This window comes from Pantoea sp. PSNIH1, from assembly GCF_007680655.1.
GTDB classification, from domain to species: domain Bacteria; phylum Pseudomonadota; class Gammaproteobacteria; order Enterobacterales; family Enterobacteriaceae; genus Pantoea; species Pantoea eucrina.
In genome coordinates this window covers 114,492-228,122 of record NZ_VEIP01000003.1, presented here as the reverse complement: position 1 = coordinate 228,122, position 113,631 = coordinate 114,492, and the positions used below count along the sequence as shown (strand labels likewise).

106 protein-coding genes, 2 tRNA genes and 1 riboswitch (2 of these 109 running past the window's edge) are annotated in these 113,631 nt (G+C 57.5%); of the genes, 44 read left to right on the top strand and 64 right to left on the bottom strand.

Features of this window, described 5'->3' with window-relative positions; translation table 11 throughout:
• The 8 genes from metK to ruvX all read left to right on the top strand — a co-directional run.
• Positions 1–897, top strand: partial view of a methionine adenosyltransferase gene (metK, locus tag FS690_RS10700; protein ID WP_071668584.1) — the 3' portion only. It extends 255 nt beyond the left edge of the window; 897 of the gene's 1,152 nt are visible here — the last part of the coding sequence; the start codon falls outside the window, past its left edge; it ends in the stop codon at positions 895–897.
• A 754-nt stretch (positions 898–1,651) separates the two neighbouring features.
• Positions 1,652–3,046, top strand: a complete 1,395-nt coding sequence (locus tag FS690_RS10695; RefSeq protein WP_071668585.1) for a sugar porter family MFS transporter — start codon at positions 1,652–1,654, stop codon at positions 3,044–3,046.
• Positions 3,047–3,144: 98 nt separating this feature from the next.
• The gene (locus tag FS690_RS10690; RefSeq protein ID WP_139239665.1) at positions 3,145–3,657 is read left to right on the top strand and encodes a SprT family zinc-dependent metalloprotease; all 513 of its coding nucleotides are present in this window, start codon (positions 3,145–3,147) and stop codon (positions 3,655–3,657) included.
• Positions 3,658–3,736: 79 nt separating this feature from the next.
• Positions 3,737–4,441 (top strand): deoxyribonuclease I, encoded by a 705-nt coding sequence (gene endA / locus FS690_RS10685; RefSeq protein ID WP_039380079.1) that lies wholly within the window; start codon positions 3,737–3,739, stop codon positions 4,439–4,441.
• Positions 4,442–4,515: 74 nt separating this feature from the next.
• Complete coding sequence (rsmE, locus tag FS690_RS10680; RefSeq protein WP_039380081.1) at positions 4,516–5,247, top strand: 16S rRNA (uracil(1498)-N(3))-methyltransferase; 732 nt, start codon at positions 4,516–4,518, stop codon at positions 5,245–5,247.
• A gap of 96 nt (positions 5,248–5,343) precedes the next feature.
• Positions 5,344–6,288 carry a glutathione synthase gene (gene gshB, locus FS690_RS10675; RefSeq protein WP_039380084.1) on the top strand — a complete coding sequence of 315 codons (945 nt, stop codon included), beginning with the start codon at positions 5,344–5,346 and terminating at the stop codon, positions 6,286–6,288.
• 86 nt (positions 6,289–6,374) lie between these two features.
• Positions 6,375–6,938, top strand: coding sequence for a YqgE/AlgH family protein (locus FS690_RS10670; protein ID WP_039380087.1), 564 nt, complete (start codon positions 6,375–6,377; stop codon positions 6,936–6,938).
• Positions 6,938–7,354: a Holliday junction resolvase RuvX gene (ruvX, locus tag FS690_RS10665; protein WP_039380089.1), complete on the top strand. Its 417-nt coding sequence runs from the start codon at positions 6,938–6,940 to the stop codon at positions 7,352–7,354. Before FS690_RS10670 ends, ruvX begins: the two co-directional genes overlap by 1 nt.
• A 108-nt stretch (positions 7,355–7,462) precedes the next feature.
• On the opposite strand, the gene FS690_RS10660 is transcribed toward ruvX, so the two are convergent.
• Positions 7,463–8,470 carry a type IV pilus twitching motility protein PilT gene (locus tag FS690_RS10660; protein ID WP_145339607.1) on the bottom strand — a complete coding sequence of 336 codons (1,008 nt, stop codon included), beginning with the start codon at positions 8,468–8,470 and terminating at the stop codon, positions 7,463–7,465.
• Between the two features lie 15 nt (positions 8,471–8,485).
• Here FS690_RS10660 and FS690_RS10655 point away from each other — a divergent pair, with 15 nt between their 5' ends.
• The 4 genes from FS690_RS10655 to hemW are packed head-to-tail and all read left to right on the top strand — an operon-like array spanning position 8,486 to position 11,497.
• Positions 8,486–9,193: a YggS family pyridoxal phosphate-dependent enzyme gene (locus tag FS690_RS10655; protein WP_039380094.1), complete on the top strand. Its 708-nt coding sequence runs from the start codon at positions 8,486–8,488 to the stop codon at positions 9,191–9,193.
• Positions 9,194–9,205: 12 nt separating this feature from the next.
• On the top strand, positions 9,206–9,760 hold the full coding sequence (locus FS690_RS10650) for a YggT family protein (protein ID WP_039380096.1): 555 nt from the start codon (positions 9,206–9,208) through the stop codon (positions 9,758–9,760).
• A 20-nt stretch (positions 9,761–9,780) separates the two neighbouring features.
• On the top strand, positions 9,781–10,374 hold the full coding sequence (locus FS690_RS10645; protein WP_145339606.1) for an XTP/dITP diphosphatase: 594 nt from the start codon (positions 9,781–9,783) through the stop codon (positions 10,372–10,374).
• Complete coding sequence (gene hemW / locus FS690_RS10640; RefSeq protein WP_071668589.1) at positions 10,367–11,497, top strand: radical SAM family heme chaperone HemW; 1,131 nt, start codon at positions 10,367–10,369, stop codon at positions 11,495–11,497. The genes FS690_RS10645 and hemW overlap by 8 nt, the downstream gene beginning before the upstream one ends.
• Positions 11,498–11,528: 31 nt before the next feature.
• Here hemW and FS690_RS10635 read toward each other — a convergent pair whose 3' ends face one another.
• The 3 genes from FS690_RS10635 to trmB form a co-directional block, all read right to left on the bottom strand.
• Positions 11,529–12,242, bottom strand: a complete 714-nt coding sequence (locus FS690_RS10635) for a DUF2884 domain-containing protein (protein WP_145339605.1) — start codon at positions 12,240–12,242, stop codon at positions 11,529–11,531.
• A 316-nt stretch (positions 12,243–12,558) separates the two neighbouring features.
• Positions 12,559–12,885, bottom strand: a complete 327-nt coding sequence (locus FS690_RS10630) for a YggL family protein (protein WP_145339604.1) — start codon at positions 12,883–12,885, stop codon at positions 12,559–12,561.
• Positions 12,885–13,604 (bottom strand): tRNA (guanosine(46)-N7)-methyltransferase TrmB, encoded by a 720-nt coding sequence (trmB, locus tag FS690_RS10625; protein WP_108570343.1) that lies wholly within the window; start codon positions 13,602–13,604, stop codon positions 12,885–12,887. Before trmB ends, FS690_RS10630 begins: the two co-directional genes overlap by 1 nt.
• A gap of 154 nt (positions 13,605–13,758) precedes the next feature.
• On the opposite strand from trmB, the gene mutY reads away from it, so the two are divergent.
• Genes mutY through mltC form a run of 3 tightly spaced genes read left to right on the top strand, consistent with a single transcriptional unit; the run spans position 13,759 to position 16,250 of the window.
• Positions 13,759–14,844, top strand: a complete 1,086-nt coding sequence (mutY, locus tag FS690_RS10620) for an A/G-specific adenine glycosylase (RefSeq protein WP_039380105.1) — start codon at positions 13,759–13,761, stop codon at positions 14,842–14,844.
• Entirely contained in the window at positions 14,844–15,116 is a 273-nt protein-coding gene (locus FS690_RS10615) for an oxidative damage protection protein (protein ID WP_039380106.1), read from the top strand. The genes mutY and FS690_RS10615 overlap by 1 nt, the downstream gene beginning before the upstream one ends.
• A 54-nt stretch (positions 15,117–15,170) precedes the next feature.
• Entirely contained in the window at positions 15,171–16,250 is a 1,080-nt protein-coding gene (gene mltC / locus FS690_RS10610) for a membrane-bound lytic murein transglycosylase MltC (RefSeq protein ID WP_039380107.1), read from the top strand.
• A gap of 49 nt (positions 16,251–16,299) precedes the next feature.
• Here the strand turns inward: mltC and FS690_RS10605 are convergent, their stop codons facing one another.
• Entirely contained in the window at positions 16,300–18,447 is a 2,148-nt protein-coding gene (locus tag FS690_RS10605; protein WP_145339603.1) for an ornithine decarboxylase, read from the bottom strand.
• A gap of 161 nt (positions 18,448–18,608) precedes the next feature.
• Here FS690_RS10605 and FS690_RS10600 point away from each other — a divergent pair, with 161 nt between their 5' ends.
• Both FS690_RS10600 and FS690_RS10595 read left to right on the top strand, forming a co-directional pair.
• Positions 18,609–19,610, top strand: a complete 1,002-nt coding sequence (locus FS690_RS10600; RefSeq protein ID WP_145339602.1) for an MDR family oxidoreductase — start codon at positions 18,609–18,611, stop codon at positions 19,608–19,610.
• Complete coding sequence (locus FS690_RS10595) at positions 19,603–19,884, top strand: SelT/SelW/SelH family protein (protein ID WP_039380110.1); 282 nt, start codon at positions 19,603–19,605, stop codon at positions 19,882–19,884. Before FS690_RS10600 ends, FS690_RS10595 begins: the two co-directional genes overlap by 8 nt.
• A 34-nt stretch (positions 19,885–19,918) precedes the next feature.
• Here the strand turns inward: FS690_RS10595 and FS690_RS10590 are convergent, their stop codons facing one another.
• The 6 genes from FS690_RS10590 to FS690_RS10565 all read right to left on the bottom strand — a co-directional run bounded on the left by FS690_RS10590 (position 19,919) and on the right by FS690_RS10565 (position 24,924).
• Complete coding sequence (locus FS690_RS10590; RefSeq protein WP_108570340.1) at positions 19,919–20,710, bottom strand: siderophore-interacting protein; 792 nt, start codon at positions 20,708–20,710, stop codon at positions 19,919–19,921.
• Between the two features lie 160 nt (positions 20,711–20,870).
• Entirely contained in the window at positions 20,871–21,014 is a 144-nt protein-coding gene (locus FS690_RS10585; RefSeq protein ID WP_223811773.1) for a cytochrome P450, read from the bottom strand.
• Positions 21,015–21,264: 250 nt separating this feature from the next.
• Positions 21,265–22,131 carry a helix-turn-helix domain-containing protein gene (locus FS690_RS10580; protein ID WP_039380113.1) on the bottom strand — a complete coding sequence of 289 codons (867 nt, stop codon included), beginning with the start codon at positions 22,129–22,131 and terminating at the stop codon, positions 21,265–21,267.
• A 194-nt stretch (positions 22,132–22,325) separates the two neighbouring features.
• Entirely contained in the window at positions 22,326–22,472 is a 147-nt protein-coding gene (locus FS690_RS10575) for a DUF2474 domain-containing protein (RefSeq protein ID WP_369826793.1), read from the bottom strand.
• Between the two features lie 22 nt (positions 22,473–22,494).
• Positions 22,495–23,499, bottom strand: coding sequence for a cytochrome d ubiquinol oxidase subunit II (cydB, locus tag FS690_RS10570; RefSeq protein WP_039380114.1), 1,005 nt, complete (start codon positions 23,497–23,499; stop codon positions 22,495–22,497).
• A complete protein-coding gene (locus tag FS690_RS10565) occupies positions 23,500–24,924 on the bottom strand; it encodes a cytochrome ubiquinol oxidase subunit I (RefSeq protein WP_039380115.1) in 1,425 nt (474 codons plus the stop codon). It lies immediately after the preceding gene.
• Between the two features lie 832 nt (positions 24,925–25,756).
• Between FS690_RS10565 and treF the strand changes: the two genes are divergently transcribed.
• Positions 25,757–27,415: an alpha,alpha-trehalase TreF gene (gene treF / locus FS690_RS10560; RefSeq protein WP_071668598.1), complete on the top strand. Its 1,659-nt coding sequence runs from the start codon at positions 25,757–25,759 to the stop codon at positions 27,413–27,415.
• A 45-nt stretch (positions 27,416–27,460) separates the two neighbouring features.
• On the opposite strand, the gene FS690_RS10555 is transcribed toward treF, so the two are convergent.
• The 10 genes from FS690_RS10555 to FS690_RS10510 all read right to left on the bottom strand — a co-directional run bounded on the left by FS690_RS10555 (position 27,461) and on the right by FS690_RS10510 (position 37,706).
• The gene (locus FS690_RS10555) at positions 27,461–28,285 is read right to left on the bottom strand and encodes an alpha/beta fold hydrolase (protein ID WP_071668595.1); all 825 of its coding nucleotides are present in this window, start codon (positions 28,283–28,285) and stop codon (positions 27,461–27,463) included.
• Between the two features lie 123 nt (positions 28,286–28,408).
• The gene (locus tag FS690_RS10550; RefSeq protein ID WP_094111538.1) at positions 28,409–29,380 is read right to left on the bottom strand and encodes a sensor domain-containing diguanylate cyclase; all 972 of its coding nucleotides are present in this window, start codon (positions 29,378–29,380) and stop codon (positions 28,409–28,411) included.
• 1,560 nt (positions 29,381–30,940) lie between these two features.
• Entirely contained in the window at positions 30,941–31,633 is a 693-nt protein-coding gene (locus tag FS690_RS10545; protein ID WP_039380119.1) for an amino acid ABC transporter permease, read from the bottom strand.
• A 14-nt stretch (positions 31,634–31,647) separates the two neighbouring features.
• Complete coding sequence (locus FS690_RS10540) at positions 31,648–32,334, bottom strand: amino acid ABC transporter permease (protein ID WP_199181693.1); 687 nt, start codon at positions 32,332–32,334, stop codon at positions 31,648–31,650.
• 86 nt (positions 32,335–32,420) lie between these two features.
• Complete coding sequence (locus FS690_RS10535; protein WP_039380121.1) at positions 32,421–33,236, bottom strand: transporter substrate-binding domain-containing protein; 816 nt, start codon at positions 33,234–33,236, stop codon at positions 32,421–32,423.
• A 20-nt stretch (positions 33,237–33,256) separates the two neighbouring features.
• A complete protein-coding gene (locus tag FS690_RS10530) occupies positions 33,257–33,994 on the bottom strand; it encodes an amino acid ABC transporter ATP-binding protein (protein WP_039380122.1) in 738 nt (245 codons plus the stop codon).
• A gap of 9 nt (positions 33,995–34,003) precedes the next feature.
• Complete coding sequence (locus FS690_RS10525; RefSeq protein WP_145339600.1) at positions 34,004–34,570, bottom strand: peroxidase-related enzyme; 567 nt, start codon at positions 34,568–34,570, stop codon at positions 34,004–34,006.
• On the bottom strand, positions 34,567–35,049 hold the full coding sequence (locus FS690_RS10520; RefSeq protein WP_145339598.1) for a CMD domain-containing protein: 483 nt from the start codon (positions 35,047–35,049) through the stop codon (positions 34,567–34,569). The genes FS690_RS10525 and FS690_RS10520 overlap by 4 nt, the downstream gene beginning before the upstream one ends.
• Complete coding sequence (locus FS690_RS10515) at positions 35,046–36,500, bottom strand: NAD(P)-binding domain-containing protein (protein WP_145339596.1); 1,455 nt, start codon at positions 36,498–36,500, stop codon at positions 35,046–35,048. Before FS690_RS10515 ends, FS690_RS10520 begins: the two co-directional genes overlap by 4 nt.
• 246 nt (positions 36,501–36,746) lie before the next feature.
• Entirely contained in the window at positions 36,747–37,706 is a 960-nt protein-coding gene (locus tag FS690_RS10510) for a LysR family transcriptional regulator (protein ID WP_052246444.1), read from the bottom strand.
• A gap of 562 nt (positions 37,707–38,268) precedes the next feature.
• Between FS690_RS10510 and FS690_RS10505 the strand changes: the two genes are divergently transcribed.
• On the top strand, positions 38,269–38,466 hold the full coding sequence (locus FS690_RS10505) for a general stress protein (RefSeq protein WP_039380126.1): 198 nt from the start codon (positions 38,269–38,271) through the stop codon (positions 38,464–38,466).
• A gap of 18 nt (positions 38,467–38,484) precedes the next feature.
• Positions 38,485–38,991 (top strand): ferritin-like domain-containing protein, encoded by a 507-nt coding sequence (locus FS690_RS10500; protein WP_039380127.1) that lies wholly within the window; start codon positions 38,485–38,487, stop codon positions 38,989–38,991.
• Between the two features lie 104 nt (positions 38,992–39,095).
• On the opposite strand, the gene FS690_RS10495 is transcribed toward FS690_RS10500, so the two are convergent.
• Together FS690_RS10495 and FS690_RS10490 are read right to left on the bottom strand one after the other, a co-directional pair.
• On the bottom strand, positions 39,096–40,289 hold the full coding sequence (locus FS690_RS10495) for an MFS transporter (RefSeq protein WP_039380128.1): 1,194 nt from the start codon (positions 40,287–40,289) through the stop codon (positions 39,096–39,098).
• A gap of 255 nt (positions 40,290–40,544) precedes the next feature.
• Positions 40,545–40,620, bottom strand: a tRNA-Phe gene (locus FS690_RS10490).
• Between the two features lie 196 nt (positions 40,621–40,816).
• Between FS690_RS10490 and FS690_RS18620 the strand changes: the two genes are divergently transcribed.
• Positions 40,817–42,133, top strand: a complete 1,317-nt coding sequence (locus tag FS690_RS18620; protein WP_104085440.1) for a PAS domain-containing methyl-accepting chemotaxis protein — start codon at positions 40,817–40,819, stop codon at positions 42,131–42,133.
• Between the two features lie 3 nt (positions 42,134–42,136).
• Here FS690_RS18620 and mrdA read toward each other — a convergent pair whose 3' ends face one another.
• The 10 genes from mrdA to prfC form a co-directional block, all read right to left on the bottom strand.
• Positions 42,137–44,011 (bottom strand): penicillin-binding protein 2, encoded by a 1,875-nt coding sequence (mrdA, locus tag FS690_RS10480; RefSeq protein WP_071669246.1) that lies wholly within the window; start codon positions 44,009–44,011, stop codon positions 42,137–42,139.
• A gap of 148 nt (positions 44,012–44,159) precedes the next feature.
• Complete coding sequence (gene deoD, locus FS690_RS10475; protein ID WP_039380134.1) at positions 44,160–44,873, bottom strand: purine-nucleoside phosphorylase; 714 nt, start codon at positions 44,871–44,873, stop codon at positions 44,160–44,162.
• A gap of 35 nt (positions 44,874–44,908) precedes the next feature.
• Entirely contained in the window at positions 44,909–46,132 is a 1,224-nt protein-coding gene (gene deoB / locus FS690_RS10470; protein WP_039380136.1) for a phosphopentomutase, read from the bottom strand.
• 95 nt (positions 46,133–46,227) lie between these two features.
• Positions 46,228–47,550, bottom strand: a complete 1,323-nt coding sequence (deoA, locus tag FS690_RS10465) for a thymidine phosphorylase (RefSeq protein ID WP_145339594.1) — start codon at positions 47,548–47,550, stop codon at positions 46,228–46,230.
• 466 nt (positions 47,551–48,016) lie between these two features.
• Complete coding sequence (deoC, locus tag FS690_RS10460; RefSeq protein ID WP_039380141.1) at positions 48,017–48,796, bottom strand: deoxyribose-phosphate aldolase; 780 nt, start codon at positions 48,794–48,796, stop codon at positions 48,017–48,019.
• 220 nt (positions 48,797–49,016) lie between these two features.
• A complete protein-coding gene (locus tag FS690_RS10455) occupies positions 49,017–49,820 on the bottom strand; it encodes a TatD family hydrolase (RefSeq protein WP_145339592.1) in 804 nt (267 codons plus the stop codon).
• On the bottom strand, positions 49,817–50,869 hold the full coding sequence (locus FS690_RS10450) for a patatin family protein (protein WP_145339590.1): 1,053 nt from the start codon (positions 50,867–50,869) through the stop codon (positions 49,817–49,819). The genes FS690_RS10455 and FS690_RS10450 overlap by 4 nt, the downstream gene beginning before the upstream one ends.
• Before the next feature lie 171 nt (positions 50,870–51,040).
• Positions 51,041–51,202 (bottom strand): DUF1328 domain-containing protein, encoded by a 162-nt coding sequence (locus FS690_RS10445; RefSeq protein WP_065648197.1) that lies wholly within the window; start codon positions 51,200–51,202, stop codon positions 51,041–51,043.
• A gap of 96 nt (positions 51,203–51,298) precedes the next feature.
• Complete coding sequence (gene osmY, locus FS690_RS10440) at positions 51,299–51,886, bottom strand: molecular chaperone OsmY (RefSeq protein ID WP_145339588.1); 588 nt, start codon at positions 51,884–51,886, stop codon at positions 51,299–51,301.
• Positions 51,887–52,143: 257 nt separating this feature from the next.
• Positions 52,144–53,733, bottom strand: a complete 1,590-nt coding sequence (gene prfC / locus FS690_RS10435) for a peptide chain release factor 3 (RefSeq protein WP_039380149.1) — start codon at positions 53,731–53,733, stop codon at positions 52,144–52,146.
• A 429-nt stretch (positions 53,734–54,162) separates the two neighbouring features.
• On the opposite strand from prfC, the gene ftnA reads away from it, so the two are divergent.
• Positions 54,163–54,669: a non-heme ferritin gene (gene ftnA / locus FS690_RS10430; protein ID WP_039380152.1), complete on the top strand. Its 507-nt coding sequence runs from the start codon at positions 54,163–54,165 to the stop codon at positions 54,667–54,669.
• A gap of 154 nt (positions 54,670–54,823) precedes the next feature.
• Here ftnA and FS690_RS10425 read toward each other — a convergent pair whose 3' ends face one another.
• The 3 genes from FS690_RS10425 to FS690_RS10415 all read right to left on the bottom strand — a co-directional run bounded on the left by FS690_RS10425 (position 54,824) and on the right by FS690_RS10415 (position 60,816).
• Positions 54,824–57,667, bottom strand: a complete 2,844-nt coding sequence (locus tag FS690_RS10425) for a bifunctional diguanylate cyclase/phosphodiesterase (protein WP_104085436.1) — start codon at positions 57,665–57,667, stop codon at positions 54,824–54,826.
• Between the two features lie 278 nt (positions 57,668–57,945).
• Positions 57,946–58,548, bottom strand: a complete 603-nt coding sequence (locus FS690_RS10420; protein WP_104085435.1) for a hypothetical protein — start codon at positions 58,546–58,548, stop codon at positions 57,946–57,948.
• Between the two features lie 180 nt (positions 58,549–58,728).
• The gene (locus FS690_RS10415; protein ID WP_108569909.1) at positions 58,729–60,816 is read right to left on the bottom strand and encodes a bifunctional diguanylate cyclase/phosphodiesterase; all 2,088 of its coding nucleotides are present in this window, start codon (positions 60,814–60,816) and stop codon (positions 58,729–58,731) included.
• A 403-nt stretch (positions 60,817–61,219) separates the two neighbouring features.
• Between FS690_RS10415 and FS690_RS10410 the strand changes: the two genes are divergently transcribed.
• From FS690_RS10410 to FS690_RS10390, 5 genes are read left to right on the top strand one after another with little or no spacing between them, the layout of a single operon-like run.
• Positions 61,220–61,789 (top strand): spore coat protein U domain-containing protein, encoded by a 570-nt coding sequence (locus tag FS690_RS10410; RefSeq protein WP_039380159.1) that lies wholly within the window; start codon positions 61,220–61,222, stop codon positions 61,787–61,789.
• Between the two features lie 53 nt (positions 61,790–61,842).
• Complete coding sequence (locus tag FS690_RS10405) at positions 61,843–62,319, top strand: spore coat U domain-containing protein (protein WP_039385638.1); 477 nt, start codon at positions 61,843–61,845, stop codon at positions 62,317–62,319.
• Between the two features lie 22 nt (positions 62,320–62,341).
• A complete protein-coding gene (locus tag FS690_RS10400; RefSeq protein ID WP_071669240.1) occupies positions 62,342–63,031 on the top strand; it encodes a molecular chaperone in 690 nt (229 codons plus the stop codon).
• Positions 63,031–65,463: a fimbria/pilus outer membrane usher protein gene (locus tag FS690_RS10395; RefSeq protein ID WP_145339586.1), complete on the top strand. Its 2,433-nt coding sequence runs from the start codon at positions 63,031–63,033 to the stop codon at positions 65,461–65,463. Before FS690_RS10400 ends, FS690_RS10395 begins: the two co-directional genes overlap by 1 nt.
• Positions 65,456–66,418, top strand: coding sequence for a spore coat U domain-containing protein (locus tag FS690_RS10390; protein WP_145339584.1), 963 nt, complete (start codon positions 65,456–65,458; stop codon positions 66,416–66,418). Before FS690_RS10395 ends, FS690_RS10390 begins: the two co-directional genes overlap by 8 nt.
• Before the next feature lie 39 nt (positions 66,419–66,457).
• Here the strand turns inward: FS690_RS10390 and FS690_RS10385 are convergent, their stop codons facing one another.
• The 3 genes from FS690_RS10385 to exbB all read right to left on the bottom strand — a co-directional run bounded on the left by FS690_RS10385 (position 66,458) and on the right by exbB (position 69,139).
• Entirely contained in the window at positions 66,458–67,780 is a 1,323-nt protein-coding gene (locus FS690_RS10385) for an MFS transporter (RefSeq protein WP_108569911.1), read from the bottom strand.
• Between the two features lie 202 nt (positions 67,781–67,982).
• The gene (gene exbD / locus FS690_RS10380) at positions 67,983–68,405 is read right to left on the bottom strand and encodes a TonB system transport protein ExbD (protein WP_145339582.1); all 423 of its coding nucleotides are present in this window, start codon (positions 68,403–68,405) and stop codon (positions 67,983–67,985) included.
• A 5-nt stretch (positions 68,406–68,410) separates the two neighbouring features.
• The gene (exbB, locus tag FS690_RS10375) at positions 68,411–69,139 is read right to left on the bottom strand and encodes a tol-pal system-associated acyl-CoA thioesterase (RefSeq protein ID WP_186368988.1); all 729 of its coding nucleotides are present in this window, start codon (positions 69,137–69,139) and stop codon (positions 68,411–68,413) included.
• Positions 69,140–69,385: 246 nt separating this feature from the next.
• On the opposite strand from exbB, the gene metC reads away from it, so the two are divergent.
• Entirely contained in the window at positions 69,386–70,576 is a 1,191-nt protein-coding gene (gene metC / locus FS690_RS10370) for a cystathionine beta-lyase (RefSeq protein WP_104085429.1), read from the top strand.
• 97 nt (positions 70,577–70,673) lie between these two features.
• Positions 70,674–71,336 (top strand): DedA family protein, encoded by a 663-nt coding sequence (locus tag FS690_RS10365; protein WP_039380178.1) that lies wholly within the window; start codon positions 70,674–70,676, stop codon positions 71,334–71,336.
• Between the two features lie 3 nt (positions 71,337–71,339).
• Here FS690_RS10365 and FS690_RS10360 read toward each other — a convergent pair whose 3' ends face one another.
• Positions 71,340–72,257, bottom strand: a complete 918-nt coding sequence (locus FS690_RS10360) for an AraC family transcriptional regulator (protein WP_145339580.1) — start codon at positions 72,255–72,257, stop codon at positions 71,340–71,342.
• Between the two features lie 193 nt (positions 72,258–72,450).
• Here FS690_RS10360 and dkgA point away from each other — a divergent pair, with 193 nt between their 5' ends.
• A complete protein-coding gene (gene dkgA / locus FS690_RS10355) occupies positions 72,451–73,278 on the top strand; it encodes a 2,5-didehydrogluconate reductase DkgA (protein ID WP_108569913.1) in 828 nt (275 codons plus the stop codon).
• A 46-nt stretch (positions 73,279–73,324) separates the two neighbouring features.
• On the opposite strand, the gene ftsP is transcribed toward dkgA, so the two are convergent.
• The 4 genes from ftsP to FS690_RS10335 all read right to left on the bottom strand — a co-directional run bounded on the left by ftsP (position 73,325) and on the right by FS690_RS10335 (position 78,882).
• Positions 73,325–74,752, bottom strand: a complete 1,428-nt coding sequence (gene ftsP / locus FS690_RS10350; protein ID WP_071669236.1) for a cell division protein FtsP — start codon at positions 74,750–74,752, stop codon at positions 73,325–73,327.
• Between the two features lie 105 nt (positions 74,753–74,857).
• Complete coding sequence (locus tag FS690_RS10345) at positions 74,858–75,595, bottom strand: 1-acylglycerol-3-phosphate O-acyltransferase (RefSeq protein WP_039380186.1); 738 nt, start codon at positions 75,593–75,595, stop codon at positions 74,858–74,860.
• A 38-nt stretch (positions 75,596–75,633) separates the two neighbouring features.
• Positions 75,634–77,904 carry a DNA topoisomerase IV subunit A gene (parC, locus tag FS690_RS10340; RefSeq protein ID WP_145339578.1) on the bottom strand — a complete coding sequence of 757 codons (2,271 nt, stop codon included), beginning with the start codon at positions 77,902–77,904 and terminating at the stop codon, positions 75,634–75,636.
• 213 nt (positions 77,905–78,117) lie between these two features.
• The gene (locus tag FS690_RS10335) at positions 78,118–78,882 is read right to left on the bottom strand and encodes a transporter substrate-binding domain-containing protein (protein WP_145339577.1); all 765 of its coding nucleotides are present in this window, start codon (positions 78,880–78,882) and stop codon (positions 78,118–78,120) included.
• Between the two features lie 161 nt (positions 78,883–79,043).
• On the opposite strand from FS690_RS10335, the gene FS690_RS10330 reads away from it, so the two are divergent.
• Both FS690_RS10330 and FS690_RS10325 read left to right on the top strand, forming a co-directional pair.
• On the top strand, positions 79,044–79,625 hold the full coding sequence (locus tag FS690_RS10330; protein WP_071669235.1) for an NAD(P)H-dependent oxidoreductase: 582 nt from the start codon (positions 79,044–79,046) through the stop codon (positions 79,623–79,625).
• Between the two features lie 31 nt (positions 79,626–79,656).
• Entirely contained in the window at positions 79,657–79,965 is a 309-nt protein-coding gene (locus tag FS690_RS10325) for a putative quinol monooxygenase (RefSeq protein ID WP_145339575.1), read from the top strand.
• A 53-nt stretch (positions 79,966–80,018) separates the two neighbouring features.
• Here the strand turns inward: FS690_RS10325 and FS690_RS10320 are convergent, their stop codons facing one another.
• From FS690_RS10320 to nudF, 6 genes are read right to left on the bottom strand one after another with little or no spacing between them, the layout of a single operon-like run.
• Complete coding sequence (locus tag FS690_RS10320; RefSeq protein WP_145339573.1) at positions 80,019–80,918, bottom strand: LysR substrate-binding domain-containing protein; 900 nt, start codon at positions 80,916–80,918, stop codon at positions 80,019–80,021.
• Positions 80,919–80,947: 29 nt separating this feature from the next.
• Positions 80,948–82,843, bottom strand: a complete 1,896-nt coding sequence (parE, locus tag FS690_RS10315) for a DNA topoisomerase IV subunit B (protein WP_039380200.1) — start codon at positions 82,841–82,843, stop codon at positions 80,948–80,950.
• A gap of 45 nt (positions 82,844–82,888) precedes the next feature.
• Positions 82,889–83,470: an esterase YqiA gene (gene yqiA / locus FS690_RS10310; protein WP_039380202.1), complete on the bottom strand. Its 582-nt coding sequence runs from the start codon at positions 83,468–83,470 to the stop codon at positions 82,889–82,891.
• A gap of 3 nt (positions 83,471–83,473) precedes the next feature.
• The gene (cpdA, locus tag FS690_RS10305; RefSeq protein WP_039380205.1) at positions 83,474–84,301 is read right to left on the bottom strand and encodes a 3',5'-cyclic-AMP phosphodiesterase; all 828 of its coding nucleotides are present in this window, start codon (positions 84,299–84,301) and stop codon (positions 83,474–83,476) included.
• Between the two features lie 42 nt (positions 84,302–84,343).
• Positions 84,344–84,769 carry a DUF1249 family protein gene (locus tag FS690_RS10300; RefSeq protein WP_039380208.1) on the bottom strand — a complete coding sequence of 142 codons (426 nt, stop codon included), beginning with the start codon at positions 84,767–84,769 and terminating at the stop codon, positions 84,344–84,346.
• Entirely contained in the window at positions 84,766–85,401 is a 636-nt protein-coding gene (gene nudF / locus FS690_RS10295; protein WP_039380210.1) for an ADP-ribose diphosphatase, read from the bottom strand. Before nudF ends, FS690_RS10300 begins: the two co-directional genes overlap by 4 nt.
• 213 nt (positions 85,402–85,614) lie before the next feature.
• Here nudF and tolC point away from each other — a divergent pair, with 213 nt between their 5' ends.
• The 3 genes from tolC to FS690_RS10280 all read left to right on the top strand — a co-directional run bounded on the left by tolC (position 85,615) and on the right by FS690_RS10280 (position 89,069).
• On the top strand, positions 85,615–87,084 hold the full coding sequence (tolC, locus tag FS690_RS10290) for an outer membrane channel protein TolC (protein ID WP_104085426.1): 1,470 nt from the start codon (positions 85,615–85,617) through the stop codon (positions 87,082–87,084).
• Positions 87,085–87,223: 139 nt separating this feature from the next.
• Positions 87,224–87,898: a DUF1190 family protein gene (locus tag FS690_RS10285; RefSeq protein ID WP_039380215.1), complete on the top strand. Its 675-nt coding sequence runs from the start codon at positions 87,224–87,226 to the stop codon at positions 87,896–87,898.
• A 7-nt stretch (positions 87,899–87,905) separates the two neighbouring features.
• Positions 87,906–89,069: a glutathionylspermidine synthase family protein gene (locus FS690_RS10280; RefSeq protein WP_145339571.1), complete on the top strand. Its 1,164-nt coding sequence runs from the start codon at positions 87,906–87,908 to the stop codon at positions 89,067–89,069.
• 52 nt (positions 89,070–89,121) lie between these two features.
• Here the strand turns inward: FS690_RS10280 and ygiD are convergent, their stop codons facing one another.
• Positions 89,122–89,901, bottom strand: coding sequence for a 4,5-DOPA dioxygenase extradiol (gene ygiD, locus FS690_RS10275; RefSeq protein ID WP_169713297.1), 780 nt, complete (start codon positions 89,899–89,901; stop codon positions 89,122–89,124).
• Positions 89,902–90,097: 196 nt separating this feature from the next.
• Here ygiD and zupT point away from each other — a divergent pair, with 196 nt between their 5' ends.
• Positions 90,098–90,865, top strand: coding sequence for a zinc transporter ZupT (gene zupT, locus FS690_RS10270; protein WP_039380219.1), 768 nt, complete (start codon positions 90,098–90,100; stop codon positions 90,863–90,865).
• 39 nt (positions 90,866–90,904) lie between these two features.
• On the opposite strand, the gene ribB is transcribed toward zupT, so the two are convergent.
• Entirely contained in the window at positions 90,905–91,561 is a 657-nt protein-coding gene (gene ribB, locus FS690_RS10265; RefSeq protein WP_039380221.1) for a 3,4-dihydroxy-2-butanone-4-phosphate synthase, read from the bottom strand.
• 108 nt (positions 91,562–91,669) lie between these two features.
• Positions 91,670–91,819: riboswitch (FMN riboswitch) on the bottom strand.
• A gap of 171 nt (positions 91,820–91,990) precedes the next feature.
• Here ribB and FS690_RS10260 point away from each other — a divergent pair.
• Positions 91,991–92,296, top strand: coding sequence for an accessory factor UbiK family protein (locus tag FS690_RS10260; RefSeq protein WP_034828368.1), 306 nt, complete (start codon positions 91,991–91,993; stop codon positions 92,294–92,296).
• Positions 92,297–92,335: 39 nt separating this feature from the next.
• Here the strand turns inward: FS690_RS10260 and hldE are convergent, their stop codons facing one another.
• The 3 genes from hldE to FS690_RS10245 all read right to left on the bottom strand — a co-directional run bounded on the left by hldE (position 92,336) and on the right by FS690_RS10245 (position 98,031).
• Positions 92,336–93,760 (bottom strand): bifunctional D-glycero-beta-D-manno-heptose-7-phosphate kinase/D-glycero-beta-D-manno-heptose 1-phosphate adenylyltransferase HldE, encoded by a 1,425-nt coding sequence (gene hldE, locus FS690_RS10255; RefSeq protein ID WP_108569914.1) that lies wholly within the window; start codon positions 93,758–93,760, stop codon positions 92,336–92,338.
• An 81-nt stretch (positions 93,761–93,841) separates the two neighbouring features.
• Positions 93,842–96,691 carry a bifunctional [glutamate--ammonia ligase]-adenylyl-L-tyrosine phosphorylase/[glutamate--ammonia-ligase] adenylyltransferase gene (glnE, locus tag FS690_RS10250; RefSeq protein ID WP_145339570.1) on the bottom strand — a complete coding sequence of 950 codons (2,850 nt, stop codon included), beginning with the start codon at positions 96,689–96,691 and terminating at the stop codon, positions 93,842–93,844.
• Positions 96,692–96,720: 29 nt separating this feature from the next.
• Positions 96,721–98,031: an inorganic triphosphatase gene (locus FS690_RS10245; RefSeq protein WP_039380227.1), complete on the bottom strand. Its 1,311-nt coding sequence runs from the start codon at positions 98,029–98,031 to the stop codon at positions 96,721–96,723.
• Positions 98,032–98,235: 204 nt separating this feature from the next.
• Between FS690_RS10245 and FS690_RS10240 the strand changes: the two genes are divergently transcribed.
• Entirely contained in the window at positions 98,236–98,859 is a 624-nt protein-coding gene (locus tag FS690_RS10240) for a TIGR04211 family SH3 domain-containing protein (RefSeq protein ID WP_094110976.1), read from the top strand.
• A 138-nt stretch (positions 98,860–98,997) separates the two neighbouring features.
• A complete protein-coding gene (locus FS690_RS10235; protein ID WP_039380231.1) occupies positions 98,998–100,230 on the top strand; it encodes a multifunctional CCA addition/repair protein in 1,233 nt (410 codons plus the stop codon).
• A gap of 18 nt (positions 100,231–100,248) precedes the next feature.
• Here FS690_RS10235 and bacA read toward each other — a convergent pair whose 3' ends face one another.
• Together bacA and folB are read right to left on the bottom strand one after the other, a co-directional pair.
• The gene (bacA, locus tag FS690_RS10230) at positions 100,249–101,067 is read right to left on the bottom strand and encodes an undecaprenyl-diphosphate phosphatase (RefSeq protein ID WP_039380233.1); all 819 of its coding nucleotides are present in this window, start codon (positions 101,065–101,067) and stop codon (positions 100,249–100,251) included.
• 190 nt (positions 101,068–101,257) lie between these two features.
• On the bottom strand, positions 101,258–101,617 hold the full coding sequence (folB, locus tag FS690_RS10225; RefSeq protein WP_039380236.1) for a bifunctional dihydroneopterin aldolase/7,8-dihydroneopterin epimerase: 360 nt from the start codon (positions 101,615–101,617) through the stop codon (positions 101,258–101,260).
• Positions 101,618–101,724: 107 nt separating this feature from the next.
• On the opposite strand from folB, the gene plsY reads away from it, so the two are divergent.
• The gene (gene plsY / locus FS690_RS10220; protein ID WP_039380238.1) at positions 101,725–102,327 is read left to right on the top strand and encodes a glycerol-3-phosphate 1-O-acyltransferase PlsY; all 603 of its coding nucleotides are present in this window, start codon (positions 101,725–101,727) and stop codon (positions 102,325–102,327) included.
• Positions 102,328–102,358: 31 nt separating this feature from the next.
• Here plsY and tsaD read toward each other — a convergent pair whose 3' ends face one another.
• Entirely contained in the window at positions 102,359–103,372 is a 1,014-nt protein-coding gene (gene tsaD / locus FS690_RS10215) for a tRNA (adenosine(37)-N6)-threonylcarbamoyltransferase complex transferase subunit TsaD (protein WP_039385641.1), read from the bottom strand.
• Between the two features lie 280 nt (positions 103,373–103,652).
• Here tsaD and rpsU point away from each other — a divergent pair, with 280 nt between their 5' ends.
• The 3 genes from rpsU to rpoD all read left to right on the top strand — a co-directional run bounded on the left by rpsU (position 103,653) and on the right by rpoD (position 107,831).
• Entirely contained in the window at positions 103,653–103,868 is a 216-nt protein-coding gene (gene rpsU, locus FS690_RS10210) for a 30S ribosomal protein S21 (protein WP_001144069.1), read from the top strand.
• Between the two features lie 120 nt (positions 103,869–103,988).
• Positions 103,989–105,734, top strand: coding sequence for a DNA primase (gene dnaG / locus FS690_RS10205; RefSeq protein WP_108569916.1), 1,746 nt, complete (start codon positions 103,989–103,991; stop codon positions 105,732–105,734).
• 249 nt (positions 105,735–105,983) lie between these two features.
• On the top strand, positions 105,984–107,831 hold the full coding sequence (rpoD, locus tag FS690_RS10200) for an RNA polymerase sigma factor RpoD (RefSeq protein ID WP_039380242.1): 1,848 nt from the start codon (positions 105,984–105,986) through the stop codon (positions 107,829–107,831).
• A gap of 41 nt (positions 107,832–107,872) precedes the next feature.
• Here rpoD and mug read toward each other — a convergent pair whose 3' ends face one another.
• Positions 107,873–108,400: a G/U mismatch-specific DNA glycosylase gene (gene mug, locus FS690_RS10195; protein WP_039380244.1), complete on the bottom strand. Its 528-nt coding sequence runs from the start codon at positions 108,398–108,400 to the stop codon at positions 107,873–107,875.
• Positions 108,401–108,693: 293 nt separating this feature from the next.
• Here mug and FS690_RS10190 point away from each other — a divergent pair.
• Positions 108,694–108,769: transfer RNA gene (locus tag FS690_RS10190), tRNA-Ile, on the top strand.
• A gap of 368 nt (positions 108,770–109,137) precedes the next feature.
• Here FS690_RS10190 and FS690_RS10185 read toward each other — a convergent pair.
• The 5 genes from FS690_RS10185 to tssF form a co-directional block, all read right to left on the bottom strand.
• Positions 109,138–110,493 (bottom strand): VasL domain-containing protein, encoded by a 1,356-nt coding sequence (locus tag FS690_RS10185; protein WP_145339568.1) that lies wholly within the window; start codon positions 110,491–110,493, stop codon positions 109,138–109,140.
• A 104-nt stretch (positions 110,494–110,597) separates the two neighbouring features.
• Positions 110,598–111,023 (bottom strand): type VI secretion system baseplate subunit TssE, encoded by a 426-nt coding sequence (gene tssE, locus FS690_RS10180; RefSeq protein ID WP_071669212.1) that lies wholly within the window; start codon positions 111,021–111,023, stop codon positions 110,598–110,600.
• Entirely contained in the window at positions 111,023–111,562 is a 540-nt protein-coding gene (tssJ, locus tag FS690_RS10175) for a type VI secretion system lipoprotein TssJ (protein ID WP_039380439.1), read from the bottom strand. Before tssJ ends, tssE begins: the two co-directional genes overlap by 1 nt.
• Positions 111,537–112,634, bottom strand: a complete 1,098-nt coding sequence (gene tssG, locus FS690_RS10170; RefSeq protein WP_108569921.1) for a type VI secretion system baseplate subunit TssG — start codon at positions 112,632–112,634, stop codon at positions 111,537–111,539. Before tssG ends, tssJ begins: the two co-directional genes overlap by 26 nt.
• Positions 112,604–113,631, bottom strand: partial view of a type VI secretion system baseplate subunit TssF gene (tssF, locus tag FS690_RS10165; RefSeq protein WP_145339566.1) — the 3' portion only. 721 nt of this gene lie beyond the right edge of the window; 1,028 of the gene's 1,749 nt are visible here — the last part of the coding sequence; its start codon lies off the right edge, out of view; its stop codon occupies positions 112,604–112,606. The genes tssG and tssF overlap by 31 nt, the downstream gene beginning before the upstream one ends.

Sequence of the window (113,631 nt, the reverse complement as noted above, 5' to 3'; positions counted from 1 at the left end):
GATGCCAACTCCTGCGCCGTACTGAGCGCCATTGGCAAGCAGTCACCTGATATTAATCAGGGCGTAGATCGTACCGATCCGCTGGAGCAGGGTGCGGGCGATCAGGGTCTGATGTTTGGTTACGCAACTAACGAAACAGATGTGCTTATGCCTGCGCCGGTTACCTATGCGCACCGTCTGGTGCAGCGTCAGGCTGAAGTGCGTAAAAATGGCACGCTGTCCTGGCTGCGCCCGGACGCCAAAAGCCAGATCACCTTCCAGTATGATGGTGGCAAAATTGTCGGTATCGACGCTGTCGTGCTCTCAACCCAGCATTCAGAAGAGGTTTCTCAGGCCGATCTGCGTGAAGCGGTGATGGAAGAGATCATTAAGCCGGTGCTGCCTGCTGAGTGGATCAACGCCAGCACTAAATACCATATCAATCCGACCGGTCGCTTTGTTATTGGCGGCCCGATGGGTGACTGTGGCCTGACCGGCCGTAAAATCATCGTTGATACCTACGGCGGCATGGCTCGTCACGGTGGCGGTGCTTTCTCCGGTAAAGATCCATCAAAAGTTGACCGCTCTGCAGCCTACGCCGCGCGCTATGTGGCAAAAAACATTGTTGCTGCCGGCCTGGCCGATCGCTGCGAGATTCAGGTTTCCTACGCTATCGGCGTGGCAGAGCCAACGTCGATCATGGTAGAAACCTTTGGCACTGAGAAAGTACCGACCGAACAGCTGACGCTGCTGGTTCGTGAATTCTTTGACCTGCGCCCTTACGGTCTGATTCAGATGATGGATCTGCTGAAACCTATCTATAAAGAGACCGCCGCCTACGGTCACTTTGGCCGCGAACACTTCCCGTGGGAGCAGACGGATAAAGCCGCCCTGCTGCGCGAAGCCGCTGGCCTGTAAGCGCAGAGTATTCTGTTTAATAGCCCGCTCTGTGCGGGCTTTTTTATGCCTGAACATCCCCCGCCGCGCTGATTTCGTAAATCATCCGGGCCAGGGGCGCATTAATGCGCCCCCTACGTTCCGCGCCATTAATCGCCTCGTCAACGTGGGTCATGTTTAACCGTAGGGGCGGCATTTATGCCGCCCTGGCTGCGTACATCTTCCGGGCCAGGGGCGCATTAATGCGCCCCCTACGTTCCGCGCCATTAATCGCCTCGTCAACGTGGGTCATGTTTAACCGTAGGGGCGGCATTTATGCCGCCCTGGCTGCGTACATCTTCCGGACCAGGGGCGCATTAATGCGCCCCCTACGTGCATTCTGCCGGGTGAAATCCCGTGATATAGCTGGCTTCAGGCTTTCCCGGGCATAAAATTTTTCACTGGCTACACTCTTATCACCACTGTGATAACAAAGTGTTAACGATTACATTCTAAAACTCTTTTTTAATCTGTAATTTAGAGATTTTTCAGCGTAGTCATCACTCTGAAAATGCGTTATTTTCAGCGTCGTCTGATAGGCAATATTTAAAGCGATGTCAGAAACTTGAAGGGTGCTATACCTTACTGGCGAAGAGACTGTTCCGGGCAAAAAATGCTGGATTACAGGGTTTCGGCGTGTGTAAGCGGTTACATTCGTGTGATCGCGCTCACTTTTTATCGTGTACAGGTCTCTTAGCATTAATAAAAAACAAGACAAATAACTTTCGGAGGCTTTATGCCTGGTAATACTCACAAAAGCAGAACCTCAAACAAGGCGATGACCCTGTTTGTCTGCTTTCTGGCGGCGTTAGCCGGCCTGCTGTTCGGGCTGGATATCGGTGTCATCGCAGGTGCCCTGCCCTTTATCGCTAAAGATTTCAACGTTACTGCTCACCAGCAGGAGTGGATTGTCAGCTCGATGATGTTTGGCGCGGCGGTCGGTGCAATCGGCAGCGGCTGGATGTCATCACACCTGGGTCGTAAAAAGAGCCTGATGGCCGGCTCTGTGCTGTTTGTTATCGGTTCGCTGTGGTCAGCTATGGCGCCAAACCCGGAGATGCTGATTGCTGCCCGCGTAGTACTGGGCCTGGCAGTTGGCGTGGCGTCTTACACCGCCCCGCTCTATCTCTCTGAAATTGCACCAGAGAAAATCCGCGGCAGTATGATTTCGCTCTATCAGCTGATGATCACCATCGGTATTCTGGGTGCCTATCTCTCTGATACCGCGTTCAGCGCATCCGGAGAGTGGCGCTGGATGCTGGGCGTGATCACTATCCCTGCGGTTCTGCTGCTGGTTGGCGTCTTCTTTCTGCCAAACAGCCCGCGCTGGCTGGCTGCGAAAGGTAACTTCCGCGATGCGCAGCGCGTGCTGGATCGCCTGCGCGACACCAGCGAACAGGCAAAACGTGAGCTGGATGAGATCCGTGAGAGCCTGAAAGTAAAACAGTCTGGCTGGCAGCTGTTCCAGGGCAACAGCAACTTCCGTCGTGCGGTGTTCCTCGGCGTGCTGCTGCAGGTGATGCAGCAGTTCACCGGCATGAACGTCATTATGTATTACGCGCCGAAAATTTTTGAAATTGCCGGCTTCGCCAACACCACGCAGCAGATGTGGGGTACGGTGATTGTTGGTCTGGTCAACGTTCTGGCGACCTTTATCGCTATCGGTCTGGTCGATCGCTGGGGCCGTAAACCGACGCTGGTGCTGGGCTTTATGGTTATGGCGGCCGGTATGGGCGTTCTCGGCACTATGCTGCACCTGGGCATCCACTCTCAGGGCGCACAGTACTTCGCCGTGGCGATGCTGCTGATGTTTATCATCGGCTTTGCCATGTCAGCCGGCCCGCTAATTTGGGTGCTTTGCTCTGAAATTCAGCCGCTGAAAGGGCGCGATTTCGGGATTACCGTCTCGACCACCACGAACTGGATCGCCAACATGATCGTGGGCGCCACCTTCCTGACCATGCTGAACACGCTGGGCAACGCGCCGACCTTCTGGGTCTATGCCGGCCTTAACCTGTTCTTCATTGTGCTGACGCTGGTGCTGATCCCGGAGACCAAAAACGTCTCGCTGGAGCACATTGAGCGTAACCTGATGGCAGGTAAAAAACTGCGCGACATCGGTCAGCAGTAATGTTTTACTGAGTGACAAGGGCTGCCTGCGGGCGGCCCTTTTTTATGGGCGCGACTGCCCGCTGCCGCGCCAGCGCAGCGTATGGTATGCTGCCCGCCATGAAAACGACCCGCGTACCTGTCGCCTGTCAGCAGGCGGTCATGCGATCGCTGCGGCACTTTTTGCAGCTCGCCGCACAGCGCCTTGAATGCACCTTTGATGAACCCGCACTGCTCTACCAGCAGCGCGGCACTGCCGCAGGTACCGCCTGGCTGGAGAAGTGGGAGATCCGGCTGAATCCGGTGCTGCTGCAGGAGAATCTGCAGGCGTTCACCGACGAAGTGGTGCCGCATGAACTGGCGCACCTGCTGGTGTGGAAGCGCTTCGGGCGCGTTGCGCCGCACGGCAAAGAGTGGAAGTGGATGATGGAGACGGTGCTCGGCGTGCCGGCACGCCGTACTCATCAGTTTGCCCTGAACTCGGTGCGCACCAACACCTTCACCTATCGCTGCAGCTGTCAGCAGCATCAGCTGACCGTGCGCCGGCATAATCGCGTGCTGCGCGGAGAAAGTGAATATCGCTGCGTTCGCTGTGGTTCACTGCTGCAGCCCGGCGAATTCAGCAGCATATAGCGCGCTAATCCCATTTCCCCGCTCCGGTCATTCTGCTACCCTGCCGCCCTTTTTTGGGTATCGGGTAAATTTCTGGAATATGTCTCGCAAAACGCTGTTACTTCTTCCTCTGCTGCTGGCACCGCTTAGCGCGTACAGCCTCAGCTTCTCTTCGTTTCATCAGAATAATTTTCGCCAGGCAAAAGTGGTCGCATCGCAAATCAACGCGGATGCGCCCGATTTCTACTGCGGCTGCACAATCAGCTGGCAGGGAAAAAAAGGCGTGCCCGATCTTAAAAGCTGCGGCTATAGCGTACGAAAAAACGCCAACCGCGCCGGGCGCATTGAATGGGAACATGTGGTTCCGGCGTGGGAATTTGGCCATCAGCGCCAGTGCTGGCAGGAGGGAGGGCGAAAAAACTGCGCCAAAGATCCGGTCTATCGCCGTATAGAGAGCGATCTGCATAATCTTCAGCCCGCTATCGGCGAGGTTAACGGCGATCGCAACAATTTCCAGTACAGCCAGTGGAACGGCGGCGAGCAGCCTTACGGGCAGTGCGCGATGAAAGTGGACTTCAAACAGAAACTGGCTGAACCGCCGGCCCGCGCGCGCGGCGCCATTGCACGCACCTACTTTTACATGCGCGATCGCTATCAGCTGCGCCTCTCCCGCCAGCAGACTCAGCTGTTCAGCGCCTGGGACAAGCTCTATCCGGTCAGCGTCTGGGAGTGCGAGCGCGACAGCCGTATTGCTCAGGTGCAGGGAAATCACAACCCGTATGTACAGCGCGCTTGCCAGCGCTAAAAGCGCTACCCTAAACTAGCTTATTATTTTTGCGCCGCATCACGGGATGCGGCAATAACGCTGGCAGGAACCGCATGCGTATACCCCGCATTTATCACCCCGAACCGCTCTCTGTTGACAGTGAAATCTTTCTTGAAGATGACGCGGCTAACCACGTTGGCCGCGTGCTGCGCATGGGCGCCGGGCAGATGCTTGAACTGTTTGATGGCACTAATCTGACTTTTAACGCCGAAATCACCCAGGCGGATAAAAAGCGTGTAAAAGTAAGGGTTCTTAGCGGTCAGCCTGATGACCGGGAATCCCCCTTGCATTTACATCTGGGTCAGGTGATGTCGCGTGGTGAAAAAATGGAATTCACCATCCAGAAATCGATAGAGCTGGGCGTAAACGTGATTACGCCCTTGTTTTCTGAGCGCTGCGGCGTGAAGCTGGATGCAGAAAGGCTGGCAAAGAAGATCCAGCAGTGGCAGAAGATTGCTATCGCCGCCTGCGAGCAGTGTGGCCGCAACCGCGTACCGCTGATTCGTGACGCGATGACGCTGGAAGCCTGGTGTGCCGAAGCTGATGAGGGCATCAGGCTGAATCTTCATCCACGCGCCAGCCACAGCATCAACACCCTGCCGCAACCGGTTGAGCGGGTGCGGCTGCTGATTGGCCCTGAAGGGGGATTATCTGCTGAGGAGATCGCCATGACGGCGCAGCAGGGCTTTACGGATATATTACTGGGGCCGCGCGTGCTGCGCACGGAAACCACTGCCCTCACCGCTATAACGGCACTTCAGGTGAGGTTTGGCGATCTCGGTTAAGGGATAATTCGGGCCGTAAAAGAGACGCAGACTACTACACAGCACGACGCTTTCGCATAGAAGGACGTCGCTGATATCCCCTCTGAGGAGAGAATAATGATTAAGCTTGGCATTGTGATGGACCCGATTTCGTCTATCAATATTAAAAAAGACACCAGCTTCGCCATGTTGCTGGAGGCACAGCGTCGTGGCTACGAAATTCATTACATGGAGATGGGCGACCTCTCTCTGCGCGGCGGCGTGACCTACGCCCGTACGCGTCTGCTGAGCGTGGAGCAGAATGCTTCGCAGTGGTATGAGTTTGGCAGCGAGCAGACTATCCCGCTGGCCGATCTCAACGTTGTGCTGATGCGTAAAGATCCACCTTTTGACACCGAGTTTATTTACGCGACCTATCTGCTGGAGCGGGCTGAGGAGCAGGGTACGCTGATTGTGAACAAACCGCAGAGCCTGCGCGATTGTAACGAAAAGCTCTATACTGCATGGTTTGCAGATCTGACGCCGGATACGCTGGTCACGCGTAATAAAGAGCAGCTGCGCGCTTTCTGGCAGGAACATGGTGATGTCATTCTGAAGCCGCTTGACGGTATGGGTGGCGCATCCATTTTCCGCGTTAAGCAGGATGACGCAAACTTCGGCGTGATCACAGAAACCCTGACCAACCATGGCCAGTTCTTCTGCATGGCGCAAAATTATCTGCCGGCGATTAAAGAGGGCGATAAGCGCGTCCTGGTCGTCGATGGCGAGCCGGTGCCTTACTGCCTGGCGCGTATTCCACAGGGCGGCGAAACGCGCGGCAATCTTGCAGCCGGTGGTCGCGGCGAAGCGCGCCCGCTTTCTGACAGCGACTGGGAAATTGCACGGCGTGTCGGTCCCACGCTGAAAGCGAAGGGGCTGATTTTTGTTGGCCTGGATATCATCGGTGATAAACTTACTGAAGTGAATGTCACCAGCCCAACCTGCGTACGGGAAATTGAAGCGGCGTTCCCGATTTCAGTTACCGGAATGCTGATGGACGCGATCGAAAAACGTCTGGGCTGAGGACGCAGCCGGAGTGCAAACTCCCTAACCCCTTTGATACCGGCGCTGCCGCACTGGCGCCGGTTCTCTTCGGTAAATGAGTGACAATGAATTTACAGCATCATTTTTTGATAGCGATGCCCTCTCTGCAGGATCCTCTGTTCAAACGCTCTGTTGTCTATATCTGCGAGCATAATGAAGAGGGTGCGATGGGTTTGATTATTAATAAACCGATGGAGAACCTGACGGTAGAGGGTATTCTGAAGAAGCTAAAAATCACTCCGTCAGAGCGCGATCCGGCGATTAAGCTCGATAAACCGGTGTTTGCCGGCGGCCCGCTGGCGGAAGATCGCGGTTTTATTCTGCACTCTGCGCAGCATACTTATGCCTCCAGTATTCGCATCTCAGACAACACCGTGATTACTACCTCGCGCGATGTGCTGGAAGCGATCGGCACTGCTCAGCAGCCGGAGAATGTGCTGGTCGCACTCGGCTACTGCGCCTGGGAAAAAGATCAGCTGGAGAACGAGCTGCTGGAGAACGCCTGGCTTACGACCCCGGCCGACACGCAAATTTTGTTCCAGACGCCGATTGCCGGACGCTGGCGCGAAGCCGCCCGCAGCATGGGTGTCGATATTCATAACATGACCAGCGATGCGGGACACGCCTGATGCAGAATGCAACGCTGCTCGGCTTTGATTTTGGCACCAAAAGCATCGGTGTTGCCGTGGGTCAGCAGCTCACCGGCACCGCACGCCCGCTGACAGCGCTGAAAGCTCAGGAAGGCACGCCAGACTGGAACCTGATTGAGAAACTGCTGAAGGAGTGGCAGCCTGACTACGTGGTGGTCGGCCTGCCGCTGAATATGGACGGCACCGAACAGCCGCTGACTGCACGCGCACGCAAATTTGCCAATCGCCTGCACGGCCGCTTTGGCGTACGCGTTGAGCTGCAGGATGAGCGCCTGAGTACCGTTGAGGCGCGCGCCGATCTCTTTAAGCGCGGCGGCTTTCGTGCACTGCAGAAAGGACAGGTAGACTCACAGTCGGCCGTGATTATTTTGCAGGACTGGTTCGAAACCCACTGACGCTGCAAGCAGCGTAAACGCGATAAAGCGCACTCCGGTCAGCAGGTGTAGCCGATGCCGGGAGCTGACCGGGCGCACAGCTGCAGCATCAGTGCTGCTTCAGCTCCGCTATCCGCTTGCCTGGTCAATAATGCCCTCCGCGCGGCGTGCCTGTTCACTTTGCGCAAAGGTCTGCATGCCATGCTGCGCACCGGTCTGCAGCACGCCCGGCAGCTGATGTCCTTTGCCTTCACGGATCAGGCTGGCTACCGCAGGCGTGGCGATCAGCACCTCATACAGCGCAACACGTCCGCCCGCTTTCGCCGCCACCAGCCGCTGCGCCACTACCGCTTTCAGGCTGCCCGCCAGCTGCGTGCGCACCAGGTTTTTCTCTTCGGCCGGAAAGACATCAACCAGACGATCAACCGCCTGCGCCGCGCTGCGGGTATGCAGCGTAGCGAGCACCAGATGTCCGGTCTCAGCGGCGGTCAGGGCTAAACGGATCGTCTCACTGTCGCGCAGTTCACCCAGCAGAATAACGTCGGGATCTTCACGCAGCGCCGCTTTCAGCCCGTGCTGAAAAGAGAGGCAGTGCGTCCCCACTTCACGCTGCTGAATCAGCGAACGCTGACTCCGGTGCACAAACTCGATCGGATCCTCCAGAGTGATGATATGCCGCGCCTGCTGCTGGTTCAGCGCCTGTACCAGTGCAGCCAGCGTCGTCGACTTGCCGCTGCCGGTTGCACCGCTAATCAGAACCAGTCCCTCCTGCAGCTGCAGGAGCTGCTGCACGGCAGGCGGCAGGCGCAGCTGCGCCAGCGGCGGGATCGTCTGCGCAATCAGCCGCAGCGCCAGTGATAATCCGTGCCGCTGGGTGAAAAGATTGGCACGCAGCCGTACGCCGCTGCTGAGCGTCAGGGCAAAGTCCGCCTGTCCGGTGACGTCAAGCTCCGACTGCTGCGCAGCGCTGAGAAACCGCGTAGCAAACGTCTCCAGCCACGCAGATGACAGCGGCGGCTGCTGCGGCACCGGCTCCAGCACGCCCTGCCGCCGCCAGTGCGGTAAATGTCCGCTGCACAGGTGCAGATCGGCGGCGTTATGCTTTACACTAAGGGCCACAATTTCATCTAAATCCATTTATTTCTCCTGACTATGACTTCCATTGAGCACAACTTACATCAGGTACGCGAGCGTATCGCTGCCGCTGCCGTGCGTTGCGGCCGGGCGCCAGAAGAGATTACGTTGCTTGCAGTAAGCAAAACCAAACCTGCGAGCGCTGTCGCAGAAGCGGTTGCCGCCGGGCAGCGCGCGTTTGGCGAAAACTACGTGCAGGAAGGGGTGGAAAAGATCGCGGCGCTGATGACGGAAGGCGATCTGCAGTGGCACTTTATCGGTCCGCTGCAATCCAATAAAAGCCGTCTGGTCGCCGAACATTTTGCCTGGTGTCATACCGTTGATCGCCTGCGTATTGCGCAGCGGCTTAACGACCAGCGTCCGGCGCACCTGCCGCCGCTTAACGTGTTAATTCAGGTAAATATCAGTGACGAAAACAGTAAATCTGGCATCATGCTGGAGGCTGTTCCGGCGCTGGCCGCGGCTATCGCCGCCCTGCCCCGCCTGAGCCTGCGCGGCCTGATGGCGATTCCGGCTCCCGAGCAGGATTATGCACGCCAGCTGGCCGTCTGCCAGCAGATGGCCAGTGCGTTTCATGCGCTGCAGCGCGACTATCCCGCCATTGATACGCTTTCACTGGGCATGAGCGACGATATGGAAGCGGCAATCGCGGCCGGCAGCACTATGGTAAGAATTGGCACCGCCCTGTTTGGCGCGCGGGATTATGCGCGACCTTCACAACAATAACTGAGGAACTCCATGTTAACACTGACGTTTTTAGTCAAAACGCTGATCGATCTCTACGTCATGGTACTGCTGCTGCGTATCTGGATGCAGTGGTCACGCTGCGACTTCTACAATCCGCTGGCGCAGTTTGTGGTGAAGATTACGCAGCCGGTGATCAAACCGCTGCGTCGCGTGCTGCCCGCTATCGGCCCCATCGATACCGCCTCGCTGCTGCTGGCGTTTGTGCTGACCACGCTGAAGTATCCGATTCTGCTGCTGATTCAGGTCGGCGCTTTCTCGGTTGATCCCACCAATCTGCTGGTAGGACTGCTGTCGCTGCTGAAGTCAGCCGGTAATCTGGTGTTCTGGGTCATTATTATCCGCTCGCTGATGAGCTGGATCAGTCAGGGACGCGGGCCGCTGGATCACGTGCTGATACAGCTTACCGAACCGCTGATGGCACCTATTCGCCGTATGCTGCCCGCTATGGGCGGTATCGACTTCTCCGCCATGATTGTCATTCTGGTGCTCTATGCGCTGAATTTCCTTGGCATGGACCTGTTCCCGGGTCTCTGGTATCTGCTGTAATTTGTTAATCTGGAACTGTTATGCAAAAAGTTGTTCTCGCAACCGGTAATCCGGGCAAAGTTCGCGAACTGGCCGATCTGCTCGCTGATTTCGGGCTGGATATCGTGGCGCAAACGGAGCTTGGCGTGGAGTCAGCCGAAGAGACCGGTCTGACCTTCATTGAAAATGCGCTGCTTAAAGCGCGTCACGCGGCGCAGATAACCGGCCTGCCGGCTATCGCGGATGATTCCGGTCTGGCGGTAGATGCGCTGGGCGGCGCGCCCGGCATCTACTCCGCACGCTATGCTGGCGCAGAAGCCAGCGACCAGCAAAATCTGGAGAAGCTGCTGCTGGCGCTGGAAAATGTGCCGGATGGCGCGCGTCAGGCGCAGTTTCACTGTGTGCTGGTCTATGTGCGGCACGCCGCTGACCCGGTACCGCTGGTGTTTCACGGCAGCTGGGCGGGCGAAATTACCCGTACGGCGGCCGGTGAAGGCGGCTTTGGCTACGATCCCATCTTCTTTGTACCGGAAGCGGGTAAAACCGCCGCTGAACTGAGCAAAGAGGAGAAGCGTGCCCTCTCCCATCGGGGTAAAGCGTTAACGCTGCTGCTGGACGCGATGCGCAATGGCTGAGTTACCACCGCTGAGCCTCTACATCCATATTCCGTGGTGCGTACAGAAGTGCCCCTACTGCGACTTCAACTCACACGCGCTGAAAGGGGAAGTCCCGCATCTGGAGTATGTGCAGCACCTGCTGCAGGATCTTGAGCAGGACCTGCCTCTGACCGCCGGACGCGAGGTACGCACCATCTTTATTGGCGGCGGCACGCCAAGCCTGCTGAGCAGCCACGCGATGCAGACGCTGATGGATGGCGTACGGGCGCGCCTGCCGCTGGCGGCTGATGCGGAGATCACCATGGAAGCGAATCCCGGCACGGTGGAAGCCGATCGCTTCAGCGGCTATCAGGCTGCGGGGATCAATCGCATTTCCATCGGCGTGCAGAGTTTTAGTCCGCAGAAGCTGGAGCGGCTGGGGCGTATTCATGGACCGCAGGAGGCGAAACGCGCCGCTGAACTGGCCGCCGCGCTCGGGCTGCGCAGTTTTAATCTGGATCTGATGCATGGCCTGCCTGACCAGTCGCTGGAAGAGGCGCTGGACGATCTCCGTCAGGCAATTGCGCTTAACCCGCCGCATCTCTCCTGGTATCAGCTAACCATTGAGCCGAACACGCTGTTTGGCTCACGACCACCGCAGCTGCCGGATGATGATGCGCTGTGGGATATCTACGAGCAGGGGCACCAGCTGCTGACGGCTGCCGGCTATCAGCAGTATGAAACCTCAGCCTACGCGAAGCCGGGCTATCGCTGTGAGCACAATCTCAACTACTGGCGCTTCGGTGATTATCTCGGTATCGGCTGCGGAGCGCACGGTAAGCTGACGCAGGCGGATGGCCGCATTGTGCGGACGGTCAAAACCCGTCATCCGCGCGGCTTTATGAAGGGCAACTATCTTGATAAGCAACATGAAGTGGCGGACGAAGATAAGCCGTTTGAGTTCTTTATGAACCGGTTCCGCCTGCTGGAAGCGGCGCCGCGCGCGGAGTTTCAGCGTTATACCGGGCTGGATGAACAGACGATCCGCCCGCAGATGGAGCAGGCTATCGCCGCAGGCTATGTCACTGAGAGCGCCAGCGAGTGGCAGATCACCGAGAAAGGCAAACTGTTCCTGAATTCGTTGCTGGAACTGTTTATGTAATCAGAGCGGCCCGGTGGCCGCTCTTTTTTTGCTAGTTAATACTCTTCACCAGCGTTTTACGCTGGTTTTCCAGCGCGATGACCCGGTTGCAGACCTCATGGCCAAAGTTCTGGAAATCGCGCTCCTGGTTGTTCCATTCAGTCTGAATCGACTGCTGCAGACCACCCAGATTGCCCATCAGCGCCTGCAGCGGATTACTGCCGCTGGTCGCCTGCTGCGTGCCCATCTCATTCAGGCTATCCTGCAGTACGCCGCCCAGCGTGCTCTGTACCAGCTTCTGTCCGTCAGCGCGCACCTGGTTTATTGCCTGGTGGTGGAACGTCAGGCCATCCTGGCGCTGCTCAATGATGCGATTCATCTGCTGCTTCAGCTGGCCATCCAGCGTGGTCAGGCGGTTGCGCACGTTGCTGTCGCTGCCCAGTTTTTCAACGATCACTTTATCCAGTGCGGCACGCCCGCGTTCGAGGCGCGTTTTAGCGCCGTTGCTGACCCACGGCAAATCGCGACGCAGCGCGCTCTGGTAATCAATCGCCTGCTGACGTGCCGCGTTATCAACGGTAATCTTTTTGCCGTTAAAGGTGACATCACCCTGTGGAGTCATCGTGAGATTGCCGTTGCTGCCGACAACCTGAACGCTTTGCGGGGTGATCACCACATCATTCTGCGGATTAACGCTGCACTGGTAGTCAGCGTGTGCCTGCGCTGCCGTCAGCAGTAGCGCGGCGAACAGAGCCTTACGAATCATGAGATCTCCTGAATGTGCTGTGCGGGGTGGGTATTGTGCGGCTAATGGCGCGGTCGCTATTAATGGCGACCCTGCGGCAAATTACATCACAGGGGGCGCATTAATGCGCTCCTGGTGCAGTACATTACAGGACGCCATTAATGGCGCCCCTACGGCAAATTACATCACAGGGCGCCATGAATGGCGCCCCTACAGATTTCCGCGTGCCGGCGTGATGTTTCAATGGCAATTACATTGTAGGGGGCGCATTAATGCGCCCCTGGTGCAATACATTACAGGTCGCACCGTCATGCGCACCCGAATGTCGCACTACAACTTAGTCCCACCAGACGTCGAAGAGTTCCGTTATCTGGATATCAGACAATTCACGCCCTTCCAGCCACTTGCGCACCAGTTCACGATGCTCATCGGTGCACTTTCCGGTCTGCTGCATGCAGACCAGGCCTTCCCATATCAGATAACCACTGCCGTCATAAGCCAGACCGTTTGGATCGATCACCTCAGTGATAAACTGATCCAGCGTGGCATCAATCTGCTCTTCGGTGGTTCCCTCGGCAAAACGCCATGCTACGGAGAAACCCAGCTCCTGAAACTCATCGATATGCAGTTTCTTACGTAAACGACGACTACGCTGTACGGCCATTATTTTACCCTCTCAAACATCAGATCCCACACGCCATGGCCCAGTCGCTGCCCGCGCTGCTCAAATTTAGTCAATGGACGCGTCTCGGGACGCGGCACGTAATCCTGGGTGGCTGACTGATTAACGTAACCCGCTACGCTGTTCATCACCTCCAGCATATGGGTCGCGTAATCTTCCCAGTCGGTGGCCATATGAAACACGCCGCCAGGCTTCAGCTTACGATGCACCAGTTCAGCAAACGGCGCCTGCACGATACGGCGTTTATTGTGACGCGCTTTGTGCCACGGATCCGGGAAGAAAAGCTGCACCATGCGCAGAGAGTTATCCGGGATCATATGCTCCAGCACTTCTACCGCGTCATGGCACATGACCCGCAGATTCTCTACGCCCGCTTCCTTCGCAGATGCCAGGCAGGCACCTACGCCCGGCGCATGCACTTCAATGCCCAGGAAGTTCTGCTGCGGATTATTTTGCGCCATGGTGACCAGCGAGGCGCCCATACCAAAACCGATCTCCAGCACCAGCGGTGCGTCGCGCCCGAACAGCGCGGTCATGTCCAGCGGCGCGGGCTGATACTCAACGCCCATCACCGGCCAGTATTGATCCAGCGCGAGCTGTTGGCCTTTCGTTAACCGCCCCTGGCGGCGTACGAAGCTGCGGATACGGCGCAGCGGCCGCCCGTTTTCATCAAATTCCGGAGTGATGACGTCATTTATCATGTTGAAGCCTGCTGGTTAGCCTGTTCGGGGAAACGGGCATTATGCAAAGTTAAAGGTCAGAAGCAAGCCTTTGCAATCTTCCGGTTTACACCCCTGACGCTCTGTGCTGCAATTCCTGCCTGATTGTAGAGTAAACACGGAAAATTTCCTTCATATGATGCAGGCGTCGCAATTCGCGCAACAGGTGCTGAAGTGGTATGACCGCTTTGGCCGTAAAACGCTGCCGTGGCAGCTGGAAAAGACGCCCTACAAAGTGTGGCTTTCAGAGGTCATGCTGCAGCAGACGCAGGTTGCCACGGTTATTCCCTATTTTGAACGTTTTATGGCGCGCTTCCCCACCGTGCGCGATCTTGCTGCCGCGCCGCTGGATGAAGTGCTGCATCTCTGGACCGGCCTCGGCTACTATGCGCGGGCGCGCAACCTGCATAAAGCGGCTAAACAGGTCGTGGATCAGCACGGCGGTGAGTTCCCGCCGGACTTCACGGCAATTGCTGCCCTGCCGGGCGTGGGTCGCTCGACCGCCGGGGCGATCCTTTCACTGTCGCTTGGCCTGCATTTTCCGATTCTGGATGGCAACGTCAAACGCGTGCTGGCACGCTGCTACGCCATAGGCGGCTGGCCTGGCAAAAAAGAGGTCGAAAAGCAGCTGTGGCAGATCAGCGAAGCAGTGACGCCAGCGCAGGGTGTCAGCCAGTTTAATCAGGCGATGATGGATCTCGGCGCGCTGGTCTGCACCCGCTCGCGACCAAAGTGTGAAATCTGCCCGCTTAATAGCGGCTGTGAAGCGTATGCCAGCCAGAGCTGGGCTGACTATCCGGGCAAAAAGCCCAAAGTCACTCTGCCGGTGCGCAGCGGCTGGTTTTTACTGATGCAGAATGGCGATAATGTCTGGCTGGCGCAGCGCCCGCCCACGGGACTGTGGGGCGGCCTTTACTGCTTTCCGCAGTTTAGCAGCGAGGATGCACTGCGGGAGTGGCTGACACAGCACGGTATTAGCGGCAATCTGCAGCAGCTGACGGCATTTCGCCACACCTTTAGCCATTTCCATCTGGATATTGTGCCGATGTGGCTGGCAGAGCCATCCGCCGGGTCGCTGATGGATGAAGCGGGCGGTCTCTGGTATAACTTAGCGCAACCACCGTCAGTGGGCCTTGCTGCCCCGGTAGAGCGTTTACTGCATGAATTACGCCATCCGCAGCAGCTGTCACTGTCATCGCGCGCGATCGAAGAGGAAGAGTAATGAGCCGCACCATTTTTTGTACCTATCTGCAACGTGACGCTGAAGGCCAGGACTTTCAGCTCTATCCCGGCGAGCTGGGCAAGCGCATCTATAATGAGATTTCTAAAGAAGCCTGGCAGCAGTGGATGTCGAAACAGACCATGTTGATCAACGAGAAAAAGCTCAACATGATGAATCCGGAAGATCGCAAAGTGCTGGAAAAGGAGATGGTCAATTTCCTGTTTGAAGGCAAAGATGTGCATATCGAAGGTTTTACCCCGCCAGAAAAATAACCGTTCCGGGCCTTCCTTTGAGGCCCGCTTTTTTGAGTCAGGCACAGATTCACGATGAATAAAAAACTGATAGCCCTGCTGGCGATCGCGCCGCTATTAATCTCCTGCTCCGGACAAAAAAAATCGCAGTATCACGAAGAGTGGGTTAAAGATACCAACGGCTTTGACATTCTGATGGGACAGTTTGCCGCCAATATTGAAAATATCTGGGGCATTAATGAAGTCCTTATCGCCGGGCCGAAAGATTATGTGAAGTACAGTGACAGCTACTACACCCGCAGTCACATCAACTTCGACAAGGGTAGTATCACCATTGAGACCATCTCCGGTACCGATCCCATGGCCAGCCTGCGCCAGGCGATCGTCACCACTCTGCTGATCGGCGACGATCCGGGCAATGTCGATCTCTACTCTGACGCCAACGATATTAAGATCAGTAAAGAGCCGCTGCTGTATGGCCAGGTGCTGGATAATACCGGGCAGCCAATCCGCTGGCAGGGGCGCGCCGCCAGCTTTGCGGACTACCTGATCCAGAACAAACTGCAAAAACGCACCGCCGGGCTGCATGTGATCTGGTCGGTAACCATTCCGATGGTGCCGAACCATCTCGACAAGCGTGCACATAAGTATCTGCCGATGGTGCGTAAATCTGCTGAGCAGTATGGTGTCGATGCCTCACTGATTCTGGCGATTATGCAGACCGAATCGAGCTTTAACCCCTATGCGGTCAGCCACGCTGATGCGCTGGGGCTGATGCAGGTGGTGCAGCATACTGCCGGCGTTGACGTCTTCCGCATGAAAGGTAAATGGGGCAAGCCGAGCCGCAGTTATCTGCTGGACCCGGAAAACAACATCGATGCCGGTACGGCTTATCTGTCGCTGCTGCAGAAAAGCTATCTGGGCGGCATTCAGGATCCCACTTCGCGTCGCTATGCGGTGATCACCGCGTATAACGGCGGTGCCGGCAGCGTACTGCGCGTCTTCTCCAGCGATAAAGACCGCGCATTTTCGCTGATCAACGATATGTCGCCAGCCGATGTCTACCAGACGCTGACCAGCCGCCATCCTTCTGCCGAGTCGCGTCGTTATCTCTATAAAGTTAACCAGGCGCAGCGCAGCTATCACCGCTATTAAATGCGCCGGATTGTCGCGCCCTGCCCGATCGGGTCAGGGCGCGATACGCTCAGGTCAGCATATTCGCCACCAGCTGCTTATAGCCGCTGCTCTGTTCCGCGATATAAACACCCTGCAGCTCCGGTGAAAAGCCCGGCAGCTGGTTGATGCCCGCTTCCAGCGCGAGGAAGTAGCGCTGTACCGCCCCGCCCCACACCTCGCCGGGCACGACGCACAGCACGCCCGGTGGATAAGGTAGTGCCCCTTCCGCCGCGATGCGCCCTTCCGCTTCTGCGACCGGCACCAGCTCCACTTCACCGCGGATATAAGCCTGATGCGCATCCTGCGGATTGACCGCTACCGGCGGGAAACAGTCAGCGCGGAACATCGCTTTCTGCAGATCTTTAACGGCAAAACTGACGTAGAGATCGTGCATCTCCTGACAGAGGCGGCGCAGCGTATAGCCGCGATAGCGCTCCGCATGCTTGCGATACAGGCTCGGCAGCACTTCCGCCAGCGGCGCATCTTCGCGCACCTGCTGTTCAAACTGCTCCAGCATCGCCACCAGATGCGCCATCTTCTCCGCGCTTTCTGCCGGCGTCAGCAGGAACAGAGTGGAGTTGAGATCGCACTTCTCCGGCACGATGCCGTTCTCACGCAGATAGTTCGCCAGTATGGTGGCCGGAATGCCAAAGTCGCTGTACGCGCCGCTGCGTGCGTCGATGCCCGGCGTGGTAAGCAGCAGCTTGCAGGGGTCAATCTGATACTGGCCCGGCGCATAGCCGCTGAAGCCGTGCCACTCTGCGTCGGGCTCAAAGCTAAAGTAAGCCGGATCGCGGGCGATAGCGGCGCTGTCTGCCTGCTGCCACGGCGCGCCGTGTACCTGAGCAGGCAGAAACGGTTTAATCATGGTGCAGCGCTGCAGGATCGCTTTACGCGCATCAATGCCCTGTATGACGCAGTCGTGCCACAGGCTGCGTCCTGCCTCGCCCTGGTGCATACGCGCGTTGATATCCAGCGCGGCAAACAGCGGATAAAACGGGCTGGTTGAGGCGTGCAGCATAAAGGCGTTGTTCAGCCGCTTATGCGGGCAAAAGCGCTGCTGACCACGGATATGATTATCCTTTTTATGGATCTGTGAGGTCTGCGAAAAGCCCGCCAGCTGTTTGTGTACTGACTGGGTGACAAAGATCCCCGGATCGTCTTCCGTCAGGGTAAGCGTCAGCGGTGAACCCGCTGCCATCAGCGGAATAAACTGTTCATAGCCGAGCCACGCGGAGTCAAACAGAATGTAGTCGCACAGATGACCGATGCGGTCCACCACCTGACGCGCGTTGTAAACGGTGCCGTCATAGGTGCCGAGCTGGATAATCGCCAGCCGGAATGGCCGCGCCTGCCTGGCGCGTTCAGGGTTAACCTTTGCGATCTCTGCCCGCAGATAGCTTTCATCGAAACAGTGTGCGTCGATGCCCCCAATCAGGCCAAACGGATTACGTGCCGCCTCCAGGTAGACTGGCGTGGCGCCCGCCTGCAGCAGCGCGCCGTGATGGTTGGATTTATGGTTATTGCGATCGAACAGAACCAGGTCGCCGCGCGTCAGCAGCGCATTGGTGACGACTTTATTAGCGCTTGATGTTCCGTTCAGCACAAAATAGGTTTTGTCGGCGTTAAAAACGCGGGCTGCAAACTTTTGCGCATCTTTCGCCGAGCCTTCATGGATTAGCAGATCGCCCAGCCGGACATCTGCATTACACATATCAGAGCGGAACAGGTTTTCCCCATAAAATTCATAAAACTGCCGCCCGGCGGGATGGCGGCGGAAAAACGCCCCGCCCTGATGGCCCGGGCAGGCGAAGGTGCTGTTCTGCATATCGACGTAGCGCGTCAGGGTATCAAAGAAAGGCGGCAGCAGTGCCGCCTCATACTGCTGCGCAGCCTGCTCCAGCACCTGCCACTCTTCAGCTGCGCCGTTGATTTCTCCGGTCACGCCAGGCAGATCCAGCACTGCGGTATCAAACGCGTTAGCCACAAATACCGGCAGGTTAAATCCGGTCTGGCGCAGCAGCATCAGTACGCCGCTGCGCGTATCCGCCAGCGAGAGCACCACCGCGGCAACGTCAGTAAAGTCGGTCGTGTCGAGCGTCACGACATCGCGGGTGGTATTCAGGCTCAGGCCCGGCGCAATTGCGACGCTGGCGGCTATTTTCAATGGGTTCATAACTCAAATCCCCGGCATAACAGGATGAGTGGGTGCCAGTGGCACAGAAAGGAACGGCGTGACCGGTGCAGGACACCCGCCGGTCGCGATAATGGCATTTTTTGCTGCCGCTCACAATCAGGGGTACTATTGGCTGCACACTTCCTATCGCCGGAGGCGGCATGTTCAAAGCATTAGTCATTGAAAATGATGCACAGGGGTATCGCACCTCCCTGCAGGATCTCTCCGAGCAACAGCTTCCCGATCGGGATGTTATCCTCGATATCAGCTACTCCACGCTGAATTACAAAGATGCGCTCGCCATCTGCAACAAAGGGCCGATCGTACGCCAGTTTCCCATGGTGCCAGGCATCGACTTTGTGGGCCGCGTGACCCATAGCCGCCATCCGGCGTGGCAGCAGAACGATCTGGCGCTGCTGACCGGCTGGGGCGTGGGTGAAAAGCACTGGGGAGGACTGGCGCAGAAAGCCAGCGTCTCCGGCGACTGGCTGGTCAGCGTGCCGGATGCGCTCAGTCCGCAGCAGACGATGGCGATAGGCACCGCCGGCTTTACCGCGATGCTCTGCGTGATGGCGCTGGAAAAACAGGGCATCACCCCGCAGCACGGCCCGGTGCTGGTAACGGGAGCCAGCGGCGGCGTAGGCAGTTTTGCGGTGAGCCTGCTGGCACGCCTGGGATATGAGGTGGTCGCCGCCAGCGGACGCACGGCTGAGCGCGACTACCTGTGCAATACGCTGGGCGCCACAGCGGTAATCGATCGTGCTGAACTCAGCGAACCGGGTAAACCGCTGGCAAAAGAGCGCTGGGCTGCCGCCATTGATACCGTGGGCAGCCATACGCTGGCCAACGTGCTGGCAGGGATGCGGCGCGACGGCGTGGTGGCCGCGTGCGGAATGGCGCAGGGACTGGATCTGCCGGGCAGCGTGGCCCCCTTTATTCTGCGCGGCGTCACGCTGACCGGTATCGATAGCGTTATGTGTCCGCAGGCGCTGCGCCAGCAGGTGTGGCAGCGGCTGGCAGAACAGGCCGACAGCGCGCTGCTGCAGCAGATAACCCGCATCATTCCGCTCAGCGAAGCGCAGGAAGGTGCCGAACAGCTGCTGGCGGGCAACGTGCGCGGCCGGCTGATAGTGGATTGCCGTCAGGGAGTTAACGATGTCTAAGCCCGCGATTACCCTGCACTACTGCACCCAGTGCAACTGGATGCTGCGTTCAGCGTGGATGGCTCAGGAGCTGCTGCAGACGTTCAGCGACGATCTCAGCGCGGTCACGCTGCAGCCTGGTACCGGCGGCGTCTTTGAGATCAGCGTGGATGGTCAGGTTATCTGGGAGCGCAAACGCGACGGCGGTTTTCCGGATGCGGTCACGCTGAAACAGCGCGTGCGCGACTACTGCTGGCCGGATCGCTCACTGGGCCATGCCGACAAACGGCGCTAGCGCCGCTCGCCGGCAGCGGGATATCTGCCGCTGCTTACTTTTCAGGTGACTTTTGATGCCAGTAGGCGACGGCGCGGACAAAGTCCGTATCCGCGCCGCGCTGCTGCGTAAAATAGTCGCTAAGCTGTTTCACCGCATTGCCTTCTCCGGTCAGCCAGACAAAATAGTCATCGCCGGTAAAATCGATGGCAGCCAGTTCTGCCGTCAGCTGCGCTGGCGTAGTGGCCGCCATACGGTTGCTGCCCAGCCAGTGAACGGTAACGCCCTCCATCTCTCCCAGATAGTCATGTCCGATAGCGGCATCCGTAAACGCCAGCAGGTGAACGTGCTGCGCCTGCAGCTCCGCATAGCGCCGCTTAAAAGCAGGCAGCCCGGTTTCATCGCAGACATACACCTGGCAGGCGTAATCCACCGGCATAATGCAGGAGCCGCGCGGCCCGCCCATCGCGATCCGGTCGCCAGGCTTAGCCGCAGCTGCCCAGCCGCTCGCCACTCCGTCATCATGCATATAGAAATCGAGCGTCAGAGAGTCGACGCCGTTAAACGCCAGCGGCGTGTAGTCACGCGCGGCGGGACGCACGCCCTCAGGCCAGACGATGCCCTCTTCACTCAGCTGCGGCAGCGCAACATCGCAGCCCGGCCCGGAGGGAAAAAAGACTTTGATGTGATCGTCAAACGAGGGGGAATGAAAGCCTGCCAGATCGGCCCCGGTAAATACAATGCGCCAGAAGACGCCGGCAACACGGGTTTTGCTGGCTACCGTCAGATGACGAAAGCGCAGCTCATTACGCACTCGCTGCGGTGCACGACTCTTTTTCTGTGACAATTCACTTCTCCCGGCAGCGGCAGCAGCGCACTCCGCCTGTGCCGCCACGCTAAATTAATGTAAATAATTCTCATTACGTGGCGAAACGATAGCGGTGACCGCGCCGGGAAACAATGTCGAAAAATGCGGTTGCCGCATTAGCGGAGAGCGGCGGCAGGTGTCAGGCGTGCAGATCGCTACAGCAGAGAGAAACGTTCTCACTGTTTTCATACTGAGGCAGTGCGTTATCACCCACAATTTCCTGCTGAGCACAGCGCTGCTGGTGCGGATGCAGGCCACCGGGGGGTGAAAATGGCTCAGCCATTTGCGCACCGGCCAGCGATGAAAAAACGGCAAGCGCCGCGGACAAGAACAACGGTAAAAGTCGCATGATAATTTAGGGTTTCATTTAAAGATCCGGAGCGGATCGGGAATGCAGAGAGCCATCCAGCCTGATGCTGCGCTGCCAGCACATGGCGCGGCAGGTCAGGCTTCGGAGCAGAATTTTACGCCGCTACCGGCGCAGGGTTTATAAAATTGTGCGGTTTGTCACATTTAGCCGCACAATTTGCTGATTATTCCAGTGCTACCGGAATATGAAAGGTGCCCTGCAGCAGCTGCGGCGTACTGTATTTCAAATCGAGCCTGAGCAGATCTTTACCGGGCCGACGCGCCACGCCGAGCGCGGGCAGATGGTTGTAGTAAATCTCGGCGGTGAAGGCGTTGATCTCTTCCGGCGCGCCATGCCAGTCGATCTCTGCATACAGCCCGCTCTCGCCGGTCCAGTTCTGCACATGCTGCGGCAGAACGTCAGCGTGCTCACTCTCCAGCGCCTGAAACAGGCTGATATGCTGCTGATCGAGCGAGCTCACGCCGGGACTGAACTGAAAACCGAGCCAGCCGCGCGTGGCGTGCTGTCCGGCAAAGGCGATAAAGTCGCGTGTATGCTGCGCCACGATATGATTGTGATGGTCAATATATTCGCCAAAGCGGCACTCCCACTCCACCACCTCTCCACTCAGACGAATTTCCGGCTTCTCGGCGAGCCGTGTTTTAACCCACGGGCGCGGCGCAGAGATGCGGCTGTGAAAAGCTTTCATGCGCATTTCCGGAATACGACGATAGGCGCCAGGCGTCAGCGAGAAATGGCTTTTGAACACGCGGGTAAAATTTTGCTGATTGTCGAAGCCAAAACGTACGGCGATGTCGATCAGCGGCATGCTGGTTAAGCGAAGCGCCATAGCGGATAAAGTCAGACGGCGTTTGCGCGTGTAGGAGGCCAGCGTCTGGCCGGTCATCTCCTTGAACATGCGCTGCATATGCCATTTGGAATAGCCTGATTTCAGGGTGATAAGATCGATATTAAGCTCATCGGTCAGGTTGGCTTCAATCCAGTCAACCAGGTCAGAGATATACTGCTTTTTCAGGTTCAGGCTAAGCATGGTTCTAATTGAATGAGTCAGGAAAGCGCGCGTTAATGCGTTATTTGTCACATAAATATAACAAAATCGCCTAACCAACGTAAGGAAGAGTAAAGGATCCGCTCAGGGCGGCGCACTAATTGCTTAGGTTACTAACTTTTTTTAACGCAAGGCGAGCGGCACGCTGTGCTGTGCCGCTCTGCTACAGACAGATATTAATGCGAACGCATACCTGCCGCGGTCATCATCATACGAAACAGGGATGCCACCACGCCGAGTGCCAGCACGCTTGCACCATAGATGATCACCAGCCACATCACCCGCTTCCAGAGCGGCGCTTTATGTTCAGTGTGCTGTTTCATGTTGCTGACCTCCGTTTGCATCTCAATGGTATCCTGCGTCAGCTTTGATTTTTCCGCGGAACACATAATAGCTCCAGAAGGTATAGCCCAGAATCATCGGGATAATCAGCAGGCTGCCCACCAGCATAAAGGCCTGGCTCTGCGGCGGCGATGCCGCTTCCCAGATGGTTACGGATGGCGGAATAATGTTTGGCCAGACGCTGATGCCAAGCCCGGAGAAGCCGAGGAAAATCAGCGCCAGCGTCAGCAGGAACGGCGAATAGTGCGCCTCACGTTTGATGGCGCGCATGATCCCCCACGAGCAGAGCAGAACCAGTACCGGCACCGGCAGGAACCAGAACAGGTTTGGCCGGGTAAACCAGCGCTGCGAAATCGCTTCGTGAGCAAACGGCGTCCACAGGCTGATAATGCCGACTATCACCAGCAGCGCAATCACCAGCGGCGTAGCCAGCGCAGACATTTTACGGTGCAGTTCATTTTCGGTTTTCATGATAAGCCAGGTGCAGCCCAGTAGCGCATAGGCCACGACCAGACCCACGCCGCAGAACAGCGGGAACGGGGCCAGCCAGTCCAGAGCTGAACCGGCAAACTCACGTCCTTTAACCGGGAAACCGTTGATCATCGCACCGACCGCCACGCCCTGGCTGAAGGTCGCCAGCAGCGAGCCGGCAATAAACGATTTATCCCAGAATGCACGATGCTCTTCGGTCGCCTTGAAGCGAAATTCAAACGCCACACCGCGGAAAATCAGGCCGATCAGCATAGCCGTCAGCGGGATCGCCAGTGCATCAGCGATCACCGCATAGGCGAGCGGAAAGGCACCATACAGCCCTGCTCCGCCCAGCACCAGCCAGGTTTCATTACCATCCCAGACCGGCGCCACGGTGTTAACCATCATGTCGCGCTCAACGGCATCTTTGTTAAACGGAAACAGAATACCGATGCCCAGGTCAAAGCCATCCATCACGATATACATCAGCGTGGCAAAGACGATGATGGCGAACCAGATAACGGAAAAATCGATCATTTATTTACCCTCCTGCGAAGCATCCAGGCTCTCATGTGCAGCAGAGAGCGGGCGCGCTGGCGTCTTATCCTGACCCGGACCACCGTGACGGACATCTTTCCCTTCACCGGTGTGCGGACCTTTTTTGATCAGGCGCATCATATAGACATAGCCCACGCCAAACACCGATGAGTAGACCAGGATAAAGGCCAGCAGGCTGATACTCATATGCAGGTCGCCATGCGCTGAAACCGCATCAATTGTGCGCTGCACGCCGTAAACCACCCACGGCTGACGTCCGATCTCAGTGGTGAACCAGCCAGCAAGGATAGCGATCAGGCCCGATGGTCCCATCAGCAGCGCAAACCACAGGAACGGTCGTGAGCTGTAAAGACGCTGTTTATAACGCAGCCACAGGCTGAACACGCCGAGCGTGATCATCAGCAGCCCCATCGCCACCATGACGCGGAACGACCAGAAGATCACCAGCGAATTAGGCCGATCCTCTTTCGGGAAGGTTTTCAGTGCCGGAACCTGTTTATCAAGACTGTGCGTCAGGATCAGGCTGCCGAGATAAGGAATTTCCAGCGCATACTTCGTACGCTCCTCTTCCATATCCGGAATACCAAACAGGATCAGCGGCGTGGCTTCACCCGGCGGGTTTTCCCAGTGTCCTTCAATGGCAGCAATTTTTGCCGGCTGATGCTCCAGCGTGTTCAGGCCGTGCGCATCGCCAATCATCGCCTGAATCGGAGCAACAATCAGCGCCATCCACAGCGCCATTGAGAACATCTTGCGGATCGCCGGGTTGTCATTGCCGCGCAGCAGATGCCATGCCCCGGACGCGCCCACAAAGAAGGCGCTGGCAAGGAATGCCGCCACCGACATATGGAACAGCCGATAAGGGAATGAGGGGTTAAACACAATTTTGAACCAGTCTTCCGGCACCACAATACCATTCTGGATGATGTAGCCCTGCGGCGTGTGCATCCAGCTGTTTGATGCGAGGATCCAGAACGTGGAGATCAGCGTACCTAACGCGACCATACAGGTGGCGAAGAAGTGCAGGCCTGGTCCGACGCGGTTCCAGCCAAACAGCATGACGCCGAGGAAGCCCGCCTCAAGGAAGAAGGCAGTCAGCACCTCATAGGTCAGCAGCGGACCGGTAATACTCCCGGCAAACTGCGAAAACCCGCTCCAGTTGGTCCCGAACTGATAGGCCATAACCAGACCTGAGACCACCCCCATACCGAAGTTCACCGCAAACACTTTCGACCAGAAGTGATAGAGATCGCGATAGGTTTCATTACGGGTTTTCAGCCACATCCCCTCAAGCACTGCCAGAAAGCTGGCAAGCCCGATAGTGATGGCCGGGAAGATAATATGGAAGGAGACAGTAAACGCGAACTGTATCCTGGCCAGATGAAAAGCATCTAATCCAAACATTGCTTACCTCATTGCCACAAAATTACGCGGAATTTTTACTTATTATTAACAAAGATGGCGCACAGAATAATTTCTGCTACGCCGTCATCAATTCCCGCCAAATGTGAGAAACCGGCAGGAACAAACGGAAAAACAGGAGTGAATAAAACTATACCAGTAAATCTTGATTAAGATCATTGTTTTTGCGAGAAACTATCTGTTTAAAATCACTGAGTTAAGGTTAATTATCCTGCTCTATTGTGACAATGTTGTTATTAAGCTTAGCGGCTGTAAAAGAGATTACTTCTTTAAGCAGTTCATTTGATTGTTAATTACGGTAACAACCAAAACGGCAGCCTGATGTTTGCGCCAGCGCAGTGTAAAAATTATTGCACGGCCGTTTTTTAGTTAAATTAAAATTAAAAAAAACCTGTTTATAGCGAAAGGTAATTAATAACGTTTTCGCTTAGCGCCTGCTCATCTGGCAAAAAATTTACCGCGGCGAGGTCCTGTGCAGATTCCGGATGTACAGACACCCGGATGGCTGTAACGCGTAAGTCGCGCACCGGGTGCAGAAAACAACCGCATAAATTGATCAAGAAAAAAGGGAGAACGGCGCCTGAAATTGGCGATTTTCTTATTTGCAGATTAATCCGGTGCGCTTTCTGAAGGTATATTTAAGAAACACCTTAAATATCTTTAAATACAGGCCGTTGTTAATATTGCAAAAAAGGCAAAAACGGCGATCCATCGACAATATTTATTACGTTCATAGATATTTCGCATTGTTGTCTGCAACCGCGAACCCTCTATAATTTGTCTTTTGAGCAACCAGGAATTTCAGGAGGCCGTTATTAATACTAACCACCAGCCACGCCATGTGTTCGGGGAACACGAAGCCCATGCTGATCTGGAGTATCAATACGATCCTCATGAGTTCGTGCGTGAAGGCGCAGAGGATTCGGAGCCAGAACCTGAGCTGATTCAGGGACTGCCGGCACCGGATGCGCTGACGCCTGCCGATCGCTATCTGGAGATGTTTGAACACGTTCAGACCTCTCATATTTTTGCTGACAGCAAAACATTTCCCGACTGCGCGCCTAAATTCGATCCGCTGGATATTCTTATCCGCTATCGTCGCCGCAAACGGGCGGGCGATCTCGATCTGGAAAAGTTTATTCATGAGCACTTTTACCTGCCGCAGGTAAATGAGAGCTTTTATGTCTCAAATCCGGATAAAACGCTGAAAGAGCACATCGATGATCTGTGGCCGGTGCTGACAAAAATGCCTCAGCAGCATATGCCACACTCCTCGCTGCTGCCGCTGCCAAAACCTTACGTGGTACCCGGCGGCCGCTTTGGCGAAACCTATTACTGGGACTCCTATTTCAGCATGCTGGGGCTGGCTGATGCCGGACGTGACGATCTGCTGCGTCATATGGCGGACAATTTTGCCTGGCTGATCGATAACTACGGTCATATTCCTAACGGAAACCGTACTTACTATCTCAGCCGCTCGCAGCCACCGGTATTTGCCCTGATGGTGGAGCTGTTTGAAGAGGATGGCATTCGCGGTGCCAAACGCTACCTTGACCAGCTGATGAAAGAGTATCAGTTCTGGATGGATGGCGCAGGTGAGCTGATGCCGCATCAGGCTTATCGTCACGTTGTGCGCATGCCCGACGGCTCTCTGCTCAACCGCTACTGGGACGATCGCGACACACCGCGTGATGAATCCTGGGTGGAAGATGTGGAGACGGCCAGCAAGTCGAGCCGTCCGGCCAGTGAGGTTTACCGCGATCTGCGCGCCGGTGCTGCATCCGGCTGGGATTACTCTTCACGCTGGCTACGCGATCCGCAGCGACTGGCGAGTATCCGTACTACGCAGTTTATCCCGGTCGATCTCAATGCGTTTCTCTACAAGCTGGAGCTGATGATCTCCACGCTATCGCACGCCCGGGGCGAAGAGCTGACGGCGCTGGCGTGGCAGAAAAAAGCGGATGCGCGCAAGCAGGCGATTAACCGTTACCTCTGGGATACCACCGCAGGCGTTTATCGTGACTACGACTGGCGCAACGAGCGGTTTGGCGCCTTTACTGCCGCTGCGGTTGTACCGCTGTTCCTCGGCCTCGCTTCGCCTGAGCAGGCGCATCTGCAGGCGATTGCGCTGCGCCAGCTGCTGCTGACGCAGGGCGGACTGCTGACCTCGATGGTCGAGAGCGGCGAACAGTGGGACGCGCCTAACGCCTGGGCACCGCTGCAGTGGATGGCCGTAGTGGGGCTGAATCATTACGGTGAAGAGACGCTGGCCACTGAGATTGCGGTGAACTGGCTGACGACGGTGAAAAACTTCTACTCGCTGCATCACAAGCTGGTTGAGAAATATGATATCAGCGGCGATCGGGCGCGTCCGGGCGGCGGCGGCGAATATCCGCTGCAGGACGGTTTTGGCTGGACCAACGGCGTGACGCGTCGTCTGCTGACGATGTATGGTCATCTGCTGGCAGATTAACTCTGCCCTGCAGTTCAGAGGAGGTCGCCCGCAGGCGACCTTTTTTTATTTCTGCTGCTGCAAAAAGGCGAGCAGGTCGGCGTTGAGTCGATCCTGATGAGTAACAGCAAAGCCGTGCGGTGCATTGTCATACACTTTCAGCTGTGAATGTTTAATCATCTCATGCGCCAGCTTGCCGGTCGCCTCAAAGGGTACGACCTGATCGTTACTGCCGTGGATCACCAGTGTGGGCACATCGACTTTAGCGATATCATCCCGGAAGTCCGTCTCTGCAAACGCCGTAACGCAGTCGATAGTCGCTTTCAGCGAAGCGAGCAACGCGATATTGAGCGTCTGGGTCAGCACCCCGTCTGAAACCTGCTGTCCGGCATTCAGACCATAAAACGGCGTGGCAAAATCGCTGATGAACTGCGCACGGTCCTGACGTAATCCCGCCCTGATATCATCAAAGACCGCCTGTTCCGGGCCTTCCGGATGATCCGCTTTCCGGCCAAACACCGGCGTCACGGCACCCAGCAGCACCAGCGATTTTACTTTTGCGCTGCCGTAGCGGCCAATGTAGCGCGTGACATCGCCTCCGCCCATTGAAAACCCTACCAGCGTAATCTCTTCCAGCTGGAGATGTTCGATCAGGTCATGGATATCATCAGCGAAGGTATCGTAGTTATACCCTTCCCACGGCTGCTCTGAGCGGCCAAAACCGCGACGGTCAAACGCGATAACCCGATAGCCCCGCTCCGCGAGGAAAGTCAGCTGGCTGTCCCACATATCCGCATCCAGCGGCCAGCCGTGGCTGAACAGCACTGGCTGGCCGCTGCCCCAGTCTTTAAACCAGAGCGTAACGCCATCTTTAGTCTGAAAGGTGCTCATCTCATTCTCCGTATGTGGCCGATAACAGGCAGTTTTATTGCCGGCAGAGATCGCCGCAGCAATAATCGCAGACAAGTTTAGGCGCATTACGCGAACAGGGGTGACAGCGGATGCGTTTAATACTTAAACGTCGCGTCTCTCCTGCCCGGAGGCAGCAAGCCTTATCCCCTGTTTTCCGTTACGCTTCACCTGATACATCGCCTCGTCCGCCCGTTTCAGCGCATCATCAAAGCTCTCTTTTGCCCGTACCTGAGCCACCCCGATTGAAGCGCCAATCTGTGCGAGACCGTTGTCGACATCAAACGGCTGCAGCGCCGCCTCCAGCACCGCCTGCGCCAGAATCCGCACTTTAGGGTAGTCGATCAGGAATGGCATCAGCAGCACAAACTCATCACCGCCGAGCCTGCCTGCCAGCACCACAGGCGGCAGAGCGTCCAGCATCCGCTGGCTGAGCTGGATCAGCACTTCATCACCGCTGCGATGACCGAGCGTATCATTGACGTGTTTGAAGTTGTCCAGATCGATAAACGCCACACAGAGCGGCCCTCCGGCCTGCATCTGCGCAAACTGAACGGAGAGCGCATGGCGATTGGCGAGACCCGTCAGCGGATCGTGATGCGCCAGCAGCGCAAGCTGAGCCTCATAATTTTTCTCTTTGGTCATATCGATATGCGTACCGGTCACACGCAGCGGATTACCCGCCGCATCCCACTCGCTGACGCGACCGCGGTCCAGCACCCAGGTAATTTTGCCATTTTTGCCAATCATGCGGTGCAGCGCCTCATACCACGGTGCCCGCCCTTCGATATGGTCGTAAAACGCCCGCAGCACCTCATCAGCATCTTCCGGATGCAGGCACTCCCGCCAGGCATCAAACCGCGCTTTGGTCTCTTTCGGCTGAAAGCCGAGCATCGCCCCCCAGCGCCGGTTGAATATCACCAGTTTGCCGCTGGGAATGTCCAGCTGCCACAGGCAGAGTCCGGTGCCATCCAGCGCGGCGCTGAGTTTATTGCGCGCATCATGCGCAATGCGCTTCAGGCGCGCGTTGTGTTTTTTCAGGTTCTGGATCTGCTGACGCAGGGCTTCTTCAGACATAGTCAATTACGGTGAGAAAATAAACGCTATTTTGCCTGTCCTGAATTTTCTGTAAACAGACGAGGTGAAAAGCCGACGAGTTTCGGAAAATTGTCCCAACCGCAGAAGTAATGGCGCATTATCGGCCAGTTTTCAGTTTGCTTTGTCTGCTGGGGAGGGGGGCGCGGCAGCGCGGGACTGGGCGCTTAGCAGCGCGGGGCACTGAGGGAGTTCCGCCCGCCAGGCTTCTGGCAGTTTCAGCGGCGCTTGCGCACGCGGACGGGCTAAGGGGCGGGTGGGCGCGCCCCTTAGCAATCCGCGCCCCGCGCCGTCCTCGCGAATTCCCGGACTTATCCTTCCGGCCTTAACGGACCGCGCGGATTCGCTCCTGCTCAGCCCGCGCTCTCGCCGGCGTCCTGCCGGCTCGCCCTGGCCGTCACTCTGCGCCCGGCGCTGCGGATAGCGCCCCCTTCCCGCCTGCACATTCATTTTTTCATTCTTGAAAGTGGCGAGGTGTGAAGCTCAGGCGCAGGAGTGCCAGCCATGAAAAAGCAACATAAAGAAAAAAAGACCAGCCGCAGCGGGAAGCGCCATCCGGGTCCGCCGAGGGAGGGCGCGATTCCGGGATGAGCCGACAGGACGTCGGCGAAAGGGCGCGGTGAGCAGGAGCGAATGGCGGCCGGTCCCCGGGAAGCGGGCGTGAGCGAGGGAACCGCGCAGCGGCGGGCGGGGCTGGCGCAGGGCCGGGGAGTGCAGAGGGCGCGGCCAGGCGCCCTCTGCCCGGTCGCCGCGCCGGGGCAAAGGCTGCTGCCACGGCTGACGGCGAACGGAACCGGCCCCGGGGCAGCAGCACGCGGCTGTGCGCTAAGCAGTCCGCGGCACCGGAGGGGTTCCGCCCGCCAGGCTTCTGGCAGTTTCAGCGGCATTTTCGCATGCGGACGGGCTAAGGGGCGGGTGGGCGCGCCCCTTAGCAATCCGCGCCCTGCGCCGTCCTCGCGAATTCCCGGACTTATCCTTCCGGCCTTAACGGACCGCGCGGATTCGCTCCTGCTCAGCCCGCGCTCTCGCCGGCGTCCTGCCGGCTCGCCCTGGCCGTCACTCTGCGCCCGGCGCTGCGGATGGCGCCCCCTCCCCGCCTGCAAATTCTTCATTTTTTCATTCTTAAAAGGTTGCAGGGTCTGAACCTGCGAACAAAATCCACAGCCATAAAAAAAACCAGGAAAGAGAAAAAAGTGGAAGCCGGGGGAAGCGCCATCCGGGTCCGCCGAGGGAGGGCACAGTTCCGGGATGAGCCGACAGGACGTCGGCGAAAGGGCGCGGTGAGCAGGAGCGAATGGCGGCCGGTCCCCGGGAAGCGGGCGTGAGCGAGGGAACCGCGCAGCGGCGGACGGGGCTGGCGCAGGGCCGGGGAGTGCAGAGGGCGCGGCCAGGCGTCCTCTGCCCGGTCGCCGTGCCGGGGCACAGGCTGCTGCCACGGCTGACGGCGAACGGAACCGGCCCCGTGCCCCTGTGGCGAACGGAACCAGTCCCGTGCCCCACGCCCCCGTGGTGAACAGAACCGGCGCCAGCCTCCTCTCTCTCTCAGGTCCTGACGCGCAACCGCGCTTCAATCATATCGGCGACCTTGGTCACCACCCACGCAATCACCATATAAAACACCACGGCAATCAGGAACGCTTCGAGATAGTAGAAGTTCAGCGCCGCCGTCAGCTGCGCCTGCGCAAAGATATCCACGACTTCGATAGCAAAGGCGAGCGACAGCGCTTTCATAATCACCATAAAGGCGTTGGCCAGATCCGGGATCGCCGCCACGATGATTTGCGGGAACATCACGCGCCGGAACAGCTGGCCACCGCTGTAACCCAGCGACAGCGCGGCGTCGGACTGGCCGCTGTCAAACGAGTTCAGCGCCCCTTTCCACACTTCTGCCTGAAACGCCGCTACGCAGGCGCTCAGCGCGACGATGATAATCACCCAGTTAGGCAGCGAGTGAGCATTCACCTCAACGTTAAACAGCGTAGCGAAGAAATGCAGCGCGGATGGCAGACCGTAGTAGGCGAGAAAAATCACCACCACCATCGGCACGCCTTTAAAGGCAATTTTGTAAACCATCACCAGCTGACGCAGTAGCGGAATACGCTGATGCTCAATATATGCAAACAGCCCGCCCAGCAGCGTGGAACAGATAAACACCGTTACCGCCATCAGCAGCGTAACCGGCACCGCATCCAGAATGCTCCAGAAATCGGGCAGTAGTACTTCAGTATCAAACATGCGCGCTCTCCTGCTCAGACGCTGGCGGTCAGCTTGACGCGCGCCGTTTTGGCGCTGTACTTCGCATGACGCTGTTCAAAGAAACGAATAATCAGCCAGGCGACCAGACAGAGCAGCGAATAGATCACCGCAAGCACCAGATAGGTACCAAACTGATACTGGTTATAATCGCGCTCCATAATCAGATGCGCCGTCGCCATGACATCAGCGGCACCGATATACATCACCAGCGCAACATTATGGATCAGGTAAATTATCGCGTTACCATAGCCCGGCAGCGCAAAGTGCACCGCCTGCGGTCCTACCACGCGCAGCATCTTGTGACGAAAGCCGTAACCCAGGCTGTCCGCCGCATCGTGCTGACCGCGCTCTACCGCCAGAAACGCCGGGCGCATCACTTCGGAGAGATAGCCGCCGTGATAGAAGCTCAGGCCAATCATGGCGGCCAGATTAGGTGAAACAAAATCCGTAAAGCCGAGCTGCTGCGTGATCAGCGGCAGGCCGTAGAAAGCGACAAACAGCTGCAGAACCACCGGCACGCTGCGCGCATAAGAGACGTACAGATCGGCCAGCTGGCTGACCAGCGGAATACGACGGACGCGGAAAAGCGTCGTGATGAGCGCCAGAACAAAGCCAGCCAGCATCGCAACAAACATAATACCGAGCGTCAGCGGCAGCGCTGACAGCAGCTCGGGGATCATGGCGGATAGATTCACGGTGAAACACTCCTGCTTACTATAGAGCCGCGCCTGCCAGAGAGCCGGCGCGGTATCTGCTTGTGAATCCGTTACTGCATATATTTCGTGACGTCTTCACCAAACCACTTCTGCGCCAGCTTATCCAGCGTGCCGTCCGCCTTAAGATCCTGCAGCGCCTTTGTAATGTCCTGACTCAGCGCCTGATTCTCTGCCGAACGATGCAGCAGCACATAGGTGTTGTTGATCGCCACCGGTTCGCTCGCTTTGATAGCCAGTTTCTGGTTATCAATGACCGTCTGCTCGCCGAGGTTTGATGGCAGGATCAGCGCGTCATACTTGCCGTTCTGCACCTCTTTCAGGCGATCCGGATAGGGCACGCCAGCACTGGAGGCTTTAATGGCGATCTTGTCGTTCGGATTATCCTGCTGCCACTGCGTCACAAATTTGTAGACGCCACCGCCAGCGGTCACCGGGACAACCTTTTTGCCCACCAGATCTTTCATGCCCTGAATGGTGCTGTCGCTGCGGCTGTAGATCTTCATCAGGCTGGCACCCATCGGTGCATCCGGGATCAGGAACTGCTTGCTACGCGCCGGGGCCTTATAGTAGCCGCCGGTTGCCATATCATATTTGCCGGTCGCCAGCCCGGTCTCCTGAGCGATATCCGCGGCGCCTTCCATCACAAATTTGTACTGCGGCAGTCTGGCATTAATCGCTTTCAGCACGTCGGGCTCATAGCCCTGCGGCTCATGACCAATCGCGCCCCAGGAGAGCGGCTTGGACTCTGCAGCGGTAGCGATTTTGATGGTGCGAACCGCATCGGCAAAGCTGCTGCCGCTGACCAGCGCCAGTGCGATGATGCCAGGCGCGGCCAGGCGACGTAATGTTGTTTTAAGTGCAGGCATGATCTTGATTCCTCTGATTATTAGAATATGCGTTCTGAGCTGAGAAACTGGGCAAGGCGCGGCAGGGTCGGGTTTTCAAACATCTCTGCCGGCGTACCCTGCGCGGCGACCACCCCCTGATCCATAAACACAATGCGGTTAGAGACGCTTTTCGCAAACTGCATCTCATGCGTGACCAGCAGCGAGGTGATGCCTGAGGAGGTGACATCTTTGATTACCTTCAGCACCTCACCCACCAGCTCCGGATCCAGCGAAGAGGTCGGTTCATCAAACAGAATGACCTCCGGCCGCACCGCCAGTGCGCGGGCAATGCCGGTGCGCTGCAGCTGTCCGCCAGATAGCTGGGAAGGATAGTGATCGGCTTTCGCGCCGAGTCCGACCCGCTCCAGCTCCTCAAGCGCGATGGTCCGCGCCTCCTGGCGGCTTTTGCGCTGGATCACGATCAGCGGATCCATCACATTCTCCAGCACCGTCATGTTCTTAAAGACGTTGAACTGCTGAAATACCATCGCGGTACGCAGGCGGATCGCCTGGATCGCCGCTTTATCGGGTTTGCGATAATCCATGCGGATCTGATCGAGCGCGATCGTTCCGGCTGTGGGCTTTGCCAGATAATTAATGCAGCGCAGCAGCGTGGTTTTACCGGTGCCGCTTGGCCCGATAATCGACACCACATCGCCCCGCTTTACCGTCAGATCGACCCCTTTCAGAATCGGGTTGTTACCATAGGCGAGCGTAATATTATTAAGTTCTAACATGGCATTGCCCTATTTATTCAGGTCAGCATGGCCCAGCACATGCATCAGACGGTTGGCCCAGCCAAAGATGGCGATAGCGTGGATCAGGTCGATAATCTCCCCATCGTCCATTCCGGCCGCACGCAGCGGCGCAATATCTTCTGCCGTCGCTTCGGCTGGCGTGACCGACAGGCGGCGGGCAAAGTGATAGATCGCGGCGTCGCGCTCGCCCAGCGCATCGGCGCGGTCAAAATAGATTGCACTGACCACCGCGTCGTTTTCAGCCAGCTGCACGTGCCGGCGCGCATGCACCACCGCGCAGTAGCGGCAGCCGTTCACGATTGACGCGCCCAGCGCGCCCAGCTCACGATCGGCGCGATTCAGGCCGCCTTCAACATACATGATGGCGTTGAACAGCCCGGTACGTGCGGTGTAGCTTTCCGGATCGTGCACCAGCGTGCGGACATACTCCGACACCTTCTTGTTAGACGGTGTGATTTTCATCGCATCGCGCTGGGCAGGCGTGGCGTCGTCTACGCTCACCGGCGCAATATAGGGGTGCCAGTGCAGCGGCTTCAGGGAAACAGAAGGGATCATGCTGACCTCAGCAGGCGCAGGCCAGCCGCCACGCGCGTCTGGAAGTTAACAAAGGCAATGAGCTCAGAAAGCGCCACAATCTGCGGATTATTCAGTCCCGCCTGCTCCAGCAGCCGGATATGCTGTTCTGTGGCCTGCACCGGCTGGCACGTAATCAGATCGGTATGACGGACAATCGTCGCCAGCGGTTCGCCTGCCGGCAGCGCGCCTTCTGCCAGCGCCAGCAGCTCATCTGCCGGCTGCAGCTGCGCCAGTTCATGCTGATACGCCTGCTCCAGCGCGCTATCCTGATTCAGCCGCGCCATGCGCTGCGCCAGCGCCAGCCGCAGGGCTGCAGAGAGCCCCTGGTCATCTTCCGGTGTCAGCACGGAGCGACGGCACGCCTCGGCGCCATCAACAAACTCCGGCCGCAGCCGCCGCGTCTGGTAGAGCGCCGCGTCAGGGGTCAGCCCGGCGGCGCGATCGATAGCGTCACTCATAACGCGTTCTCCTGATTCAGTAAGGGGGTGGCGTCCACCCATTCATCGCCCTGTAATTCAGGCGTGTCATACGCCTGCAGGCTGGCATAGTGCTGCTCCACATCCTCGGCAAACAGCGAGGCCGCAATCGCCCGCACCAGCCGATCGGCACCGGCGCTGACCGCGGGGATATCACCGGAGACTTTGCCGTGCGTCAGCATCGCGGCATCATTGAAACAGTGAATATGTGAAAGCATCGGGCAGGCGCCGGGGGAGCGCTCGCGAAACTCAAACCCGGGTCCCAGGTCAGGCGCCTCCAGCATATTCTGGCGCGCCGGCCCCATGGCAGGCTGATAGCGACCATCTGCCCAGCGGCGGATGTGCGGGGCGATGGCGGCGAATTCGGATCGGCCGCTGAAATCGTTGCTGAAACCGGTAGCCGCAATCAGGTAGTCATAGCGCAGCGGCCCCTGCGTCGTCTCAATGACCAGCTCATCCCCTTCGGGCCTGACGGCATTGATAGCGCAGTTCAGCAAAAAACGGGCATTTTCATGACGCGAAACGCGCAGGGTGGAGGCGCGCGGCGGCGGCGTCTGGGTGGCAGCGGTATAATCAACAAACTTCCATTTCCACATATCCGGCAGCTGGTGCATACCGTGTACCACGCCCTGACTGCCGATACCGGTCATTTTATTGATGCGCGGCATCGCTTTACGGCGGATCAGCAGATCCACCCTGGCAGCGCCCTGCTCCAGCGCGGTTGCGGCATTATCCATTGACGAAGCACCAGCACCAATCACCGCAACCCGCTTACCCTGCAGCGCACGGAAGTCGATGTTGTCGGCGGAGTGTGCCCAGAAGCGGCGATCGACGCCCTGCAAAAAGGGGGGAACGGCAACGCCGCCCAGGCCGGAACGGCCGGTTGCCAGTACCAGCCGGCGGGTATAGACGCGTGCCGGCGCTGCGCCTTCCAGCGTCAGCGCAATCAGCGCCCCGGCAGGTTCAATGGCGGTAACGCGGACGCCGTTCTGTACCGGCAGATTGAGTACCTGCCGGTACCAGACCAGATAGTTCATCCACATCTCTTTCGGGATTTTGTCCAGCGCCTGCCATGCCGCTTTTCCCCACTGCGCGGTGTACCATGCGCGAAAGGTCAGCGAGGCCAGACCGAGTGCCGGTCCCTGCAGCGATTTAGGGGAACGCAGCGTCTCCATGCGGGCAAAGGTGACCCACGGCCCCTCCTCCCCTGCTGGTGCAGTGTCGTAAGCGATGCTATTGGTGATGCCCGCCAGCTGCAGCCGGGCCGTCGCCGCCAGGCCGCACATTCCGGCACCGATCACGACGACATCGCGCACCGGCTGGTCATAAGCCGTGTGCACAGGCACCCAGGGTTTTGCGGGCAGTTCAAGGTATTCCAGGTCCTGCTGTAGCTGAGCTTCCAGCGCAGCCAGACCGTCGGCAGCTGAAGTCATATAAGTATCCCCTGATGTCAGCGCAAAAAACGCTGTCAAACGCATACCCACAACCGCCGGATTTATTATCCTGATAACACATAGTTACCGGCTAATGATTGTTAATACGCATAATAAAAGCTGAGGCTTTGCATACTCCTCCTGCGACCGGGCGGAGTCAATAATAGCGCTCAGCATTTAACCAATGGATTTCTTATATCTTATGCCGGAATGGGTATAAGCCAGTTGCCACGCCCTGCAGACGCCTTAAAGCTGATTGATAAGCCGCATAACGCGGGTGTGTTCGCTTGAGGCCAGCCGCTGAAAATCGGGCAACAGCGCGGCAGCCGCGGCGGCGAGCGCTTCTACCAGCGCCTGTGCTGCCGCGGTGATCTGCCGTCCCTGCGGCGTGACCACGCCAAAGTAGTAAGGAATATCCTCTTCCAGCGTACAGATAGTGACGCCAGCCAGCGGCATTCCCCAGCCGGAAACCGGCTCCAGAATAGCCACGCCCAGCCCGGCACGAACGCAGCCAAGAATATTTGCTGATGAATTTGTTTCAATGGTTTCCGGCAGCGGCGTATTGACACGCTTCAGCGCTTTTTCATAGCGCCCGCGCAGGCGCTGCGGGTTCCAGGGGGCGATAAGTCGCCGTCCCGCCAGCTGGCTGAGCGATATCTGCGGCTGCGCCGCGAGCGGGTCGCTATCCGGCAGCGCCACCACGCAGCGCGCGTGACCAATCCAGTGCAGTACCACTGCATCATGCTCCAGCGGCAGGCTGCAGAGGCCGATGTCCGCCTCAGCGGTGATCACCGCGTGCGCCGTTTGCGCCGCAGACTCACTGATGATCTGCACTTTATTGTGCAGGCCAATCGCCGCCAGCGCCTGTGGCAGCAGCCCTGCAGCCAGCGCCGGCGTGGCCGCAATGCTGAGTGGCCGCTGCTGCTGCTGCGCGATCTCCTGCGCACGCAGCCGGATCTGCTGTAAAGAGAGCAGCGCTTTCTGCACATACTGATGCAGCTGCAGCGCCTCTTCGGAGGGGTGAATACGCGGTCCGTTGCGGATAAAGAGCGGATAGCCCAGAGAGAGCTCCAGCTCCTGCAGCTGGCGTGACACCACAGGCTGTGAGCGATTCAGCGCTTTGGCTGCGGCGGTCACGCTGCCCGCTGCAATAACCGCTGCGAACGCTTCCAGCTGACGCAGATCGAGATCGTTGAGTAAATTCATTACGGGGTGATTCCTGCATGCTTGCTCACCGGGCTGAGCATAAGTGATGCCGCCATCATAAGGTGCAGAGCCCCGTTAAGTCACTGCATAACCTGAAAGTCTCAATTTAGGTAATGACCACTCCAGAATATATTATTGCCCTGGCTGAAATGATCTCAGTCAAAAAAATCAACTGACAAAAAATTACATGTTAAATTTAAGAAATATTTTCCACCGCTGCGCTTAATTCCCTTCATACGACACTCTGTTACCTTGCAATATAAATCTGTACAACACACAGTAAAATCGTACAACTTATAAAAACCACCCTTAATTGAAGTAAGGCACTAAAAATAAAGGATAAACATCTAAAAATACCGAGATAAAATTTATTGTACAAATAGTATTTCTCTGTACACAAAACGAATCGTGATTTTATAAATTAGCTCTTAAAGAAATAAAAAATATAAAAACCCCAATTAAGATTATTCCTGACTGGCGCCCTTGTTAATCCGGAAAATAACGCTAACCTTAAGTTGCAAACTAAATACTTTAATATGCTTTACCCTCTGAGGAGTAAATGATGAGCAATCCACGTGGCGGTGCCGGTAATTTTGCCCTGAATCCTGAACGTGCCCGCGAAGCGGGGAAAAAAGGCGGTCAGGTCAGCGGCGGTAACTTTCGCAATAACCCTGAGCGCGCAATTGAAGCGGGCCGTAAAGGGGGTAAAAAGAGTCGTCGTGGCACAGATAAAGATGCTGCACAGGGTGCACAGGCTTAACATTAACGGGAGAATCTAATGACTTACGAAGAACATTTTATTGACTGGGTCAGAGATGCACACGCTATGGAGAAGCAGGCGGAGAGCATGCTGGAAAAAATGGCAGCCCGGCTCGAACACTATCCCGATCTTAAAGCGCGTATTGAGCAGCACATTGATGAAACACGTGAACAGCAGCAGCTGGTGCAGAGCGTCATTGACCGTTACGACACGTCCCGTTCGGTGATCAAAGATGCCGCAGGAAAACTGTCGGCGTTTGGCCAGGCAGTTGGCGGAATGATGACCGAAGATGAGGTGGTGAAAGGCGCCATCAGCGGCAACGTTTTTGAGAACTTTGAGATCGCGAATTACACTGCGCTCATTGCCGCGGCGGAACAGCTTAACGACAGCGAGAGCGTGTCAATTTTCACCCGCATTCGCGAGCAGGAACAGGCGATGGCCGACTGGACAGCCAATCATCTGGGCGACGTTACAAAGCAGTTCCTTATCCGCTCCAGTACACCAGGCGTAGAAGCAAAGAAATAGCGTTGGCTGCGCTTTGATTTTCTTCCCCGGACTTTGACATTGCATATTATTTATCGGCCAGCTGGCCAGCCAGCATAGTGAGGTTGCTTCTGTGCTGGCCTTTTTTATGCCTCACTTACCGGCGCGAACCGCCTCGCCTGCCACCAGATCAGCAGCGCTGTCAGCGCAATCACGCTTAGCGTGCTGAACGCCACGCTATAAGAGTAGTGCCTGACAATCATGCCGGTCAGCGCCGGACTAAAGGCGGCACCCGCTCCCTGCATCAGCATCACCGCACTCTGCCCGGCATTAACATGGCCGCTGCCGCGCAGCAGCTGCACAATGTAGCCAGGCACGGCGACGCCCAGCGTACCGGCCGCGATGCCGTCCAGCACCTGAACCGGGATCATCATCCAGGGGTTGGTAAAGCTGGCGGCGAGTACGGCGCGCAGCGGCAGCAGCAGCAGCGCCAGCATAATCAGACGCTGATACCCCAGCGTTTCGGCGCGCGCCGCCGTCCAGAGCGCTACCGGGATCATCACCGCCTGCGAGATAATAACGGTTGCAGCAGCATAAACGCCAGGATTCATGCCGCCGGGCGAGGCGGCTACGCGCATACTGAGCATCGGCAGCAGTGCCGCATTCGCGAGATGGAACAGCAGCAGCGTGATGCCTGTGGTCATCAGCGGTGCGTTGCGCGTCAGGTCAGAGAGGCGGGGAACCGCGCCGCCCGCAGACGCATCCAGACCGCGCGCTGCCTGATGATCAATATCTTTTCCGCGGATGGCCAGGATAGCGAGTGAGGTCAGCAGCGCCATCGCTGTCATCAGAATAAATACCGAGCCGGTCCCCCAGTACCATGTCGCGGCCCCGGCAATCAGCGCAGCGCTCATATTCCCGGCGTGGTTAAACGCTTCGTTGCGCCCCATCTGCCGGTTAAAACCGCGCTGTCCGGCCAGACCCAGCGTAATCCCTGCCAGCACCGGGGCAATAAACGCGGCAGAAACGCCGCTGATGATCTGCGTAATTGCTACCACCCAGCTTTGCTGTGAATACCAGAGCCACAGCGTGGCAACGGTAATCAGCGCGCAGCCACCCAGCAGCAGCAGACGTTTGTAGCGCGTGGCATCCGTAACGATCCCGGCAGGCAGCGTGGCGATAAGCCCCGCCAGCCCGCCCGCCGTCATCACCAGGCCGACATCATTTGGCTGCCAGCCACGCTGCGTTAAAAATATCCCCAGAAAAGGTCCCAGCCCGTCGCGCACGTCGGCGAGAAAAAAGCTCACCAGACAAAGCGCCTGCAGCGATCGTATCGGCATTGCTCATATTCCTGATTTTTTAGTGCGGGTCCGCCTGTTAAGTAATGGCAAAGATTCAGGAAAAGTCACGTAGTGTAAAAGTAACTAAATGAAAGCAGTGTTCGCAGCTGTCTGTCTGTATCCGGGGTGCGATCGTGCAGATGAAGGTGCTGACTGTGTCAGACCAGGAGTGGAGCGTATACGCCGGAGCGCAGAGCGAATATGGGGAGCGCAGAAAAGCAAAAACCCGGCCATAAGGCCGGGTTTTCTGAATTGTGGTGCCCGAACCCGGAATCGAACCAGGGACACGCGGATTTTCAATCCGCTGCTCTACCGACTGAGCTATTCGGGCAACGGGGCGCATTAAACCCTACCCCGGCCGCAGCGTCAAACGCTTTTCAGCAAATACGCGCTGACTGCTGACTTTTAGAGCATCCGCTGCGCTTACTGGTTAAATTCTGACACACTCTGCTGCGCTGTCGCGATGGATTTTCGCATCCGGCTGCCGATAACCGTGCTGACATCCAATAAACATAAAAAGGTCCGCCATGTTCAGCACTATTGTATCAGGTATTATGTCACGCCTTGCGTGGCAAAAGCGCAGCCGCGCGACGCTCAGTTCATTGCAGGATGCTATCGCCATGATTGAGTTTACGCCGGACGGCAAAATTATCACCGCCAACGATCTGTTTCTGGAGCGCATGGGCTATACCCTGCCGGAGATCGTCGGGCAGCACCACGCTCTGTTTTGTACGCCCGATATGGTGCACTCGGCCGCGTATCGCAATTTCTGGCAACGGCTCAACCGCGGCGAGGGGTTCAGCGATAAGTTTCTGCGCGTGGCGAAACACAGCCGTCCGGTCTGGCTGGAAGCCAATTATGTGCCGGTACAGGACCGCAGCGGCCGGGTAATAAAGATTGTTAAGCTGGCGAGTGACATTACGGCACACATTCTGGATACGCAGGAGCAGCGCGCCATGACGGCGGCTATCGATCGCTCAATGGCGGTTATCGCCTTTAATCTGCAGGGCGAAGTGCTGATGGCAAATGACAATTTTCTTAAAACCATGGGCTATCGGGAGCAGGAGATCCTTGGCCGGCACCACAGTCAGTTCTGTCCGCCAGAAACGCAGCAGAGCAACGCCTATCGTCGTTTCTGGCAGAAGCTGAATCAGGGTGAATACATCTCCGGCCAGTTTCAGCGCGTGGATAAACAGGGCCGTACCGTCTGGCTGCGCGCCACCTATAATCCGGTTTTCGATGAGGCGGGCACTCTCTATAAAATTGTTAAATTCGCCACTGATGTGACCCCGCAGGTGGAGAAGAGCCAGCAGGAGCGTGACGCTGCGCAGCAGGCGTATCAGACGGCGCTGCAGACCAGCGAAAGCACCCGCCTGGGCGCTACCGTGCTGGAGAACAGCGTGCAGACCATGAATGCGCTGGCAGGCGAACTGCACGGTATCTCCGGTGATATTACCAATCTCAGCGACTCCTCCGATCGCATTGGCGCGATTGTCGAAAGCATCCGCCGTATTGCCGAACAGACCAATCTGCTGGCGCTGAACGCGGCGGTTGAGGCGGCGCGGGCCGGACAGCATGGACGCAGCTTCGCCGTCGTCGCGAACGAGGTGCGTGCGCTGGCGGAAAATATCAATCGCGCCACTACTGAAATCGAAAACCGGGTGCGCGATAACCATCTGCTGGCAGAGAAAGCGCTGCAGGGCATTGCATCTAACCTGAAGCGCGCCGATCAGGGCGTACTGCTTGCTCAGGAGGCGGGCGACATGATGGCGGAGATCCGCGGCAGCTCAGGTGACGTGGTCCGCGCTATCGGCCACGTCACCGCGACGTTAAAAGAAGAGTAGCCGCTACTGCCCTGCCGTCTGCAGCGGCGCGTCGGATGCCGGCGGCAGGAAGATATGATCGAGAATATTGCGCATTACCGGCGCGGCGCTCACGCTCTCGTTTCCGCCATTTTCCAGAATCAACGCAATCGCCACTTTAGGATCGCTGAATGGTGCAAACGCGGTATAAAAAATATGATCGCGCAGCCGGATCGGGATCGCTTTCGCATTATAGGTCTGGTTCTGCTTCAGGCTGAACACCTGCGACGTCCCGGACTTCGCTGCAATGCCGTATGGCGCGGTATGAAAATATTTATATCCGGTGCCGTTAGGGGCGTTAGCCATACCAAACATCGCCCGGCGCACCAGCCCCCAGTATGGCGAGTTCGCCTCGCCAATCTGCGGCTGCGGCCTGACGGGCTGATAAGGCTGCTGCCAGCCGCCACGCTGCGCTTTAGCCAGCAGATGCGGCGTGATCACTTTGCCGTTATTGATCAGCGCGACCATCGCCCGGACCATCTGGATCGGGGTTGCGATCCAGTAGCCCTGCCCGATCCCGACTGATACCGTATCGCCCTGATACCACGCCCGTTTATGCACCCGCTTTTTCCAGGCGCGATCGGGGAGCAGACCGGTGTACTCTTCGTTAAGATCGATACCGGTTGACTTGCCATAGCCAAACTGGCTCAGCATCGTATGAATGCGATCGATACCCATCATAAATGCCACCTGATAGAAAAAGGTGTCTGCCGACTCCTCAATCGCTTTAGTGACGTCCAGCATACCGTGGCCCGTTTTTTTCCAGTCGCGCCAGGTGCGGTGCGTGCCGGGCAGGGTCCAGGTGGGTCCGCCAAAGAAGGTGGTCGCGGGCGTGATAGTGTGGGTCAGCAGTGCAGAGATCGCCATATATGGCTTTACCGTCGAGGCGGGCGGATAGAGGCCCTGCGTGACGCGGTTGATAAGCGGTAAATCTTTATTCTGCAGCAGCGCTTTGTAGGCTTTATAACTGATGCCTTTCACAAACGGGTTGGGATCGTAGCTGGGGCTGGAGACCATCGCCAGCACGCTGCCGTCGTGCGGATCTTCAATCAGTACCGCCGCGCGCTGGCCGGCCAGCTGCTGCTCAACATACTGCTGCAGATGCAGATCGAGGGTCAGCCAGATATTTTTGCCAGCCACCGGCGGAACCTCTTTCAGCACGCGCACGATGCGGCCATGGTTGTCGACCTCTACTTCCTGGTAGCCGGTTTTGCCGTGCAGCAATGCCTCATAGTAGCCTTCAATGCCCTGCTTGCCGATGTTATGGTCCGCGGCGTAGTTCTCCCCTCTGCCCGCCTCGTTCAGCCGCCTGTAGTCAGCGTCGTTGATTTTGGAGACGTAGCCCACCACGTGCGCCAGGTCAGCGCCGTAGGGGTATTCCCGATCCTGATAAGTCGATACGCTGACGCCGGTGAAACGAAACTGGTTCACGGCAAAGCGTGCCACCTGACGATCGGTAAGCTCCGCTTTCAGCTCGACCGGTTTATAGCGGCTGCTGTGCTGCAGCGCATGCCTGAATGCTTCAATATCATCGGGCGTCAGATCAAGCAGCGGCGTCAGGGCGCGGAGCGTGGCCGCCATATCGCTGACCTTATAGGGCGTGACCAGTACGTCATACCAGGTGACATTGTGTACCAGCGGAATGCCGTTGCGATCGTATATCAGCCCGCGTGTAGGCGCGATGGGGATCATTTTAATGTCGTTTTCGTTGGAGCGCGTCTGGTAGTAGCGGTGCTGACGGACCTGCAGACGATAAAGATTGATTCCCAGAACGATAAAGCAGGTCACCACCAGCGCAAATGCCACCAGCGCCCGCCGGGCAAACAGTTTTTCTTCAGCTTCGAAATTGCGAAAATTCATCAGGAAAGGGTCTCTTCATTATCGCGCTAATGATAAACAGCGTGAGCGTCAGAGCCAGCCTGAAGATGCACAAGCCTGGGTAAAAGTGTGTCAGATGTTTACGGAGGGAGGACCGGAGCGCATTAATGCGCTCCGGACACAGGCGAAGTTAGTCGCCCAGCAGCACCGATTCCAGTGCAATTTTGATCATATCGTTGAAGGTGGTCTGACGCTCTGCCGCGCTGGTCTGTTCGTGCGTGCGGATATGGTCAGAGACGGTACAGATGGTCAGCGCTTTCGCACCAAACTCTGCCGCCACGCCGTAGATCCCTGCGGCTTCCATCTCAACGCCGAGGATGCCGTACTTCTCCATGACATCAAACATCTGCGGATCGGGCGTGTAGAACAGATCCGCAGAGAAGATGTTGCCGACGCGCGCGTCAACGCCCAGCGCTTTTGCTGCGTCAACCGCGTTGCGTACCATGTCAAAGTCAGCAATCGCCGCAAAATCATGATCTTTGAAACGCATACGGTTTACTTTGGAGTCGGTGCAGGCGCCCAGACCAATCACCACATCACGCAGTTTCACGTCAGCACGTACTGCACCACATGAGCCGACGCGGATGATTTTCTTCACGCCAAAATCGGTGATCAGCTCTTTGGTATAGATTGAGCAGGATGGGATCCCCATACCGTGGCCCATTACCGAAATCTTACGGCCTTTATAGGTGCCGGTGAAGCCAAGCATACCGCGTACGTTGTTGACTTCCACAACATCGTCCAGGAAAGTCTCAGCGATATGCTTTGCGCGCAGCGGGTCGCCAGGCATCAGCACGACGTCCGCGAAATCACCCATTTCTGCATTAATATGTGGCGTTGCCATGGTTCTTATTCCTTTTCAAAAAAGTGTGCGCTGTTTTACAGCATGCTTTTACCGTAGTCCATGCTGGAGAGGCCAAAGTACGCGGCAATGGTCTGGCCGATATCGGCAAAGGTGTCGCGATAACCCAGCGATCCCGGCTTGACGCCCGGACCGTAGATGAGAATCGGGATATGCTCACGCGTATGCTCAGTGCCTTCCCAGCTGGGATCGCAGCCGTGGTCAGCGGTCAGGATCAGAATATCGCCCTCCTGCACCAGCGCCATCAGCTCTGGCAGACGGCGGTCAAACAGCTCCAGTCCACCGGCATAGCCTGCGATATCGCGGCGATGACCCCAGGTTGAGTCGAAATCAACAAAGTTGGTAAAGACGATAGAGGTGTCAGGCGCCTTTTTCATCTGCTCAATCGTGGCGTCAAACAGCGCGTCGAGACCGGTCGCTTTCACTTTCTGCGTGATGCCCTGATGCGCATAGATATCGGCAATTTTACCTACCGAGATCACTTCCCCGCCCTTCTCGTCGACCAGCTTTTTCAGCATGGTCGGTGATGGCGGCTCAACGGCCAGATCGTGACGGTTGCCGGTACGCTCAAAGCTGCCCGCTTTATCACCCACAAACGGACGGGCAATGACGCGACCGATGTTGTAGCCGCCTTCCGTCAGCTCTTCACGGGCAATTTCACACAGTTCATACAGCCGCTCAAGGCCAAAGGTCTCTTCGTGACAGGCGATCTGGAACACCGAGTCTGCTGAGGTATAGAAAATCGGCTTACCGGTTTTCATGTGCTCTTCACCCAGCTGATCGAGGATCACCGTACCGGAAGAGTGGCAGTTGCCGAGATAGCCCGGCAGATCGGCGCGCTCCACCAGCTTATCCAGCAGCGCCTGCGGAAAGCTGTTCTCTTTATCGCTAAAGTAGCCCCAGTCGAACAGAACCGGGACACCGGCAATTTCCCAGTGGCCGGAGGGGGTATCTTTGCCGGAAGAGAGTTCGCTGGCGTAAGCGTAAGCGCCGATGATTTCAGCATTTGGATCCAGCCCTGGCGGAAAGCGGCCGGTCGAGAGTTCTGCCGCTTTGCCAAGACCGAGCGCGGTCATGTTTGGCAGATGTAGCGGGCCTTCGCGCCCTTCGTTTGCGCGACCTTCAAAACAGGCTTCAGCGATATGGCCAAGCGTATCTGAACCCGCATCACCGAATTTATCAGCATCTTTACTGGAACCGATGCCGAAGGAGTCGAGAACCATAATAAAAGCACGTTTCATGCAAGTCTCCTGCGCGCCAGGCGCGATGACAAGTCAAAAAAAAGCGATCAGATCAGTATACCTGAATGGCTGCTGTCTGGCACGCAGTAACGCCACTATTCACTGATGCGGCGATAGACCACGGGCGTGGTTTCAGGTGCCTGGTCGCTCAGTACGATGGCGGTTCTGACCGCCTGCGCGGCTTCCTGCCACTGCGCTTCCGAGGCGGCATGGATCATCGCCAGCGGCCGCTGCGTATCAACCCGGCTGCCCAGCGCAATCATGTCGCTCAGGCCTGTGCTGTAGTCGATTGTATCAGTGGCCCGCCGCCGCCCGCCGCCCAGCGCCACAACGGCCATGCCCAGCGCCCGCGTATCCATCGCGCTGACGATCCCCGCTTCTTCTGCATAGAGCGGCCTGCTGAAAGCCGGCGCCGGCAGATAGTGATCCATCCGCTCGATAAAATCTGCCGGCCCGTTCTGGGCCGCCACCATGCGTGCGAATATTTCGGCAGCTTTACCGTTATCCAGCACCTGCTGCAGTTTCTGCCGCGCCTCGGTGTCATTCGCTGCCAGCTGGCCGGACACCAGCATCTCAGCGCAAAGCGCCATCGTGACCTCATACAGACGCGGATTGCGCGCCTCGCCGGTCAGGAACTGCACCGCTTCGCGCACTTCCAGAGCGTTACCCGCGGTTGAGGCCAGTACCTGATTCATGTCGGTAAGCAGCGCGGTGGTCTTGCATCCTGCGCCGTTCGCCACCCGCACAATCGACTGCGCCAGCTGTTCCGAGGCGGCAAAGGTGGGCATAAAGGCGCCTGAACCCACTTTGACATCCATCACCAGCGCATCCAGCCCTTCTGCGAGTTTTTTGGCGAGAATCGAGGCGGTGATCAGCGGAATGGAGTCAACCGTGGCGGTGACATCGCGCGTGGCGTAAAAGCGTTTATCTGCAGGCGCGAGCGAGCGGGTCTGCCCGATGATCGCTACCCCCACCTGTTTAATTATGTCGCGGAAACGGTCGTCGCTGGGGTAAATATCAAAGCCCGGAATGGCCTCCAGCTTATCCAGCGTGCCGCCGGTATGACCCAGACCGCGTCCGGAGATCATCGGCACATATCCACCGCAGGCGGCGACCATCGGTCCCAGCATCAGAGAGGTAACATCGCCTACGCCACCGGTTGAATGTTTATCCACTACCGGACCGTTGAGCTGCAGCGACTGCCACTCCAGAACCGATCCTGAGTCGCGCATCGCCATGGTCAGGGCAACGCGTTCCTGCAGGTTCATATCGTTAAAATAGATGGTCATCGCCAGCGCAGCGATTTGCCCTTCCGAAACGGTTTCATCGCGCACGCCATCGATGAAAAAGCGGATCTCCGCCTCACTCAGCGGCTGCCCGTCACGTTTTTTCCGGATGATTTCCTGTGGCAGAAACAAGGTTGCCTCCTGTGATTGCTGGTATATACGCGGCGCATAAATGCGCCCTCTGCGGGAATATTGGATTTTGTACCCCGTAACGGGATTTAACCCGGGCCGCATTAATGTGGCCCCTGTGGCAATGTTGGATTCCGCACCCCGCGACGGGATTTAACCCCGGTACCCGTAGGGGGCGCATTCATGCGCCCCTGGTCGGATGCCGTAACGGGATTTAACCCGGGCCGCATCAATGCGGCCCCTACGGGAATATTGGATTCCGCACCCCGCGACGGGATTTAACCCGGGCCGCATTAATGCGGCCCCTACGACAATATTCGATTCCGGCCCCTGGCCGGATGCCGTGACCGGATCTAACCCGGGCCGCATTGATGCGGCTCCTACGACAATATTCGATTCCGGCCCCTGTAGGGGGCGCATTCATGCGCCCCTGGCCGGATGCCGCGACGGGATTCAACCCGGGCCGCTATCAGTAACCCGTTTTGCTGCCGCTGGTTGCGTGGCCCAGCGTGCTGAGCAGGTTTGCCAGCAGGCTGGAGGCACCAAAGCGGAAATGACGGGCGTCGGCCCAGCCCTCACCGAGGGTGTCGTCAGCCAGCTTCAGGTAAAGAGCGGCATCTTCTGCGGTGCGCACGCCGCCGGCTGGTTTAAAACCCACCTGCTGCTGCACGCCTTTATCGCGAATAACCTGCAGCATGATGGCGGCAACTTCCGGCGTGGCGTTCACCGGCACTTTACCGGTTGAGGTTTTAATAAAATCAGCGCCGGCATCAATCGCAATTTCTGATGCCGTACGGATCAGCGCCTCTTCTTTCAGCTCGCCGGTTTCGATAATCACTTTCAGCAGCACGTCCGCTGCCGCACACGCCTCTTTGCATGCTTTAACCAGCGCAAAGCCGGTATCACGATCGCCAGCCATCAGAGCGCGATAGGGAAATACCACATCCACTTCGTCAGCGCCGTAAGCGATAGCGGCGCGCGTTTCCGCCAGAGCGATCTCAATATCCGCATTACCATGCGGAAAATTGGTCACGGTCGCAATGCGCACCTCAGGCGTACCCTGTTCGCGCAGCGTTTTACGGGCGATCGGGATAAAGCGCGGATAGATGCAGATAGCGGCAGTGTTGCCCGCAGGGGATTTGGCCTGATGACACAGCGCAATGACTTTTTCATCAGTGTCATCGTCATTCAGGGTAGTGAGATCCATCAGTTGCAGCGCGCGCTGCGCAGCAGCATTAAGGTCAGTCATAACAGGCTCCGGATGTCAGGCCAGCAGCGAGCTGCCGGATAATGTGATTATTTTAACAATTGTCGGGAACTGCCATTGCGAATCAGATCACATAAAAAAGAGATAGCAGCTCGAAATTACATAGAAAATCTGCTTAAGATCTCTTTTTGACGTGAATGCATGGCTAAACAGATCGCAACGCAGATGTAATTATTATCACAAAATCGCGCGCTGAATGGTATCACTCTGATAGATCGCCGGACGGCGATCGGGAAGAAAATGCAAATATACGCAGGCTGTTCTGCCACAGCGCATCGGCAATCACGTCAGCCGGTTCAGGACGCAGCGTGCACAATACCTCAAACACATTGCGCGCCCGCTCAGGCCGGTTGGGCTCTCCCTGAAAACCCTGCAGCGGCATATCCGGTGCGTCAGTCTCCAGCAGCAGCGACGCCAGCGGCAGGCTGGCAATGGTATGGCGGGTTTTGCTGGCGCGCTCCCAGGTAATGGTGCCTCCCACGCCGATGGCATAGCCGAGCTGGATAAAGCGCTCTGCCTGCTGCTGGCTGCCGGCAAAGCCGTGCACGACGCCACGCCGCGGCAGATTATGGCGCCGCAGCAGCATCGCCAGCTGATCGTGGGTGCGGCGGGAGTGCAGGATCACCGGCAGATCAAAACGTTTTGCCAGAATGAACTGCGCGTTCAGCAGCCGCGTCTGCTTGTCGAAATCGGGATCGTTCATATAGAGATCCAGTCCGATCTCGCCGATCGCTACGCAGTTGCTCTCTGCCTGCGCCAGATGCTGCGCGAGCAGATCCAGATGATCGTCCTGATGGCGGGCAATATTGATCGGATGCAGGCCCAGCGCCGCATAGAGCGCCGTGTGATCTTTTGCCAGCTGGATAACGCGTGCAAAACGACTCGCTTCTGTCGATGGCACAATAATGCGCTCTACGCCGGCGGCGGCGGCGCGGGCAATGCTTGCGACCGCATCATCAACAAACGGCGGGAAATCAAAATGGCAGTGCGTGTCGATAAATTTCATGCCAGCGATCCTTCATCCCAGGCAGCATCGTTCCCCGCCAGCGGCAGCGTGTGTAGCGGTCGCGTATGCGGTGCATTGGCAGCGGCGGCGGGCGGTGCAATCGACAGCGGCCTGCGGGTCGGCTCTGCGTCACTTAACCACTGCCCCAGCGTAGCCAGAAAATAGCGTCCGCTGCGCCGGCCAAGATGATAATCGTGGTTCAGCGCGGCAACGCGGCTGCCAAGCGCCATGCTGGCCAGCGGGCGCGGCGGGCAAATTTCCACAATGCGCAGATTACCCGGCGGCTGTTCAATAAACTGCTGGATCTCGCGATAGCTCGCTTCATGATGATGCAGGATGTTGATCATCGGCTGCAGCGCACTGTCACCCAGCCAGCGCTCCATCCGCTGGATCCATTGCGGCGTATAGAACATCTGCGAAGGCGTGGTCCGGATCACCACAATGGTATCCGCGCCGCGTCGCGCGGCTTCACGCACCGGAATGGCGTCGCTGATGCCGCCATCCAGATAGCTGACGCCATCCATCAGCACGCCGCTGCGATAAAAGCCAGGAATAGCGCTGGATGCTTTGATGATGTCATGCCAGGTCAGCTCATCAGGCCTGAAATAGCGTGCCTGATAATCGTCACTGCGGCAGGCGCACATATAAAATTCGCTGCCACCGGCAAACAGTTTCTGCGCGCTGCTGAACGCCAGAGGAAATTCACTGCGGGTAATATCGATTAGCCAGTCGAGATCGATAAGATGTCCACCGCGTACAAAGCGCAGCGGATCGAAAAACTGCTTACTGGTGGTATAGCGGGTAATAACACGTCGGGCATAGCCCGGCTGAGCGCAGACAAAGGCGGAGAGATTTTGCGCGCCGGCGGAGGTGCCCAGCATCAGATGAAAAGGGTTAAATCCGGCCCGCTGGAATGCGTCCAGTACGCCTGCGGTGAATATTCCGCGCTGGCCGCCGCCTTCACAGACAAGTGCAATTTTACGGGATTTAAATGGCTGAAGCGCCAGCGGTTCGAAGGAACCGAGTGAGACCGGAATGCGTATACCCAATAACGTACCCTCAGTAGTTGCTGCTCTGAGGGAGGCCAGAGCGGCATCCCGGAGAACCAGTCATTGTCATTCCCTGACCCACTGCACGGGCAGCTGCGACGGCAGACAATGCCGTCAATGACTGGCCTCCGCTTTACATCACTAGCGGGTTACTGCAATTGATGTGTCTGGTCAGAGTTTTTTGCGCCCGGTAAACAGGCTAACCAGGAACAGAATAATACCGACAATAAAGACAATTTTAGCTGCCCATGCTGCCGTACCTGCCAGACCGCCGAATCCTAAGGCTGCCGCGATCAGTGCAATGACCAGAAAGATAATACCCCAACGAAACATAAGCCTCTCCTTTACCATAGTAGAAATCGAACTGCTTATTCTTCACTTCACTGTTTTATTGCGGAACAGCATCAGAGCGATGCCGTTCCGGCTGCGTTAAGATTTCACCTTGAGGTCATTCTTCACGCTTTTCACGCCTTCAATGGCTTTTGCGATCTTCTCAGCACGCTCAGACTGTGCCTGATTCGCAACTTCTCCTGACAGCTGAACCACGCCATCGGTGGTTTCCACCTTCACATTGCGCGATGGAACAATGTCGTCTGCTAACAGCTTAGCTTTAATTTCGCTGGTTGTGGCGGCATCACCGGCATAACCTTTCAGCGAGCCTTCTTTATTGTCTCTGACGTGTAGTTTGTCACTGACGGATTTCACTCCTTCAACTTTCTGCACCAGAGCGACAGCCTTTTCAGCCTGATCCTGCGAGGCAACGAAACCGCTTAATGTCACCACACCCTGCTGCGTTTTGACGGAGATATCCGTGCTTTTAATCGCGTCATCATCAACCAGCGCCGCTTTGGCTTTGGCTGTAATGCCGCTGTCATCCATAAAACCATCGACTTTTTTCACAGAACTATCGATTTTGGAACCCGTCGAGCTGGTATCAGCAGCAAATGCCGCACCGCTTAACAGCGCCGTACCGGCCAGTGCAGCAATCAGGGTCTTGGCAATCTTAGTCTTATTCATCGATATGATCCTTCTATCAGTTAATTCACCCGCAAGCGCGAATGCACAACAGCCAACGGCGCCGTTGCCTTGATGGACGTAACCAAACTCGCAGGCCTGTTTTTTCGTCCGACAGAATAATCATAGTAGGGATTACAGCTTTTGCTGGCTTTTGTGGTTGATATCTCGCCAGAAAGTCAGAATGACAGCGTAATTAAGAGGAGTCTGTAACAAAAAAAGCAGGACCAGTAATGACTGGTCCTGATAGCGAGGCGGGATCAGTGTTCGCGGGTTTTGCGGAAAACCACGTCAGGATAACGCTCCTGCGTAATATTCAGGTTAACCATCGTAGGCGCGATATAGGTGAGGTTATCTCCCCCATCCAGCGCCAGATTGACCTCATTTTTACGCTGGAAGTCGTCAAACTTCTTCGCGTCGCTGCACTCTACCCAGCGGGCGGTGGAGACGTTGATCGCTTCATAGATCGCTTCAACGTTGTATTCGCTCTTAAGGCGGGCGACAACCACATCAAACTGCAGCACGCCGACGGCACCAACAATCAGATCGTTGTTATGCACCGGACGGAATACCTGCACGGCGCCCTCTTCAGAGAGCTGAACCAGACCTTTCAGCAGCTGCTTCTGCTTAAGTGGATCGCGCAGACGGATACGGCGGAACAGCTCTGGCGCAAAGTTCGGAATGCCGGTGAACTTCATCGCTTCACCCTGGGTAAAGGTGTCGCCAATCTGAATCGTGCCGTGGTTATGCAGGCCGATGATATCGCCCGGGAACGCCTCTTCAACGTGCGAACGATCGCCTGCCATAAAGGTCAGCGCATCGGAGATCACCACATCTTTGCCGGTACGCACCTGACGCAGTTTCATACCCTTTTCATAACGACCCGATACCACACGCATGAACGCAACGCGGTCGCGGTGTTTGGGATCCATATTCGCCTGAATCTTGAAGACAAAACCGCTGAACTTCTCTTCACGCGCTTCCACAATACGGGTATCGCTTTTACGCGGCATCGGCGCAGGTGCCCAGGAGACCAGGCCATCAAGCATATGATCGACACCAAAGTTGCCCAGCGCAGTGCCGAAGAACACCGGCGTCAGCTCGCCGTTGAGAAACAGCGACTGCTCAAATTCGTGTGAGGCGCCCTGCACCAGCTCCAGCTCATCACGCAGCTGCTGTGCCAGCTCTTCGCCCACCGCCGCGTCGAGATCGGGATTATTCAATCCTTTTACAACGCGCACGTCCTGAATAGTATGGCCTTTACCGCTCTGATAGAGATAGGTTTCATCTTTATAAAGGTGGTAAACCCCTTTAAACAGCTTGCCGCAGCCGATTGGCCAGGTAATGGGGGCGCAGGCGATCTTCAGCTCGCTCTCAACCTCATCCAGCAGCTCCATCGGATCGCGGATGTCGCGGTCCAGTTTGTTCATAAAGGTGATGATGGGCGTATCGCGCAGGCGGGTTACTTCCATCAGCTTGCGGGTACGATCCTCAACCCCTTTCGCGGCATCAATAACCATCAGACAGCAGTCAACGGCGGTCAGCGTGCGATAGGTATCTTCCGAGAAGTCTTCATGCCCCGGCGTATCCAGCAGGTTGACCAGGCTTTCACGATAGGGAAACTGCATCACCGAGGTGGTGATTGAAATACCACGCTGCTTCTCCATTTCCATCCAGTCTGATTTAGCATGCTGGCTGGAGCCGCGGCCTTTAACAGTACCGGCAGTCTGGATAGCCTGTCCGAACAGCAGGACTTTTTCGGTGATTGTGGTTTTACCGGCGTCCGGATGCGAGATAATCGCAAAGGTACGGCGGCGCGCCACTTCTTCTAAAAAGGGAGCATTAGACATGAGTGCGTTCTTCTTCAGGGCGGCGCGTCTGTAACGCGCGGCAGATAAATCGTTCCGGAACCTGTCCGGTGGGTAACAGTGCCAGTGGCAACGCCGTGGCGTCACTGCACAGCAGCGGTTCGCGGCTGCGCTGGCGGTGCTCCGGTTATCCGGTCAGCGTTGAGGCGGCATAGCATACAATATTTCAGCAGGCGGGGAAATCACGACTGTAGCGCGCAGGTAACCTCTTACGGCTCCGTCCGCGTCCGGTCATGGCAGGCGAATGGCAATCAGTTAACAATGAGAATTCGTCGCATTCAGAATATTGAATAATTCCATTTATATTCAATGATATAAATTAAAATTTCGTGCAAAAAACCCTTCACATAAACGCTGATATTGCTGCATAATTCGCCGTAATTTTTCTGACTGCTTAATAAGGACGCAGCTATGTTAACTGCTGAAATGACCTCTCGCCTGAACGACCAGCTTAATCTGGAGTTCTTCTCTGCCAACCTCTATCTGCAGATGAGCGCCTGGTGCAGCGATAAAGGATTTGAAGGGGCCGCCTCTTTCCTGAAAATGCATTCGCGTGAAGAGATGGAGCATATGCAGCGCCTGTTTGATTACGTCAGCGACGCGGGTTCCATGCCGGTACTGGGCAGCATAGCGGCACCGGCTGTCAGCTGGAACTCTCTGAGCGATGTGCTGAGCGAAGCGCTGAAGCATGAGCAGCTGATCACGCAGAAAATCAATGAACTGGTGCACACCGCGCTGACATCGCAGGACTACTCCACTTTTAATTTCCTGCAGTGGTATGTGGCAGAGCAGCATGAAGAAGAGAAATTGTTTAAAACCGTGCTCGATAAACTGGCGCTGGTGGGTAACAAAGGTGAAGGTCTGTTCCTGGTGGACAAGGACCTGGGCCGCATGAACGTGGAAGGTCACGGTCAATAATAAAAAAGATGACATACAGCAAGCAGCAGCGCCCGGTTTTGCCGGGCGTTTTTTTATGCTGAAAGCGTGCGCTCAGAGGACGAAGAGCCTGCAGACGGTCAGGAGCACATAAATGCGCCCTCTGCGTTGTCACGTCGTCACCCATGGCGCCATCTTACTCCAGCGCTTTCAGTCGCAGCTCTGAGGGTTGCGGGCGGCCAAACAGATACCCCTGAAACAGCGTGCAGCCCTCTTCACGCAGCTTCGCAAACTGTTCGCTGTTCTCCACGCCTTCCGCCGTGATCTGAATATCCAGGCTGCGGCTCATGCCGGTTATTGCCCGGATGATCGCCAGCGCTTCGCGGCTGTCGCCCATATCGTTGATAAAAGATTTATCGATTTTGATCTTATCGAACGGGAATGAGCGCAGATAGCTGAGCGAAGAGTAGCCGGTGCCAAAATCATCCAGCGCAATCTGTACGCCCAGCGCTTTAAGGTTCTGCAGCGTCCGGATATTGCCCAGCGTATCGTCCAGCAGCACCGACTCCGTGATTTCCATCTCCAGCCGATGCGGTGCCAGACCTGACTCCTTCAGCGCCCCCTCTACCACCGACACCAGCGAGCTGTTTTTAAACTGCAGCGGTGAGAGATTTACCGAAACGGACTGTTCGGTGTTCCAGCTCTGCGCTTCGCGGCACGCCTCATACAGCGCATAGGCACCCAGCATATGAATCAGCCCGGTCTCTTCAGCAATCGGGATGAAATCCACCGGCATGATCAAGCCTTTGACCGGATGGTGCCAGCGCATCAGCGCTTCATAACCAATAATGCCGCTCTGACTGGTAATGGGCTGATAGTAAAGTCTGAGCTGCCGCCCGGTAATCGCATCACGCAGATCGTTTTCAATGATGCGCCGGCTGCGCGCCTGGTCATCCATCTCTGGCGTAAAGTGCTCATAGCGGTTACGGCCGTTACGCTTCGCCTCGTAGAGCGCCATATCGGCGCAGCGCAGCATATGTTCCGGCGTGTTGACGGCCTGGGTGGTCAGGGCGATCCCCACGCTCAGGCCCACGGTAAGATTATGCCCTTCGACATTCATGGGCGGCTGAATCGCCTCGATCAGGCGCTGCGCCACCGTGGCCGCTTCGTCAGCGTTGTGGATATCGGGCAGCACAATAGCAAATTCGTCGCCGCCGATGCGGGCCAGCGTATCACGCTCACGCAGCACGCTGCGCAGCCGCTTAGCCACCGCGCGCAGCAGATCGTCACCAATCTGGTGGCCAAGCGCATCGTTCACGTTTTTGAAATTATCGAGGTCGAGACAAAGCGTGGCGCTGATCTGGTTCTGTGCCGTGTCGTTACGCAGCGCTTCGCTGAGTTTTTGCCGGAACAGAATGCGGTTAGGCAGGCTGGTCAGGTTGTCGTGATGCGCCATATGGTGAATACGCGCATCCGCTTCGCGCTGGTCAGTCACATCTTCCACGATCAGCATGACATAATTTTGCCGCATATCTTTGCCGGTGATGGTGGTGGCGCGGGTATGCAGAACCCGCTCACCGCTGGCGGTCAGCAGCAGCTGCTCGCGGGCGTGAATGCCTTCACTGCGCAGCGCAATATCCGCCAGGCTATTAAAGTAGTCGCTCAGTTCGGCAGACATGCACTCGTGCGGACGCTTATGCATGAGCAGCGATCGGCTCAGCCCAAACAGCTGCTCAGCCTTGGCATTCACCATCAGAATTTCGCGGCTGATAGCATCCTCCACGATCACGCAGGAGGGGATGTTGCTGATGATGGTGTCGAGAAAGGTCGACAGCTCCGACATTCTGCTGCTCTGCGCCTGTGCCAGATCGCGCGCGCGCAGAAGCTGCTGCTCATGTTCACGCCGCTCCGTCACGTCGCGCGTGATTTTGGCAAATCCGATCAGGCATCCACTCTCATCATGAATCGCGTCAATTACCACGTGCGCCCAGAAAGCCGATCCATCTTTCCGGTAGCGCCATCCCTCATCTTCAAACCGCCCGGTTTTTAGCGCAATGCCGAGGTTTGCATCCGGCAGATGGAGCTGGCGCTCCTGCGCGCTGTAAAAGAGTGAGAAGTGCTGCCCCACAATCTCATCTGCGCGATATCCTTTAGCGCGCTGCGCCCCGGCGTTCCAGTTAACGACTCGCCCCTTCAGGTCCAGCATGTAGATAGCGTAATCGGTGACGCCCTCCACCAGCAGCCGAAACGTTTTTTCATGTTCGCGCTGCTGGCGCAGCAGCGCCTGCTGTTCAGTGCAGTCGCGGGTAATTTTTGCGTAGCCAATCAGTTTCCCGGCGTCGTCGCGAATTGCGTCGATGATAACGTGCGCCCAGAAAGCGGAACCATCTTTACGATAGCGCCACCCCTCATCTTCAAAACGTCCGGTTTTAAACGCGGTCGTAAGATTCTTTTCCGGTAGATGGTTCAGACGATCCTGCGCGCTGTAAAAGCGGGAGAAGTGCTGTCCGACAATTTCCTCTGCCACGTAGCCTTTTGTCCGCTGAGCCCCGGCATTCCAGTTCTCAACGTTGCCCTCCAGATCCAGCATATAAATCGCATAGTCGGTTACGCCCTCTACCAGTAAACGAAAGCGCTGCTCCTGTTCACGCTGCCTGCGCTGCTGCGCCTGCTGCTGCGTGTAGTCGCGGGTGATTTTGGCAAAACCCAGCAGCTCGCCCTGCTCATCCCGGATAGCGTCAATCACGACGTGAGCCCAGAACGCGCTGCCATCTTTGCGATAGCGCCAGCCTTCGGTTTCAAACTTACCGGTTGCGGCAGCAACAGAAAGACCGCGCTGCGGCGCGCCGTTTTTGCGCTCCTCTTCGCTATAAAACAGCGCAAAATTTTTACCAACGATCTCATCTGGCGTATACCCTTTGGCGCGCTGCGCACCGGTATTCCAGTTAGCAACGGTACCGTCAGGTTTGAGCATGTAAATGGCGTAATCTACGACGCTCTGCACCAGCAGCCGATACATTACATCAGAGTTATTGTTCATATTTTGTGCCTGTTCCGGCCTGATACAGCATCGGCTTTTCAGAAGATTCTTAATTATTTCAGACTTAAACGCAAAAGTGCAGCGCTGACAAGCGCTAATCGATTTCAGACAAAATCTGGCAGGAGTGTTATCGGCAGTGGCGAGAAAACGTTCAGAGAAATGCATCATTCCTCGTGGCTACCTGCTATTTATGGCAGGTCAGTCGGGGAAGAGCATGCAGGAAAGCCGCATACCGGAGAGAGCCGGTATACGCAGAGAGACGAGACGCTGTCGCTGGCCTATCGGGCTGCCAGCTGCTGCATAACCGGCAGCCACAGGTCGGTCATCATCCCTTTGCCGCCGGTAAGCGGGTCGCGCGGGGGCAGAGGAACGCGCTGAATTTGCTCTCTGGCTGCACGCAGCCGCGAGGGTTCATCGCGTACCGTTTCGGGCGTCATTCCTTCCGGATAAGCGCCGACCATGAAAAAATCGTCTGACGCGTAAACCTGTTTATGCCCGACGCCTGCCGGGATCAGCACGGCATCACCTTCACGCAGCACCACCATACGCCCGCTGTCGCCGCCCAGCAGGATCTCAGCCCAGCCCGCCCCGACGCCCAGCACCTCATGCGTATTCGGATGATAGTGGGTATAAGGGAATACCGGCGCGCGCCATGCGGCAGGCCAGCCGCTGGCGGTAAAGGTCGTTTCAAACCAGCGTGCGCTATCTTCCGTGTCATCCGGCACCACTCGCGGCCAGATAATCAGCGGCAGCGGGCTGTTCGGCACGCCGCCGCTGGCGTGAGAGAGCCGCAGATGCTGCGGGTTAAAGGAGGCGCCTGCTGAAAAGGTGCCGGCAGCAAACGACATCGATAACAGCAGGCTGGAAGAACAGGACGCCATGAACGTGCTCCGACAAATAATGTTAATTAATTGTGGCAATTTCAGGCGGTAATGCAATGTGGCAATATCTGAAAAAATCCCTGTTAATTAGTCGCTTAGTAACTTAAGCCAAATTTTTCGTTTCGGCGTTGCCGGTTTGTGATAGCGATCGCTCTCCGGCAAAGAGGTTGCGGTGCACACTCAGGCGGTTTTATCCAGATCGCACTGGCTGCTGACAAAATCGGGCAGTTCATTTACGCGCTCAGGTGGCAGCGGCCTGCCGAGCAGGTATCCCTGCAGCGTGTCGCAGCCAAGGCCGGTCAGAAAAGCCTGCTGATCGGGCGTCTCCACCCCTTCCGCGACCACTTTCAGATCCAGCGACTGCGCCAGCGCGACAATAGCGGAGACGATAGTGGCGTCCTCGGAATTTGCCTGCAGCTCATTCACGAACGCGCGGTCGATCTTCAGTTCACTGGCGGGCAGCCGCTTCAGATAGAGCAGGCTGGAGTAGCCGGTTCCGAAGTCATCAATCGACGCCTTTACCCCCATGCTGGTGAGTTCAGTCAGGATACGCACGCTCTCTTCCGGATCGCGCATCGCCGTGGTCTCTGTCACCTCCAGCGTCAGCTGCTCTGCCGGGATCTGATGCGTTTTCAGCGCCTGCGTCACGGTGGTAATCAGCCCGGACTGCTCAAACTGCAGCGCAGAGAGGTTCACCGCAACTGACCAGGCGGTATGCCCCTCCTGATGCCAGCAGTGCAGCTGGCGGCACGCTTCATCGATCACCCAGTTACCTATATTTATGATTAAACCGGTTTTTTCTGCGCCAGGCAGAAACAGATCAGGCGTAAGCAGACCGCGCTGCGGGTGCTGCCAGCGCAGCAGCGCTTCAAAACCGAGAATCGGCCCGCCGGGGGCACAATACTTCGGCTGGTAAAACAGCCGCAGTTCACGGTTATCCAGCGCCTGCCACAGATCGTTGTTAAGCTGCAGCTGCGACTGCGCCAGAATATTCATTGAGGGCTGGAAGAAGGTGTAACCGTTGCGGCCATTGTGTTTGGTGTGGTACATCGCGGCATCAGCGTTAAACATCAGCTCGCGCTCATCTCTGCCGTCGCCAGGATAGACGGCAATCCCGATACTTAAAGAGACCACCAGCTCATAACGCGATATGGCAAACGGCCGGTCAACGGCCTTCACCAGCATATCGGCCACCGAGGCGGCGTCGTTGGGATCGTCAATCTCCAGCAGCAGCACAAACTCATCTCCGCCCATTCGCGCCAGCGTATAGTGCCCCTGCATCTGGCTCATCATACGTTCCGTTACGCTCACCAGCAGTTTATCGCCGATATGGTGCCCGAACGCATCATTAACCGCTTTAAAACCATCAAGATCCATAAACATCAGTGCAAACTGCGACTTCTCGCGATTGGCTTTGTTGATCGCCTGATCGAGCCGATCCTCCAGTAAAATGCGATTGGGCAGCCGGGTCAGGTTGTCATGCAGCGCCAGCTGGGCCAGTTCACGGTTCGCCTCTGCCAGCGAGCGCGCCAGAATTGACGTGCGCGCCTGCATACGCGCATCTAGCATAGAGACCAGCAGCGTAATGCCGAGTATCGCCAGCGTCACCACGGTGACAATCATCGCCAGCCAGTCGCTGTTTACCCCGTGATGTGTGACGTGGCTGCTCGCCGGAAATCCGGCCGCCGCCATACCGGTGTAGTGCATGCCGGCAATGGCGCACCCCATAACAACCGAGGCGCCAAAACGCAGCAACGTTACCCGGCCATAGCTGTGGCGCAGGTGAAAGGCCAGCCAGAGCGCAGCCCCTGATGCGAGCAGCGCAATCAGCACCGAGACGGCGATCCAGCCCCGGTTCCAGATAATACCCGGCATAAACATCAGCGCCGCCATGCCGGTATAGTGCATAGCCACTACGCCCGACCCCAGCACCAGCGCGCCGCCAGCCAGTCGCCGCCACGGCAGCTCTCCCACGCAGACCAGCCGCAGGGCAAAAATCGAGGCGAGAATAGCAACCAGCATGGAGGCTGCAGTGAGCACCGGATCATAGCTCATCTCCATATCGAGATTCATGGAGAGCATGCCGATGAAATGCATCGCCCAGATTCCTACGCCCATGGCAAAACCGCCACCCAGCAGCCAGATGAGCGCGACGCGACCTGACGAGGAGGCGACCCGGCCTGCCATATCCAGCGCAGTAAAGGAGGCGAGCATGGCGACAATAATTGAAACGATAACCGTGAATGAGTCGTATGACGTTACCAGCATAGGGAAGTCCGGATTAACGCTGTTTCCAGCTATAAAGTCGTGTAAACGGCATCCCTGCAGCTTTTGAACCGCTATCGCCCTTCCTGAACGAGGCAGAAATCCAGCCCTCTTCCCGCGCCAGACGACAGCAGGCTGGCAGCAAGGCCAGCCACTGTTATGACTCTATTATCGGCCTGCGGGCAAAAATAATGAGTAGAAAAAGCGTGTCAGAGATTAGACGTACTACCAGGCTGAACTATAGTAAATAAAACTGATGTAAATCATAAAGCAACCTCAGTGCTAATCTGGGGGAAGCGCCATATATCGCCTTAATTCTCTTTGCCAGCGGCATTTTACGGGTTCGTTTTTTATTAACAGGCCAGGTGGAAAAGCATCGACTCCGGATAATCAGTAAGGAATGATTATGAAACTCAAGCTTTTTCTTATGACCGCAGGCCTGTACACAGGATTGACGTCCGTAACGGCCCTGGCAGCCACCACTACCGGGGCGATCAACGCCACGCTCACGCTGACGACCGGTTGCCTGGTCAACGGTCAGTCAGCCACCACCGGCGTCAATTTCGGTACCCTGAACTTTGGCAGCAGCGCAGCTACCTTTGATACGCTGAATGCCACGCTGGTGGGCGCGGCCGGCAGCGGTATCTATGTGCGCTGCACAACCGGACAGACCTTTAATGTACAGGTCACCAGCAGCAACGGCGCGCCGGGCACGATTTACGGCACCGTCAGCGGCCAGCCGCGCTACCTCATTCTGGGCTCGGATAATACGCGGGGCATCGCCTATACCCTCTACAGCGACGCCGCCTTTACCACCGCGATAGCGAACAACACCAACATTGCCGCCAGCGGCACCACCGATCCGACGCTGGGCACCAACTATGCCATCTATGGTCGGGTCGTCGGCGGCGGCTTCAACCCGCTTATCCCGGCGGGTACCTATACCGACACCATAAACGTGGCGGTGAATTACTGAGCACGGGTGCGCGCGCAGTGAGGCTATCCCTCTCTCTCTGGCGGGCGGCGGGGCTGATAGCAGCCTTCGCCTGCCTGCCGGCAGATGCGCTGCCTGTGGCAAACTTTCAGGTCGCTGCGTCCATCGTGGCGGGCTGCGTGGTGTCGGGCAGCAATACGGGCGTGTTTGGTACGCTCAACTTTGGCTCGCACTCCGGCGTGGCTACGGGAAACTTCAGCGCAAGCTACCTGCAGAGCACAACGCTGAACCTGGCCTGCACGCCAGGCACCGCCGTCAGCATGAGTATTGACGGCGGCGCTAACTACACCTCTGTCCGCAATCTCAAACACACCAGCAGCAGCAATACCGTTGCCTACCGGCTCTTCAGTAACGCTGCGCTGACTGCGCCTATACCCATTAACAGCGCTATAGCGCTGAACTATAGCAATGCGAATACGATTACGCTGCCTGTTTATGGTCAGCTGACGCTGCCTGGCACCGCGCAAGCCGGAACCTATACCGACACGCTGACCGTCACCCTGAGCTGGTGATGCTGAAAAAAAAGGATGAACCATGAGAAACCTGTGCGCGCTGCTTTTGCTGTTAATCATCCCCTCAGTCCGGGCCGCCAACTCGCTGATGATCTGGCCCATTGACCCCGCCATAGCCTCTGAAGATAAAGCCAGCGAGCTCTGGCTGGAGAACCGCGGCAGCAGCAGCACCATTATGCAGGTACGCATTTTTGCCTGGCAGCAGCGCGAGGGCCAGGAGCAGTATCAGACGCAGCAGCAGGTCGCCGCCAGTCCGCCTATGGTGCGGCTGGAGCCGGGGCAAAAACAGCTGGTGCGCCTGATCAAACAGACGCCGCCCCCTGCCGGTCAGGAGAGCGCCTATCGCGTGGTACTTGATGAGATCCCGTCGCCGCGTAAGCCCGGTGATAATCAGGCCGGGCTTAACTTTCAGATGCGCTATTCCGTTCCGCTGTTTGTCTACGGCAGCGGTCTGACGCGCGACAGCGCGAAAGCGGTGCTGAGCTGGCGCGAAGTCAGCAGCGGCGGCAGGCGCTGGCTGGAGCTGACCAACAGCGGCAGCGGCCATGCGCGCCTGAGCAATGTCCGCGCCGGCGGAGCCGCCCTGGGCAACGGCCTGTTTGGCTATGTGCTGGCACACAGCAGCCAGCGCTGGCCGGTCAGCCAGCCCCTGCGCGGAGAGCTGGCAGCCGATGTCAACAACCGCGCCTGGCGCAGTACTGCCGCACGCTAATGACGCCTGCGCCCTCGCGTTATCTGCTGCTGGGCAGCGTACTGATGATCCTGCCCGCGCACGGGCGTGCGGAGAGCTGGTCTGCGCTGCCGCCTCCGCCCGCGCTGGAAAGCAGCGCACAGGGGCAGCAGCTGATGCTGGAGTTAATTATCAATCAGCGCGCGCGCGGCGATATTGTTGCCGTTGAACATCAGCAGGATCATTTCTGGCTGCGCCGCAGCGATCTGCTGCAGGCGGGCGTGGCGGCGGAAAAGCTGCCGGATGAGCGGGTCGATCTTCGGCAGCTGCCTGGCGCGGATGTCACCTATGATGAAACCCGGCAGCGGCTGCTGCTGACGGTGCCGCCGGCCTGGCTGCCGGCGCAGCGGCTCGGGCAGGCTGAGCAGCGTCCCCGCTTTCCGGCGCGCGCCAGCAACGGGGCGCTGCTGAATTACGACGTTTATCTGACCCACACCGACCGGGCCGGCTCACGCCTCTCCTCGTGGAATGAGTTACGGCTGTTCGGCCCGGCAGGACAGTTCTCCTCTAACGGCGTCTATACGCAGCAGCTGAATGGATCGCTCAGCGGTCAGCAGGAGGGATATCTGCGTTACGACACCTGGTTCAGCAATGAGAATGAAGACGCCGCGCTCAGCTGGCGGGTGGGCGACCTTATCACTGACGCCCTGAGCTGGAGCAACAGCGTGCGGCTGGGCGGGGTGCAGATAGCGCGTGATTTCAGCGTGCGTCCCGATTTAGTAACTTATCCGCTGCCTGCCTTCAGCGGCCAGGCGGCGGTGCCCTCCTCGGTCGATCTGTTTATTAACGGCTATCGCAGTGCGCAAACGGCGGTGCAGCCCGGTCCGTGGTCGCTGACCAACATCCCCTTTGTCAATGGTGCCGGGGATGCGGTGATCACCACCACCGATGCGCTGGGGCGTCAGGTCACCACCACGCTGCCCTTTTACGTGTCGGCCAGCCTGTTAAAAAGTGGCCTGTCTGATTACGCCTTCTCTGCCGGCGCTGTCCGGCAAAATTATGGTGTGAAGAGTGCCGACTACGGTGCTGCCGCTGCCAGTGGCTCCTATCGCTACGGTATCAGCGACTGGCTGACGCTGGAGTCGCACGCTGAAGGCAGTGATGAGGTTGTCATGGGCGGCGCGGGCGGCCTGCTGAAAGCGGGAAGCCTGGGCGTTATCAACGCGGCGGTGGCGCAGAGCGACGCGCAGGGCCAGAGCGGCACGCAGTACAGCTGGGGATATCAGTATAACAACAGCTGGTTCAGCCTTGGCACCCAGCACATTCTGCGCGATACCACGTTCAGTAATCTGGCGCTGATCGGCAGCCGCAGTGAAAGCGCCGACAGCCGCTATTCACTCGCGCGTCGCAGCGCACAATATACGGCCAGCCTGTCGCTCAGCGACTACGGCAGTATGGGACTCGCCTATCTCGATATCAGCGGCGGCTACGGTGAGCGCACGCGTCTGTGGAACCTGACCTGGAGCAAAAACCTGTGGGGCAACAGCAGTCTCTATATCTCAGCCAGCCGCGATCGCGATCTCGGTAGCTGGGACGGGGCGATTTCACTGGTGATCCCGTTTGGTGAACAGAGCAGCGCGTCTGTGAGCGTGGAGCGCGATCGCCAGGGGCGCAGTAACCAGCGGCTGTATGCCTCGCGGGCAATGCCCACTGAGGGGGGGATCGCCTGGGACGCCTCCTGGGCACGCCAGGGGGGCGACAGCGGCGATTATCGTCAGGGCAGCCTGCGCTATCGCAATAACCGGATCGATACCTCAGCCGGATTCTGGGGCGATGATGACAATACAACGCAATGGGCGGATCTCTCTGGCGCGCTGGTGCTGATGGATAACCGCCTCTTTGCTGCTAATGATATCAACGACGCCTTTGTGCTGGTGAAAACCCGCTATCCCGGCGTGACCGTGCGCTACGAGAATCAGGCGATGGGGAAAACTGACGGCCAGGGCTATCTGCTGGTCCCGGCGGTCAGCAGCTACTACGGCGCAAAATATGATATCGATACGCTGGATCTGCCTGCCAGCGTCGCCGCGTCCCGGGTTGAGCAGCGCATTGCCGTGAAGCGTAAAAGCGGTTTTCTGCTCGACTTCCCGATTGAGCCGCTGCGTGCCGCCAGCGTTATTTTGCACGACACGCGCGGTCAGCCGCTGCCGCTTGCCAGTCAGGTGCTGCGCGCAGGTAAAGAGAGCAGCTATGTCGGCTGGGACGGCATCGTCTGGCTGGAGAATTTGCAGGCGCGTAATACGCTGCAGGTTATCACGCCCGATGGCCGCCAGTGTGAAACCACGTTCAGCGTCGCGCGCGGCGAACCAGAGGCGCTGAAAACCTATGGCCCGCTGGTCTGCGCGCTACCTCTCCCGCAGCCCGGCGCCGGTGCGCTGGCGCAGACACCCTCAGCAGGATTACAACATGATTAAGTTACTATTGATGCTGGCACTGCTGCTGCCCGGCGCCAGCTATGCGCTCTGCCCGCTCTCCGCTTCGCCGGCCAGCTTTGGCAGCCAGACCACCTTTTCTGTGCAATCCCAGGTTATCCCCACGTCCGCCAATACAAATGTCAACTGCGGCTCCGCCACGCTTAATCTGCTGGGCAACGACTACATTGCCTATGCGTTTACCGCTGCCAGCTACCTGAACGGGACCCGCGCCACGCTGAAAGCGAGCGCCGGCGGCAGCGATAACGTTCCGATCCAGCTTTGTGTCGACAGCGCCTGCGCCACCGAACTGCGTCAGGGCAACAGCTACCGCTGGAACGCCTCGGCGCTGCTGGCGCTGGGCAACAGCCTGAACTTCACTATCCCGCTCTATTTCCGCACCGTGCCAGGCCAGGTAATTGCGGCAGGCACATACACCACCACCCTGACGCTGACGGTCAGCTACAGCGTCTGTACCGGACTGAACGTAGCGGGAGCCTGCGTCGGAACCGTACAGAGCAGCAGCGGCACCGCCCTGCCGCTGACCGTGACGCTGGTGGTCACCAACGACTGCACCACCATTACCGCCCCGAACCTCAACTTTGGCAGCGCGCCGCTGGCGGGCAGCTTCTCTGCCGTTCAGCAGACCATCAGCGTGGTCTGCTCTAAAGGGAGCACCTATAGCGTTGGGCTGAGCAACGGCAATAATTTCAGCGGCACCGCGCGGCAGATGGCAAATGGAGCCAGCCGGCTGGCCTATGACATTTATAAAGACGCGGCCACGACCTCGCGCTGGGGACCCTCCGGCAGCGATCGCTGGAGCAGCACAACGTCAACCTCGCTTAATCCCGATACGGTAACGCGCAACTTTACCTACACGGCCCGGATACTGACGACGCAGGCGACGCCGGCAGCCGGAAACTACACGGATAACGTGGTGGTGGACGTGGCGTTTTAGCGGGGAGAGAGCCGGCCGCAGGGCGCGGCCGGAAAAGCATCAGAGTGAGGCGCTGGCGGGCGTTACCGCGTGGCGCTGCTGATACTGTCTCACCATCCGGCCAATCAGCAGTGTGCCTGCCAGTCCGCAGACGGCAGCAAATGAGAGCCAGATGCCGGGCATCGCTTTATCGCCGGTGGCATGAATAAGGTAGCTGGAGATGGCTGGCGTAAAGCCGCCAAACAGTGCGGTCGCCAGGCTGTAGGCCAGGGAAAAGCCGGATGCGCGCACCTCTGCCGGCATAATCTCCGCCAGATAGACCACCATGGCACCGTTGTAGCTGGCATAGAGAAAAGAGAGCCACAGCTCCGCTTCGACCAGATGCGCAAAGCTCGCGGAACCGGTGAGCCAGTGCAGCACCGGCCAGGCCGTCAGGATCATTAGCACGGTAAAGATAATCAGCAGCGGTCGCCGTCCGACCCGATCGGAAAGTGCCCCCATAACCGGCAGCCAGAACAGATTGGATATTCCGACAAACAGCGTGACCAGAAAGCTCTGCTTATCGCTCATCATCAGCACCGTTTTGCCAAAGGTTGGCGTGAAAGCGGTGATCATGTAGAACATAACGGTGGTGGTGACCACCATCAGCATGCCCGCCAGCACCAGCGCCCAGTTCTGTCCGACTGACCGCACAATCTGGCGCATCGAAGGATGCGTTTTACGCTGGCTGAACGCCTCTGTCTCCTCCAGCATGCGGCGGATCCAGAACAGAAACGGCACAATCATACAGCCCACCACAAACGGAATACGCCAGCCCCATTCGGTAACGGCCTCTTTCGCCAGTAAATGATTCAGCCCCAGTCCCAGCAGCGCAGCGAAAATCACCGCCACCTGCTGACTGCCCGACTGCCAGCTGACCCAGAACCCTTTACGTCCTTTGGGCGCAGCTTCTGCGAGATAGACTGAGACGCCGCCGAGTTCTACCCCCGCGGAGAAGCCCTGCAGCAGGCGTCCGAGCAGGATCAAAATTGGTGCCGCGGCGCCAAGCGTGGCGTAACCCGGCACCAGCGCAATGGTCAGTGTGCCAATCGCCATCAGCCCCAGCGTCAGCAGCAGGCCTTTGCGCCGGCCGTGATGGTCGATATAGGCACCCAGCACAATGGCGCCCAGCGGACGCATAAGAAATCCGGCGCCGAAGGTCATCAGCGTCAGCATCAGAGAGGCAAAGGGATCGTCGCCGGGAAAAAAGGTTTTCGCGATGGCGGTGGCGTAGTAGCCAAACACCATAAAATCATACATCTCAAGAAAGTTACCGCTGGTAACGCTAAAGATGGTTTTCGCCCCGCTGCGCGCAGGTTTTTGCAGAGATAACTGGCTGCTCATACTGTCCTTCCTGGTTTTTTACCCGTTGTAGCCTGCTAAGCCAGGAATGAATGTGATCTGAATCACCATTGTGCTTTACAAAGACTGACAAAAGGTAACAGGAAATTAACAATGCGGGGCGGTTCTGACAGCCGCTCTGCAGAAAGCAGGTATAAAAAAAGCCGCTGTTATCAGCGGCTTTCTCTTCGGCAAAACAGTCCGGCTATTTGCCGGCCGTTTCCATTCCCATCAGGCCAATCTTCAGATAGCCCGCTGCGCGCAGCTGGTCCATCACCGCCATCAGCGTGGCATAGTCCACTGATTGATCGGCCTGGAAGAAGATAGTGGTCCGCTTATCTCCCGCGGTCTGCGCAGTCAGCGCGTTTACCAGCGTCTCTTTCGTCACCGCATCATTGCCGATATAGATCTGCTTATCCGCTTTGATTGAGAGATAGACCGGCTTCTCCGGGCGCGGCTGCGGTGCGCTGGTGGACGCTGGCAGGTTAACGCGTACATCTACCGTTGCCAGTGGTGCCGCCACCATAAAGATAATCAGCAGCACCAGCATAACGTCGATAAACGGCGTGACGTTAATCTCATGCATTTCGCTGTCGCCAGCGGCCTCATCGTTTAAACGCATCGCCATAATGATTATCCTGCGCGCAGCTTATGCGTAGCGGCCGGACGGCTGGTTTCCGCCGCGACGTGCGCCGTGCCGAGATCGAGATCGCGGCTTTGCAGCAGCAGCACCTGGGCTGCGACGTCACCCAGCGACGCTTTATAATTGGCAATCATGCGCGCAAAAACGTTGTAAATAACCACGGCAGGAATAGCGGCAACCAGGCCGACTGCTGTCGCCAGCAGCGCTTCAGCAATGCCAGGCGCGACCACGGCAAGATTGGTGGTCTGCGTTTTAGCGATGCCGATAAAGCTATTCATAATGCCCCATACGGTACCGAACAGGCCGATAAAAGGCGCCACGGAACCGATGGTTGCCAGAAAACCATTGCCGCGCCCGGCATGACGACCGAACGCCCCTACCCGACGCTCAAGGCGAAAACTGGTGCGATCCTTGATGCCCGCCAGATCGTCTGTGCCCGCTGACAGCGTCAGCTCCTCGCGCGCATCGGCCAGCAGTACAGCACTGTGACTGCTGGCTTTAAAGCTCTCTGCCGTACGGTAAGCGTCAGCCAGCGAGCGTGCTGCGCCCAGCGCCTGCTGCTCTTTTTTCAGGCGACGTTTCGCGGCGCTCAGTTCAGCATATTTGCCAAAAAAGATGGCCCAGGTCACGACGGATGCCAGTAACAGGCCAATCATGACAATTTTAACCACGATGTCGGCATGCTGGTACATCCCCCAGACGGAGAGGTCTGTCTGCATTAAATCACTGGCTACCACGCTGCATCTCCAGATTCTGTTGTAGAGTTCACGACTGAAGAGACGATCATAGCAAAAAAAAGGATCTAAGTGATAGTCGTTCTCATTACTATTTACAAAGCAGCGCCTGCTGCTGCTGTGCCTGCACTGCCGGGCTGGTGCCACTCTGATAATCGGTAAACAGGCTCAACCCCTCCCCTGATTCGTGGTAACGTGAATGCTTTGTAAGATGGGTCAGGACAGGCAGTGATGGCTACGAAAAAACTGGATACCGCGCTGGTGAGCGCAGGACGTAATAAACGTTATACGCAGGGCGCGGTGAACAGCGTAATACAGCGCGCCTCATCCCTGGTTTTTGATACCGTCGCGGATAAACAGCGCGCCACCGCCGGGCGGGCTGAAGGCGAACTCTTTTATGGCCGTCGCGGCACGCTTACGCACTTTTCGCTGCAGGATGCGATGACCGAACTGGAAGGTGGCGCAGGCTGTGCACTCTATCCCTGCGGCGCAGCCGCCGTTGCCAACGCCATTCTGGCGTTTGTTGAAGCGGGCGATCACGTGCTGATGAGCGGAGCGGTCTACGAACCGACGCAGGATTTCTGCAGCAAAATCCTCACCAAAATGCAGGTCACCACCACCTGGTTTAATCACTGTATTGGCAGTGAGATCGGTGAACTGGTGCAGCCCAATACCCGCGTGGTGTTTCTTGAGTCGCCGGCGTCGGTGACGATGGAAGTGCAGGATATCCCGGCGATTGTTGCCGCCGTACGTGCCAAAGCGCCCGAGGCGATTATCATGCTGGACAACACCTGGGCGGCGGGCGTGCTGTTTAACGCGCTGTCGTTCGGGATTGATATTTCTATCCAGGCCGGCACCAAATATATCATTGGTCACAGCGACGCCATGATTGGCACCGCGGTGGCCAACGCCCGCTGCTGGCCGCAGCTGCGTGAGAACTCTTACCTGATGGGGCAGATGGTCGATGCGGATACGGCCTATATGGCGAGCCGCGGTCTGCGCACCTTAGGCACCCGCCTGCGCCAGCACGAAGAGAGCGCGCTGCAGGTGGCGGAGTGGCTGACTGGCCGGCCTGAAGTGGCGCGGGTCAATCATCCGGCGCTGGCGCAGAGCCCGGGACACCGTTTCTGGCAGCGCGACTTCAGCGGCAGCAGCGGCCTGTTTTCATTTGTGCTGCATGAGCGGCTGGATGCGCAGCAGCTGGCAAATTATCTCGATCGCTTCCATCATTTCAGCATGGCCTATTCGTGGGGCGGTTATGAGTCGCTGATTCTGGCCAGCCAGCCCGAAGAGCTGGCGGCGATTCGCCCGGCAGGCGGCGTCGACTTTACGGGCACGCTGATACGTCTGCATATCGGTCTGGAGCACGTCAGCGACCTGCTGGCCGATCTGCAGGCGGGTTTTGACCGCTTAACGAATTAAACCAACCTTCAACCATCCGTGGCTCGCCGTGTCAGATCAACGCGCCGGCGGCTGCGGAGGGCTACTATAAAAGCCTTGTAACTCGACGGGATAGCAGATGGGTGTTTTACATGAGATTGTCCAGGCGCTCTGGCATCAGGATTTTGCTGCGCTGGCCAATCCGGATGTCGTATGGATCGTCTACGGCGTGATGTTTCTGACGCTGTTTCTGGAAAATGGCTTGCTGCCGGCGTCGTTTCTGCCGGGTGACAGCCTGCTGCTGCTGGCGGGCGCCATGATTGCTAAAGGCGTAATGGACTTTGTGCCGACCATGGTGATCCTGACCACTGCCGCCAGCCTCGGCTGCTGGCTGAGCTATCTGCAAGGGCGCTGGCTGGGCAATACAAAGCTGGTCAAAAGCTGGCTGATGCATCTGCCCGCGCAGTACCATCAGCGCGCCTGGCATCTGTTTAACCGCCACGGCCTGATGGCGCTGCTGGTGGGCCGTTTCCTGGCGTTTGTGCGCACGCTGCTGCCTACCATGGCGGGTATCTCCGGACTGCGTAACAGCCGTTTTCAGCTGTTTAACTGGTTAAGCGGCGTGTTGTGGGTCGGCATTGTCGTTACGATGGGCTACGGCATCAGCCAGGTGCCGTTTATCAAGCGGCATGAAGATCAGGTTATGGCTATTCTGATGATCCTGCCGCTGGTGCTGCTGTTTACCGGGCTGGCCGGCAGCATTGTGGTGATCTGGAAAAAACGCCGTCAGAAAACCTCTTAATTATCACGCCGCGTCAAACGGCAGCGTCTGCACCGTTTGACGCGCGCGGCTGACCTCTTCACCCGGCGTTGTGCCAAACAGCCGTTTGAACTCCCGGGAAAACTGTGACGGACTCTCATACCCTACCCGCAGCGCGGCTGTACTCGCCTTTACGCCATCCTGCAGCATCATCAGCCGCGCCTGATGCAGACGATAGCGTTTGAGGTACTGCAGCGGGGACGTCTGCGTTACCGCCTTAAAGTTGTGGTGAAAAGCGGACACGCTCATGTTGACCTCGGCCGCCAGCGTCTCAACGCTCAGGCTGCCGGCAAAGTGCGTTTCTATCCGCCGCAGCGCGCGCGCAATCTGACTGAACTGCGTCTGCCGGTTAACCAGCGACAGCAGCGCCCCGCCAATCGGACCGGTGAGCACATAATAAAGGATTTCCCGTACCAGCTGCGGGCCAAGCACCCGTGCATCGCGCGGATGGCTCATCACATCCAGCAGCCGCTCTGCGGCACACAGCATCTCTTCGCTCAGCCAGGCAGAATGAATACCCGAGGTCTGCGCCGCGGGCTGAAACTGCTCATCGTCACCGATATCCAGCAGCAGATCCTGCAGCGAAGCGGTATCCACGCTCAGACACATGCCCGCCAGCGGCGCATCGGGCGTGGCTTCCGTTTCGCACTCAACCGGCAACGGCACCGTCAGCATCAGATATTTACTGGCGTCATAGTGGAAGACCGTGCTGCCGAGATAGCCGGTTTTGCGTCCCTGAAACAGGATCACAATGCCGGGCTGATACATCATCGGCGTACGCGGCAGCGTTTCGCTGGCGTAAATGAGCCGGACATTTTTCACTGCACAGTGCGGTTTTTGCGGGTCGCACATTAGCGCGACGACCCGGCGGGCAAGCTGGCGACACAGGGCGTCATGGGACATGGCGGCTTTCCGGATAAAAAATTCAGTGTGCCGCAACGCTGCACAAAGCTCTACTCCCCTGGAGGATCAGGCAAGATTTTTGCAGAAAAGGGTCAGAGTCCGCTCTGGCAGAGCGATCCGCACTGCACGTTTGTTGTCTAGACTTAAGCACACAGTTTTTCCATTCAGCGATCGCAATGAAAAAGGAGCCCCTATGGCAGATCAACCTATTATCAAACTGCGCGACGGCAATATGATGCCGCAGCTTGGCCTCGGTGTCTGGCAGGCAAGTCAGGAAGAGGCGCATACCGCCGTACTGAAAGCGCTGGAAGTGGGTTATCGCTCTATCGATACCGCTGCCGCCTATAAAAATGAAGAGGCGATTGGCAGGGCGCTGAAGGATACGCCGGTAGCGCGCGACGATATCTTCGTCACCACCAAGCTGTGGAATGATGACCAGCAAAATGTGCAGCAGGCGATGGAGACCAGCCTGGAGAAACTGCAGCTCGACAGCGTTGATCTCTACCTGATGCACTGGCCCTGCCCGGAAAAAGATCACTACGTTGCGGCATGGGAGAAGATGATTGAGCTGCAGCAGCAGGGCCTGACCAAAAGCATCGGCGTCTGTAACTTTCATGAAGCCCATCTGAAACGCCTGATTGATGAAACCGGCGTGACGCCGGTGGTGAATCAGATTGAGCTGCATCCGATGCTGCAGCAGCGTACGCTGCACGCCTGGAACGCACTGCATCAGATCCAGACTGAGTCCTGGAGCCCGCTGGCGCAGGGTGGCGAAGGGGTGTTCGATCAGGCGATTATCCGCACGCTGGCGAAAAAGTATGGCAAGAGCGCGGCGCAGATTGTGATCCGCTGGCATCTCGACAGCGGCCTGGTGGTGATCCCGAAATCAGTCACCCCGGCACGCATTGAAGAGAACTTTAACGTCTTCGATTTCCGGCTGGAGAAAAGTGAGATCAGTGAAATCACCAAACTGGATAAGGGCCAGCGTCTGGGACCCGATCCGGAAGCATTTAACGGCTAAAGCAGTATGATTTTTGCGGCCGCCCTCACGGCGGCCTTTTTCTTTTTCAGGAAAGCGGATTGACGACCATCTGCCCTGCCGTACCGCGATCGGCCAGTTCCAGCGTCTGGCTGTAATAGACAAACGGGAAGTGATCGCTGGCGCTTTGCGGAAAACTCACCAGCAGTTCCACACTGCCGTCAACCCAGACGGTATCTTTCCAGCCGCGATCTTCGCCCATCGACTGCGCGCCGTTGACGCTTTTGATAAGGAACATGACGCCCTGAATATGCAGCGACTGCGGGCGATCGGCGTGAATAATCCAGCGCTCAAACGTTCCCTGCTGCGTTGTGGTATCGATGCGGTTCATATCCCACAGCGCGCCGTTAATGCCCGGTACGCTGTCGCCAATACGAAATTCGCGCGTCCGCACCGCCACGCCGTCGAGGATCTGATCGGCCAGCAGTCGCATCGGCAGGTTATCGGTGACCAGCGGCAGCAGCCCGGTCGGGCGCAGCGTCAGCACCAGCGTGTTGGTCAGAATGGATGAGGGTTCAAACAGGCCGCGCAGGCGATCCATAATCCCTGCCGCCGTGCCCGCCGTGATTGACACTTCATCCCCCTGCGACATATCCACCAGCACCTCACGCCGTTCGCCTGGCGCCAGAGAGAGCGTCTGCACCGCGACCGGCGAAGGCAGAAACCCCTGATCGCTGGCAATAACGGTAAAAGGGCGACCGTCTGAAAAACGCAGGTCAAAGCGGCGCGCATTGGCGGCATTCAGCAGGCGCAGGCGCACCCAGCCGCGGGAAACATCCACATAGGGATTCTGCACGCCGTTAACCAGCAGCGTATCACCAAGAAACCCGCCCTCTGATGGCGGGTTATAGACCGGGGTGGCGAAGTTATCGAGGCGCTTATCCTGAATCACCAGTGGAAAATCATCCACGCCGTAGTGCTTAGGCAGCGGCAGCGATTTGCTGACCTCATCTTCAATCAGCCACATTCCCGCCAGGCCGTTATAGACGTGCGGGGCCATATGATTCGGCGTGCTGGCGTGATACCACAGCGTCGCCGCCCCCTGCCGAATGGGCAGCACCGGCGACCAGTCAGCACCCGCTGACATCATGCGCGGCGCCCCGCCCATCAGCGCGCCCGGCACCTGCAGGCCGCTGACCGTCATCGCCACCGGCTCATTAAGCCGGTTGCTGTAGATAAGCTTAACGTCATCACCGCTGTAAACCCGCACCGTCGGCCCCAGATAGAGGCCGTTAATGCCCCAGACCGGAACTTTGCTGCCGCTGCCCGTAAACGACCAGTGGCTGCGCTGCAGCGTCAGAAACAGCGGCTGTCCGCGGCGGGATTCAATCAGCGGCGGGACCGGCAGCGGGACATCGCCAGCCGGAGTAGCGGCGCGGGCTGAAAAAGTCAGTGCCGGGGAGGCCAGCGCAACGCCGGCAGAAAGCTGAATAAAGTGACGTCTGCTGCAAGACATAAAACTTCAGACCTTTTGAGCGGGGCGTAAAACGCCGTGTCCATGTTGTTGTTGTTAATTTTGCTGTGGTGCACGGGGGTGGCATCCACCACCCCCGGATAGGGCTCAGATTTTACCGTTTTTTTCGCGTTCAGCGACTTCTGCGTTTAACTCTTCCAGCTTAGCAGACATTATTTCACGGCAGTGGGTCGCCAGCTTACGCACAGAGGTGGTCTCAAACTGTGCGGTATCGACCGGTGGCAGCATCTCTACAATCACCAGGCCATTCTTCCAGCGATTCATATTAATTTTGCCATGCGTATTGGAGACGACGATCGGGATAATGGGTACGCCAGCGGCGACGGCAGCGTGAAACGCGCCGGTCTTAAACGGCAGCAGGCCACGTCCGCGGCTGCGCGTGCCTTCCGGGAACATCCAGAATGAGATACGCTTCTTTTTAAATTGCCCGACAATCTCTCCGATAGTGCCGTGCGCTTTCGCCCGGTTGTCGCGATCGATCAGCAGGTTGCCTGTCAGCCAGTAGAGCTGCCCGAAAAACGGGATCCACAACAGGCTCTTTTTGCCCACGGTAACGGTGGTCGGCTGTACGATTTTCGCCGCCGTGATCATGTCATAGTTGTTCTGATGGTTTGCAATATAGATAGCATTACCGTAATTCGCCGCCTCAGGAGGCTTACGCAGCTCAACTTTAACGCCCAGCACTCCGGAGAGCCGGCCAAAAAGATGGCCAAACGTCGCGACATGGCGCGGGTTGCGCGGCGAAAACAGGCACCAGATGCTGCCGAAGACACAGACCAGTACGGAATAGATGATAATAATTATCGCGCGTAAAATTAGTAACATAGCGTCCTCAAAAAAATACTCCTTCGCAGATAACCTGGTTACTCTGCACTTGCGTCACGCTTAGGGCGTGCCGGCGCGTTGACTTCAACGCTGTCAATACGCTGCAGGCCGCGTGATACGCTGCCGCGACGGCCGCGATCGGCACGCACTTTCTGCAGATCTTCATCGCGCAGGATCAGCTTACGTTTACCCACATAGAGGGTAAGAGTGCTGCCCGGCGTCAGAATCAGTAGCCACTGCAGCCGGTCGGCACCGGAGGCAGCATCTGCGGCAGGAATTGAGATAATTTTATTGCCTTTGCCTTTAGACATTTGCGGCAGGTCAGCCACCGGGAACATCAGCATTCTGCCCGCCTGGGTGATTGCCAGCAGCATGTCATCGCCGGAATTGACCGCCAGCGGCGTCATGACGCGCGCATTCTCCGGCAGCGTCAGCAGCGCTTTACCGGCGCGGTTGCGCGATACCAGATCGGCAAAGGTACAGATAAAGCCATAGCCGGCATCAGAGGCCATCAGCAGCTTCTGATCGTCCGCTTCCATCAGCACCTGCTCCATCACTGCGCCCGGCGGAAGCGTCAGCTTGCCGGTCAGCGGTTCCCCCTGCCCGCGCGCCGACGGCAGCGAGGTGGGATCGAGCGTATAGCTGCGGCCGGTGGAGTCAATAAATGCCACCGGCTGATTGCTCTTGCCGCGCGCCGCCGCCCGATAGCTATCTCCCGCTTTATAGCTCAGGCCGGCAGGGTCGATATCGTGCCCTTTGGCGCTGCGCACCCAGCCCATCTGCGACAGCACAATGGTCACCGGCTCAGCGCTCACCAGCTCATTTTCACTCAGCGCTTTCGCCTCTTCGCGCTCGTGCAGCGGCGAGCGGCGCTCGTCGCCGTATGCCTGGCTGTCAGCCTGCAGCTCTTTCTTCAGCAGGCTGTTCATTTTCCGCTCAGACGCCAGCGTGGCCTGCAGCTGATCGCGCTCTTTCTCCAGTTCGGCCTGCTCGCCGCGGATCTTCATCTCTTCGAGTTTCGCAAGATGACGCAGCTTCAGCTCCAGAATCGCTTCGGCCTGCGTTTCGCTGATTGCAAAGCGCGGCATCAGGACCGCTTTGGGTTCATCTTCACTGCGGATAATGTGGATCACATCATCAATGTTCAGAAACGCGACCAGCAGCCCCTCAAGGATATGCAGGCGGCGCAGCACGCGCTCCAGCCGGTAATTCAGACGGCGCGTGACCGTATCGCGCCGGTAGACCAGCCATTCAGAGAGGATCTCCAGCAGGTTTTTCACTGCCGGACGGTTATCCAGACCAATCATGTTCAGGTTAACGCGGTAGCTCTTCTCCAGATCGGTGGTGGCGAAGAGATGGTGCATGACCTGATCGAGATCGACGCGGTTAGAACGCGGCACAATCACCAGCCGCGTCGGGTTTTCGTGATCGGATTCGTCGCGCAGATCCTCAATCATCGGCAGTTTTTTGTTACGCATCTGGGCGGCGATCTGCTCCAGCACGCGCGCGCCGGAGACCTGATGCGGCAGCGCAGTGATCACTGCCTCACCCTCTTCTTTTTTCCAGACGGCGCGCTGACGTACCGATCCACGCCCGCTCTGGTAGATCTTGCGGATCTCTTCACGCGGCGTGATGATCTCTGCTTCCGTCGGATAGTCAGGACCCTGCACAATATCCAGCAGCTCATCCAGCGTGGTTTTGGGTTTGTCGATCAGCCGCACCGCGGCTTCAGCCACTTCGCGCAGATTGTGCGGCGGGATATCCGTTGCCATGCCGACGGCGATACCGGTGGTGCCGTTAAGCAGAATGTTGGGCAGCCGCGCCGGCAGCATTTTGGGTTCCTGCAGCGTGCCGTCAAAATTCGGGATGTAATCAACCGTGCCCTGGCCCAGCTCGCTGAGCAGCACTTCCGCATATTTAGAGAGGCGCGATTCGGTATAGCGCATCGCGGCAAAAGATTTGGGATCGTCCGGTGCGCCCCAGTTACCCTGACCATCAACCAGCGGATAACGATAGGAGAACGGCTGCGCCATTAATACCATCGCTTCGTAACAGGCGCTGTCGCCATGCGGATGATATTTGCCCAGCACGTCACCGACTGTGCGCGCTGACTTCTTAAATTTGGCGCTGGCGCTCAGGCCCAGCTCTGACATGGCGTAGACGATACGGCGCTGCACCGGCTTCAGACCGTCACCGATATAGGGCAGCGCGCGATCCATAATCACATACATGGAGTAGTCCAGGTACGCTTTTTCGGTAAACTTGTGCAGGGCAAGACGCTCTGCACCATCCTGCGTCATTTCGCTCATTACGTTTGCATCCTCACTTCGTGGCCCGCACCGGCGGGTCATTTGGCGAGGATAGTACCTTATTCACGCGAGTTAGTCACAGAGAAGCCGTGTCTCTGCGGCAGAAAGGTTTGCGTTAAAAAACAACAGCGCAGCAGGCGGATCCGGCCGCTTTTGCCCTTTGATAAAACCGCTGATTTTGTTGCAGAAAACCCGGTGTGACGTCATACCGCATCAGGGCACTTTACCCAGCCACACTTGCTGGATCGCCGCATATTCGCCCGTGGCAGTCGCCAGATGTAGCCACTGATCCACGTAGAGTTTCCAGCTCATATCATCGCGCGGCAGCATGTAAGCTTTTTCACCATACTGCATCGGCTTATCCGGATTAATGGCGCATAGCGACGGATAGTGCTGCTGCTGAAACTGCGCTTCAGACGCGTCGGTGATCATCACGTCCGCTTTTTTATCCGCCAGCTGCTGAAAGATGGTCGTATTCTCTGCCAGCTGCAGCGTAGCCTGCGGCAGATGGCTGTGCACGAACGCTTCGTTAGTGCCTCCGGCAGGCTCGATGACCCGCACCTCACGCCGGTTTATCTGCGCAATGGTCTGATAGCGCGCTTTGTCCTCACAGCGCACCAGCGGAATTTTGCCATCTGTGCCGAGCGGTCGGGCAAACCAGGCGATTTTCTGACGCTTCAGCGTGACCGATACGCCGCCCAGCGCGATATCGCACTGGCGGGCAACAAAATCGGCGCTCAGTTTTTTCCAGGTGGTCGGCACCCACGCGACTCTGGCGCCCAGGCTGGCGGCCAGCGACTCCGCCATGCTGATATCCAGCCCTTCATATTTTCCATCACTGCGCAGAAAGCTGTAGGGCTTATAGTCGCCAGTGGTACAGACGCGCAGCGTCTGCTGCTGCTGAATGAGATCGAGACGTGACTGCGCCTGAGCCGTGCCCGCTACCAGCAGCAGCGCGATAGTGATCTGTTTTTTCATAGCCTCTTCTTATTTTAATTCCGGGTTGCGCACAGAGTGTTTCACACGCCGGAGCATTATTGCTTTATAAGCAACAGTATTGTGACCCGCGGCACGTTTTTCCCCGCAACTTTCGCGCGTAGAGTGTGCCGTATCAAACTAACATTCAGGTGCAAAACAGTATGAGCAACATTCTGATCATTGACGGTGGCAAAACCTTTGCTCACTCAAAAGGCGAACTTAACCATACGCTGACCGACGTCGCGGCCAGTCAGCTGCGCGATCTCGGTCATCAGGTCTCTGTCACGCTGGCCGACAGTAACTACGACGTCGCAGAGGAGATCCAGAAGTATCTGGACAGCGATGTGGTGATCTATCAGATGCCGGGCTGGTGGATGGGCGAGCCGTGGACGGTGAAGAAATATATCGATGAGATCTTTACCGAAGGTCACGGCAAACTTTACGCCAGCGATGGCCGCTCACGCAGCGACGCCAGCAAAAAATATGGTTCCGGCGGCCTGATTCAGGGTAAAAAATATATGCTGTCGCTGACGTGGAACGCGCCGCTGGAAGCCTTTACTGAAGCCGATCAGTTCTTTGAAGGCGTGGGCGTGGATGGCCTTTATCTGCACTTCCATAAGGCCAACCAGTTCCTCGGAATGGAGGCGCTGCCCACCTTTATCTGCAACGACGTTATCAAACAGCCCGATGTGCCGCGCGATATTGCGCGTTATCGGACTCATCTCAGCGCAATCTTTGCTTAACTGTAAGCACAACGGGAAAAGAGGAAGCGCTATGTTAACAGTCGTCGCTGAAATTTGTGTTAAACCGGGCCGTCGTCAGGCGGTGCTGGATGCTATCAATGAGCTGATTCCGGCGGTGCTGCAGGAAGAGGGTTGCCATCAGTATGATGCGCTGCTCGACCATCAGGCGCAGGTGCCATGGAAGCAAAACTCACCTGACTCCATCTTTATGCTGGAGCAGTGGGCCTCGCTGCGCGCGCTGGAGCAGCATCAGCAGATGCCGCATATGGATGCACATCGCGCCCGCATCAAAGACAACGTGGTGGATGTGAAAATCCTGGTGCTGGAACCGGCCAGCTGACCCTCTCCTCAGGCAACGCTCTGGCTATGCCGGAGCGTCTGCCGCCCGAATGCTTAAATCAGCTGCTGGCGCTGGATTTTCTCCTGCAGGAAATCGAGAAAGCAGGTGACGCGCGAACTCAGCGTCTGGTTGCGATAGTAGACGGCGTGCACCGGCAAACGTAGCTCCCGGGTTTCGCTCGCCAGCACATCAATCAGCCGCCCCTGTTCGCGATCTTCCCGGCTGACAAAATCAGAGAGCCTGACAATACCCAGCCCCTGCAGGGCCAGCTGGCGCAGCGTTTCGCCGCTGGAGGCGGTCAGGGTGGGTTTAATACGCAGAAACTCCCCCTCCTGCTGCCAGACGGGCCAGATGTTATGGGTATCCAGCTGGCTGAACCCGATCAGCTGGTGCTGGCTCAGCGCGGCTACGCTATCGGGTATGCCATGTTTTGCCAGATAGTCCGGACTGGCTACCAGTCGCGTCGCGCTGCTGCCCAACACCCTGGCGCGCAGCGTCGAGTCGCGCAGTTCGCCAATGCGAATAGCGATATCCGTTTGCTGTTCCAGCAGATCGATAACGATGTCGTCGGTGTTGAGTTCAAGTTCAATTTGCGGATAGCGTTGCCGGAACTCCGCCAGCAGCGGCACGATGACGTGCAGCATAAAGGGGGTATTGGCGTTAATGCGCAGTCGCCCGGCAGGCGTCTCACGGCGGCGGGCTATCTGCTCTTCGGCCCGCTCAACGGAGGTGAGGATCTGGCGGGCGTGCTCGAGAAAAATCGCGCCCTCATCGGTCAGCGCCAGACGGCGCGTGGTGCGGTGCATCAGCGTGGTCTGTAACTTACTCTCCAGCCGGCTGAGCGCGCGGCTGATACCGGAGGTGGTCTGCTCCAGCTGTTCTGCAGCGGCGGTGATCGAACCGCTGTCGACCACCGCCACCCAGGCGCGCAGCTCTTCGAGAGTAATTTTCACCGTGTTATCCTCAGCGCGCGTCGCCGTCATTAAACGTCGAGATCGGCGAGATCGCCTTTCTCCTGTAGCCAGTTGCGGCGATCTTCGGAGCGTTTCTTCGCCAGCAGCATATCCATTACGCGCAGAGTCTGCTCAATATCCTCATCGGCAATGGTCAGCTGTACCAGACGCCGGGTATTTGGATCGAGCGTGGTTTCGCGCAGCTGCAGCGGGTTCATTTCACCCAGCCCTTTAAAACGCTGTACGTTCGGCTTGCCTTTTTTCCGCTTCAGCTGCTCCAGCACGCCCTCTTTTTCATCTTCATCCAGCGCATAATAGACCTCTTTACCGAGGTCGATACGATAGAGCGGCGGCATCGCAACATAGACGTGTCCCTGCTGCACCAGTGAACGGAAGTGCTTCACAAACAGCGCGCACAGCAGCGTAGCGATGTGCAGGCCATCGGAGTCCGCATCCGCCAGAATACAGATTTTGCCGTAGCGCAGCTGGCTCAGATCTTCGCTATCCGGGTCGATACCAATCGCTACGGAAATGTCATGCACCTCCTGCGACGCCAGTACCTCATCAGAAGAGACTTCCCAGGTGTTCAGGATCTTTCCCTTCAGCGGCATAATCGCCTGGTATTCGCGATCGCGCGCCTGCTTGGCCGAGCCGCCCGCTGAGTCACCCTCAACCAGGAACAGCTCGGTTTTATTCAGATCCTGGGCGGTGCAGTCTGCCAGCTTGCCCGGCAGCGCCGGCCCGCTGGTGAGTTTTTTACGCACCACCTTTTTCGCCGCGCGCATACGGCGCTGCGCGCTGGAGATCGCCAGCTCAGCCAGCATTTCTGCCGCCTGCACGTTCTGATTCAGCCACAGGCTGAACGCATCTTTCACCACCGCCGACACAAAGGCCGCGCACTGGCGCGAGGAGAGACGCTCTTTGGTCTGACCGGCAAACTGCGGATCCTGCATTTTTACCGATAACACATAGGCGCAGCGATCCCAGATATCTTCCGCTGACAGCTTAACGCCGCGCGGTAAAATATTGCGGTATTCGCAGAATTCGCGCATGGCATCCAGCAGTCCCTGGCGCAGACCGTTTACGTGCGTTCCGCCCTGCATGGTCGGGATCAGGTTAACGTAGCTTTCCGTCAGCAGCTCGCCCCCTTCCGGTAACCACAGCAGCGCCCAGTCTACCGCTTCCACGTCACCGGCAAAGCTGCCCGTAAACGGCGTTTCCGGCAGCGTGGGCAGCCCGTTGACCGCCTCACTCAGATAATCGGTCAGACCATCCTGATAGAGCCAGGTCTGCTCGCTGTTGTTCACCTTATCTTTAAAGACAATCTCAACGCCGGGACAGAGTACCGCTTTCGCTTTGAGCAGGTGTTTCAGGCGCGATACGGAGAAGCGCGGGCTGTCGAAGAAGCTGACGTCAGGCCAGAAATGCACGCTGGTGCCCGTGTTACGTTTGGCGACCGTACCTATCACTTTCAGGTCTTCAACCTTTTCGCCATGCTCAAAAGCGATACGATACACTTCACCATTACGCCGTACGGTCACTTCCACCCGCGTGGAGAGCGCGTTGACAACCGAGATGCCCACGCCGTGCAGGCCACCGGAAAACTGATAGTTTTTACCGGAGAATTTACCGCCTGCGTGCAGCCGGCACAGGATCAGTTCAACGGCCGGTACGCCCTCTTCCGGATGGATATCCACCGGCATACCGCGCCCGTCGTCGATCACTTCCAGTGACTGATCGGCGTGCAGGATCACCTCGACCCGGCTGGCATGGCCCGCCAGCGCTTCATCGACGCTGTTATCGATAACTTCCTGACCCAGATGGTTTGGCCGGGTGGTATCGGTATACATACCCGGACGGCGACGCACAGGCTCAAGGCCGGTCAGGACCTCAATCGCGTCAGCATTATAGTTTGATTGGCTCATTGTATTTGTCTGATGAACAAGAGAAAAAGGAGCCCATGACGCAGCTTAGGAGAGGGATAAACCCAGAAAATCTACTATCTGCGTAAAATGGCGTTCAAATCCGATAAAGGCGTGATTGCCACCCGCTTCAACCGTCTGCCGGCATGCGCTGTAGTAATTCAGTGCCTGGCGATAGTCGAGGATCTCATCGCCGGTCTGCTGCAATAGCCAGAGCAGATCGGGCGCATCAAGCGGGTCAATCTGCATCACTTTCAGATCGTAAATATGGCGTGACTCTAACACATATTGCTGGCCGGTGTAGGGATTACGGTTTTCGCCCAGATAATCCGTCAGCAGCTCAAACGGGCGTACCGCCGGATTCACTACCACCGCTGGCAGCATAAAACATTGCGACAGCCAGGTCGCGAAATAGCCGCCCAGCGATGAGCCAACCAGCCCCAGCGGTTCGCCGGTATGCTGCATCACTAACTCTTCCAGCAGGCTGGCGGCCTCCTCCGGAAAAGCGGGCAGCTGAGGCACCAGAACATTAATGTGCGGCTGCGCTGCGGCGCACCACGCCTGCAGCTGCGTCGCTTTGGCTGACTGCGGCGAGCTATTAAATCCGTGCAGATAGAGCAGCGTGGCCATTAATCAGTACCCATCTGAGTCAAGGTCCGGCCGGAACATATCGCTTTGCAGGCGATTCACTTCCGTCTCCAGTGAGCCATCCGCCGCTAATGTCAGCCAGCGCCAGCCGGGGGCCAGCGTGTCAATGGTGAAACTGGTGCAGTGCGGTTTGAACTGGACGCAGGTAGAAGGCGAGGCCAGAACCCGGCGCCCCTGCCAGTGAAGATCGAGCTCCTGATGAATGTGGCCACACACCAGATGCTGCGCCTGCGGAAAAGCCTGTAACACCGCTTCCAGCTGGTGCGGGTTACGCAGGCTATGCTGATCGAGCCAGGTACAGCCGGAAGGCACCGGATGATGGTGCAGCAGGATGAGCGAGTGCCGCCCAGGAAACCGCGCAAGTGACGCTGCCAGCCACTCCAGCTGATAGTCGCTCAGCATGCCGTGTGGCACGCCAGATACCTGGCTATCGAGCAGCAGTAGCTGCCACTGCTCCCCCAGCAGAACATGTTTATCTGCCGCTATGCCTGCTTCGGCGAGGGTATTCACCATGGCTGGCTGGAAATCGTGATTACCGGGCAGCCAGACGCATGGCTTTTGCAGGCGGGCAATACCGGCAACAAAATGCTGGTACGCTTCCACGGTATGATCCTGCGCCAGATCGCCGGTCGCGATAATCAGATCATATTCGTGCTGCTGTGCCGCGATAGCATCCAGCACCGCATCGAAGCTCGCCCAGGTGTTAACCCCCAGCAAAGATTGGTGCTTCCCCGCGAAGAGATGGGTATCAGTGATCTGCAGGATCCGGATTGCGGATCCTGGTGCCGCAGGAAAAGTGAGCAGGCTATCCAAAGCGTTTCCTTAATCTCCACGCCATCAATGCGTCAGACGCGTTTAGCAAACAGGCACGGCCAGAGCACCGTGCGCCAGGCAGTAGCGCAGCCAGTCAGCCAGAAACTGGTTAATCTGATGTTTTTCATCACGCTGATGCAATTTTTTATTAGGATAATCATAGCGTGCTTTAAAGCGATAGATCTGCTGTGTGGAACACACTTCAGCGACCATCGCATCGTGATAGAGCCGCACTGACATCGCGGGCAGACTCCAGTAGCTTACCGCCGGCGCCACCTGCCGGATTTCAACCAGCGTGGTATAACGCGTTGATTCTTCAATCGTCAGCTGATAACGGGCGCCGTTGACCTGATAGAGCACCGAGGCGCCTGCTTCATCACTGCGCGGCAGCAGGCGACGCAGCTGCGCGAAGTTCGTTTCGCACAGGCGCATCATTTCGGGAAAATCAGGGGTATAGCGCTGTTTCATTTTACCTTCCACTCACGTCGTAGTGTTTCATGGTGCAACGCCAGCCATTGCAGCGCAATGACAGAAGCTGCGTTATCAATAATCCCCTCTTCCACCCAGCGATAAGCCTGTTCGCGGCTCACCACATGTACGAGAATATCCTCATTCTCTTCCTCCAGCCCATGGTTCCCTTCTGCCAGGCTGGCATCCACTTCACCCACCAGCACCGACAACCGTTCAGAGGTGCCGCCAGGGCTGGCTAAATAACTGATAACCGGTTTCACGCGCCCGACATTCAGGCCCGCTTCTTCCTGTGCTTCGCGTCGTACGACCTCTTCCGGCGTTTCTCCGGGCTCAATGATACCTGCCACCATCTCCAGCAGCCAGGGTGTGGCGCTGGAATCAAGAGCCGGAATGCGGATCTGTTCGATTAAGACGACTTCGTCGCGCAGGGGATCATAGGGTAGCAGCACGGCGGCGTGTCCGCGCTCGAAAACTTCACGCACCACTTCACCACTCATTCCGCCATTAAAAAGGCGGTGGCGAAAGCGATAGCTGACGATGGAAAAAAAACCGTCATAACGGGTATCGCGTGCAATAATTTCTACATCGTTTTTTGTGAAAGTCACAGGGGATTTTTTTTCGCCCGCCATCGTCTGGTTCCTTATGCAGATTGGGATAGAGCATCGAAAAGCCAACCCTTGTGCTCCATCCGAGTGGTTCTTTCTGAATTATTTACGTAAATTAGGGAAAGAAGGCACGTTCAGCCAACCTATCTCTGACAGCGCCTCTGTAAAATCGGCGATTATTTTTTTGGCTTAGCAGCAGCACTTTTCGCGTCACAGGCTGCAACAAAAGGAATGCAAATGAAAAAACTGCTCCCATTTTTTATTGGACTGAGCCTGGGCGGATTCAGCCTTGCCAGCCAGGCAGAAAACCTGCTGCAGGTTTATCAGCAGGCGCGCCTGAGCAATCCCGATCTGCGTGCCTCTGCCGCCGATCGCGACGCTGCGTTTGAAAAGATCAACGAAGCGCGCAGCCCGTTGCTGCCGCAGCTGGGCCTGGGTGCAGATTACACCTATAACAACGGCTATCGTGATAGCAGCGGCCTGAATACCACCACCAAAAGTGCCTCGCTGCAATTAACGCAGACGATTTTTGATATGTCAAAGTGGCGCAGCCTGACGCTGCAGGAAAAAACTGCCGGCATTCAGGATGTCACCTACCAGGTTGCGCAGCAGGATCTGATCCTCAATACCGCTACCGCCTATTTCAATGTGCTGAATGCGATTGATACGCTCTCCTATACCGAAGCGCAGAAACAGTCCATTTATCGCGAGCTGGATCAAACCACGCAGCGCTTTAATGTCGGCCTGGTGGCGATTACCGATGTACAGAACGCCCGCGCCCAGTATGACAGCGTGCTGGCGAATGAAGTGACGGCCCGAAACACGCTGGATAATGCGGTTGAATCGCTGCGTCAGATCACCGGGATGGACTACCTCTCCCTGGCCTCGCTGAGCATCGACCGCTTTAAAACAGCACGGCCTGATGCGGTCGCCAGCCTGCTGAAGCAGGCTGAGAGTCGCAACCTTAACCTGCTCTCTGCGCGCCTCAGCCAGGATCTGGCACGTGAGCAGATCCGCTATGCTGAATCGGGCCATATGCCTACGCTGGATCTGACGGCGTCGACCGGTCTGTCTAACAATAAATATAGCGGCAGCCGGGCGAATCAGAGCATCACCAATAACGACTCGATCTCGGGTTCAAATCAGGTCGGCCTGAGCTTCTCATTACCGCTCTACAGCGGTGGTTCAGTGACCTCGCAGGTGAAACAGGCGCAGTACAACTTTGTCGCCGCCAGCGAACAGCTGGAAGGCGCGCATCGCAGCGCGGTGCAGACCGTACGCTCCTCGTTTAACAACGTGAATGCGTCAATCAGCAGCATTGATGCGTACAAACAGGCAGTGATCTCTGCGCAAAGCTCACTCGACGCCTCTGAAGCAGGCTATCAGGTGGGTACCCGTACGATTGTTGATGTACTGGACGCGACCACTACGCTGTTTAACGCTAAACAGCAGCTCTCCAACGCGCGCTACAGCTATCTGATTAACCAGCTGAATATCAAATATGCGCTGGGGACTCTCAATGAGCAGGACCTGCAGCAGCTGAACAGCGCGCTGGGCAAAGAGGTGACGACCTCACCTGAAGTTGTCGCGCCGGAAAATAGCCAGCAGACTGCACAGGCCGACAGCGCACCGCAGGCGGCAGCTTCCGCTCCGGCGGCGTCTGTTCAGCCGGCAGCGCGCAACAGCGGCAATCCATTCAGCCGCTGACAGCAAAAGGGGCCCCTGCGGCCCCTTTCGCATTTGAACGTATAGCTACGTAAAGATCCGCGCCCTGTCAGGCTTCACGCTTTAAATCCCCCCTCGCATCACCTATCCTGACTGCAACTCTGGGTACAGGATAATCACTATGAAACGGACAAAAAATATCCGTCATGCCGCTTTTCGTAAAGGCTGGCAGGCACGTCATCTTACGCCCGTCGCGCTGGCGGTCACTGCAGTATTTATGCTGGCAGGCTGCGAACAGAGCGACGAAACAGTTTCGCTCTATCAGAATGCTGACGACTGTGCGAAAGCCAATCCGGATCAGAGCGGTCAGTGTAAAGCCGCTTATAACAATGCGCTGAAAGAGGCGGAGCGCACCGCGCCTAAATATGCCTCACGCGAAGATTGCGTGGCGGAATTTGGCGAAAATCAGTGCCAGCAGGCACCGGCTCAGGCGGGTGCGGGCACCACCGCAAACAATGCCGAAGCACAGCACAGCGGCGGCTTCTGGATGCCGCTGATGGCTGGCTACATGATGGGACGTATGATGGGCGGCGGCGCCGGTTTTGCTCAGCAGCCGCTGTTTTCCCCTAAAACGCCTGCCAGCCCGGCTAACGGACAGTTCGTAGACGCCGCCGGTAAAAACTATGGCTCAGCGACCTCTGGCCGTACCATGAACGTGCCTAAAACCGCCATGGCACCTAAACCGGCCACGACCTCGACCATTACCCGCGGTGGCTTTGGTGAGACGGTCGCGAAGCAAAACAGTATGCAGCGCAGCAGCGCCAGCGGCACCAGCAGTCGCTCGCTGGGAGGCTAAGCGCCGTATGCAACGTATTGCTATCAGCGAACGCCCGGACTGGGGCGCAAAAGCCACTGAATATGGCTTTCAGTTTCACACGATGTATGGTGAGCCTTACTGGTGTGAAGAGGCCTATTATCAGTTCACGCTGGCACAGGTAGAGACGCTGGAAAGCGTTACGGCAGAGCTGCATCAGATGTGCCTGCAGGCGGTGGAAAAAGTGGTTAACAGCGATGCGCTGCTGACCCGCTTCTGCATTCCGAAACACACCTGGGAGTTTGTCCGCGAATCCTGGGCTCAGCGTCAGCCTTCGCTCTATTCCCGTCTGGATCTGGTGTGGGATGGCAGCGGTGAGATCAAGCTGCTGGAAAACAACGCCGACACGCCGACATCACTCTATGAGGCCGCTTTTTTTCAGTGGATCTGGCTCGAAGATCAGCTCAAAGCGGGCAACCTGCCGGCGGGCAGCGATCAGTTCAACAGCCTGCAGGAGAAGCTGATTGAGCGGTTTGCGGTTCTGCAGCAGCAGCACGGCTTTAACTGGCTGCACTTTGCCTGCTGCCGTGATACGGAAGAGGACCGCGCGACGGTACAGTATCTGCAGGATTGCGCCACAGAAGCGGGACTTCCCGGCGAGTTTCTCTATATCGACGAGATTGGACTAGGGGAAAAAGGCCAGTTTACCGACCAGCACGATCGCGTCATCAGCAACCTGTTCAAGCTCTACCCCTGGGAGTTCATGCTGCGCGAGGTGTTCTCGACCAAGCTGGCCGATGCCGGCGTACGCTGGCTGGAACCCGCCTGGAAAAGCATCCTCTCCAATAAAGCCCTGCTGCCGCTGCTGTGGGAGATGTTCCCGGACCATCCCAATCTGCTGCCCGCCTGGTTTGCAGATGACAGCCAGGCGCCGCAGATGGATAAATATGTGGTGAAGCCGCTCTTCTCCCGTGAGGGCGCCAACATCCGTATTATTGAAAACGGCAACGAAATTGCGCGCGCTGACGGTCCCTATGGCGAAGAGGGTATGATTATCCAGCAGTTCTGCGCGCTGCCCCGATTTGGCGACAGCTATACGCTGATTGGCAGCTGGCTGATAGACGATCAGCCGGCGGGGATTGGCTTACGCGAAGATCGGGCGCTAATCACCCAGGATCTGTCGCGCTTCTATCCGCATACTTTTATCGGCTAACCTGGTGGCGCATTCCGGTGCGCCCCCTTCCGGCCTGCGACGCCGCGGGCCGTTATCCCACCTGCGCTGACAGCATACTGATTGCGCCCATCTCCATGCCCTCAACCGGCACGCTGACCGCCTCACCCGCTGCGCGTGCGCCCAGAATATAGAGCAGCGGCAGATAGTGTTCAGCCGTCGGATGCGAAAGCGCCGCGCCCGGATGCTGCTGATAGTTAACCAGCGGATGATCGGCTGCCGGCGCGTCGCTGGGCAGATTATCGCGCACATACTGGTTAAACGCTTCGGCCCATGGATACGCCGGCGCACTCCCCTGCCACTGCAGCTTGCGCAGGTTATGTACCACGTTGCCGCTCGCAACCAGCAGGATCCCCTCATCGCGCAGCGCAGCCAGCTTACGTCCGGCCTCAAAATGCCATGCGGCGGGCCGGGTACTGTCCACGCTGAGCTGCACCAGCGGAATATCCGCCTCAGGATAGATTTTGGCCAGCAGGCCCCACGAGCCGTGATCGAACCCCCAGCTCTCATCTTTTTCTGCCGCCGGCAGCAGCTCCGTTACGCGCTGCGCCAGCGCAGGCGATCCGGGTGCCGGGTAGCGCACGTCAAACAGCGCCTGCGGAAATCCGCCGAAATCGTGAATAGTGCGTGGCTGTTCCATGGCGGTTACCCGCGTTCCGCGCGTGTACCAGTGCGCGGAAATCGCGAGAATAGCGCGCGGGCGCGGCAGATCTCTGCCCAGCTGCTGCCATACCCGGGTATAACGGTTCTCTTCCAGCACGTTCATCGGGCTGCCATGACCCAGAAACAGAGCAGGCATACGGCCATCACACATTTTCACACCTCATCGCTGTTGCTTTCATAAGCGTCACAATACGCGCTTGCCAGGCCACTTAAACGCGGAGAAGCGTGATAATGTCTGTCAGCAAATTTGAATAAGCGTGAACGACATAACTTTACGCTTAATAACTCGATATTTTATAAGGTTAATTATAATGTAACTGGTAATCATTATCATCATGGAGCTTACTATGTCGGTGCCTTTACTGCTCACTATTCTGGCCGGTGGTGCCACCTTTATTGGCGCCCTGTTTGGCATTCTTGGTCAAAAGCCGTCAAACCGTCTGCTCGCCTTTGCGCTCGGCTTCGCCGCCGGCATTATGCTACTGATTTCGCTGATGGAGATGCTGCCAGCGGCGCTGCATACTGCGGGAATGTCACCGATGCTGGGATACGGTATGTTTATGCTCGGCCTGATCGGCTATTTCGCGATGGATCGCCTGCTGCCGCATCAGCATCCGCAGGATCTGATGGCCACTCAGGGTCGTCCCGTTAACCTGAAGCGAACTGCTGTGCTGCTGACGCTGGGCATCAGCCTGCACAATTTTCCTGAAGGGGTCGCCACCTTTGTTACTGCCAGCAGCGATATGGAGCTGGGGCTGGGCATCGCTTTAGCCGTGGCCATCCACAATATTCCTGAAGGACTGGCGGTTGCCGGGCCGATGTACGCGGCGACCGGTTCCAAAGCCAAAGCGCTGTTCTGGGCCTGTATTTCTGGTATGGCGGAAATTCTGGGCGGCGTCATTGCCTTTCTGCTGCTCGGTCCGGCGCTGTCGCCGGTAGTGATTGCTGCCATTATGGCCGCCGTCGCAGGGATTATGGTCGCACTTTCGGTGGATGAACTGATGCCGCTGGCGCGCGAAATCGATCCGCACAATAACCCGAGCTATGGCGTGCTGTGTGGGATGACGGTGATGGGGCTGAGTCTGACGCTGCTGCAGACCGCCGGCGCGGGCTGATTTCCCGCCCTCCGGCTGGTCTGCTTTTGTATGCCAGCTTTAGCTGGCCTGACGGGTCTCACGCTGGCGGCGGTAAGCCACCAGATCTTCAATGGTCACCACGGGCATATCATGCTGCTGCGCAAACGCGATCGCTTCAGGGGCGCGCGCCATGCTGCCATCGTCGTTAGTCAGCTCGCACAGGACGCCAGCCGGCCTGAAGCCCGCAAGCGTGACCAAATCGAGCGTGGCCTCGGTATGACCGCCGCGCGTCAGTACGCCACCTTCGCGCGCGCGCAGCGGGAAAACGTGTCCCGGACGGTGCAGGTCAGCCGGTTTAGCGTTATCAGCAATCGCGGCGCGGATAGTGGTGATGCGGTCAGCTGCAGAGACGCCGGTGGTCACCCCCGCTGCGGCTTCAATCGTAACGGTAAATCCGGTGCCGTAAGAGCTGGTGTTGTTCTCTACCATCATCGGCAGATCGAGCTGCTGGCGGCGGGCCTCATTGATGCAGAGGCAGACAATACCGCTGCCGTGGCGGATAGTCAGCGCCATCTGCTCTGTGGTCATGGTCTCGGCGGCAAAAATCATGTCGCCTTCGTTCTCGCGATCTTCATCGTCAAGAACCATCACACCGCGACCGTTACGCAGTGCGTCAAGTGCACGTTCTACACGCTGTTCCGGCGTGCCAAATTCAGAAAGAAGCGTCTGATTCATGGTAATTAACCTTAAAATATTATGAGTTACCAGAACCAGGGCGAGCTTAGGAGTGCGTGAAAAATACACATGGCAAAAACGTGACGCGGGCATAAACCCGGCTGATGTCGTTACCCTCTCCCATCCGGACTTTAACCGTCGGCCCCGGAATCACACCGGATCTGCTGTCCTTTTGCACGGTCGCAAAAGCGCTCGCGGGCTTTCAGCAGAAGCTGATTTACCGCCGGTGGGGAATTTCGCCCCGCCCTGAGAATAAGCAAAATCACTATAGCGTTATTCACCGGGACGGGCAATCGACAAAAGTGCAATTGCTTTTGCACATCATGCGTTGCGGATTTCGGGTTTAACCTTTTTGGTTCTGGCATTACACTTACTTCTTGTACCGTCGGAAAACGTGCTGCTCACAGCCACCGCAATCAGGAAATAACCATGATCGACACAAAAAAAATTGAACAACTGGCGCGCCAGGTCCATGAAGCGATGCCGAAAGGCATCCGCGACTTTGGCGACGACGTGGAGAAGAAAATCCGGCAGGTTCTGCAGGCGCAGCTGACCCGTATGGATCTGGTTAACCGTGAAGAGTTTGATGTGCAGACTCAGGTCCTGCTGCGCACCCGCGAAAAGCTGGCAGCCCTGGAGCAGCGTCTGGCTAAACTGGAGAGTGAAAGCCCGGCGGCACCGGCGCCAGCAGTGGTGACCCCCGATCCGGCCGGTAAAATCGATACGCCACAGTAAATATTATCAGCCGGGTGGCTGCTGCCCCCGGCTGTCTGCTCAGTGACTGCGGATCGCTTTAATAATGTTGGTGGTGGAGATGCCATCTTCAAAGTTAAGCACGCGTACGTCACCGCCGTTGGCCCACACTTCTTTGCTGCCTGCGATCTCTTCCGGCTTGTAATCTCCGCCTTTCACCAGCAAATCCGGCAGCACATCGGCAATCAGACGCTGCGGCGTATCTTCTTCAAACAGTACGACCCAGTCCACCGCTTCGAGTGCGCTCAGCACGATCATCCGGTTCTCCTGCGGATTAACCGGCCGGGTTTCGCCTTTAAGACGTCGGGTTGACGCGTCGCTGTTCACCGCCACAATCAGCCTATCGCCCAGCTTGCGGGCATTGGCGAGATAAGAGACGTGTCCTGCATGCAGGATGTCGAACACGCCGTTGGTCATCACCACTTTCTCGCCGCGCTGACGCGCCTGAGCCACGGCGGTTTTCAGCTCGCTCTCCGTCATCACGCCAAAGCCGCTTTCGGGACGTGCATGAATAGCGTTCTCCAGCTCCACCGTACTGACGGTGGAGGTTCCCAGCTTGCCCACCACGACGCCTGCCGCCGCGTTGGCAAGGAAACAGGCGTTTTCCAGCGTGTCACCTGCCGCGAGGACCGCGGCCAGGACGCCAATAACCGTATCGCCGGCACCGGTCACGTCATAGACTTCCTGCGCCTGCGTCGGCATATGCAGGGGCGCTTTACCCGGCTGCAGCAGTGTCATGCCGTTTTCAGAACGGGTTACCAGCAGCGCTGAGAGAGCATAGTCAGCGATCAGCTGCATTCCCCGGCTGACGATGTCCGCTTCGGTTTTACATTTGCCGGCAACGGCTTCAAATTCAGACAGGTTTGGCGTCAGCAGGGTTGCACCGCGATAGCGCTCAAAGTCGGTGCCCTTCGGGTCGATCAGTACCGGTACGCCCGCTTCGCGGGCCAGCCCGATCATGGTCTGGACGCTGCTCAGGGCACCTTTAGCGTAGTCTGACAGCACCAGCGCGCCAGCCTGTGACAGCGACTGACGCATACGATCGTGGATGGGCTGCGGATCGACCTGATCAAAGCCCTCTTCAAAGTCCAGCCGGATCAGCTGCTGGTTGCGCGACAGCACGCGCAGCTTGGTGATGGTGGGATGCGTTTTTAGCGCCACAAAGTCACAGCTGACGTTAACCTGCTCCAGCGTGCGGCTCAGTACCTGCGCGGCATCATCCTCACCGGTCAGCCCAATCAGACGCGATGCGGCACCCAGCGCGGCAATGTTCATTGCCACGTTGGCCGCGCCGCCCGGACGCTCCTCAATGGTATCCACTTTGACGACCGGCACCGGCGCCTCGGGTGAAATGCGGCTGGTCGGGCCATACCAGTAGCGGTCTAACATCACATCGCCAACAACCAGTACGGTGGCCTTGCCAAACGCGGGCAGTGTTACTTTCATTTCAGAGACTCCAGACTACGCTCAAAATATTGCGCGGATAATACCATATACCCGCCGCAGGGTAAGATGCCGCCGCACGCCTCAACTGTCTGGCTCAACCGTGCCCAGCCAGCGCTGCCAGCTGGCGTTGACAATGCCGCGCTCGCGGGCAAAACGATCCGGTGCCACGTGACCCGGCAGCGCCTGCAGGGCCAGATGATGCAGCGCATCACGCAGCGTGACGTAAGCATGCGTCAGCGCCTGCGCTTCCTGGGCAGGCATAATATCGTGCTCCGCCATCAGAGCAAAAATGCGCACGTTATCTGACCAGCGCGTCAGGGCCGGCCGATCCGCCGCTGACGCTAAGACCAGATACTGGGCAATGAATTCAATATCGGTAATACCGCCTGCATCTGTTTTTATCTCCCAGCGCCCTTTATGTTTGTTGCTCAGGTGCGCACGCATCTTTTCGCGCATTTCACGTACCTCAGCCCGCAGCGGTGCTGTTGCACGGGGCAGGCTGAGAATAGCGTGGCGGATCTGCGTAAAACGCGCCATTAGCGCCGGCTCACCAAAGACAATACGCGCACGCACCAGCGCCTGATGCTCCCAGGTCCAGGCATCATTACGCTGATACTCTTCAAAGGCGTCGAAGGTGCTGACCAGCATGCCTGCTGAGCCAGAAGGACGCAGGCGGGCATCCACCTCATACAAAATACCGGAGGCGGTGCGGGTGCTGAAGAGATGCATGATGCGCTGCGCCAGACGCAGATAAAACTGCCTTCCGTCGATGACGCGTTCACCGTCGGTCTCTGCACTCTCCGGACAATCATGCAGAAACACCAGATCGAGATCGGAGCTGTAGCCAAGCTCCCAGCCCCCCAGCTTGCCATAGCCGACCACGGCAAAGCCGCGCTCATCGTCACGCGTCAGATGTGATGGCCGCCCATAGCGCTGTACCATCATCTGCCAGGCCTGCTGCACCACCGACTCGATCATCGCCTCTGCCAGCCAGGTTAAGTGATCGCTTACTTTCATTACCGGCAGCGTTCCGGCGATATCTGCTGCGGCAATACGCAAGAGCTGCGCCTGTTTGAACTGGCGCACCGCCTCCAGCTGCTGCTCTTCATCCTCTGCCGGAATACGCAGCAGATATTGCCGCAGTTCGTCACGGTAGGCGTCAGTGGCAGTGGGCTGATACAGCGTGGCGGGGTCGAGCAGCTCATCCAGCAGCAGCGGATAGCGCGCCAGCTGGCTGGCAATCATTGGTGAGGCGGCACAGAGACGGATCAGGTGACGCAGCGCGCCGTGATACTCAGTCAGCAGCTCAAGATAGGTGCTGCGCGTCAGCACCCCCAGCAGCAGCGGCGTCAGGCGCTCCAGTACGCTGTCGGCATCCTCACGCGAAGCGATCTCCCCCAGCAGGCGCGGCATCAGCTGGTCGAGCGCCAGCCGGCCACGCGGCCCGATTGTGCGCCGGCTGGCATCCTGCCGGAAGTCATTAAGCACGTAAAAAAAGCGCTGCCGCTGCGTTTCATTCAGCTGCGGCACCACCGGCGTCAGCTCATGCTCCTCCAGCGTGTCCTGCCAGAGTGCCGCAAATTCCGCCAGTTCCGGCTGGTCATCAACGTCCGGGGCATCGTCGCCAATCAGCTCATCAAACACCGCGCGTACGGCGGCCATGTGCGCCGTTAGCTGTGCCGTCAGCGCTTCCCAGTCAGCGCAGTTCATCGCCCACGCCAGACGCTCCCGGTTGAGCGCATCCTGCGGCAGCGTCTGCGTCTGCTCATCATTGATGCTCTGCAGCAGATTCTCCAGCCGGCGTAAAAAAAGGTAGGCGTCATGCAGCTGACTGACCTGCTGCGGACGCAGCAACTCCAGCTTACCGATGGCCTGCAGCACTGGCAGCAGTGAGCGCGACTGAAGTGAGCGCTCACGTCCACCACGAATCAGCTGAAACACCTGCACAATAAATTCGGTTTCGCGGATACCGCCGGCGCCCAGCTTGATATTATCTTTCAGGCCGCGACGGCGCACTTCACGCGCGATCATCCCTTTCATGTTACGCAGCGACTGAATCACGCTGAAATCGATATAGCGGCGATAGACAAACGGCCGCAGCATCTGCTGCAGCGCCTGGCTCCACTCGCCGCGATCGTCGCCCATCAGACGCGCTTTGACCATGGCGTAGCGCTCCCAGTCACGCCCCTGCTCCTGATAGTAATCTTCCAGCGCCGCAAAGCTCATCACCAGCGGGCCGCTATCGCCGAACGGACGCAGTCGCATATCCACGCGGTAAACAAAACCATCGACGCCAGGCTGATCCAGCACTTTTATCAGGCGCTGCCCCATGCGGGTAAAAAACTGTGCGTTGTCCAGCTCGCGTCGCCCGCCGCGCGTGACGCCGCTCTCCGGCCAGGCAAAGATCAGATCGATATCAGAGGAGAAGTTGAGTTCTCCGCCACCCAGCTTGCCCATGCCGAGGATCAGCAGCGGCTGCGGCTCGCCCGCCTCGTTGCAGGGCGTGCCAAAATCGCGACAGCAATCCTGCCACACGCGATCGCGGGCGGCAGCGATCAGGCTTTCTGCCAGTACGCTAAGCTGCGTCAGGCTCTGTTCGGTCGTGGCGTGCTGCAGCGCCTGCATCCAGGCGATACGCACCAGCATATGCCGGCGGAACAGGCGCAGCTCACGCATCAGCGCGGCCTCGCTATCCGCATGCTGCAGCGCCTGCTGCAGCCACAGAGCATAGTGCTGCCATTCATCAGGCTGAGGAGGCTGCTGCTGCAGTTGCTGCCACCATGCTGGCTGCTGCTGCAGGTTATCTGCGATAAAGTCACTGAAGGCCAGCGCGCCAGCCTGTTCAGACGTCAGCGCCGGCAGCGACAGCTGCAGGCGTTCTGCGATGCCGGCCAGCTGCGCCTGCATCAGCGAAGGTAACGGTAACTGCATCCTCTCTCCCTGAATTTTACATAGTGTCGTTAACGCCTGACGCCGCTGCTCAGCCAGAATGGCGGCTGGCGCATGGCCATCGTAGCGAGCTGAATCAGGCCGTGCTGCTGTTTTTCCCGGATGGCGAGCTGCAGCTCCTGCCATCCCGCCATCCACTGGCATACCTCTTCAGCCGGATACGCCGCCGCCAGCAGACAGACAGCCAGCAGCTGCCGCTGCAGACGCGTGGCCTTATCCTGAAACTCGCTGACCAGTTTTACATCCGTAAAGGTTTCCCGCAGATCCGCAGCCACGCGGCTTAGCATGATGTCGCAAAAGCGTTTATAAGAGCCCTGCAGCTTGATCTGGTTTTTGCTGTCGATCCACGGCTGCCACTGCGCTTCTGCCAGCCAGCACGTCAGCGCCATCTGCGCCTCGACTGAGGTGGCAGAGAAACAGAGGGTTTCCGCACTGATAGCATCATCCTGCAGCAGCTCCTCAAGACGGGTCAGCTTCTGGCGCAGCTCGCTGTTAGCCTTACGCGGCACCAGCGCACCAAACAGAGAAAACGCCTGACGCAGCGTTTCCAGCGCCTCCAGCACAGCGTGTCGCGCAGCCGGATTACCGCGCAGCCAGACCTCTTCATGATACTGCCAGTGATCCAGCGCGGCGCTGAGCGCGGCGATCATCCCCTGCTCTACTGTCGCTTTTGGCGTCACTTTCAGCAGCGGCAGCGCCCGAACCGGGCGCAGCGCGTCACCCTGCGCCAGCTGATAGCCACGCGCGGCTTTGCTCAGGCTGCCGGGACGGAGTCCGCCGCCCGCTGCCAGCGTCTGCGCGAGCCTGAGCAGATCGGCAGGCGTGCCCTGTTTAAGCTCCAGCTCAACTTCACACAGCGGTTCGCTAAGCTCGCCGGCCGCCACGCTGCCCTGATCGAAGGCAATTTCAATCGTGCTGTTACCTGCCTCTACCGTCCAGGTTTCGCGCCGGAAATGCGTGCTGAATAGCGGCTGCAGCCGCTGCTGCAGGGTGGCAATATCAGTACCCTGCGGCCAGATCTCTGCCGGCAGCCGGGCGATATCAAGCTGCGGCGCCGTTATATCCACGTTGTACTCCGGGCGCTGATGCAGACCGCCCAGCGTCTGACCCGCCGCCTTAAGCGTCATCTCATAACGCTTGTCCACACCCCGGATGCGCAGCCCCATATCCCAGCGGCGCAGCTGGTTGTCGTCCGTTTCATAATAGATATTCGTCAGCTCGCGGGCGGCTTCATGCTGATGCGGCCAGGCGGCCAGTGTCTCTGCCAGGGTGGCGGCAGCCTGCGGGGTGGCAATGAACTTTAATTCGATTTCAGTGGTCATAATTTTTTATTTACTACGCTGCTGGCACTTATACGGTTAATCTGGCGAGAGTAATGCACCACAAGCACGCTGTCTCGGCTTTCTTGTGCTTTTACGCCCCTTTTCGCGCCGGATTGAGACCAGGATAGTTCTCATTCAGATTTATGCGAGGCAACTCCAGACTGTGCCGGTAAATTTACGCCCATCAAGAAAATACGACATCGAATGAAAAAAATTACACTTGCCGCCCTTTCTTTGCTGGCTTTCAGCGCCATCACCCCCGCTCACGCTGCTGATGAAAAGCGTTATATCTCCGATGAGTTATCAACCTGGGTACGCAGCGGTCCGGGCGATCAGTATCGCCTGGTCGGTAAGCTGAACGCCGGGGAAGAAGTTACCGTACTGCAGACCAACAGCGATGCGCAGTATGCGCAAATCCGCGATGCAGAAGGCAAAACCAACTGGATCCCGCTGTCGCAGCTCAGCGCGACCCCGAGCCTGCGCACCCGTGTGCCGCAGCTGGAGCAGCAGGTTAAAGATCTGACTGATAAGCTGGCTAATATTGACAACAGCTGGAATCAGCGCACGTCAGAAATGCAGAACAAAGTCGCTAACAGCGACGGCACGATTGATGGTCTGAAACAGGAAAACCAGAAGCTCAAAAATGAGCTGATCGTGGCGCAGAAAAAAGTGAGCGCAGCCAACGTACAGCTGGATGACAAACAGCGCACCATCATTATGCAGTGGTTTATGTACGGGGGCGGCGTACTGGGCGTTGGCCTGCTGCTGGGCCTGCTGCTGCCACATATGGTGCCGCGCCGTAAAAAGAAAGATCGCTGGATGAATTAATCTGCCGCACGCCAGCCGTTTGTCCGGGGGGGATCGCCAGATGCCCCCTTTCGCATGCCCGCTTTTCCGCCAAAGTATGCAACAATTACGAAACAGGCGCCTGACGCGCAGTTATCTGAATACCTCTGGAGTTGTTGAGTGAAAACCTTTCTGGTCGGTGGTGCGGTGCGTGATGCCTTACTGCAGCTGCCGGTAAAAGATCGTGACTGGGTGGTGGTTGGCGCCACGCCTGATGAGATGCTGGCGCAGAACTATCAGCAGGTAGGCCGCGATTTTCCGGTCTTTTTACATCCGCACAGCCGTGAAGAGTATGCGCTGGCGCGCACCGAGCGCAAACAGGGCAGCGGCTACACCGGCTTTATCACGCACTTCGCGCCCGACGTCACGCTGGAGCAGGATCTGCAGCGGCGCGATCTGACCATTAACGCCATCGCGCAGGCGGAAGATGGCAGCCTGATCGATCCCTGCCACGGCCAGCGCGATCTTGCCAGTCGCACGCTGCGTCACGTTTCGGCAGCGTTCAGCGAAGATCCGCTGCGCGTGCTGCGCGTGGCGCGGTTTGCCGCCCGCTATGCCCACCTTGGCTTTCGCATTGCCGCTGAAACGCAGGCGCTAATGGCAGAGATGGCTGCCAGCGGCGAACTGGCGCATCTGACGGCAGAGCGCGTCTGGAAAGAGACGGAAAATGCACTGCTGACGCGCAATCCGCAGGTCTATTTCCAGGCACTGCGCGACTGTGGCGCACTGCAGGTGCTCTTTCCGGAGATCGATAATCTGTACGGCATTCCTGCCCCGCCGAAGTGGCACCCTGAGATCGATACCGGTGTGCATACGCTGATGACGCTGACGCTGGCGGCCGCGCTCTCTGATGAGCTCGACGTGCGCTTCGCTACGCTGTTTCACGATGTGGGCAAGGCGCTGACTCCTCCGGAGAAGTGGCCGTCGCATCACGGTCATGGCCCGGCGGGTGTCCCGCTTGTCGCCGCCCTGTGCCAGCGGCTGCGCGTCCCTAATCACGTACGCGATCTGGCGCTAATCGTGACAGAGTTCCATGACATCGTGCACACCATTGAGCGGCAGTCAGCGGCGGCGCTGGTAGCGCTGTTTGATCGCATCGACGCCTGGCGTAAGCCGGAGCGGGTGGAAAAGATGGCGCTGACCAGTGAGGCGGACGCGCGCGGACGCGCCACGCTCGAGAGTATGCCCTATCCGCAGGGTAACTATCTGCGTCAGGCGTTTGCGCTCGCGCAGGCGGTACCGGTGCAGCAGGTGATTGCAGCAGGCTTTAAAGGCGCAGAGGTGCGGGAAGAGCTGGGCAGGCGCCGGATTGCGGCTATTGAAGAGACGCTGATTGGTGCGCGGCCGGCATAACCCGCCGCGCAACCGCTGTTACATAAACACGGCGTAAACCGCTGCTGCAACGATAAAACGATAGATGGCGAACGATACAAACGAGATACGCTTGATCAGCTCAAGGAAGACTTTGATTGCCAGCAGCGCCACGATGAACGCAGTAATAAAGCCCACTGCGAACATCGGGAAATCCTGCATCGTCAGGAAGCCCATGCTTTTGTAGAGGTCCAGCACGGTCGCGCCCATCATCATCGGCACGGCGAGAATGAAAGAGAATTCCGACGCTGCGTAGCGGCTGACGCCCATCAGCATACCGCCCGAAATCGTCGCACCCGAGCGGGAAAAGCCCGGCCACAGCGCCAGACACTGGAAGCAGCCAATCATAAACGCCTGACGATAGGTGATATCATCCACGCCCACCGCTTTTGGCTGTTTTGGCTTCAGGAACTCTGCCGCCAGCAGCAGCACACCGCCCACCACCAGGGCATACATGACGTTGATCGGATTAAACAGCGTTTTAATCTGATCGTGCAGCAGTAAACCGATTACCACCGCCGGGATCATCCCGAGCAGAATGTGGATCAGCGTCAGCTTACCGGTACCGGTACCTTCATGACGCTCCTGACCAAAATGGATACCGATCAGGCCAAACAGACGTCGCCAGAACATTACGACCACTGCCAGAATTGATCCGAGCTGGATCACCACTTCAAACGTCTCTGCTTTATCGCCCTCAAATCCCAGCAGGTGCCCGACAATAATCATATGGCCCGTGGATGAGACCGGCAGAAACTCGGTCAGCCCCTCAACGACCCCGAGGATCGCAGCGACCCATAGCTGATGCATATCTGCCATCAAAATTTTCCCCTATCCGTTTTAAACAGTAAAAAGGCGGTCGCAAACTGCTACCGCCTGAAATTATGCCGGCGTTGATCTGAAGAAAACCTTAGGGTTTTCTGCCACTTCGTTTCGCTTAACGCAACGGCCTCAGCTAAGACACACCATAATTTGATTTGGTTTCATTGTGATGGCAATCACAGGGGGTTTATTTAGGAATTGTCCCGCGCTCAATACGCACGCCAACGCTCGCCGCCTGGGCTACTGCACCCGGCTTACCTACCCGGATACGCACGCCGGGCGTTTTGAAACGATTCATCAACAGATCGCAGATTTCTTCTGCGACGCGCTCGACCAGCGCAAACCGGTTTCCCTGCAGATGCGAGAGGATGGCGTCGGTGACATCGGCATAACTCAGACAGTCGCTGACATCGTCGCTGGCCGCGGCACGCCGGTTGTCCCAGGCCATTTCGACATCGAGCACCAGCTTCTGCTGCATGCCCTGTTCCCAGTCGTATACGCCAATGGTGGTGAACACGGTGAGTTGTTCTATAAATACGATATCCATGATGTCACTCTCTGTTTTTGGCCAGGCCGGATACCACTTCCGGCGGATTATGCGTATTATCCACGCTTACCGGCAACAAAACGACCCAAAAGGAACGGTACGACGCTATGAGTGCTATCGCGCTTGGTATGATTATTTTCGCGTATCTTTGCGGCTCGATTTCCAGTGCGATACTGGTCTGTAAACTCGCAGGCTTGCCCGATCCGCGTATCTCAGGCTCCGGTAACCCTGGCGCCACAAACGTCCTGCGCATCGGCGGCAAAGCGTCAGCAGCAGCGGTACTGATATTTGATGTGGCCAAAGGAATGGTTCCGGTCTGGATCGCCTGGATGCTGCACGTGACGCCTATGTATCTTGGCCTGACCGCGATAGCTGCCTGCCTGGGTCATATCTATCCGGTCTTTTTCCGCTTTCGCGGTGGCAAAGGCGTGGCGACGGCGTTTGGCGCGATTGCGCCGATTGGCTGGGATCTTACCGGCCTGATGACCGGGACGTGGCTGCTGACCGTGCTGCTGAGCGGCTACTCCTCGCTGGGTGCCATTGTCAGCGCGCTGATCGCCCCGTTCTACGTCTGGTGGTTCAAGCCGCAGTTTACGTTTCCGGTTTCCATGCTCTCCTGCCTGATCCTGCTGCGGCATCATGACAATATTCAGCGGCTCTGGCGCGGACAGGAAAATCGCGTCTGGAAACGGAAAAAAAAGAAAGAATAAAAAAAACCGGCTGCGCGCCGGTTTTTTGTTTTCAGATAGCGGGCAGTTCCGCCAGCGGCCAGCGCGGACGGACGCTGACGCCGAGCTCACCCCGTGTGCCGCCCTTCAGACGCACCATGCCGGCATAGGCGATCATCGCGCCGTTATCGGTGCAGAACTCAGGCCTGGCATAAAACACCTCGCCGCCGCGTGCGCTCATCATCTCTGCCATTCGCGCGCGCAGCGTGCGGTTGGCGCTGACGCCACCGGCGATCACCAGCCGCGTAAAGCCGGTTTGCTCCAGCGCGCGTTTGCACTTGATCATCAGCGTATCCACGACCGCATCTTCAAATGCGCGGGCGATATCTGCCCGCGCCTGTTCGTCGCCGTCATGCTCGCGAATAGTATTTGCCGCAAAGGTTTTCAGCCCTGAAAAGCTGAAATCGAGGCCCGGGCGATCGGTCATCGGACGCGGGAAGCGGAAGCGGTTCGCAACACCCTGCTGCGCCATGCGCGACAGCATGGGGCCGCCCGGATAGTCCAGACCCAGCAGCTTGGCCGTTTTATCAAACGCCTCACCCGCCGCATCGTCGATTGACTCGCCCAGCAGCGTATATTCGCCGATACCGGTGACGCTGATAAGCTGCGTATGTCCGCCGGAGACCAGCAGCGCGACAAACGGGAACGCCGGCGGATTCTCCTCCAGCATCGGAGCCAGCAGATGGCCTTCCATATGATGTACCGGGACTGCCGGCACATTCCAGGCGAACGCCAGCGCGCGGCCAATCGTGGCGCCGACCAGCAGTGCACCCACCAGACCCGGACCGGCGGTATAGGCGACCGCATCGATATCGCTGGCCTGCAGGTTTGCCTCTTTCAGCGCGGCCTGTATCAGCGGCACCGTTTTACGTACATGGTCGCGCGATGCCAGTTCCGGCACAACGCCGCCGTAGTCAGCATGTAGCTTCACCTGGCTATACAGCTGATTCGCCAGCAGACCGGACACATCGTCATAAATCGCGATGCCGGTTTCATCGCAGGACGTTTCAATACCCAGAACTCGCATAGCTTTATTACCCTCTTCTTGCGGCGCGCAGTGTAGCACAGGCAAATCTGCCGCCGGACTACTTTGACGGGAAAAAGTGTTTTTCTGCCGCATAAAGAGTGCGCTATACTCCACGGCCTGAAAAAACCGGCAGCCGCACAGGCAAACGCTCCTGTTGGTTCTAAATTGTCCATGGTGCTTTACAAGCTGGCCCCGGCTGGAGTAAAATGCTGCACCATTTTGAGATGTGCTGACGCCGCAGTCAGCAGCAAAAACCGAATTTTATCGAGGTGAGAGTTACATGCCGGTAATTAAAGTACGTGAAAACGAGCCATTCGACGTAGCACTGCGTCGCTTCAAGCGTTCCTGCGAGAAAGCAGGCGTTCTGGCTGAAGTTCGTCGTCGTGAGTTTTATGAAAAACCAACGACCGAGCGTAAGCGCGCTAAAGCGTCAGCAGTTAAGCGTCACGCCAAGAAACTGGCTCGCGAAAACGCACGCCGCACTCGTCTGTACTAATTTCTTTCGGAAGTTCGCTTCCGCCGCGTGTTAAACGCAGACAGAGTCAAGTAAGAGGCCGTGCTTTCCGAAAGGAAGCGCGGCTTGTTGCCGTTTAAGAGCTGAAAAAAATCGGGGCTTATGGCTGGACGAATTCCACGCGTTTTTATCAATGATTTACTTGCCCGCACGGATATCGTGGATCTTATCGATGCCCGCGTTAAGCTGAAAAAGCAGGGTAAGAACTATCACGCGTGCTGTCCATTCCATAACGAAAAAACCCCCTCTTTTACCGTCAGCGGTGAAAAGCAGTTTTACTACTGCTTTGGCTGTGGTGCCAAAGGCAACGCTATCGATTTCCTGATGAATCACGATCGTCTGGAATTTGTGGAAAGCGTTGAGGAACTTGCCACCCAGCACGGCCTTGAAGTGCCGTACGAAACAGGCAGCGGCCCCAGCCCGATTGAGCGTCATCAGCGTCAGAGTCTTTACCAGCTGCTGGAGAAACTGGATGGTTTCTATCAGCAAAGCTTCCGCAGTCCGGGAGCAGAGGCGGCCCAGCGCTATTTAGGCTCGCGCGGGCTCAGCCAGCAGGTGATCGATCACTTTGCGATTGGCTATGCGCCCGCCGGCTGGGATAACGTGCTGAAGCGTTTCGGAGAGCAGCAGGAAGACCGCGAGTCGCTGATGGAAGCGGGCATGCTGGTCACCAATGATAAAGGCCGCAGCTACGATCGCTTCCGCGATCGCGTCATGTTCCCGATCCGCGATAAGCGTGGTCGCGTGATTGGCTTTGGCGGACGCGTGCTGGGTAACGATACGCCTAAGTATCTGAACTCGCCGGAAACACCGATTTTCCATAAAGGCCGCCAGCTCTATGGCCTGTATGAAGCACAAAAAAACCATCCTCAGCCGGCGCGCCTGCTGGTGGTGGAGGGCTATATGGATGTGGTCGCCCTGGCACAGTTCGGCATCGATTATGCCGTGGCGTCGCTGGGAACCTCCACCACAGCTGAACATATTCAGCTGCTGTTCCGCTCGACTGACACGGTTATCTGCTGTTATGACGGCGACCGGGCCGGTCGCGAAGCCGCCTGGCGCGCGCTGGAAACCGCCCTGCCCTACATGAATGACGGGCGTCAGCTACGCTTTATGTTTCTGCCTGATGGCGAAGATCCCGATACGCTGGTGCGCAAAGAGGGAAAAGAAGCGTTTGAAGCACGCATGGAGCAGGCGATGCCGCTCTCGGTGTTTCTGTTCGACAGCCTGATGCCACAGGTGGATTTGAGCACCCGCGATGGTCGTACCAAGCTGGCGACGCTCGCTCTGCCGCTGATTAGTCAGATCCCGGGCGAAACGCTGCGGATCTATATGCGCCAGACGCTGGGTAATAAACTCGGCATTCTGGACGATAACCAGTTAGACAAGCTGATGCCAAAGGCGGCAGAAAACGCGACGCCGCCCGTCGCGCCGCCGCTGAAGCGCACCACGATGCGCGTACTGATTGCGCTGCTGGTGCAGAATCCGCAGTTTGCAGCGATTGTGCCCACGCTTGACGGGCTGGCGCAGTCAAAACTTGCCGGCCTGTCGCTGTTTGTTGACCTGGTCAGCCGCTGCACAGAGAATCCTGGCCTGACGACCGGACAGCTACTAGAGTTATATCGCGGGACAAATTTTAGCCAGCCCCTTGAAACACTGGCCACCTGGAACCACATGATAGTGGATGAGGAAGCCGAAGCGGTGTTTCAGGACTCGCTGGCAAGCATATATGATGCTGCGCTGGAGCAGCGCCTGGAAGCGCTGATTGCGCGTGAGCGCACCGAAGGGCTCAGTGCCGCTGAGCGGCGCGAATTCTGGGCATTAAGCCAGGCATTAGCGAAAAAATAAGATTCAGCCAGGCCAGAATGGCGGAGTATTCCCCGTTCTGGCCTGCGGCTTTCGGTTTACACGCCATATAAGCGGAACCGGAGCACAACGATTTCAGACCGAATATCAAGCGGCTTAAGTGCCGAACTAAAAGGGGCTGCAGCCCTGGCCGCGTTGAAGGCAGCGGCAAAAACATAATGCCTTCACTGTTATAGTTGGCTCGCTGCCGACCGACACCAATCTAATTAACAGAAGTGTGGATACCGTCTTATGGAGCAAAACCCGCAGTCACAGCTTAAGCTGCTTGTCACCCGTGGTAAGGAGCAGGGCTATCTGACCTATGCTGAGGTCAATGACCATCTGCCGGAAGATATCGTCGACTCCGATCAGATCGAAGACATCATCCAGATGATCAACGATATGGGTATCCAGGTGGTGGAAGAAGCCCCTGATGCCGATGATCTGATGCTGAATGAGAACAGCTCCGATACAGATGAAGATGCTGCAGAAGCGGCCGCGCAGGTCTTATCCAGCGTTGAATCTGAAATCGGGCGCACAACCGATCCGGTGCGCATGTATATGCGTGAAATGGGTACCGTAGAGCTGCTGACGCGCGAAGGCGAAATCGACATCGCCAAGCGTATCGAAGACGGTATCAACCAGGTGCAGTGCTCTGTTGCCGAATATCCGGAAGCTATTACCTACCTGCTCGATCAGTACGATCGTGTGGAAGCGGGCGAATCGCGCCTGTCCGATCTCATCACCGGCTTTGTCGATCCTAACGCTGAAGAAGATCTCGCCCCCACTGCCACCCACGTTGGTTCTGAGCTGTCTGAAGAAGATCGCAATGACGACGAAGAGGAAGATGAAGAGAGCGACGACGACGACAGCAGCGATGACGACAACTCTATCGATCCGGAACTGGCGCGCGAGAAGTTCCTTGAGCTGCGCACCCAGTATGAAGCAGCCCGCACCGTTATTAAGGCGAAAGGCCGCAGCCACGCTGATGCCGTTGCCGAAATCAACAACCTTTCTGAAGTCTTCAAGCAGTTCCGCCTGGTGCCGAAGCAGTTCGACTACCTGGTAAACAACATGCGTGAAATGATGGAGCGCGTGCGTACGCAAGAGCGCCTGATCATGAAGCTGTGCGTTGAACTGTGCAAAATGCCGAAGAAGAACTTTATTACGCTGTTCACCGGTAATGAAACCAGTGAGAGCTGGTTTAAAGCAGCCCTGGCGATGAACAAGCCGTGGTCTGAAAAGCTGAAAGATGTTGAAGAAGATGTCATGCGCTCGCTGCAGAAGCTGCTGCAGATTGAGGAAGAGACCGGCCTGACCATCGAACAGGTTAAAGACATCAACCGTCGCATGTCGATCGGCGAAGCGAAAGCGCGCCGCGCGAAGAAAGAGATGGTTGAAGCTAACCTGCGTCTGGTTATCTCTATCGCGAAAAAATATACCAACCGCGGCCTGCAGTTCCTTGACCTGATTCAGGAAGGCAACATCGGCCTGATGAAAGCGGTTGATAAGTTTGAATATCGCCGTGGCTATAAGTTTTCAACCTACGCCACCTGGTGGATCCGTCAGGCGATCACCCGCTCTATCGCCGATCAGGCGCGTACCATCCGTATTCCGGTGCATATGATTGAGACCATCAACAAGCTCAACCGTATCTCGCGCCAGATGCTGCAGGAGATGGGCCGCGAGCCGACGCCGGAAGAGCTGGCTGAGCGTATGCTGATGCCGGAAGATAAGATCCGCAAGGTGCTGAAGATCGCCAAAGAGCCTATCTCTATGGAGACGCCGATTGGTGATGACGAAGATTCGCATCTGGGCGATTTCATCGAAGATACCACGCTGGAGCTGCCGCTGGACTCTGCTACCTCTGAGAGCCTGCGTTCTGCGACCCACGACGTGCTGGCGGGCCTGACCGCGCGCGAGGCGAAAGTCCTGCGTATGCGTTTTGGTATCGATATGAACACCGACCACACGCTGGAAGAAGTGGGCAAGCAGTTTGACGTAACGCGTGAGCGTATTCGTCAGATTGAAGCCAAAGCGCTGCGCAAACTGCGTCACCCGAGCCGCTCGGAAGTGCTGCGCAGCTTCCTCGACGATTAATCGTCTGCAGGAAAACAAAAACCCCGGCACGCCGGGGTTTTTTATTGCCCGCGCTCCGGCAGACCCAGCGCATCCGCCAGCTGGCGATACGCTGCCACCATCTCCTCCAGTGAAGCGCGGTTAAGGCCACTGGGATTTGGCAGCACCCAGATGCGCGTCTCCATCAGCGGCTGCGGCTGCTCGCCCCACTCCACTTTACGCTGCCGGAACGCACGCTGATACGCATCCTTGCCCAGCACCGCCAGCGCCCGCGGCTGATACCGTAAAATTTTATCCTGCAGCCGCAGCCCGCCGTCGCGCAGCTCATCGCCGCTCAGCTCGCTCGCCTGCGTGGTGGGACGCTCAACCAGCGCGGTGATGCCGCAGCCGGTCTCCAGCAGCCGCCGCTCCTGCTCCGGCTTCAGCAGCTCGCGCGTAAAGCCAGCCAGATAGATCACTTTCCAGAAGCGGTTGCCGGGATGCGCAAAATGGTAACCGGTATGCGCAGATGACTTGCCGGGATTGATGCCGCAGAACAGCACCTGCAGATCGTGCGAGAGAATATCGCGAATGTCGTGGTCGGGTTGCATACGCCTCTGAATACCTGGTAAACGTGCTTAAAGCGTAGGTTATTCAGCGGGATGGGGAAAGCATGGCGATTGCGATAAGTGAAAACCCTGCGCCAGCCGCCCAACGAGTTAACGATTTCTTTTACCGCCTGTGCAGTAAAAAAACGCTCAAACTGCTGTGGCAATCACTCCTGTCACAGCAGCACGCTGATTTTTTCATTAATATCAATCACTCACCATTGTGCTAATTTTCATCAACCGATCGGTGAACGCTGGATCGCCTTTGCCAGATACTTTATAATCCCCGCACTACTGGCCCCTTAGCTCAGTGGTTAGAGCAGGCGACTCATAATCGCTTGGTCGCTGGTTCAAACCCAGCAGGGGCCACCAAATTTAATGATGAAAATCATACGTTTAAGCCACCTTTCAGGGTGGCTTTTTTGTTTCCTGATTTTAGAGTGGCGGCAAAATGGCGATGGCAGGAGTCAATGCCATATCAGAACTTTCCCACTTAATGCGAGAAAAGACGATCCAGCGATTGAATTACTGTTGTGAAAATCTTTATGGCATGCTGTAAAGATTGTTCTCACCCAGGCTCTCTGTACCAGTCAGATTTATCACATCACCCGGAGAAGCACCGGACGAAATCGATAAAATAACGATGAACGCAGCGCTCACTGCCAGTGCAGCATGCCGGGGTAGATCAGTCGGGATCGCTGTCATTCACTCGCTGATAATAAGCAGATCGTCGGTTTTATTTAAGAGCCGCTCTCCTGTGCAGCTGAGCCTCTCAATGCGGCTGCCCTGCGAAGGCGAATCATGTCGTATCGCGCCTGCAGTTCACTGATTGCCCGTTTAAACTGCGCCTCCCCGGCCGGAGAGGCAGAATCTTCATAGCGGCGCAGCCACTCTTCAGCGGGGATATGCAGGCTGAATGCCTGTTGTGTGGAAAATATTGCTGACTTCAGCTCGCTGACGGTCAGGTAACGCCCCCGTTTCTCATCAAGCGCATTCAGCTTTTCACTGAGCAGGCTGAGTTTTTCCATCCCCTGCTGCCAGGCACCTGCCGCTTCCGGCGAGGCTGTCATCGCCTCTCTCCTGGCGAGCGCGTCCATCAGCAGCCGGCGCGTTAACTCTTCAGCCGGCCAGATCGAGCCGGCCAGCAGCGCAACGTCGGCGCCGTAGCTTCCTGTCCTGCCAATCCCGGCGGCATCAAGCCGTTCAGACTGTGTTTTGATGGTGTTGATCCACTCTGCTGCGTTGATACGCCGATCCTGCCGGATGCCTGCCCGCTGCTCTTCCGTCAGCGAATGAGGAAGCGCGGGTACGGCAGCAGAGAGCATACGCGTATTTTCACCGGGCTGGCGGGCATAAAGCCAGCCGCCTGTGCCTGTTGCAACAACCACCAGCATAGCGGCCATGCCGGCGATAAAAGGCCTGATATAACGCCCTGATGATGTCTGTTCAGGCTCTGATTCGGGATGAATGATAAAGGTCGGAGGCATTGCCGTTGCCGGATCCGGGCCGGAAAGCGGCTCGCGCGGGCGGCTTCTGCGTGCGGTCGCCATGTCGCTTTGGCCCGGTGACGTCTCCGCGTTTTCGGCTGCTGTTCTGACTTTATCGCACAGCTGGCGGATACCGCTCGCGGCGTTGAGGCCCGCCTGCGCCAGATGCTGCTCAATCAGATCCAGATATGTGGCGCACGCCTTCAGCGCGATCTGCGTATCAGGCTTCTCCGCCGGCCAGGTGCGTAACAGAAACTGCAGACGCTGAAAGTGCATTCTCAGGATCGCTATCCGGTCTGCAGGCTGGTGGGGCCAGAGCGTCTGCCAGCGTGAGCACATCAGTGCCTCCGTGACCCTGAGCCCCTCCTGCAGCCCCTTAGCGCCGTCAAGATGGGAGAGCGCCAGCGTAAACCAGCAAACAGACTGCAGATCTGCTCCAGCCTGTCCGAAAAGCCGGGTGCAGCTCTCCATCACCTGCAGCCAGTTAATATCGGGCCGGGCGGGATGGCTGAGCTTCCTGATTTCGTTTTGCAGACAAATAAATTCGGGATGCAGGCGAGGGTCTCCGCCGGTCATCAGCACGTGCGGTTTCTGAGATGAAAAGGTCATAGTTATCCGCAGACCTGCCGGAAGCAGGTCCGTTATCAGAGTGTTAGCGGGAAGGTAAAGGCGAAGCGCCAGGCCGGCGATCTTATCTGGCTGGTGGCTATGGCTTAACGCATCACGTTCTGCTGGCGCAGATGCCGCAGCAGCACCTTTCCTCCCGGCATAAAGTCAGTGCCATAGCGCACCATACCTACGACGTCCAGCCCGGCATCAATGGCATAACGCAGCTCACCGGGCTGCGTCTGTTCCAGCATCACCACATCAACCTGTTTCAGCCGGGGCTCATACTTCAGTAATACGTCAGAAAGAATATGTACCAGCTGATGTGCGGTGCCGGGCAGCCCCTGCAGGATGAGCGTCATATCCGGCAGCCCATAATCGGGCAGATGAGCCAGGGCGCCGGCGCGGGTGTTCAGAATGCGCTGCAGGTTATCCAGCACCGACAAAATCACCTGTTCCCGTTCGCTCACCGCATCCAGATCCAGGCCGCCGCTGAAATTGCCGTAAAGCATGTCGTAAAGTGAAGGCTGCATCAGAGTCTTTCCCCTTTTTCCGCTACCAGCGTCAGTGTGCCGTCACCCAGCTCAATTACCCTGGCTTTGTCCGGGTGGAGGTCTGCGCGGGTCAGCAGTATTCGCCACGTCTCATCCTGAGTATCTGGCGACAGAAACAGCCCGGCCACCGCCACAAACGCTGTTCGCTCCTCCATGGGTACATCAATACTGACCGATTCGCCGGGACGCACCCGGATAGCCTTTTGCGCCAGCAGATCCGCTTTCAGAACCTGACTGTCAGCCGCTAACAGTGAAGGGTAGTCGGAGGCGTCAAAGGCCTGACGGTCGCTGAGTTGCCAGATGCGCACCACGGTTGAGAGCGCAGCGCCCTGCGCGTTGCGGTTGGCGCCTTCGCGGGCGCGGAAGTCGAGGTGCAGGGTGCGTATTTGTTTGTAAAAAAGAGATTTTGTGACGGACGCGGTGCCTTCGGATACTTTCTGCGTCAGGCCGCAGCCGCTGGCACTCAGCGCCAGCATCAGAGGAATAACTATTTTACCAGCGGTAGTCGCCCTGTTCATCTGTTTTAGTCCCTGAAGGTTGTTCCCGGACACGCTGATAACGCCCGAGCGGTATAGTGAGTAAATCGGGTTTATGCGAGGCGTTAAGGTTCCGCTGAGGCAGCACCGCGGTGCGGCCCAGCTGCTGTGCCGCTTCCCTCCGGCAGCTCAGCTGCGCATCCGGCAGCAGGGCGCGGTCAACGCACAGCTCCAGCCGTGCATCCAGCTTTGCTCCCAGATAGACGTGGAGCAGCGCCATCAGATCGCCGTGTAACTGTCCGCCAGGCAGCCAGCCGCGCATCTCCTCCGGATTATCGGTAAGCAATCGCAGTAATACCTGTCCGTTAACGTCGGTGGCATGCGTTCCCATGACCGGACGACGCATCAGGCTGACCGGCTGTTGCGTGCTCAGACGTAAACGGCAGGACTGGGGAATACGACGCGGATCCCACGGCACTATCTGCGCGCGCGTATCCGGTGCCAGCAGCGCCACCAGCGAGGAGAGACCCTCTGCGGTCCGGCCAGGCAACATCATGACCGGCAGCAGCGCCAGAAAGCGCGAAACCGGCGTGGCGATGTTTTGCGCGCAGCCGTCTATTCCCAGGCCAGCCAGCCCCAGCAGGTACTGAGAGGTTTCATCGGTGCCGCCGGCGGCGAACGTGGCCGGATAGGTGTATTTGCGCCAGATACGATAAAACTGCGTAGTCAGCCGGTGACTGAAGATATCCAGGAAATCCTGCAGCGCCTCATGCCCTTCACGCTGCCGGGCGATATCGTCGAGATAGTGCGTCGGCAGCGGAGATGCCGTGCCATACAGCCCCATAAAATTGATGCGTACGGTTGGAGGAAGGTACGGATACCCGGCGGTTTCAGCCGCGCGAATTTCGCCAGCCGGAAATCCCATGCCCGGGTGCGGCCTGAACCGTACCGGCTCGTGTCGCACCTGCCAGACGCTGCCCGGAACCGGCGCTTCAGGATCGCACCTCTCCAGCAGCTGACAAAAACGGTAAAAATTCATACGGGGCAGCTGGTCGCCCAGCCGTGCTATCAGCCGGGCAGACGCTAACTGTGATTCTCTTTCCATCGGATACATTTTCCTTCAGGCCGGACTATCAGCGAAAGCTGAATAAACTGATTCATGTCCGCATACAGCGACAGGAAACGGTTAAGCATTTCACCAAACAGATGGATATCGCCATCACCGGTAAAACCGCTGCTGTCGAGCGTTACTTCAACATCGAGACCGCGCAGCAGATAACCCGACTCAAACCGCTGCAGACGATGCTGCTGCACGTCAAGGATCGCCTCCAGCCTGCGGTTACCGCGTTCATCATCCTGCCAGTTATAGAGCGCCAGCGTGCCGCGCAGCACCTCCGCGCTGTTCATCATGTTGATAAAGCCAGAGCCGAGATGGCTGAGCACCCGCCAGTGAAAGCGGTCCTCAGCGGGTGGATAAGCAGGCAGCGTCGGGCGGGTGAGATTGCGCACCGTCACCGGCGTCTGCAGCACCTGTTCGCAGCGATCCAGCAGCGTGCTCTGCAGTGCGCGACGCGGAAGCTGGCCGTTGGTACCGGTAATGCGCAGCGAGAGCGTGTCGCGGGAAAGCAGATCGTCTTTCTCCCACTGCTGACCGCCGAGGATCAGCCAGGTGTCATGCAGGCCGGTGACGCCCCGGCGCACGCGGGTATGAAAGTAACGTTCCGGAGCAAGACGACGCATCATGCCGCCCCGGTGCCGGAAGCTGGTGAACGGAACATACTCAGCCGCACCGGTCAGTCCTGAACCGCTGACCGTATCCACCGAGTAAATTTCCGTGTGCCCATCCTGCAGGCGCTTTGCGCGCAGCAGATACTCGCTCTCCAGTCCGTTCACAATCAGCGGATCGGCTTCCAGTGCAAACAGGTTAATCACCGGCACGCAGTGCAGGCGCAGAGAGCTCTCTTTCACCGGTAGATCACTCTGCCACGGCTCGCTGAATACCACCTCGATATCGACGTATGCCAGCCCGGGCGGAAGCGCGAGCGTCTCCAGCCCATTCAGATTCACAAAACGGAATTTCTCAGGAAAGGTGAAGTATTCCAGCAGCAGCT

What these genes read in the sequence shown, in the direction of transcription:
- FS690_RS10695 (WP_071668585.1), top strand. Translation starts at nt 1,652, where the DNA reads ATGCCTGGTAATACTCACAAAAGCAGAACCTCAAACAAGGCGATGACC.
- FS690_RS10690 (WP_139239665.1), top strand. Translation starts at nt 3,145, where the DNA reads ATGAAAACGACCCGCGTACCTGTCGCCTGTCAGCAGGCGGTCATGCGA.
- endA (WP_039380079.1), top strand. Translation starts at nt 3,737, where the DNA reads ATGTCTCGCAAAACGCTGTTACTTCTTCCTCTGCTGCTGGCACCGCTT.
- rsmE (WP_039380081.1), top strand. Translation starts at nt 4,516, where the DNA reads ATGCGTATACCCCGCATTTATCACCCCGAACCGCTCTCTGTTGACAGT.
- gshB (WP_039380084.1), top strand. Translation starts at nt 5,344, where the DNA reads ATGATTAAGCTTGGCATTGTGATGGACCCGATTTCGTCTATCAATATT.
- FS690_RS10670 (WP_039380087.1), top strand. Translation starts at nt 6,375, where the DNA reads ATGAATTTACAGCATCATTTTTTGATAGCGATGCCCTCTCTGCAGGAT.
- ruvX (WP_039380089.1), top strand. Translation starts at nt 6,938, where the DNA reads ATGCAGAATGCAACGCTGCTCGGCTTTGATTTTGGCACCAAAAGCATC.
- FS690_RS10660 (WP_145339607.1), bottom strand. Translation starts at nt 8,470, where the DNA reads ATGGATTTAGATGAAATTGTGGCCCTTAGTGTAAAGCATAACGCCGCC.
- FS690_RS10655 (WP_039380094.1), top strand. Translation starts at nt 8,486, where the DNA reads ATGACTTCCATTGAGCACAACTTACATCAGGTACGCGAGCGTATCGCT.
- FS690_RS10650 (WP_039380096.1), top strand. Translation starts at nt 9,206, where the DNA reads ATGTTAACACTGACGTTTTTAGTCAAAACGCTGATCGATCTCTACGTC.
- FS690_RS10645 (WP_145339606.1), top strand. Translation starts at nt 9,781, where the DNA reads ATGCAAAAAGTTGTTCTCGCAACCGGTAATCCGGGCAAAGTTCGCGAA.
- hemW (WP_071668589.1), top strand. Translation starts at nt 10,367, where the DNA reads ATGGCTGAGTTACCACCGCTGAGCCTCTACATCCATATTCCGTGGTGC.
- FS690_RS10635 (WP_145339605.1), bottom strand. Translation starts at nt 12,242, where the DNA reads ATGATTCGTAAGGCTCTGTTCGCCGCGCTACTGCTGACGGCAGCGCAG.
- FS690_RS10630 (WP_145339604.1), bottom strand. Translation starts at nt 12,885, where the DNA reads ATGGCCGTACAGCGTAGTCGTCGTTTACGTAAGAAACTGCATATCGAT.
- trmB (WP_108570343.1), bottom strand. Translation starts at nt 13,604, where the DNA reads ATGATAAATGACGTCATCACTCCGGAATTTGATGAAAACGGGCGGCCG.
- mutY (WP_039380105.1), top strand. Translation starts at nt 13,759, where the DNA reads ATGATGCAGGCGTCGCAATTCGCGCAACAGGTGCTGAAGTGGTATGAC.
- FS690_RS10615 (WP_039380106.1), top strand. Translation starts at nt 14,844, where the DNA reads ATGAGCCGCACCATTTTTTGTACCTATCTGCAACGTGACGCTGAAGGC.
- mltC (WP_039380107.1), top strand. Translation starts at nt 15,171, where the DNA reads ATGAATAAAAAACTGATAGCCCTGCTGGCGATCGCGCCGCTATTAATC.
- FS690_RS10605 (WP_145339603.1), bottom strand. Translation starts at nt 18,447, where the DNA reads ATGAACCCATTGAAAATAGCCGCCAGCGTCGCAATTGCGCCGGGCCTG.
- FS690_RS10600 (WP_145339602.1), top strand. Translation starts at nt 18,609, where the DNA reads ATGTTCAAAGCATTAGTCATTGAAAATGATGCACAGGGGTATCGCACC.
- FS690_RS10595 (WP_039380110.1), top strand. Translation starts at nt 19,603, where the DNA reads ATGTCTAAGCCCGCGATTACCCTGCACTACTGCACCCAGTGCAACTGG.
- FS690_RS10585 (WP_223811773.1), bottom strand. Translation starts at nt 21,014, where the DNA reads ATGGCTGAGCCATTTTCACCCCCCGGTGGCCTGCATCCGCACCAGCAG.
- FS690_RS10580 (WP_039380113.1), bottom strand. Translation starts at nt 22,131, where the DNA reads ATGCTTAGCCTGAACCTGAAAAAGCAGTATATCTCTGACCTGGTTGAC.
- FS690_RS10575 (WP_369826793.1), bottom strand. Translation starts at nt 22,472, where the DNA reads ATGAAACAGCACACTGAACATAAAGCGCCGCTCTGGAAGCGGGTGATG.
- cydB (WP_039380114.1), bottom strand. Translation starts at nt 23,499, where the DNA reads ATGATCGATTTTTCCGTTATCTGGTTCGCCATCATCGTCTTTGCCACG.
- FS690_RS10565 (WP_039380115.1), bottom strand. Translation starts at nt 24,924, where the DNA reads ATGTTTGGATTAGATGCTTTTCATCTGGCCAGGATACAGTTCGCGTTT.
- FS690_RS10555 (WP_071668595.1), bottom strand. Translation starts at nt 28,285, where the DNA reads ATGAGCACCTTTCAGACTAAAGATGGCGTTACGCTCTGGTTTAAAGAC.
- FS690_RS10550 (WP_094111538.1), bottom strand. Translation starts at nt 29,380, where the DNA reads ATGTCTGAAGAAGCCCTGCGTCAGCAGATCCAGAACCTGAAAAAACAC.
- FS690_RS10545 (WP_039380119.1), bottom strand. Translation starts at nt 31,633, where the DNA reads ATGTTTGATACTGAAGTACTACTGCCCGATTTCTGGAGCATTCTGGAT.
- FS690_RS10540 (WP_199181693.1), bottom strand. Translation starts at nt 32,334, where the DNA reads ATGATCCCCGAGCTGCTGTCAGCGCTGCCGCTGACGCTCGGTATTATG.
- FS690_RS10535 (WP_039380121.1), bottom strand. Translation starts at nt 33,236, where the DNA reads ATGCCTGCACTTAAAACAACATTACGTCGCCTGGCCGCGCCTGGCATC.
- FS690_RS10530 (WP_039380122.1), bottom strand. Translation starts at nt 33,994, where the DNA reads ATGTTAGAACTTAATAATATTACGCTCGCCTATGGTAACAACCCGATT.
- FS690_RS10525 (WP_145339600.1), bottom strand. Translation starts at nt 34,570, where the DNA reads ATGATCCCTTCTGTTTCCCTGAAGCCGCTGCACTGGCACCCCTATATT.
- FS690_RS10520 (WP_145339598.1), bottom strand. Translation starts at nt 35,049, where the DNA reads ATGAGTGACGCTATCGATCGCGCCGCCGGGCTGACCCCTGACGCGGCG.
- FS690_RS10515 (WP_145339596.1), bottom strand. Translation starts at nt 36,500, where the DNA reads ATGACTTCAGCTGCCGACGGTCTGGCTGCGCTGGAAGCTCAGCTACAG.
- FS690_RS10510 (WP_052246444.1), bottom strand. Translation starts at nt 37,706, where the DNA reads ATGAATTTACTCAACGATCTCGATCTGCGTCAGCTGGAAGCGTTCGCA.
- FS690_RS10505 (WP_039380126.1), top strand. Translation starts at nt 38,269, where the DNA reads ATGAGCAATCCACGTGGCGGTGCCGGTAATTTTGCCCTGAATCCTGAA.
- FS690_RS10500 (WP_039380127.1), top strand. Translation starts at nt 38,485, where the DNA reads ATGACTTACGAAGAACATTTTATTGACTGGGTCAGAGATGCACACGCT.
- FS690_RS10495 (WP_039380128.1), bottom strand. Translation starts at nt 40,289, where the DNA reads ATGCCGATACGATCGCTGCAGGCGCTTTGTCTGGTGAGCTTTTTTCTC.
- FS690_RS18620 (WP_104085440.1), top strand. Translation starts at nt 40,817, where the DNA reads ATGTTCAGCACTATTGTATCAGGTATTATGTCACGCCTTGCGTGGCAA.
- mrdA (WP_071669246.1), bottom strand. Translation starts at nt 44,011, where the DNA reads ATGAATTTTCGCAATTTCGAAGCTGAAGAAAAACTGTTTGCCCGGCGG.
- deoD (WP_039380134.1), bottom strand. Translation starts at nt 44,873, where the DNA reads ATGGCAACGCCACATATTAATGCAGAAATGGGTGATTTCGCGGACGTC.
- deoB (WP_039380136.1), bottom strand. Translation starts at nt 46,132, where the DNA reads ATGAAACGTGCTTTTATTATGGTTCTCGACTCCTTCGGCATCGGTTCC.
- deoC (WP_039380141.1), bottom strand. Translation starts at nt 48,796, where the DNA reads ATGACTGACCTTAATGCTGCTGCGCAGCGCGCGCTGCAACTGATGGAT.
- FS690_RS10455 (WP_145339592.1), bottom strand. Translation starts at nt 49,820, where the DNA reads ATGAAATTTATCGACACGCACTGCCATTTTGATTTCCCGCCGTTTGTT.
- FS690_RS10445 (WP_065648197.1), bottom strand. Translation starts at nt 51,202, where the DNA reads ATGTTTCGTTGGGGTATTATCTTTCTGGTCATTGCACTGATCGCGGCA.
- osmY (WP_145339588.1), bottom strand. Translation starts at nt 51,886, where the DNA reads ATGAATAAGACTAAGATTGCCAAGACCCTGATTGCTGCACTGGCCGGT.
- prfC (WP_039380149.1), bottom strand. Translation starts at nt 53,733, where the DNA reads ATGTCTAATGCTCCCTTTTTAGAAGAAGTGGCGCGCCGCCGTACCTTT.
- ftnA (WP_039380152.1), top strand. Translation starts at nt 54,163, where the DNA reads ATGTTAACTGCTGAAATGACCTCTCGCCTGAACGACCAGCTTAATCTG.
- FS690_RS10425 (WP_104085436.1), bottom strand. Translation starts at nt 57,667, where the DNA reads ATGAACAATAACTCTGATGTAATGTATCGGCTGCTGGTGCAGAGCGTC.
- FS690_RS10420 (WP_104085435.1), bottom strand. Translation starts at nt 58,548, where the DNA reads ATGGCGTCCTGTTCTTCCAGCCTGCTGTTATCGATGTCGTTTGCTGCC.
- FS690_RS10415 (WP_108569909.1), bottom strand. Translation starts at nt 60,816, where the DNA reads ATGCTGGTAACGTCATACGACTCATTCACGGTTATCGTTTCAATTATT.
- FS690_RS10410 (WP_039380159.1), top strand. Translation starts at nt 61,220, where the DNA reads ATGAAACTCAAGCTTTTTCTTATGACCGCAGGCCTGTACACAGGATTG.
- FS690_RS10400 (WP_071669240.1), top strand. Translation starts at nt 62,342, where the DNA reads ATGAGAAACCTGTGCGCGCTGCTTTTGCTGTTAATCATCCCCTCAGTC.
- FS690_RS10395 (WP_145339586.1), top strand. Translation starts at nt 63,031, where the DNA reads ATGACGCCTGCGCCCTCGCGTTATCTGCTGCTGGGCAGCGTACTGATG.
- FS690_RS10390 (WP_145339584.1), top strand. Translation starts at nt 65,456, where the DNA reads ATGATTAAGTTACTATTGATGCTGGCACTGCTGCTGCCCGGCGCCAGC.
- FS690_RS10385 (WP_108569911.1), bottom strand. Translation starts at nt 67,780, where the DNA reads ATGAGCAGCCAGTTATCTCTGCAAAAACCTGCGCGCAGCGGGGCGAAA.
- exbD (WP_145339582.1), bottom strand. Translation starts at nt 68,405, where the DNA reads ATGGCGATGCGTTTAAACGATGAGGCCGCTGGCGACAGCGAAATGCAT.
- exbB (WP_186368988.1), bottom strand. Translation starts at nt 69,139, where the DNA reads ATGCAGACAGACCTCTCCGTCTGGGGGATGTACCAGCATGCCGACATC.
- metC (WP_104085429.1), top strand. Translation starts at nt 69,386, where the DNA reads ATGGCTACGAAAAAACTGGATACCGCGCTGGTGAGCGCAGGACGTAAT.
- FS690_RS10365 (WP_039380178.1), top strand. Translation starts at nt 70,674, where the DNA reads ATGGGTGTTTTACATGAGATTGTCCAGGCGCTCTGGCATCAGGATTTT.
- FS690_RS10360 (WP_145339580.1), bottom strand. Translation starts at nt 72,257, where the DNA reads ATGTCCCATGACGCCCTGTGTCGCCAGCTTGCCCGCCGGGTCGTCGCG.
- dkgA (WP_108569913.1), top strand. Translation starts at nt 72,451, where the DNA reads ATGGCAGATCAACCTATTATCAAACTGCGCGACGGCAATATGATGCCG.
- ftsP (WP_071669236.1), bottom strand. Translation starts at nt 74,752, where the DNA reads ATGTCTTGCAGCAGACGTCACTTTATTCAGCTTTCTGCCGGCGTTGCG.
- FS690_RS10345 (WP_039380186.1), bottom strand. Translation starts at nt 75,595, where the DNA reads ATGTTACTAATTTTACGCGCGATAATTATTATCATCTATTCCGTACTG.
- parC (WP_145339578.1), bottom strand. Translation starts at nt 77,904, where the DNA reads ATGAGCGAAATGACGCAGGATGGTGCAGAGCGTCTTGCCCTGCACAAG.
- FS690_RS10335 (WP_145339577.1), bottom strand. Translation starts at nt 78,882, where the DNA reads ATGAAAAAACAGATCACTATCGCGCTGCTGCTGGTAGCGGGCACGGCT.
- FS690_RS10330 (WP_071669235.1), top strand. Translation starts at nt 79,044, where the DNA reads ATGAGCAACATTCTGATCATTGACGGTGGCAAAACCTTTGCTCACTCA.
- FS690_RS10325 (WP_145339575.1), top strand. Translation starts at nt 79,657, where the DNA reads ATGTTAACAGTCGTCGCTGAAATTTGTGTTAAACCGGGCCGTCGTCAG.
- parE (WP_039380200.1), bottom strand. Translation starts at nt 82,843, where the DNA reads ATGAGCCAATCAAACTATAATGCTGACGCGATTGAGGTCCTGACCGGC.
- yqiA (WP_039380202.1), bottom strand. Translation starts at nt 83,470, where the DNA reads ATGGCCACGCTGCTCTATCTGCACGGATTTAATAGCTCGCCGCAGTCA.
- FS690_RS10300 (WP_039380208.1), bottom strand. Translation starts at nt 84,769, where the DNA reads ATGAAACAGCGCTATACCCCTGATTTTCCCGAAATGATGCGCCTGTGC.
- nudF (WP_039380210.1), bottom strand. Translation starts at nt 85,401, where the DNA reads ATGGCGGGCGAAAAAAAATCCCCTGTGACTTTCACAAAAAACGATGTA.
- tolC (WP_104085426.1), top strand. Translation starts at nt 85,615, where the DNA reads ATGAAAAAACTGCTCCCATTTTTTATTGGACTGAGCCTGGGCGGATTC.
- FS690_RS10285 (WP_039380215.1), top strand. Translation starts at nt 87,224, where the DNA reads ATGAAACGGACAAAAAATATCCGTCATGCCGCTTTTCGTAAAGGCTGG.
- FS690_RS10280 (WP_145339571.1), top strand. Translation starts at nt 87,906, where the DNA reads ATGCAACGTATTGCTATCAGCGAACGCCCGGACTGGGGCGCAAAAGCC.
- ygiD (WP_169713297.1), bottom strand. Translation starts at nt 89,901, where the DNA reads ATGTGTGATGGCCGTATGCCTGCTCTGTTTCTGGGTCATGGCAGCCCG.
- zupT (WP_039380219.1), top strand. Translation starts at nt 90,098, where the DNA reads ATGTCGGTGCCTTTACTGCTCACTATTCTGGCCGGTGGTGCCACCTTT.
- ribB (WP_039380221.1), bottom strand. Translation starts at nt 91,561, where the DNA reads ATGAATCAGACGCTTCTTTCTGAATTTGGCACGCCGGAACAGCGTGTA.
- FS690_RS10260 (WP_034828368.1), top strand. Translation starts at nt 91,991, where the DNA reads ATGATCGACACAAAAAAAATTGAACAACTGGCGCGCCAGGTCCATGAA.
- hldE (WP_108569914.1), bottom strand. Translation starts at nt 93,760, where the DNA reads ATGAAAGTAACACTGCCCGCGTTTGGCAAGGCCACCGTACTGGTTGTT.
- glnE (WP_145339570.1), bottom strand. Translation starts at nt 96,691, where the DNA reads ATGCAGTTACCGTTACCTTCGCTGATGCAGGCGCAGCTGGCCGGCATC.
- FS690_RS10245 (WP_039380227.1), bottom strand. Translation starts at nt 98,031, where the DNA reads ATGACCACTGAAATCGAATTAAAGTTCATTGCCACCCCGCAGGCTGCC.
- FS690_RS10240 (WP_094110976.1), top strand. Translation starts at nt 98,236, where the DNA reads ATGAAAAAAATTACACTTGCCGCCCTTTCTTTGCTGGCTTTCAGCGCC.
- bacA (WP_039380233.1), bottom strand. Translation starts at nt 101,067, where the DNA reads ATGGCAGATATGCATCAGCTATGGGTCGCTGCGATCCTCGGGGTCGTT.
- folB (WP_039380236.1), bottom strand. Translation starts at nt 101,617, where the DNA reads ATGGATATCGTATTTATAGAACAACTCACCGTGTTCACCACCATTGGC.
- plsY (WP_039380238.1), top strand. Translation starts at nt 101,725, where the DNA reads ATGAGTGCTATCGCGCTTGGTATGATTATTTTCGCGTATCTTTGCGGC.
- tsaD (WP_039385641.1), bottom strand. Translation starts at nt 103,372, where the DNA reads ATGCGAGTTCTGGGTATTGAAACGTCCTGCGATGAAACCGGCATCGCG.
- rpsU (WP_001144069.1), top strand. Translation starts at nt 103,653, where the DNA reads ATGCCGGTAATTAAAGTACGTGAAAACGAGCCATTCGACGTAGCACTG.
- dnaG (WP_108569916.1), top strand. Translation starts at nt 103,989, where the DNA reads ATGGCTGGACGAATTCCACGCGTTTTTATCAATGATTTACTTGCCCGC.
- rpoD (WP_039380242.1), top strand. Translation starts at nt 105,984, where the DNA reads ATGGAGCAAAACCCGCAGTCACAGCTTAAGCTGCTTGTCACCCGTGGT.
- mug (WP_039380244.1), bottom strand. Translation starts at nt 108,400, where the DNA reads ATGCAACCCGACCACGACATTCGCGATATTCTCTCGCACGATCTGCAG.
- FS690_RS10185 (WP_145339568.1), bottom strand. Translation starts at nt 110,493, where the DNA reads ATGACCTTTTCATCTCAGAAACCGCACGTGCTGATGACCGGCGGAGAC.
- tssE (WP_071669212.1), bottom strand. Translation starts at nt 111,023, where the DNA reads ATGCAGCCTTCACTTTACGACATGCTTTACGGCAATTTCAGCGGCGGC.
- tssJ (WP_039380439.1), bottom strand. Translation starts at nt 111,562, where the DNA reads ATGAACAGGGCGACTACCGCTGGTAAAATAGTTATTCCTCTGATGCTG.
- tssG (WP_108569921.1), bottom strand. Translation starts at nt 112,634, where the DNA reads ATGTATCCGATGGAAAGAGAATCACAGTTAGCGTCTGCCCGGCTGATA.